The 115343-nt window shown below is 66.1% G+C and carries 89 protein-coding genes, 2 tRNA genes and 2 pseudogenes (1 of these 93 running past the window's edge); 34 read left to right on the forward strand and 59 right to left on the reverse strand.

Annotated features, from left to right (window positions below; all coding sequences use genetic code 11):
- Positions 1–2163 (reverse strand): TonB-dependent siderophore receptor (locus FBX97_RS25760; protein WP_255517641.1); only part of this gene is annotated, 2163 nt, incomplete at its 3' end.
- A 561-nt stretch (positions 2164–2724) separates the two neighbouring features.
- Between FBX97_RS25760 and FBX97_RS25765 the strand changes: the two genes are divergently transcribed.
- Together FBX97_RS25765 and FBX97_RS25770 are read left to right on the forward strand one after the other, a co-directional pair.
- Positions 2725–4362 carry an NAD(P)/FAD-dependent oxidoreductase gene (locus tag FBX97_RS25765; protein WP_141838176.1) on the forward strand — a complete coding sequence of 546 codons (1638 nt, stop codon included), beginning with the start codon at positions 2725–2727 and terminating at the stop codon, positions 4360–4362.
- Positions 4352–5230 carry a DMT family transporter gene (locus tag FBX97_RS25770; protein WP_141838177.1) on the forward strand — a complete coding sequence of 293 codons (879 nt, stop codon included), beginning with the start codon at positions 4352–4354 and terminating at the stop codon, positions 5228–5230. Before FBX97_RS25765 ends, FBX97_RS25770 begins: the two co-directional genes overlap by 11 nt.
- Before the next feature lie 87 nt (positions 5231–5317).
- On the opposite strand, the gene FBX97_RS25775 is transcribed toward FBX97_RS25770, so the two are convergent.
- From FBX97_RS25775 to glnA, 6 genes are all read right to left on the reverse strand, one after another.
- Positions 5318–8074, reverse strand: coding sequence for a TonB-dependent receptor (locus FBX97_RS25775; RefSeq protein ID WP_141838179.1), 2757 nt, complete (start codon positions 8072–8074; stop codon positions 5318–5320).
- Positions 8075–8348: 274 nt separating this feature from the next.
- Entirely contained in the window at positions 8349–9314 is a 966-nt protein-coding gene (corA, locus tag FBX97_RS25780; RefSeq protein WP_141838181.1) for a magnesium/cobalt transporter CorA, read from the reverse strand.
- Between the two features lie 105 nt (positions 9315–9419).
- Positions 9420–11012, reverse strand: a complete 1593-nt coding sequence (ntrC, locus tag FBX97_RS25785) for a nitrogen regulation protein NR(I) (RefSeq protein ID WP_141838183.1) — start codon at positions 11010–11012, stop codon at positions 9420–9422.
- 60 nt (positions 11013–11072) lie between these two features.
- Positions 11073–12158: a nitrogen regulation protein NR(II) gene (gene glnL / locus FBX97_RS25790; RefSeq protein ID WP_141838185.1), complete on the reverse strand. Its 1086-nt coding sequence runs from the start codon at positions 12156–12158 to the stop codon at positions 11073–11075.
- Positions 12159–12210: 52 nt separating this feature from the next.
- Entirely contained in the window at positions 12211–12759 is a 549-nt protein-coding gene (locus FBX97_RS25795) for a DUF4124 domain-containing protein (protein WP_255517642.1), read from the reverse strand.
- A gap of 184 nt (positions 12760–12943) precedes the next feature.
- Positions 12944–14359 (reverse strand): type I glutamate--ammonia ligase, encoded by a 1416-nt coding sequence (gene glnA / locus FBX97_RS25800; RefSeq protein ID WP_141838187.1) that lies wholly within the window; start codon positions 14357–14359, stop codon positions 12944–12946.
- Positions 14360–14679: 320 nt separating this feature from the next.
- On the opposite strand from glnA, the gene FBX97_RS25805 reads away from it, so the two are divergent.
- Together FBX97_RS25805 and FBX97_RS25810 are read left to right on the forward strand one after the other, a co-directional pair.
- The gene (locus FBX97_RS25805; protein WP_141838189.1) at positions 14680–15138 is read left to right on the forward strand and encodes a rhodanese-like domain-containing protein; all 459 of its coding nucleotides are present in this window, start codon (positions 14680–14682) and stop codon (positions 15136–15138) included.
- Between the two features lie 76 nt (positions 15139–15214).
- Complete coding sequence (locus FBX97_RS25810) at positions 15215–15688, forward strand: hypothetical protein (protein ID WP_141838191.1); 474 nt, start codon at positions 15215–15217, stop codon at positions 15686–15688.
- On the opposite strand, the gene FBX97_RS25815 is transcribed toward FBX97_RS25810, so the two are convergent.
- The 7 genes and pseudogenes from FBX97_RS25815 to FBX97_RS25850 form a co-directional block, all read right to left on the reverse strand.
- On the reverse strand, positions 15685–17016 hold the full coding sequence (locus FBX97_RS25815) for a TAXI family TRAP transporter solute-binding subunit (RefSeq protein WP_141838193.1): 1332 nt from the start codon (positions 17014–17016) through the stop codon (positions 15685–15687). The two genes, FBX97_RS25810 and FBX97_RS25815, sit on opposite strands and share 4 nt — an antisense overlap.
- Positions 17017–17562: 546 nt before the next feature.
- Positions 17563–20640 (reverse strand): annotated as a pseudogene (locus FBX97_RS25825) (transglycosylase domain-containing protein); the annotation flags it as partial.
- 564 nt (positions 20641–21204) lie between these two features.
- Positions 21205–21990 carry a molybdopterin-binding protein gene (locus FBX97_RS25830; RefSeq protein WP_141838195.1) on the reverse strand — a complete coding sequence of 262 codons (786 nt, stop codon included), beginning with the start codon at positions 21988–21990 and terminating at the stop codon, positions 21205–21207.
- An 84-nt stretch (positions 21991–22074) separates the two neighbouring features.
- Positions 22075–22893 (reverse strand): EI24 domain-containing protein, encoded by an 819-nt coding sequence (locus FBX97_RS25835; RefSeq protein ID WP_370457357.1) that lies wholly within the window; start codon positions 22891–22893, stop codon positions 22075–22077.
- Complete coding sequence (locus FBX97_RS25840; RefSeq protein WP_141838197.1) at positions 22890–23903, reverse strand: sterol desaturase family protein; 1014 nt, start codon at positions 23901–23903, stop codon at positions 22890–22892. Before FBX97_RS25840 ends, FBX97_RS25835 begins: the two co-directional genes overlap by 4 nt.
- A 20-nt stretch (positions 23904–23923) precedes the next feature.
- Complete coding sequence (locus FBX97_RS25845) at positions 23924–24703, reverse strand: polysaccharide deacetylase family protein (RefSeq protein WP_141838199.1); 780 nt, start codon at positions 24701–24703, stop codon at positions 23924–23926.
- Positions 24703–25674 (reverse strand): beta-propeller fold lactonase family protein, encoded by a 972-nt coding sequence (locus tag FBX97_RS25850; protein ID WP_141838200.1) that lies wholly within the window; start codon positions 25672–25674, stop codon positions 24703–24705. Before FBX97_RS25850 ends, FBX97_RS25845 begins: the two co-directional genes overlap by 1 nt.
- Positions 25675–25867: 193 nt before the next feature.
- Between FBX97_RS25850 and FBX97_RS25855 the strand changes: the two genes are divergently transcribed.
- Positions 25868–26224, forward strand: coding sequence for an FKBP-type peptidyl-prolyl cis-trans isomerase (locus FBX97_RS25855; protein ID WP_141838202.1), 357 nt, complete (start codon positions 25868–25870; stop codon positions 26222–26224).
- Positions 26225–26356: 132 nt separating this feature from the next.
- Complete coding sequence (locus tag FBX97_RS25860) at positions 26357–26614, forward strand: acyl-CoA-binding protein (protein WP_141838205.1); 258 nt, start codon at positions 26357–26359, stop codon at positions 26612–26614.
- Here the strand turns inward: FBX97_RS25860 and FBX97_RS25865 are convergent.
- The gene (locus tag FBX97_RS25865; RefSeq protein ID WP_370457358.1) at positions 26601–27023 is read right to left on the reverse strand and encodes a polyhydroxyalkanoic acid system family protein; all 423 of its coding nucleotides are present in this window, start codon (positions 27021–27023) and stop codon (positions 26601–26603) included. The genes FBX97_RS25860 and FBX97_RS25865 overlap by 14 nt on opposite strands.
- Between FBX97_RS25865 and FBX97_RS25870 the strand changes: the two genes are divergently transcribed.
- The 5 genes from FBX97_RS25870 (at position 27022) to FBX97_RS25890 (ending at position 32106) form a co-directional block, all read left to right on the forward strand.
- Positions 27022–28608, forward strand: coding sequence for a hypothetical protein (locus FBX97_RS25870; protein WP_255517643.1), 1587 nt, complete (start codon positions 27022–27024; stop codon positions 28606–28608). The two genes, FBX97_RS25865 and FBX97_RS25870, sit on opposite strands and share 2 nt — an antisense overlap.
- A gap of 16 nt (positions 28609–28624) precedes the next feature.
- Complete coding sequence (locus tag FBX97_RS25875) at positions 28625–28909, forward strand: protealysin inhibitor emfourin (protein ID WP_141838207.1); 285 nt, start codon at positions 28625–28627, stop codon at positions 28907–28909.
- Between the two features lie 159 nt (positions 28910–29068).
- Complete coding sequence (gene fdxA, locus FBX97_RS25880; RefSeq protein ID WP_141838209.1) at positions 29069–29392, forward strand: ferredoxin FdxA; 324 nt, start codon at positions 29069–29071, stop codon at positions 29390–29392.
- A gap of 111 nt (positions 29393–29503) precedes the next feature.
- Complete coding sequence (locus FBX97_RS25885) at positions 29504–30598, forward strand: NAD(P)/FAD-dependent oxidoreductase (RefSeq protein WP_141838211.1); 1095 nt, start codon at positions 29504–29506, stop codon at positions 30596–30598.
- Between the two features lie 272 nt (positions 30599–30870).
- Complete coding sequence (locus FBX97_RS25890) at positions 30871–32106, forward strand: polyhydroxyalkanoate depolymerase (RefSeq protein WP_141838213.1); 1236 nt, start codon at positions 30871–30873, stop codon at positions 32104–32106.
- Positions 32107–32224: 118 nt separating this feature from the next.
- Here FBX97_RS25890 and FBX97_RS25895 read toward each other — a convergent pair whose 3' ends face one another.
- On the reverse strand, positions 32225–32665 hold the full coding sequence (locus FBX97_RS25895) for an RcnB family protein (RefSeq protein WP_141838215.1): 441 nt from the start codon (positions 32663–32665) through the stop codon (positions 32225–32227).
- Positions 32666–32882: 217 nt separating this feature from the next.
- On the opposite strand from FBX97_RS25895, the gene rsxB reads away from it, so the two are divergent.
- Both rsxB and nth read left to right on the forward strand, forming a co-directional pair.
- Positions 32883–33578 (forward strand): electron transport complex subunit RsxB, encoded by a 696-nt coding sequence (gene rsxB / locus FBX97_RS25900; RefSeq protein ID WP_141838217.1) that lies wholly within the window; start codon positions 32883–32885, stop codon positions 33576–33578.
- A 6-nt stretch (positions 33579–33584) separates the two neighbouring features.
- Positions 33585–34256 (forward strand): endonuclease III, encoded by a 672-nt coding sequence (nth, locus tag FBX97_RS25905; protein WP_141838219.1) that lies wholly within the window; start codon positions 33585–33587, stop codon positions 34254–34256.
- 10 nt (positions 34257–34266) lie between these two features.
- Here nth and FBX97_RS25910 read toward each other — a convergent pair whose 3' ends face one another.
- Genes FBX97_RS25910 through FBX97_RS25925 form a run of 4 tightly spaced genes read right to left on the reverse strand, consistent with a single transcriptional unit; the run spans position 34267 to position 39801 of the window.
- The gene (locus FBX97_RS25910) at positions 34267–36318 is read right to left on the reverse strand and encodes a hypothetical protein (RefSeq protein ID WP_141838221.1); all 2052 of its coding nucleotides are present in this window, start codon (positions 36316–36318) and stop codon (positions 34267–34269) included.
- Positions 36319–37068, reverse strand: a complete 750-nt coding sequence (locus tag FBX97_RS25915) for an SDR family NAD(P)-dependent oxidoreductase (RefSeq protein ID WP_141838223.1) — start codon at positions 37066–37068, stop codon at positions 36319–36321.
- Between the two features lies 1 nt (position 37069).
- On the reverse strand, positions 37070–38374 hold the full coding sequence (locus FBX97_RS25920) for an FAD-binding oxidoreductase (RefSeq protein ID WP_255517644.1): 1305 nt from the start codon (positions 38372–38374) through the stop codon (positions 37070–37072).
- Positions 38362–39801: a UbiA family prenyltransferase gene (locus tag FBX97_RS25925; RefSeq protein ID WP_141838225.1), complete on the reverse strand. Its 1440-nt coding sequence runs from the start codon at positions 39799–39801 to the stop codon at positions 38362–38364. The genes FBX97_RS25920 and FBX97_RS25925 overlap by 13 nt, the downstream gene beginning before the upstream one ends.
- 221 nt (positions 39802–40022) lie before the next feature.
- On the opposite strand from FBX97_RS25925, the gene FBX97_RS25930 reads away from it, so the two are divergent.
- Together FBX97_RS25930 and FBX97_RS25935 are read left to right on the forward strand one after the other, a co-directional pair.
- On the forward strand, positions 40023–41555 hold the full coding sequence (locus tag FBX97_RS25930; RefSeq protein WP_141838227.1) for a hypothetical protein: 1533 nt from the start codon (positions 40023–40025) through the stop codon (positions 41553–41555).
- An 89-nt stretch (positions 41556–41644) separates the two neighbouring features.
- Entirely contained in the window at positions 41645–42217 is a 573-nt protein-coding gene (locus FBX97_RS25935) for a hypothetical protein (RefSeq protein ID WP_141838229.1), read from the forward strand.
- 6 nt (positions 42218–42223) lie between these two features.
- Here FBX97_RS25935 and proB read toward each other — a convergent pair whose 3' ends face one another.
- The 5 genes from proB to rplU form a co-directional block, all read right to left on the reverse strand.
- Entirely contained in the window at positions 42224–43351 is a 1128-nt protein-coding gene (gene proB / locus FBX97_RS25940; protein ID WP_141838231.1) for a glutamate 5-kinase, read from the reverse strand.
- A gap of 18 nt (positions 43352–43369) precedes the next feature.
- Positions 43370–43780 carry a DUF4345 family protein gene (locus tag FBX97_RS25945; protein ID WP_141838233.1) on the reverse strand — a complete coding sequence of 137 codons (411 nt, stop codon included), beginning with the start codon at positions 43778–43780 and terminating at the stop codon, positions 43370–43372.
- A gap of 1 nt (position 43781) precedes the next feature.
- Complete coding sequence (gene cgtA / locus FBX97_RS25950; RefSeq protein WP_141838235.1) at positions 43782–44894, reverse strand: Obg family GTPase CgtA; 1113 nt, start codon at positions 44892–44894, stop codon at positions 43782–43784.
- 120 nt (positions 44895–45014) lie between these two features.
- On the reverse strand, positions 45015–45296 hold the full coding sequence (rpmA, locus tag FBX97_RS25955; protein ID WP_141838237.1) for a 50S ribosomal protein L27: 282 nt from the start codon (positions 45294–45296) through the stop codon (positions 45015–45017).
- 40 nt (positions 45297–45336) lie between these two features.
- Positions 45337–45648, reverse strand: a complete 312-nt coding sequence (gene rplU / locus FBX97_RS25960) for a 50S ribosomal protein L21 (RefSeq protein ID WP_036230184.1) — start codon at positions 45646–45648, stop codon at positions 45337–45339.
- Positions 45649–45913: 265 nt separating this feature from the next.
- Here rplU and ispB point away from each other — a divergent pair, with 265 nt between their 5' ends.
- The 3 genes from ispB (at position 45914) to FBX97_RS25975 (ending at position 47142) form a co-directional block, all read left to right on the forward strand.
- Positions 45914–46903: an octaprenyl diphosphate synthase gene (gene ispB, locus FBX97_RS25965; RefSeq protein WP_141838239.1), complete on the forward strand. Its 990-nt coding sequence runs from the start codon at positions 45914–45916 to the stop codon at positions 46901–46903.
- Positions 46904–46955: 52 nt separating this feature from the next.
- A tRNA-Pro gene (locus tag FBX97_RS25970) sits at positions 46956–47032 on the forward strand.
- Between the two features lie 33 nt (positions 47033–47065).
- Positions 47066–47142 (forward strand) — tRNA-Pro (locus tag FBX97_RS25975).
- Positions 47143–47568: 426 nt separating this feature from the next.
- On the opposite strand, the gene FBX97_RS25980 is transcribed toward FBX97_RS25975, so the two are convergent.
- The 11 genes and pseudogenes from FBX97_RS25980 to FBX97_RS26025 form a co-directional block, all read right to left on the reverse strand.
- Positions 47569–47925 (reverse strand): NTF2 fold immunity protein, encoded by a 357-nt coding sequence (locus FBX97_RS25980; RefSeq protein WP_141838241.1) that lies wholly within the window; start codon positions 47923–47925, stop codon positions 47569–47571.
- A 56-nt stretch (positions 47926–47981) separates the two neighbouring features.
- Positions 47982–48182, reverse strand: coding sequence for a hypothetical protein (locus FBX97_RS25985; RefSeq protein ID WP_141838243.1), 201 nt, complete (start codon positions 48180–48182; stop codon positions 47982–47984).
- A gap of 297 nt (positions 48183–48479) precedes the next feature.
- On the reverse strand, positions 48480–49733 hold the full coding sequence (locus FBX97_RS25990) for a sugar MFS transporter (RefSeq protein WP_141838946.1): 1254 nt from the start codon (positions 49731–49733) through the stop codon (positions 48480–48482).
- A 37-nt stretch (positions 49734–49770) separates the two neighbouring features.
- Positions 49771–52215, reverse strand: a complete 2445-nt coding sequence (locus FBX97_RS25995; RefSeq protein WP_255517645.1) for a GH92 family glycosyl hydrolase — start codon at positions 52213–52215, stop codon at positions 49771–49773.
- On the reverse strand, positions 52212–53117 hold the full coding sequence (locus FBX97_RS29900) for a carbohydrate kinase (RefSeq protein WP_221631884.1): 906 nt from the start codon (positions 53115–53117) through the stop codon (positions 52212–52214). The genes FBX97_RS25995 and FBX97_RS29900 overlap by 4 nt, the downstream gene beginning before the upstream one ends.
- A gap of 15 nt (positions 53118–53132) precedes the next feature.
- Positions 53133–54329 (reverse strand): annotated as a pseudogene (locus FBX97_RS29905) (AGE family epimerase/isomerase); the annotation flags it as partial.
- Positions 54330–54356: 27 nt separating this feature from the next.
- Positions 54357–55343 carry a LacI family DNA-binding transcriptional regulator gene (locus FBX97_RS26005; protein ID WP_141838246.1) on the reverse strand — a complete coding sequence of 329 codons (987 nt, stop codon included), beginning with the start codon at positions 55341–55343 and terminating at the stop codon, positions 54357–54359.
- Between the two features lie 221 nt (positions 55344–55564).
- Entirely contained in the window at positions 55565–58942 is a 3378-nt protein-coding gene (locus tag FBX97_RS26010) for a GH92 family glycosyl hydrolase (protein ID WP_141838248.1), read from the reverse strand.
- A 27-nt stretch (positions 58943–58969) separates the two neighbouring features.
- Positions 58970–61615: a glycoside hydrolase family 2 protein gene (locus FBX97_RS26015; protein ID WP_255517646.1), complete on the reverse strand. Its 2646-nt coding sequence runs from the start codon at positions 61613–61615 to the stop codon at positions 58970–58972.
- On the reverse strand, positions 61612–63126 hold the full coding sequence (locus FBX97_RS26020) for a tryptophan halogenase family protein (RefSeq protein ID WP_141838250.1): 1515 nt from the start codon (positions 63124–63126) through the stop codon (positions 61612–61614). Before FBX97_RS26020 ends, FBX97_RS26015 begins: the two co-directional genes overlap by 4 nt.
- 94 nt (positions 63127–63220) lie before the next feature.
- Complete coding sequence (locus FBX97_RS26025) at positions 63221–66277, reverse strand: TonB-dependent receptor (protein ID WP_255517647.1); 3057 nt, start codon at positions 66275–66277, stop codon at positions 63221–63223.
- 403 nt (positions 66278–66680) lie between these two features.
- On the opposite strand from FBX97_RS26025, the gene FBX97_RS26030 reads away from it, so the two are divergent.
- Positions 66681–67637 carry a TerC family protein gene (locus FBX97_RS26030; protein WP_304599201.1) on the forward strand — a complete coding sequence of 319 codons (957 nt, stop codon included), beginning with the start codon at positions 66681–66683 and terminating at the stop codon, positions 67635–67637.
- A 770-nt stretch (positions 67638–68407) separates the two neighbouring features.
- Here FBX97_RS26030 and FBX97_RS26035 read toward each other — a convergent pair.
- Entirely contained in the window at positions 68408–69634 is a 1227-nt protein-coding gene (locus FBX97_RS26035) for an MFS transporter (RefSeq protein WP_141838254.1), read from the reverse strand.
- Between the two features lie 99 nt (positions 69635–69733).
- Here FBX97_RS26035 and FBX97_RS26040 point away from each other — a divergent pair, with 99 nt between their 5' ends.
- The gene (locus tag FBX97_RS26040; protein ID WP_141838257.1) at positions 69734–70696 is read left to right on the forward strand and encodes a LysR family transcriptional regulator; all 963 of its coding nucleotides are present in this window, start codon (positions 69734–69736) and stop codon (positions 70694–70696) included.
- On the opposite strand, the gene FBX97_RS26045 is transcribed toward FBX97_RS26040, so the two are convergent.
- Positions 70688–71431: an SDR family oxidoreductase gene (locus FBX97_RS26045; RefSeq protein ID WP_141838259.1), complete on the reverse strand. Its 744-nt coding sequence runs from the start codon at positions 71429–71431 to the stop codon at positions 70688–70690. The two genes, FBX97_RS26040 and FBX97_RS26045, sit on opposite strands and share 9 nt — an antisense overlap.
- 96 nt (positions 71432–71527) lie before the next feature.
- On the opposite strand from FBX97_RS26045, the gene FBX97_RS26050 reads away from it, so the two are divergent.
- Positions 71528–72457: an AraC family transcriptional regulator gene (locus FBX97_RS26050; protein ID WP_185748759.1), complete on the forward strand. Its 930-nt coding sequence runs from the start codon at positions 71528–71530 to the stop codon at positions 72455–72457.
- Between the two features lie 97 nt (positions 72458–72554).
- Positions 72555–72974, forward strand: a complete 420-nt coding sequence (locus tag FBX97_RS26055; protein WP_141838261.1) for a GFA family protein — start codon at positions 72555–72557, stop codon at positions 72972–72974.
- A gap of 50 nt (positions 72975–73024) precedes the next feature.
- Here the strand turns inward: FBX97_RS26055 and FBX97_RS26060 are convergent, their stop codons facing one another.
- From FBX97_RS26060 to FBX97_RS26090, 7 genes are all read right to left on the reverse strand, one after another.
- On the reverse strand, positions 73025–75730 hold the full coding sequence (locus FBX97_RS26060; protein ID WP_141838263.1) for a nitrate reductase: 2706 nt from the start codon (positions 75728–75730) through the stop codon (positions 73025–73027).
- Positions 75731–75744: 14 nt separating this feature from the next.
- Positions 75745–76956, reverse strand: a complete 1212-nt coding sequence (locus tag FBX97_RS26065; RefSeq protein WP_221631882.1) for an NAD(P)/FAD-dependent oxidoreductase — start codon at positions 76954–76956, stop codon at positions 75745–75747.
- On the reverse strand, positions 76953–77306 hold the full coding sequence (nirD, locus tag FBX97_RS26070; protein WP_141838267.1) for a nitrite reductase small subunit NirD: 354 nt from the start codon (positions 77304–77306) through the stop codon (positions 76953–76955). The genes FBX97_RS26065 and nirD overlap by 4 nt, the downstream gene beginning before the upstream one ends.
- A 21-nt stretch (positions 77307–77327) precedes the next feature.
- Entirely contained in the window at positions 77328–79865 is a 2538-nt protein-coding gene (nirB, locus tag FBX97_RS26075; RefSeq protein ID WP_141838269.1) for a nitrite reductase large subunit NirB, read from the reverse strand.
- 23 nt (positions 79866–79888) lie between these two features.
- A complete protein-coding gene (locus tag FBX97_RS26080; RefSeq protein ID WP_141838271.1) occupies positions 79889–81184 on the reverse strand; it encodes an MFS transporter in 1296 nt (431 codons plus the stop codon).
- 286 nt (positions 81185–81470) lie between these two features.
- The gene (locus FBX97_RS26085; protein ID WP_141838273.1) at positions 81471–82646 is read right to left on the reverse strand and encodes a CmpA/NrtA family ABC transporter substrate-binding protein; all 1176 of its coding nucleotides are present in this window, start codon (positions 82644–82646) and stop codon (positions 81471–81473) included.
- An 18-nt stretch (positions 82647–82664) separates the two neighbouring features.
- Positions 82665–83297 (reverse strand): ANTAR domain-containing response regulator, encoded by a 633-nt coding sequence (locus FBX97_RS26090; protein ID WP_141838275.1) that lies wholly within the window; start codon positions 83295–83297, stop codon positions 82665–82667.
- Between the two features lie 220 nt (positions 83298–83517).
- Here FBX97_RS26090 and FBX97_RS26095 point away from each other — a divergent pair, with 220 nt between their 5' ends.
- The 3 genes from FBX97_RS26095 to FBX97_RS26100 all read left to right on the forward strand — a co-directional run bounded on the left by FBX97_RS26095 (position 83518) and on the right by FBX97_RS26100 (position 86429).
- Complete coding sequence (locus tag FBX97_RS26095; RefSeq protein ID WP_141838277.1) at positions 83518–83712, forward strand: hypothetical protein; 195 nt, start codon at positions 83518–83520, stop codon at positions 83710–83712.
- Positions 83713–83746: 34 nt separating this feature from the next.
- Positions 83747–83887, forward strand: a complete 141-nt coding sequence (locus FBX97_RS29750) for a hypothetical protein (protein WP_185748760.1) — start codon at positions 83747–83749, stop codon at positions 83885–83887.
- 172 nt (positions 83888–84059) lie between these two features.
- The gene (locus tag FBX97_RS26100; RefSeq protein WP_185748761.1) at positions 84060–86429 is read left to right on the forward strand and encodes a prolyl oligopeptidase family serine peptidase; all 2370 of its coding nucleotides are present in this window, start codon (positions 84060–84062) and stop codon (positions 86427–86429) included.
- A gap of 22 nt (positions 86430–86451) precedes the next feature.
- On the opposite strand, the gene FBX97_RS26105 is transcribed toward FBX97_RS26100, so the two are convergent.
- The 3 genes from FBX97_RS26105 to FBX97_RS26115 all read right to left on the reverse strand — a co-directional run bounded on the left by FBX97_RS26105 (position 86452) and on the right by FBX97_RS26115 (position 88888).
- Entirely contained in the window at positions 86452–87273 is an 822-nt protein-coding gene (locus FBX97_RS26105; protein ID WP_141838279.1) for a sterol desaturase family protein, read from the reverse strand.
- 42 nt (positions 87274–87315) lie between these two features.
- A complete protein-coding gene (locus FBX97_RS26110; RefSeq protein ID WP_185748762.1) occupies positions 87316–88062 on the reverse strand; it encodes a PEP-CTERM sorting domain-containing protein in 747 nt (248 codons plus the stop codon).
- Positions 88063–88396: 334 nt separating this feature from the next.
- Positions 88397–88888, reverse strand: coding sequence for a DUF2726 domain-containing protein (locus tag FBX97_RS26115; protein WP_185748763.1), 492 nt, complete (start codon positions 88886–88888; stop codon positions 88397–88399).
- Positions 88889–89148: 260 nt separating this feature from the next.
- Between FBX97_RS26115 and FBX97_RS26120 the strand changes: the two genes are divergently transcribed.
- Positions 89149–89601, forward strand: coding sequence for a hypothetical protein (locus tag FBX97_RS26120; protein ID WP_141838286.1), 453 nt, complete (start codon positions 89149–89151; stop codon positions 89599–89601).
- Here the strand turns inward: FBX97_RS26120 and FBX97_RS26125 are convergent.
- The gene (locus FBX97_RS26125; protein WP_141838288.1) at positions 89586–90836 is read right to left on the reverse strand and encodes an ArgE/DapE family deacylase; all 1251 of its coding nucleotides are present in this window, start codon (positions 90834–90836) and stop codon (positions 89586–89588) included. The two genes, FBX97_RS26120 and FBX97_RS26125, sit on opposite strands and share 16 nt — an antisense overlap.
- A 6-nt stretch (positions 90837–90842) precedes the next feature.
- Positions 90843–92099 carry a urate hydroxylase PuuD gene (locus tag FBX97_RS26130; RefSeq protein WP_370457362.1) on the reverse strand — a complete coding sequence of 419 codons (1257 nt, stop codon included), beginning with the start codon at positions 92097–92099 and terminating at the stop codon, positions 90843–90845.
- 134 nt (positions 92100–92233) lie between these two features.
- Between FBX97_RS26130 and FBX97_RS26135 the strand changes: the two genes are divergently transcribed.
- From FBX97_RS26135 to FBX97_RS26150, 4 genes are all read left to right on the forward strand, one after another.
- Complete coding sequence (locus FBX97_RS26135) at positions 92234–93172, forward strand: LysR substrate-binding domain-containing protein (RefSeq protein WP_141838292.1); 939 nt, start codon at positions 92234–92236, stop codon at positions 93170–93172.
- A 91-nt stretch (positions 93173–93263) separates the two neighbouring features.
- On the forward strand, positions 93264–95024 hold the full coding sequence (locus FBX97_RS26140) for an allantoate amidohydrolase (RefSeq protein WP_141838294.1): 1761 nt from the start codon (positions 93264–93266) through the stop codon (positions 95022–95024).
- 46 nt (positions 95025–95070) lie between these two features.
- Positions 95071–96138, forward strand: a complete 1068-nt coding sequence (locus FBX97_RS26145) for an oxidoreductase (RefSeq protein WP_141838296.1) — start codon at positions 95071–95073, stop codon at positions 96136–96138.
- Positions 96139–96319: 181 nt separating this feature from the next.
- Positions 96320–97525, forward strand: coding sequence for an ammonium transporter (locus FBX97_RS26150; protein ID WP_141838298.1), 1206 nt, complete (start codon positions 96320–96322; stop codon positions 97523–97525).
- On the opposite strand, the gene FBX97_RS26155 is transcribed toward FBX97_RS26150, so the two are convergent.
- From FBX97_RS26155 to FBX97_RS26190, 8 genes are all read right to left on the reverse strand, one after another.
- Positions 97526–99529 carry an MHYT domain-containing protein gene (locus FBX97_RS26155; protein WP_141838300.1) on the reverse strand — a complete coding sequence of 668 codons (2004 nt, stop codon included), beginning with the start codon at positions 99527–99529 and terminating at the stop codon, positions 97526–97528.
- A gap of 39 nt (positions 99530–99568) precedes the next feature.
- Positions 99569–100864, reverse strand: coding sequence for a Zn-dependent hydrolase (locus FBX97_RS26160; protein WP_141838302.1), 1296 nt, complete (start codon positions 100862–100864; stop codon positions 99569–99571).
- A gap of 114 nt (positions 100865–100978) precedes the next feature.
- Positions 100979–102430: a dihydropyrimidinase gene (gene hydA / locus FBX97_RS26165; protein ID WP_141838304.1), complete on the reverse strand. Its 1452-nt coding sequence runs from the start codon at positions 102428–102430 to the stop codon at positions 100979–100981.
- A gap of 33 nt (positions 102431–102463) precedes the next feature.
- Positions 102464–103963, reverse strand: coding sequence for an NCS1 family nucleobase:cation symporter-1 (locus tag FBX97_RS26170; RefSeq protein ID WP_141838307.1), 1500 nt, complete (start codon positions 103961–103963; stop codon positions 102464–102466).
- Positions 103964–104084: 121 nt separating this feature from the next.
- Positions 104085–105368: an NAD-dependent dihydropyrimidine dehydrogenase subunit PreA gene (gene preA, locus FBX97_RS26175; RefSeq protein WP_221631885.1), complete on the reverse strand. Its 1284-nt coding sequence runs from the start codon at positions 105366–105368 to the stop codon at positions 104085–104087.
- The gene (locus FBX97_RS26180; protein ID WP_141838311.1) at positions 105368–106756 is read right to left on the reverse strand and encodes an NAD(P)-dependent oxidoreductase; all 1389 of its coding nucleotides are present in this window, start codon (positions 106754–106756) and stop codon (positions 105368–105370) included. The genes preA and FBX97_RS26180 overlap by 1 nt, the downstream gene beginning before the upstream one ends.
- A 17-nt stretch (positions 106757–106773) precedes the next feature.
- Complete coding sequence (locus FBX97_RS26185) at positions 106774–108267, reverse strand: CoA-acylating methylmalonate-semialdehyde dehydrogenase (RefSeq protein ID WP_141838959.1); 1494 nt, start codon at positions 108265–108267, stop codon at positions 106774–106776.
- An 8-nt stretch (positions 108268–108275) separates the two neighbouring features.
- The gene (locus FBX97_RS26190; protein ID WP_141838313.1) at positions 108276–109592 is read right to left on the reverse strand and encodes an aspartate aminotransferase family protein; all 1317 of its coding nucleotides are present in this window, start codon (positions 109590–109592) and stop codon (positions 108276–108278) included.
- Positions 109593–109773: 181 nt separating this feature from the next.
- On the opposite strand from FBX97_RS26190, the gene FBX97_RS26195 reads away from it, so the two are divergent.
- The 4 genes from FBX97_RS26195 (at position 109774) to FBX97_RS26210 (ending at position 113218) form a co-directional block, all read left to right on the forward strand.
- Positions 109774–111255: a PLP-dependent aminotransferase family protein gene (locus FBX97_RS26195; RefSeq protein ID WP_141838315.1), complete on the forward strand. Its 1482-nt coding sequence runs from the start codon at positions 109774–109776 to the stop codon at positions 111253–111255.
- Positions 111256–111269: 14 nt separating this feature from the next.
- Positions 111270–111926 carry a TetR/AcrR family transcriptional regulator gene (locus FBX97_RS26200; RefSeq protein ID WP_141838317.1) on the forward strand — a complete coding sequence of 219 codons (657 nt, stop codon included), beginning with the start codon at positions 111270–111272 and terminating at the stop codon, positions 111924–111926.
- Positions 111914–112480 carry a GNAT family N-acetyltransferase gene (locus FBX97_RS26205; RefSeq protein ID WP_141838319.1) on the forward strand — a complete coding sequence of 189 codons (567 nt, stop codon included), beginning with the start codon at positions 111914–111916 and terminating at the stop codon, positions 112478–112480. Before FBX97_RS26200 ends, FBX97_RS26205 begins: the two co-directional genes overlap by 13 nt.
- A 174-nt stretch (positions 112481–112654) precedes the next feature.
- Positions 112655–113218 (forward strand): hypothetical protein, encoded by a 564-nt coding sequence (locus FBX97_RS26210; protein WP_141838321.1) that lies wholly within the window; start codon positions 112655–112657, stop codon positions 113216–113218.
- Between the two features lie 100 nt (positions 113219–113318).
- Here the strand turns inward: FBX97_RS26210 and FBX97_RS26215 are convergent, their stop codons facing one another.
- Positions 113319–115343, reverse strand: the 3' portion of a protein-coding gene (locus FBX97_RS26215; RefSeq protein WP_141838323.1) for a S9 family peptidase. 15 nt of this gene lie beyond the right edge of the window; the window shows 2025 of its 2040 coding nt (coding positions 16–2040); the start codon falls outside the window, past its right edge — the gene reads right to left on this strand; it ends in the stop codon at positions 113319–113321.

The raw sequence follows: 115343 nt of genomic DNA on the forward strand, positions 1-115343 counted from the left end.
CGGGTCGGCACCGGCGGCACTCACGATCTGGTTGTTGACCTGGATCTTGTAGTAGTCGATGGTGGCGTTCAGGTCGCGGATCGGCTGCAGCACGACACCCAGGTCATACGACTTGGATTTTTCCGGCGACAGGTTCTGCGAAGTCACCTGGACGAAGGCCGGGGTGAAGCCGCAGTAGGCTGCGACGCTGCCGGCGGCAGTCGGGTTGCCGGTCGGGCACAGGACCGGGTCGTTGATCGCGTGGTACGAGAAGAACGAACCGGCATTGCCGGTTTCCGCCGGGTTCGGTGCGCGGAAACCGCGGGCGAAGGAACCACGGACAGCGAAGGTCTTGCTCGGGGTCCACTTGATGGTAGCCGCAGGCGTGAACGAATTGCCGTAGGTATCGAAGTGGTCGTAACGGCTCGACAGGTTGATCTCGGTATTGGCGATCGGGGTGACGCGCAGTTCGGCGAAGGCCGCGGTATTGGTTTCCGAGCCCAGCACGAAGGCCGAGGTATTGCCCACCTGGCCGTTGGCGGTCAGCGGCGATGCCGGAGCATCCCAGGTACGCTTGTGCCAGTGCACACCGGCTGCCAGAGCCAGCGGACCTGCGCCCAGCTGCATCAGTTCGCGCGAAGCGACGGCATCGAAGTAGTTCAGCCTCGAATCTGCGGTGCTCGAGAACTGCGGCGACACCTGGTTGATCAGGGCCGGCGAATTGCCGCCTACCACGTTCCACTGGCCATTACGGATCAGGCTGTACAGTGCGGCACGGTCGACGTAGCCGCTGTAGTCGATGTCGACCTTCGATTCGGTCAGGCCGCCGGCGACGCTGACATCCCAGCCGTAGGCGCTGCCGTGCAGGTCGAGCGCCAGGCGGTAGGTATTCGCGGTGTTGTCCTGGGTCTGGGTACCGGCCAGGCCCGGGATATAGCCGTACAGGCTGGTAGTGCCCTGCAGCGGGTTGATAAACGGGTTGTTGCCGGCGCCGGCACCGATGGTGGCGCCAGGTGCGAAGCGGGTGGTCGGAACGCGGCCGACACCGGTGGTCAGCACGCCGTTGTTGAACGAGGTGTTGCCGGCATAGCTGGCGCCGGTCGTGTAGGTCGGCGACATGCCGCGGTTGTTCAGGCTGTCACGACGGAATATCGAACCCTTGAAGGCCAGTTCCCATTCGTTGTTCAGCTTCTTGGTCATGCCGACCAGGACGTTCAGGTTCTCGGTTTCCGGCTGGATGAACGAGGTGGTGTCGCGCACTGCGCAACCGCCTGCCATGTACGAGGTGTAGTTGCAGTTCGGATCCAGGAACTGGAAGTTGGCCGCGTTGTTGACGCCGCCGGTGCCCGGGGTGTACAGGTAAGGCGAGCTGGCCGTGGTCAGGTAGTTGTTCAGCGAGGTCGGCACACCCAGGGTCAGGTTGTTGCCGCCGCGCGAACGCCAGTCACGGTTGTCCCACGCATTCTGGTCGCGCTGCGACACCATGATCGAACCCTGGTGGCGCCATTCGGCGGTGATGAAGGCGTTGTAGCCGTCGTTGTCCAGGTCACCGGTACCGGCACTGATCGACGCGCGGTTGGTCTTGCCGCCGCCATGCTGGGTGTCGCCGGTTTCCGCGGCGGCGCGGACGCCGGTGAAGTTCTTCTTCAGCTTGATGTTGACCACGCCTGCAACCGCGTCCGAACCGTACAGCGACGAAGCGCCGGCCTTCAGGACTTCGATCTGGTCGATGGCGTCGAACGGGATGTTGGAGACGTCGACGAAGGAGCGCTGCGAGTCGTCGCCGATCGCGTATGGCGACATGCGGTGGCCGTCGATCAGGACCAGGGTCGAGCCGACCGACAGGCCGCGCAGCGAGACGCCGGCGGCGCCGTTGGCGAATGCGCCGGAGAAGCCGGTACCCAGGGTGCCTGCACCGTTGGCGGCCAGGTCGTTCAGCAGTTCGGCAACGGAAGTTTTGCCGCTGCGCTGGATGTCTTGTGCGGTCAGCACTTGCACCGGGGTAGCGGTTTCAATGTCGGTACGGCTGATCAGCGAGCCGGTCACGACCACGCGTTGCGTGCCAGGGCTGGTGGCGCCGGCCGCTTCGGTGGTCTGTGCCATTGCGGGCAAGGCGACTGCCAGGGCTCCGCTCGCGATCAGGGTCGAGATCGCAAATGGCATCGACTTCAATTTAAACATCATGAAAACTTCTCCTTCGTGGATTTCTCTCAAAGTGGTTTGGCTACTGTTACTGCAGTTCACCCAGCGCGTCCCGGAAGACCGCTCTCAACTAACATCGGATACATATCAAACGTTACTGATGTATCGATAAAACCATGGCAAAAGGGAAAGTGTCAATGAAACATACTTGTATGAATGTGTAGAAACAACAGATTCCCTGCACCGAAATGGCTCATGTTCGTTATTGTGCAATGCAACAATATCTGTTCACGTATGCACCCTGTGGTCTGTAATTACAAGAAATTGCACGTACATACGTCGTATTTACTCATGCATATACATATGTACATGCGCGGCAGTGCAATATTCCTGCTGGCGTCCAAAATGGTGCAGCATGCACCGGCCAACATCCCGGTTTAACAATTACCCAGTTGCTTTTAGAAAACTTTGTTAAATCCTGTGGTTGGCATGCAGCCTTCCCTCCGCCAAGCCGCCCCGGCGCCGGTGGCGATGCCTTATACTTGACGTTTGCCCCATCTGCTGCCCCGGTAAGTGCGCGGGCGCGCCAGTCACGAATCCACCATGCTGCGAATTAACGAACTCAAACTCCCCCTGAATCACCCTGACCAGGCCCTGCGCGACGCCATCGTCGGCCGGCTCGGCATCGACGGCGACGACCTGGTCGACTACAAGATCTTCAAGCGCAGCTACGACGCCCGCAAACGCAGCGCAATCGTGCTGATCTATGCGCTCGAAGTCGAAGTCCGCGACGAGGCGCAGGTGCTGGCGCGCCTGAAGGGCGATCAGCATGTGATGCCGGCGCCCGACACCGGCTACAAGTTCGTCGAAGCCGGCAACCCGGCGCCGGGCATGCCGCGCCCGGTGGTGGTGGGCATGGGGCCGTGCGGCCTGTTCGTGGCGCTGATCCTGGCCCAGATGGGCCTGAAGCCGCTGATCCTCGAGCGCGGCAAGATCGTGCGCGAGCGCACCGTCGATACCTTCGGCTTCTGGCGCAAGCGCAAGCTGAACACCGAGTCCAACGTGCAGTTCGGCGAAGGCGGCGCCGGTACCTTCTCGGACGGCAAGCTGTACAGCCAGATCAAGGACCCGAAGCACTACGGCCGCAAGGTCCTCACGGAGTTCGTCAAGTCGGGCGCGCCGGAAGAGATCCTGTACGTCAGCAAGCCGCACATCGGCACCTTCAGGCTGGTGAAAATGGTCGAGCAGATGCGTGCCGAGATCCTGGCGCTGGGCGGCGAGATCCGTTTTGAAACGCGCGTGGAAGACGTGCTGATCGAAGGCGACGGCAACAACCGCCAGGTGGTCGGCGTCAAGCTGGCGTCCGGCGAAACGATTCCGACCCGCCACCTGACGATGGCGATCGGCCACAGCGCGCGCGATACCTTCCAGATGCTGTACGACCGCGGCGTCTATATCGAAGCCAAGCCGTTCTCGATCGGCTTCCGCGTCGAGCACCCGCAATCGCTGATCGACGCCTGCCGCTTCGGGCCGAACGCCGGCAACAAGATCCTGGGCGCGGCCGACTACAAGATCGTGCACCACGCCTCCAACGGCCGCAGCGTGTACAGCTTCTGCATGTGCCCGGGCGGCACCGTGGTGGCGGCATCCTCGGAAGAAGGCCGGGTGGTCACCAACGGCATGAGCCAGTACTCGCGCGCCGAGCGCAACGCCAACAGCGCGATCGTGGTCGGCATCACCCCGGCCGACTACCCGGGCCACCCGCTGGCCGGCATCGACTTCCAGCGCGAGCTGGAATCGCGTGCCTTCGTCCTCGGCGGCAGCAACTACGATGCGCCGGGCCAGCTGATGGGCGACTTCGTGCGCGGCGTGCCCTCGACGGCGTTCGGTTCGGTGACCCCGTCGTTCAAGCCGGCCGTGCACCTGACCGACCTCGGCCCCGCCCTGCCCGACTATGCCACCATCGCGCTGCGCGAAGCCTTCGTCGCCTTCGATAAACAAATCCGCGGCTACTACAAGGAAGACGCGGTGCTGACCGGCGTCGAGACCCGCACCTCGTCGCCGATCCGCATCAAGCGCCACGACGACAGCCTGCAAAGCCTGAACACGCGCGGCCTGTTCCCGGCCGGCGAAGGCGCGGGTTACGCGGGCGGCATCATGTCGGCGGCGGTGGACGGCATCCGCATCGCGGAAGCGGTGGCGCTGTCGATGGCGGGCGCGCCCGTGCCGCATGGCGGCTGAACCGGGCCGTATCACGCACACCCATGACAGCGCCGGCGGTGGCGCTGTTGCTGCACTACTGGGCGCCATGCTGTCGACCTACGTCGGCGCCGCCATCGCCAAGCACCTGTTCCCGGTCGTCGGCAGCCAGGGCGTGACCGCGCTGCGGGTCGGCCTGGCCGCCTGCCTGCTGCTGGGCTGGTTCCGGCCCTGGCGCACGCCGCTGCCGCGCAGCGCCCTTCCCAATCTGCTCATCTACGGCCTGATGCTGGGCTGCATGAACCTGCTGATCTACGGCGCCTTCGCGCGCATCCCGATCGGCATCGCCGTCGCCATCGAAGTCACCGGACCGCTGCTGGTGGTGCTGGCCGGCTCGCGCCGCGTCACCGATTTCGCCTGGCTGGGCTGCGCCGTGCTCGGATTGTGGCTGCTGCTGCCCGTCCATGCGCATGGTGGCGGCCTCGATCCGGTCGGCATCCTGCTGGCGGCCGGCGCGGCGCTGTGCTGGGCCATGTACATCGTGTTCGGCAAGCGCGTCTCGACCCTGCAGGGCGGCCAGGCGGTGGGCTGGGGCATGCTGGCGGCGGCGCTGTTCACGGTGCCTGTCGGCGCGCTGCACGCCGGCGCCGCCCTGCTCGCGCCGGGCGTGCTGGCGGCCGGCCTGGGCGTCGCCCTGCTGTCGAGCGCCCTGCCCTATTCTCTGGAAATGATCGCCCTGCGGCGCCTGCCGCGGCGCGTGTTCGGCATCCTGGTCAGCGCCTCGCCGGCGGTCAGCGCGCTGGCCGGCTGGCTGGTGCTGGGGGAACTTTTGAGCCCGGTGCAGTGGCTGGCGATCGGACTGGTGATGCTGGCGTCGGCCGGCGGCGCGTGGGGTGGCGGCAAACGATAAACGTTTTTCGCGAAGACGAAGGACATGAAAAAACCCGCCACTTCGCAGTGGCGGGTTTTCTTTTACCTGCTCGACGTTACGGGAACATCAGAACTGGTAGCTGGCGCTCACGTAGCCAGTCTGGCCATGCGGATCGTAGTAGGTCGGATCGTAGCCGGTCTGGAAGAACGAGCCGCCGGTGATGACTTCAGGCGGTTTGCGGTTGAACAGGTTCTTGACGCCTGCGGTCAGGGTCAGGTTCTTGATGCCGCCGTAGGTGCCCTGCAGGTCCCAAGTCGAGAACGCGCCGACGTGCTGTGCGATCGGTTCGTCCGCATCGGCACGGTAGCTGTCCCAGTAGCCCGACTGGAAGTTGTTGGTCAGCGACAGGCCGTACTGCTTGTACTTCCAGTCCAGCGTCAGCTGATCCTTCCAGCGGAAGATCACGCCGCCCTGGTTGACCGCGCTCAGGACGTTGCCTTCGTTGTCGATGGTGCGTGCCACGCTGCGCTGCACGGTGCCGTCGGCCAGGGTCAGGTCGTACTTCGAGGTGTAGGTACCGTTCAGGCGCAGGTTGAAGTTGCCGTAGGTCGGGCTCTTCAGGATGGCCCAGCGCAGGTCCAGGTCCACGCCTTCGGTCTTCACGCTGCCGGCGTTGATGTTGGTGCCGACGATGTTGGTGATGTTACCTGCCGGGTCGCGGGTCACCAGGCCGGTGTACAGCGGGTTGCCGGCGTAGGCCTGGGCCAGCGTGAACGACGGCGTCAGGGTGGTCACCAGGTTGTTGACGTTGATCTTCCACCAGTCGACGGCGACCGACAGGCCCTTGACCGGATCGACCACGATGCCCAGCGACGACTGTTCCGACTTCTCCGGCTGCAGGTTGCGGTTGCCGCCGTAGGTCTGGTTGAACTGGCCGAACTGGCCGGTTTGCGGGTCGGTCAGGTTCGGGCTGGTGCCGATGGTCTGCTGGTTGTACAGCTCGGGCAGCGACGGCTCGCGGAAGCCCTTGCCGTAGGAGCCGCGCAGCAGCACCTGCGAGATCGGCTGCCAGCGCAGGCTGACCTTCGGGTTGGTGGCGCTGGCGTTCGGGTAGCGGTCGTGGCGGACGGCGACGTCGGCTTCCAGATGCTTGACGATCGGGATGATCGTCTCGGCGAACACGGCCGACGAATTGCGCGAGGTCGACAGCGGCAGCTGGGCGCCGCCGTAGCCCGACACGTCGCCGCTCTGGTAGGCCTGGCTCGGGTTGATCGACAGGTTCTCGTCGGCCATCGAGGCGCCGACCGCGAACTTCATCATGCCGGCCGGCAGCTGGTACAGGTCGCCCGAGATGCGTGCGGCCAGCGAGTCGTTGCGCAGGGTCGCGTTCATCACCGCGCCGACGTAGTTGGTCGCGTAGATCTGCTGCGCCAGGTCGGCCGACTGGTACTGGGCCAGCGGGTTGAAGGCGTTGTTGTTGCTCAGCAGCTTGACCAGCGCGGTCTGGTTCTGGTAACCCTGGATCGCGCGCTCGGTGACGTCGCTCGAGTTGTGGGTGTAGGCGACGTCGTAGTCGAAGCCCTTGACGGTGCCGCGGAAGCCCATCGCCAGGTGCGAGGCGATCGCGGTGTCCTTGGCGACGCGGCCGCCGCCGTCGAAGGCGCGGTAGCTGACGGTCAGCGGCTGGCCGGCCACGCCGTTGGCGGCAGCCAGGTTCGCCGGGTAGTACGGGCTGCTCGGCGAGACGATGATGGCCGGGTACAGGTTCTGGGTCTGGAAGGCCGGGTCGGTCGACAGGAACGAGGCGCTGTACGGCGACGGCTGGGCCGACTGGGTGGTCTCGTTGCGCGACACGAAGCCTTCCATGAAGAACTCGGCCTTGTCGTTCAGCTTGAAGCGGAAGCTGCCGCCGACGTTGGCGCGCTTGGTGGCCGGCACCAGGTTCAGGACCGGCGAGCTGTCGTAGCGGCAGGTGCCCAGGTTGGCGTCGAAGGCGCTGCCGTTGGCGGCGCAGTTGTTCGGCGACAGCGGGTTGCCGATGCCGCGGCCGATGGTGTTCAGCGCGTTCGGGATCACGCCGTTGGCGTTACGGGTGGTGACCGGATCGAAGGTCGAGAAGTTGCCGCTCGGGGTGGCGCTGGCGTCGCGCAGGCCGTTGTTGTTCCAGGCGGTGTTTGCGTAGTCGCGCTGGTTGCCGAAGATGGCGTTGTCCTTGCTGAAGTCGGCCGACACGGTGATGTTGTAGCGGTCTTCGTCGAAGTCGCCCCAGCCGCCGATGATGCTGGCCTTGTGGGTCTGGCCGCCGCCGTAGCGGCTGACGCTGGTGTAGCCGTTGACTTCCACGCCCTGGTAGTTCTGGCGGGTGATGAAGTTGATGACGCCGCCGATCGCGTCGGAACCGTACACGCCGGATGCGCCGTCCTTCAGCACTTCCACGTGGTCGATCGAGGCCAGCGGGATCGAGTTGACGTCGACGGCGGTGCCGTCGGTAGCGTAGTTGCCGAGACGGCGGCCGTTGACCAGGATCAGGGTCTTGCTGGCGCCCAGGCCGCGCAGGCTGGCGCTCGACATGCCGTAGGTCGACAGACCGGCACCTTGTGCCTGGTTGGTCGCGCCGGCCATCGAGTTCGAGCTCAGGGTGGTCAGCAGTTCGGCGGTGTTGGTGGCGCCGGTACGCTTGATGTCGGCGGCGCTGACGACCTGCACCGGCAGCGAACCTTCGACGTCGGCGCGCTTGATCGACGAGCCGGTCACTTCGACGCGGGCGACCGGCGCAGCGGTTTCCTGTGCCATTGCAGGCAGGGCGGCCAGGCCGACGCCTGCTGCGACACCGCCCGCGAACATCACGCGCAGCGAGCGCGCGAGTACTGTTTGCTTAATCATTCAGGTCCAAACTAAATAAAGTTAATCAGTCTGGCTTGGGACGATTCGTGTTCTACCCAAGCCGGGGAACGAATAATGATCGCCCGCTTGAGTATCCGTCAATATTGACGCGCGCAAATTCTCACAAATTGCAACAGAACATTTTGAAACAAATCTCAGGTTGCTGAACAAAGTTCGGCGCGTTCTATTTTGGACACGACAACAAAATCCGGGGCGTGCCGATGCCTGCCAAATAAGGGTTCGGCATGCGGCCTGCCTTGTGTTGCAATGAGAGTCAGAGCCAGCCGGCCTTTTTGAACAGCCGGTACAGGTAGAGGCAGACGCCGACCATGACCGCGATTGCCATCGGATAGCCGTACTTCCACTCCAGCTCGGGCATGAATTTGAAATTCATGCCCCAGACGCCGGCAAAGGCGGTGAATACGGCAAAGATCGCGGCCCAGGCGGCCAGGCGCTTGTTGACCTCGCTTTCGTCGATCGAGACCATCGACAGGTTGACCTGGATCGCGGTGGCGATGGTGTCGCGGATGGTGTCGAGGCGCCCGGAGATGCGGATCAGGTGGTCGTGCACGTCGCGCATGTAATCCTGCACGCCGGCCGCCAGCGTCGGCGCGCGGCCGCCCAGCAGGCGTCCGACCGCATCCATCAGCGGCGTCACCGCATGGCGCAGCTCGAGGGCCTTGCGCTTGAGCTGGTACAGGCGCTCGACGTTGTTGCGCTGGGCACCGTGGGTGAAGATGCGGTCCTCGATGGTCTCGAGTTCCGATTCCAGCATGTCGACGATCGGGAAGTAGCGGTCGACCACCGCGTCCATCAGCGCATACATGACGAACGAGGAGCCCATCTTCAGCAGGTGCGGCTCGCGCTCGGCACGCGCACGCACGCCGAGGAAGTTCTTGGCGGCGTCGCGGCGCACCGACAGCACGTAGTTGGGACCGGCGAAGATCGCCAGCTCGCCGGTGGCCAGGCGGTCGCCTTCGAGGTCGACCGTGTGCACCACGGTGAACAGGCAGTCGCCGTATTCCTCCACCTTGGGGCGCTGGTGGCCGCGCGCCGCATCTTCCACCGCCAGTTCGTGCAGGTTGAACTCTTCCTGCATCTTGGCCATCTCGTCGGCGCTGGCGTCGCGCAGCGCGACCCAGACGAAGCAGCCGGGCTTGTCGAGATAGTCACTGATGTCCTCGACTGGAATGTCGGACAGCTTCTTGCCTTCCTGGTAGGCGACGCAGTTGATCAGCATGGAAATTCGTCAAAGCAGCGCTTGTTGCGCGGATGACAGAGTTTACATCATCGGATCAGAAAAGAGCATGCCGGGGCGGTCACGCCATGCCCGCCCCGGCGGCGATCATTCGTCTTTGGCCCCGTCGATGCCCAGCTCGGCGATCTTGCGCGTGATGGTATTGCGCCCGATCCCCAGCCGGATCGCCGCATCGTTCTTGCGCCCGTGGGTGTGCTTCAGCGCGGTGCGGATCAGCGCCGACTCGAACTGCCGCCCCAGCACATCCATCACCTCGACCTGGCCGTCCGACAGCATGCGCGCCGCCTGCAGCTCCAGCAGGCCGATCCAGCCGTCGGCGCCGTTCGCCAGCACCGACCCGAAGCCGGCGCCGGCGCCGGCGATGCCCAGCGCCGCACCGTCGGCGCCGTTGGCGCCCATGGCCCCGCTTATCGACCCATTCATCGAGCCATTGATGGCGCCGTTCAGGGCCGCGCTCAGGGGTCCGGCCGACGGTGCCGGCATCGCCACCGCCGCGCCCAGGCTGTTCAGGGCCGGCAGGCTTTGCTGGGCCTGGGTCAGGTCGCGTGGCAAGTCCTTGACCTCGACCGTCTGGCCAGGGGCCATCACGGTGATCCAGTTGCACAGGTTTTCCAGCTGGCGCACGTTGCCCGGCAACTCCAGGCCGGAGAGGAAACGCGTCGCCTCCTCGCTCAGGCGTTTCGGTTCGACGCCCAGCTGGTGTGCACTCTGCACCAGGAAGTGGCGCACCAGAATGGGGATATCCTCACGGCGCTCGCGCAGGCTCGGCAGGCGCAGGCGGATCACGTTGAGGCGGTGGTACAAGTCCTCACGGAACAAACCGTCGCGTACGCGCTGTTCCAGGTTCTGGTGGGTGGCCGCGATCACGCGCACGTTGGCCTTCACCGGCTGGTGCCCGCCGACGCGGTAGAAGTGGCCGTCGGACAGCACGCGCAGCAATCGCGTCTGCAGGTCGAACGGCATGTCGCCGATCTCGTCCAGGAACAGCGTGCCGTTCTCGGCCTGCTCGAAGCGGCCGCGCCGCATCGCCTGGGCGCCGGTGAAGGCGCCGCGCTCGTGGCCGAACAGTTCGGATTCCAGCAGGTCCTTCGGAATCGCCGCCGTGTTCAGCGCAATGAAGGGTTGCGCGGCACGCGGACTGTGCTTGTGCAGCGCGCGCGCCACCAGTTCCTTGCCGGTACCGCTCTCGCCGGTAATCAGTACCGTCACGTTCGATTGCGACAGGCGGCCGATGGCGCGGAACACTTCCTGCATCGCCGGTGCCTGGCCCAGGATTTCCGGGGTCTCGGTCGGCGCGATCTCGACGCTGGCTTCGCGCAGGCTTTCTTCCAGCGCGCGCCGGATCAGGGCGACGGCCTTGTCGATATCGAAGGGTTTGGCGAGGTATTCGAAGGCGCCGCCCTGGAACGAGGCGACCGCCGAATCGAGGTCGGAAAAGGCGGTGATCACGATCACCGGGAGACCGGGGTGGCTTTCCTTGACGGCCGCCAGCAGGTCGAGGCCGGATTCGCCCGGCATCCGGATATCCGACACCAGCACTTGCGGCGTGTCGGTTTCGAACGCGGCCAGGGCCTCGCGCCCGCTGGCAAAGCTCCGGGTTGCGAGGTTTTCACGCGCCAGGGCTTTTTCCAGCACCCAGCGGATCGATGCATCGTCGTCGACAATCCAGATTGGTTTCATTAGTTCTTGCTTCCCGCGCTAGTTCAAGGGGGACTTCCGTGTCGCCCTCTCCTCCCCCGCTTATGGCAGGGGAATCAGGATGCGGAAGTCCGTTAGTCCAGGCCGGCTTTCGCACTCGATCAGGCCCATGTGCTGCTGCACGAAGGTCTGCGCCAAGGTGAGCCCGAGTCCGCTGCCGCCTTCGCGCCCCGAGACCAGGGGGTAGAAGATACGGTCGCGGATCTCGGGCGCGATGCCCGGTCCGTTATCGATGATATGCAAGTCTAATGCCAGCCCGTAACGGACCTTCGCCAGGGTGACCTGGCGCGCCACGCGCGTGCACAATACGATCTCGGCGTTGCCCTCGGCGATGCGGCCGCGCAGCGCCTGGGCGGCGTTGTGGACGATGTTCAGCACGGCCTGGATCAGTTGTTCCTTGTCGCCGCGGAATTCGGGAATCGAGGCGTCGTAGTCGCGCCGGATCGCCAGGCCCGACGGGAACTCGGCCAGCACCAGGCTGCGCACCCGTTCGCACACTTCGTGGATATTGACGTCGCCGACGATGTGCGGACGGCGGTGCGGCGCCAGCAGGCGGTCGACCAGGGTCTGCAGGCGGTCGGCTTCCTTGATGATCACCTGGGTGTATTCGCGCAGGGCGTTCAGGTGGGCGTCCGGCAATTCCAGTTCCAGCAGCTGTGCCGCGCCGCGGATGCCGCCCAGCGGGTTCTTGATCTCGTGCGCGAGATTGCGGATCAGTTCCTTGTTGGCCTGGCTCTGGTCGAGCAGGCGTTCTTCGCGGTCGAGTTTCAGCTGCTGCACGTTTTCGCGCAGCTCGACCACCACTTCGGCTTCGCCGGCGGCGCTGACGATGATGTGCACGTGCAGCGGCTCGCGCGCCGGCCGGTGCAGGGTCAGGTCCTGGCGCAGGTCGGCATACTTGTGGGCGGCGGCCTGCTGGCACAGCGTGCCGAGTTCTTCGCCGTTGGTGAACAGGCTGGCCAGCTTCTGGCGCGACAGCGATTTGACCGAGATCTCGAGCAGGTGCTCGGCCGCCGGATTGGCGTGCCGCACCAGGCCGCAGGCATCCACCACCAGCACGGCGGACGCGAGCAGATCGAGGCCGGCAAAGCGGTCGTTGGCGGGAGGATGGGGCGGAATGGCGTTCATGCGGCCTTGGTATCTGCGTGCGTTGGTGTCAGCGTGTCAGCGTGCGTCTGCGTCAGCGAGTATTGGCGATCTCGCGCTTGATCGCCTCGACGTTCTTTTCGGCGCGGCCGATGTCGTCGCGCATGCCGGCCACGCGTTCCTGGTACTTCGCGTAATTCTTCTCGTTGCCCTGGCGCTCGGGCTCGCCGTTGTTGAAGTCGCGCTTCAGGTCGGCCAGCTTCTTTTCCTCGGCGCGCAGCTCTTCGTTGAGGATCTCGCGGCGGTCGTCGTCGCGCGCGCGCTGGGTGGACGTGTCCACGCGCGGGAAATTCGACGGGCTGGCGCCCGCCGGACGTGCCGCGCCCTGGCGCATGGTCACCGCCGGCGACGGTGCGGGGTTCGGACGTGCAGCCTGCGGCGGCGCAGGAATATAGCCGGGCAGGTCGAGCGCCTTGCAGCCGGATTTATTGATGTCGGTGAATTCGACCCGGCCGTTCTTGTCGACGCATTTATAGACAGTGGAATCGGCGTGGGCACTGGGATGCGCCATGGCCGCGATCAGCGTAAAGGCTGCCGCGATACCGGCCGGGCGCAAAATAAAGCTGTTGCTTGTCATCTGCATCAGGTCAGTCGACACGGAAAGTGTCTGGTTGGGAATCCACCGACTATACCCCATTCACTGGACATTCAACGAGAAACGCGGAGGAGCCTACCGGCTTTCTCCGCGTTTTTGTTACCGCAAGGATACACATTGCCGGGCTGGCATGCCAGGCCAGCAACGTACTTTCCCGCAGTGACCTGATCGATTACGACGAGTAGTACATGTCGAATTCGGCCGGGTGCGGGGTCATGCGCAGACGCTGGACTTCGCCCATCTTCAGGTCGATGTAGGCGTCGATCATGCTGTCGCTGAACACGCCGCCGCGGGTCAGGAACTCGCGGTCCTTGTTCAGGGCGTCCAGCGCTTCTTCCAGCGAGGCGCACACGGTCGGGATCAGCTTGTCTTCTTCCGGCGGCAGGTGGTACAGGTCCTTGGTCGCGGCTTCGCCCGGGTGGATCTTGTTCTGGATGCCGTCCAGGCCGGCCATCAGCAGGGCAGCGAAGCACAGGTAGACGTTGGCCAGCGGGTCCGGGAAGCGGGTCTCGATGCGGCGGCCTTTCGGGTTCGCCACGTGCGGGATACGGATCGAGGCCGAACGGTTCTTGGCCGAGTAAGCCAGCTTGACCGGGGCTTCGTAGCCCGGCACCAGGCGCTTGTACGAGTTGGTGCCCGGGTTGGTGATCGCGTTCAGGGCCTTGGCGTGCTTGATGATGCCGCCGATGTAGAACAGGGCGGTTTCCGACAGGCCGGCATAGCCGTCGCCGGCGAACAGGTTCTTGCCGTCTTTCCAGATCGACTGGTGTACGTGCATGCCCGAGCCGTTATCGCCGTTCATCGGCTTCGGCATGAAGGTCGCGGTCTTGCCGTAGCTGTGGGCCACGTTCCAGATCACATACTTCAGGTTCTGGGTCCAGTCGGCGCGCTCGACCAGGGTCGAGAACTTGGTGCCGAGTTCCATCTGGCCGGCGCCGGCCACTTCGTGGTGGTGCACTTCGACCGGGATGCCCAGCGATTCGAGGATCAGCGACATTTCCGAACGCATGTCCTGGAAGCTGTCGACCGGCGGGACCGGGAAGTAGCCGCCCTTGACGGTCGGACGGTGGCCGCTGTTGCCGCCTTCGAATTCCTTGTCGGTCGACCAGGACGCTTCTTCGGAGTCGATCTTGACGAACGAACCCGACATGTCGATCTTCCAGCGGACCGAGTCGAAGATGAAGAATTCCGGCTCCGGGCCGAAGAATGCGGTGTCGCCGATGCCCGACGACTTCAGGTAGGCTTCGGCGCGCTTGGCGATCGAGCGCGGATCGCGGTCATAGCCCTTGCCGTCCGCCGGTTCGATCACGTCGCACTGCATGAACACGGTGGTCTCTTCCATGAACGGGTCGAGGTTGGCGGTGTTCGGGTCCGGAATCAGCAGCATGTCCGATGCTTCGATGCCTTTCCAGCCGGCGATCGACGAACCGTCGAAAGCGTGGCCGGACTCGAATTTGTCTGCGTCGAAGTGCGAGATCGGCACGGTCACGTGCTGTTCCTTGCCGCGCGTATCGGCGAAGCGCAAATCAACGAACTTGACTTCGTTGTCCTTCAGCATCTGCATTACATCTGCGGCGGTCCTTGCCATTCGTGTATCTCCTAAGTGAAAAAGGGGTGCCGGTACGTTATTGAACGTGCGGCAGCGCACTCTGTATGTAGCACTAAGTGTGCCAGCATTTGATCATGAGCAAATAGATAATCCATTGTTGGAGTACGCAGGATTTGCCCATTAAAATCAACGATCCGCAGCGGATGCACAAGTTTGATGCACACTCATGCATACGCACCAATCGGGTGCAACTTTTTAAGTATGCACCAAGTTAAAGCGGCGTGCACCAAATGTGCGAGCCCATGCGAAGGGTGTTCCGCCGCGGTGCGCGCCCGCCATCATAGTCGACAGGAGAACGAATGAGCACCATAGACGATATTCTCGACACCGCGCGCAGCCGCGGCGAAGGCCAGCCCTACGCCGGCGCCGTCACCCCGCAGGAAGCCTTCGCGCTCGTGCAGGCCGATCCGCGTGTCAAGCTGGTCGACGTGCGCACGAATGCGGAGCGCGACTGGATCGGCCGCCCCGCCATCCCCGAGCAGCAGCACGGCGCGGTGCAGTGGACCCTGTACCCGGGCGGCGCGCCGAACCCGGATTTCGCGACCCAGCTGCAGCAGGTGGCGGACAAGGAAGACGTGGTGCTGTTCCTGTGCCGCTCGGGTGTGCGCTCGCGCCATGCGGCGCGCGTGGCCACCGAACTCGGCTTCCAGGACGCCTATGACATCCTGGAAGGTTTCGAGGGCGACCGCGATGCCGAGGGCCACCGCAAGACCGTGGGTGGCTGGTGCAAGGCCGGGCTGCCCTGGGTCGGCGCCTGAGCGCCTGGCGGGCGCCACCTGTGGAACGCATGGGTTAGCTTAGGAAAACGTCACCTTTTTTCCGAAAGCTAACAAAATGACAATCCGTAAGCTCCTGCCTTCCGCCCTGATCGGCGCCGTCGCCAGTGCCCGCTCGATGACGCCGATGGCCACCCTCTCGACCGCACGCCTAGCCGGGCGCGACACGCCGGGCCGCCTCGCCCTGCTCGACCGTCCGCTGTTCAAATACGGCGCGCTGGCGATGGGCGTGGGCGAACTGTTCGGCGACAAGATGAAATCCGCGCCCGACCGCACCGTGTTTCTCGGCCTGCTGTCGCGCGTGATGAGCGCCGGGATCGCCGGTGCGGCCCTGGCGCCGAAGGGTGAGGAGAAAGCCGGCGCCGCCATTGCGGTGGCGACGGCAGTGCCCCTTGCCTACCTGACGCTGGCCGGGCGCAAGCAGGCGATGGCGCGCATCGGCCAGACACGCAGCGGCTTGATCGAGGATGCGCTGGTCGTGGCGGCAGGTGCGGCGATCGTGGCGCTGTCGACGCGGTCGCCGCAGGATTAACCGGCGGCCTTGCCCTGCACCCGCTGGCGTACGAAATTGATATGGCTGCGCAGCCCGTACAGGGCATCCGCATACGACAGCGGAATCGAAATGTGATTCACGCGCTGCTCGATCTCGTCGAGCCGGCGCAGCAGGTCGGCGCGCACTTCGTCGCGGTGCGCCGGATCGGCACCCTCCAATGCCTGCTCCACCGCGCGCAGCTGGCCGTACCAGCGGTACACGCGCGAGCGGATGCGCCACACGTATAAAGGCGGCACCACCTTCGACAGCGGAATGATCAGCGCCGCCAGCGCCACCGCCACCACCCACAGGCGGTCGAACAGGTTCGCCAGCCAGAACGACATGTAGCGCTGCAGGAAGGGCGGACCGTCGCGGTAGTACTTGGCGGCTTCCTTCGACACCGGGATCTCGGTATAGCGCGGCGACGGGAACTGGCCCTGCTGCTGGAACCAGCCGGTGCCGCCGTGGATCGTGGTGGCGGCATTCACGAACAGGTCGACCAGCGCCGGATGCAGCTGTTCGCGCGCGACCAGGGTCGCGGTCGGGGCGATCAGGTCGAAGTCCTGCGACGGGATGTCGCGCCCGAGGTCGACGATCCCGCGCGGCAGCACCACGTGGGTCAGGAAGGGCAGGCGCCGCGTGTAGGCTTCGGCCTGGCGGAAGTCGAACAGGCGGATGCCCGGGGTCTGCAGCAGCATCTGCACCAGCGGCGCTTCCGGCGCCGAGCTGAATACCAGGCCGTCGATGCGGCCGTCCAGCAGCGCCATCGTGGCCGGCGTGTTCTCGAGCGCGGAAATGGTCAGCTGTTTCGGTTCGACGCCATTGGCGTCCAGCACCTGGCGGAACAGCTTAGGCACGCCGGTGCCTTCCGGGCCCAAGTTGATGCGCAGGCCTTTCAATTGCGTGAGGTTGCGGATCTCGGGCTGACGGCCTTTCTGAGCACGGAGAAACAGCCACACCGGCTCGGTGAACAGGCTGCCGAGCGATACCAGGCCATGCTGCCCTGCCCCCGCCGTGCCGCTCTGCACGAAAGCGATGTCGGCCTTGCCGTCGATCAGGCGCTGCAGGTTGTCCTGGGAACCGAGCGAGGGTTGCAGGTCGACCTTGATGCCGTCGCGCGCCAGGCTGGCCGCGTACTTGCGGCCGAATTCCTCGTAGGCGCTGTTGTCCTGGCCGGTGGCCAGCACCACGCGCCGCGGCGGCGCCGGGTCGACCACGACGTAGGCGACCGCGCAGGCGATCGCCACCAGCACGATCGTCGGTGCCGACGCGGCCAGCAGGTCGCGCAGCGACACCAGGCTGAATTTGCGCAGGGCCGGCCGTTTCATCGTTGCACCGGCTCAGGCAGGCAAGCCCTCAATGCCGCCTCAATGCAGGACTTCGTCCACCACGTCGGACCTGGCACGCGGCGCGCGTTTCGGCTTGTCCGCGGCCGGGTCGTCGCCGGCCGGCTTGCGTGGCGCCGCCGGTTTGGCGTGCGCGCCTTCGGCGCCGGCAGCCTTCGGATGAACGGCAACGGCTTTCGGGTGCGTGCCCTCGGCTGCCGGCTTGGCCGCAGGCTTGGCTTCGGATGCCGGCTTGGCCGGCTTGGCGTGCGCCGGCGTTTCATGCGCCGGCTTGGCCGCTGCCGGCTTCGCATGCGGCGCCTCGGCGTCGGCGGCCTTGGCTGCCGGCTTGGCTGCCGGCTTGGCGGCCGGCTTGGCGGCCGGTTTTGGCGCCACCGGCACCTCCACCGCCTTGGCTGCCGGCTTGGCGGTATCGCCGGCAGGCGCCGCCGCATCCTCCTCCACCGGCACCGCATCGCCTGCAGCCGCCGCGGCATCGTCACCGGTGGCTGCCTGCTCCTTGTCGGTCGCCACCGCATCCGTCGGCCCGGCCGGCGCAGCCACGCCAGCTCGCTCCACGTGCAGGCCCGGAATGGTGACGGTGTCCTGCTTCTCGACCATCGGCATCAGGCTCGGCGCCAGCGTCACCAGCAGCTGCACCGGCAGCGCGCTGGTGAAGTCGTAGTTGGCCGACTGCGGGCCGTGCACATAGGCGGTCATGCTGCCGAAGAAGCGCTCGCCGATGTTGAACACGAAGGTCGCCGAACGGTTCACGTAGCGCGATTCGATCAGGCGGTGGCCGGCGCCGTAGACGTCGAAGCGCTGGTCGCCGGTACCGGTCTTGCCGCCCATCGAGATCACGCTGCCATCCTGCTTGACGAAGGCCTGCTTGACGCGCTTGGCGGTACCTTCCTGGGCCACGCCCTTGATGGCGTCGGCCACGGCACGCGCCACGTCCGGATTCAGCACCTGCTCGCCCTTCTCGGCGTCGCCGCGTTTCACCAGGGTTTCGTAGGGCGTGTCCTTGGCGAAGTGCAGCGAGTCGATGCGCTGGGTCGGCTTGCGCACGCCGCCGTTGACGATGATGCCCATCAGCTCGGCGAGCGCGATCGGACGGTCGGCCGAGGCCCCCAGCGTGGTCGCGTACGACGGCACCAGCGAATCGAACGGATAGCCCATCTTCTTCCACTGGGCGTGGATCTTGAGGAAGGCTTCGACCTCGATCAGGCCGGCGATGCGCTTGTCCTGGGCGTGCTTGCGGTGGGTCTTGAACAGCCACGAATACACTTCCTGGCGCTCTTTCACCGAAGCCTTGGTGACTTCGTCCCAGCCGGCTTTCGGATGGGTGCGCAGGTAGCCGACCAGCCACAGTTCGAGCGGGTGTACCGAAGCCACGTAGCCGCGGTCGGCCAGCGACATGTTGGCCGGGGCGTACTGGTCGTACATCTTGGCGATGCGTTCTTCGTCGACTTCGCTGTCGGCCGGCAGGTAGCTGTGCAGGAACTTGCTGAACTCGGCCAGCGAAGCTTCCGGATGGATCGTGCGGTGGACCGCCGCCAGCTTGGACGCGCGGATGCGCACGCCCTGCATCAGCGCCGGTTCGACTTCCGCCGGCGCCATCACGCGGTACTTGTTCCAGAAGCGCGCCAGGAAGTCCTTGCCTTCGCGGTCGGCGAAGCGCGACAGGTATTCGGCGCGGCGCGGGTCGTCGGCGTCGGCCAGCAGCTGGGCCGAGGAGCCCGGCAGCTGGAACATGTAGTAGCGCACCACGTCGCGCATCAGGCGCACGAACAGCAGGTTGGTCGAGTTCTGCAGGCCCTGCTGCACGGTCAGGATGCGCGAATCATCCAGCTTGCTGAAGTTGCCGAAGGTGTGGACGCCGCCGCCGGTGAAGAAGGCTTCGCCCGGGTTGCCGGAATAGGTGCGCTCCATGGCCGCGTGCAGCATCGGCGGCAGGCCGCGGTCGGCGCCTGCCGGCAGCGTCGAGAAGTACTCGACCGCCCATTGCGACAGCCGGTCCTTCGGATCGACGCTCACCTTCGCCAGTTCCGATTTCGACATCGGCTCGTAGCGCTTGTGCAGCTGGTCGACGATGTCGAGGTAGGTCGTCAGCGTGCGCAGCTTGGCGGTCGAGCCCAGGTCCAGCTTGGCGCCTTCGTTGATGTCGAGCGGCTGGTCGTAGTTGTCGGTCTGGACGCGCAGGTAGTTCACCTTGTCGCCGCGTTCCATCAGCGTGAAGCTGTACACGACCTTGGACGGGTCGCCGTTGCCGAGCATGCCCTTGCCGGTCAGGCCGGCGGCGGCGGCCGCTTCGTTGTCGGTCAGGCGGCGCAGCGCGGCGGTGACGGCCTTCTGGGCGTCCGCGTCGAGCGTGGTCTTGACCGTCAGGTCGAGGCGGTCGAGGTTGTACAGGCGCGAGTCGCCCAGCAGGTTGGCCAGGTGGTTGCGCACCGCATTGGCGGCCTTGCGGGTAACAAAAGTGTTGGCCGGCGGCGGCGCCACGCCCGAGCCCAGCGCCGGGTGCAGCACCACGGCGGTGGCGGCGTCGCGCAGCGCCGGCGAAATGACGCCGGCCTGGGCCAGCACGCGCAGGTGGCTGTTGGTGAGCGTTTCGAGGTCCTTCTCGCCGGCGCCCAGGTAGTAGGCCGGGCGGCGCTGCGCGATCATCAGGGACAATGCTTCCTTGTACACCAGCGCGTATTCCGGGGTGACGGCGTTGGTGGCGAGGATCTTGTTCATGGACGCGAAATCGCGGCCGTACCAGACCCACATGCCGTCGCCGATGCCGTTCACTTCGCCGTAGCCCAGCTTAGCCGACAGCGGCACCGTGTTCAGGTACTCGAGCACGATGCGGCGGCGCGCCTTGCTGGTGTCTTCGCCGTCTTCATAGGCGCGCAGCGTGGCCGAGGCCATCTGGCGCAGCTTGTCGGTGGTCGACGCGGTGCGGCCTTCCGGCGAGTGGCGGTATTTTTCGATCTGGGTCGCCAGCGTGCTGCCGCCGGCCACGCGCGAACCGCTGCCCAGGCCGACCGAGTGCAGGGTCTTGTCGAACACCGCCTTCGAGAAGCGGTCCCACTCCACCGCCGGGTTGCGCTTCGGGTAGGTGGTGTCGAGCAGCTCGCGGTTCTCGATGAACAGCAGGCTTTGCACCAGCAGCGAAGGCGCCGCTTCGAAATTGTCGTACAGGCGTTCCGGGAAGCGCGCCGAGAACAGCGGCTCGCCGCCGTTGTCGAGGATATCGAGGCCGGCGCGGGTTTTTTCGCGGTAGGTGGCGAACACGCCGTGGCCGGCCAGTTCCAGCATCTTGGGCGACATGCGCGCCTGCGACGCGACCACGTAGTCGCGCGTCTTCAGCTTGGCCAGGTAGTTGGGCAGGTTCGAGTAGCCGAGCCGCTCGTCGTAGGGGCTGGCGGTCGGGAAGCGGATCGCATCGCTCGGTCCCGGCTGCACGCGGTAGCTGATCTTCTTGGCCAGGTTGGCGAAGAACCTGGCCTGCAGCGTCGAGGTGCGGCTTTCGTAGACGGCCAGGCCGGAGGCGGCGGCGACCGCGATCAGCAGCAGTACCAGCAGCGCGCGCCGGGCACGGCGCCAGCGCGGCCGGGTCGGCGGCGCCGGCGGCGGCTCCATGCCGGACGACCCGGTATCGCCGGGGATCGGATCGTCGAGCCGCGGCTCGCGTACGGGGTCGAAGACGGGTTCGAGGCGCTGCGGCGCTTCGCGCAGCGGCACATCCTGCTCGGCGGCCATGGCGGGGACGCCGGCCAGGATGGGTTGACCCGGCTGGGCCGCACCGAGGATGCGGCGCAGGGCGCGGGCGATGCTACGAGGCCGTCGGAGACGGCGGATACTTTCCATGATGGCTCAACCGGTTAATTCATTCGGGATCGTAAAACCTGCGGTATTTCGGGGTCCCTTGCCTGCAATTCCCGCCAACCGGCGCGCCCACGCTTGCTGGTCGTTTCGAGTGTTCGAGGTCGTCAAAAAGTTCACAATGTCGGGCGTAACGGAGGCCAGAACATGGGCCAAAGCACGCTGCTTACAGACATCATTCCACCACATCAATGTGACGGACAGGAACCACTCACGCAGTTTTTTGACGCCGCCCGTGTATTTTCGCAAAAAAACAACGGCTCAGTTTGCAACAGCGTACCTGCTCCGCAACGCGCAGTTCGCTGATCATTCAGCCGAGTCCTACACCAGTGTGTATTCCGCTGCAATACGATCGAGTTCGGCCTGCATCTCATCGAAGGCGGCCGCCACTTGTTCCGGTTCTCCCTTCACGCCCAGCTCGATGTGGCGGCGTGTCTGGGCATCGCCGACGCTCGGCAGGCTGAACACGCGGATGCCCGGATAACGCGTTTCCAGCATTTCCATCAGCGGGGTCAGCAGCGACTCGGGTTGCTCATAAACCAGCAGCGCGCGCTCGGCGCGGGCTTCGCGGTGGAACTGGTCGGCGTACAAGTTATCCAGCACCCAGGCGATCATCGGCCAGGCCATCACCGGGAAGCCGGGCACGAAGTGATGGTGGGCAATTGTAAAACCGGGGATGCGATTGTACGGGTTCGGGATCAGGCGGCTGCCCGCCGGGAACTCGGCCATTTTCAGGCGCTGCAGGTTGTCCGGCGATTCCAGGTCGGCTTCGCGCCCGGCCTCGCGCGCGGTCTCGCGGATGCGCTCCTGCACCAGCAGCTTCCCTTCCTGATGCAGTTCGAGCGGCACGCCAAGTGCCGCCGCCGCGCACTGGCGCGTGTGGTCGTCCGGCGTGGCGCCGATGCCGCCGCAGGAAAACACGACGTCCGGCCCGGCCAGCGTGCGCCGCAGGGTTGCCGTGATGCGCGCCGGATCGTCGCCGACGATTTCGGCCCAGGCCAGTTGCAGGCCGCGTTCGCCCAGCAGTTCGATCACCTTGGGCAGGTGCTTGTCGCTGCGTTTGCCGGACAGGATCTCGTCGCCGATGATAATGAGGCCGAATGCCATTGCCGTTCCTTCCTTCTTGCGGTTGATGGAATTGGAAATGGCTTCAGTGTGCCACGAAGCCTTTGCAGGCCGCGCGGCGTTCGTTCAGGCTTTGGGGGCCACAGCACCGGCACGCAGGTCGGCCAGCGCCTGCAGGCAGTAATACTGGAACCACAGGCCGGTAAAGATGAAGATCACCAGGTACAGCCAGATCGACAGCACGGCAAGCACCGGGAACAGCACCACCGAGATCAGCGCGCCGCCGATCCATACCACGCCCGGCAACGCGCCGAGCAGGCCGGAGATGGTGCCGATCAGGAGCAGCTGGCGGCGGCGCGCCGCCACGATCGCCAGACGCTCCTCGCGGCTGGCGTGGATCGAGAGCGCGTCGTAGCTCATCACGCGCGCAGTCAGCCAGCCCCACAGCACGGCCTGCACCAGCAGCGCCAGCGGCGCCAGCGCGTACAGCGGCAGCGTCACGAGCCACAGCAGGGCAAACACGACGATGCCGGACAGGTTGACGCCCAGGCTGCCGAGGAAGCTGCCGCCCTCGCGCCGCTCCAGGTCCGGAAACTGGACCCGGCTGACGTGGCGCGCGATGGCCGGCATGGCGCCGACGCCGATGAACAGCAGCGAGGTGACGATCATCAGCGGCAGCAGCACCAGCATCGCCACCAGCGGCACCACCAGCGTCTTCAGGAAGCCGAGGCCAAGGGTGGCCAGCACGCTGCCGCTGGTCTTGAACAGATCGTATTCGTGGAACAGGCCGGTCAGGCTGTCGAGCAGCGGCTGCATGCCGGCGTACAGCAGGCCACCCCACAGCGCCAGCGACAGCAGCAGCGGCACCACCGACAGCAGCAGCATGCGGCGCGAGAACTGCGAGCGCAGCGCGCGCCCGTAGGCGATCGCGATCGGGCGCATCATGAGGCTTTACGGCGGTCGTGGCGGAACAGTCGGAATGCATCCGCCATCCGCACCAGGCCGAGCCACTGCTGGCGCCAGAAGCCGCGGCCGTAGTCGCGTCCCGCGCGTACCGTGCCGTCCGGGAGGGTGCGCTCGAACTGGTCGCGCACGCCGGTGCCGTGCCAGCCCTTGTCGAAATTGGCGGTGCCGAACAGGATGTCCCACACCGGCAGCAGCACGCCGAAATTGCAGCCGCCCAGCGATCCCTGGCCGCGCGACTCGTGTCCCAGCCCGACCGCGTGGTGGGTGCGGTGGAAGCGCGGCGAAATCAGGAGACGCTCGCCGATGGCGCCGAAGTGAAGCCGCACGTTCGCGTGCTGCAGCGATTGCAGCGAGCGCGACACCGCCACCAGCAGCACGTACTGTCCCGGTGCGACGCCGATCGCCAGCGCCAGCACCGCCATGTAGACGTCGCGCAGCAGATCATCCAATAAATGGTTCCGGTTGTCGCTCCACAGGTTCATGTTGCGCTGGCTGTGGTGCAGGCTGTGCAGCGCCCACCACCAGCGGAACTTGTGCTGGCCGCGGTGGAACCAGTAGTCGAAGAAATCGAGCACCACCAGATAGAGCAAAAAGCTCGCGAGCGGCGGCATCCCGGCCACCAGCGATTCCAGGTTGAACGGGTGCACGCCCTCCATGCGCAGCAGGCCGGCCACGTGGTCCATGAGAGGATCGAGCGTAAAGAACACCGCCATCGTGAACAGGCCGAGGCGGTGGATCAGGGTGTAGATGAAATCGTTCAGGCGCGCGTGGCGGTCGGTCATCCGCTGCGCCGGGAACAGGGCTTCGAGCGGACGCAGGACCAGGTACAGGGCCGCGACTTCGCAGGCGCCGGTGAGGAACCACTCGACGCCTTCGAAGGCGTCCTCGGTGTACTCACCGAGGCCGGTATGAAACAGGATGGGTTCGACCACGCTCTCGAACAGCCAGCCCTGGAGGAATGCGAACCAATCGAGGAAATGCTGGATCATGATGATGTATTACGAAATTTCTAAGGCCGGACATCCGGATGCTCGCGCAGTGTAGCGAAACAGAAGCCTTTCTGCTGCAGACCTGAAATCAGGGGTTCGAGGTTGGCCGGCATCCACGGGTCCTTGCGCGACCAGATGCCCATGTGGGCCATGAAGATGTCGCCATCCTTGAGGTTGTCGAGGGCGCGCTTGAGCAGCAGCGCATTCGGGTAGACGTCGCTATTGGTCTCGTCGCCCGAGAAGCCGACCTTGGCCCAGCCCACGTGTTTGTAGCCGCAGCTTTTGGCGGCGGCCAGGATGTTGGGCGACGAGTGGCCGCCCGGCGTGCGGAAGATCGGGTCGATGTGGTGCCCGGTCAGCTCCACGAAACGGGTGTCGACGCGGCGCAATTCGTCGCAGTACTGCTGCGCGCTCCAGGTCTGCGTCTTGCCGGCGTGCTGGCCGAACTGCGGCCGCACCTTGATCCTGCCGCCGGCGGCGTCGGCACGGAAGTAGACGTGGTCGAAGGTGTGGCTGCCGAAGGCATGGCCCTCGGCCACCCGCGCCTTCCAGTAGCCCGACCAGGCGGGATCGAGCGACCAGTCGCCGCGCACCGTCTTTTCGTTGGCCAGGAAGAAGGTGGCCTTGACGTGGTGCCTGCGCAGCGTGTCGGCGATCAGCTCGGCCTGCGACTGGCTGCCGGTGTCGAAGGTCAGGTAGATCGTGCCCCTGCAGGAGTGCACGCCGGCGTCCGCCGCGAACGCCGGCGTCGAGAGCACGGCGGCCAGCAGCAGCGCCGCCTTGTGCCGGCGCCCCGCCATCACATCCTCGGCGCCGAGTTGGCGAAGAACACGCCGTGCGGCGAGCGTCCCACCGGGATCATCTTGATCACCTTGCGGCTGGCGACGTCGATCACGGCCACCTTCTTGATCCAGCGCTGGGTCACCCACAGGGTCTTGCCGTCGCTTGAGAGCTCCATGCAGTCCGGACCGCCCGGCACCGGGATCATGCCGATGTTCTCCAGCGTGACCTGGTCGATGATGTTGATCGAGTTCTGCACCCGGTTCGACACGAAGATGTGGCGCTTGTTGCCGAGCGCGCGGAAGTTGTGGGCGCCGTTGCCGGTCTTGATGCGCTTGACGGTCTTGGCGGCGCGCCAGTCGATCACCTCCACGTAGTCGCTGCCCATGATCCCGACCAGCAGGTGCTTGTCGTCCGGGGTCATGGTGATGCCGGCCGGGAGCTTGCCAACCGGGAGCGTCCACTTGATGGCGCCGGTCTTGAGGTCGACCGCGCTGACCTGGTCGCTGCCCTGGCGCGTGATGAAGGCGGTGGTGCTGGCGGCGTCGAAGGCGATGTGGCTCGGCATGCGCGGCATCGGCACGCGGCGGCTCAATACGAAATTGCCGTTCACGTACTGGTAGATGTCGATGCGGTCGAGGCGCAGCGCGGTCGAGACGAACCACTTCTGGTCCGGCGAAAAGCCGATCTGGTACGGGTCGAGCACGTCCGACACCTTGCGCTGGATCTTGCCGGTGACCGGGTCCAGGAAAATCAGTTCATTGCCCACCGAGCTGGCCACGATCAGCGACTTGTTGTCCGGCGTCGCCATCAAGTGGTGCGGCTCCTTGCCGACCGCAAAGGTGCCTTGATCGGCGCCGCTGGCCTGATCCAGCAGCTGGACGGTGGCATCGCGCGAATTCAGCACGACGACGACGTTGGCCTGTGCGGATTGCACGGCGGTCAACAGGCAGGCGGCGGAGAGGAAGAGCGTACGGAAACGGCGCAGCATGACGGTGAAAGCCCGGAGGTGGAAAACTATTATTCTACGGGGAAACGTTACGGCGACATGACCGGTTCGCCTGAATTCACGAGTTTATGTACATATTCGGCGCGCCGCCGCAACACAGTGGAAAACCCGTTAATAGCGCTTTGACAGGCCATGGACTACAATCGGCCTTTTCCCTGAACAAGAAGGAAACATTATGGCAATTAACACCACGAACTCCGGCCTGCAGTACGAAGACACCGTCGAAGGCAGCGGTCCGGAAGCGACTGCCGGCAAGTACGTGACCGTGCACTACACCGGCTGGCTGCGCAACGACGACGGCAGCGCCGGCGCCAAGTTCGATTCCAGCAAAGACCGCAACGACCCGTTCCAGTTCCCGCTGGGCGCCGGCCACGTGATCAAGGGCTGGGACGAAGGCGTGCAAGGCATGAAAGTCGGTGGCGCGCGCCGCCTGATCATCCCGGCAAGCCTGGGCTATGGCGCCCGCGGCGCCGGCGGCGTGATCCCGCCGAATGCGACGCTGATCTTCGACGTCGAGCTGCTGGACGTATAAGCCCTTTCACCCGGTCGGGTGAATGGCCACGTCCGCCACCCGACCGAGCATTTCCTCTAATCTCCCCATCACTCAGGCATACATTCCTTATCGATGCGCTAAGATGGCCGCACCGTTATCCAAGGAGTCACCATGAGTTTGCAAGACCAGTTCGCCCAGGCCCAGATCGATTCGAAGAATCTGCCGGAACGCCCGGACAACATGACCCTGCTGAAGATCTATTCCCTGTACAAGCAGGGAACGAGCGGCGACGCCACCGGCGAACGCCCCGGCTTCACCGACATGATCGGCCGCGCCAAGTACGATGCCTGGGCTGCCCTCAAGGGCACCTCGCAGGAAGACGCGATGCAGCAGTACGTCGACCTGATCGAAGAACTCAAGGACCAGTAAACACTTTACGCATGCTTTCCGCCACCTTCTGCTCGATGGTGGACGCGAAAGCGCTCATCAGGAAGCCCAGCTTGATGCGCAATGCAGCCTGGCGCTCGTGCAGCGCCAGCGATCCTTCGACGCCGCTGCGGTCGAAACGCAATACGTTGCCTTCCCACTTGCAATGCAAGCCATATTCGCCAGCCAGCTTGTCGGCCACCTTCTGCGCCGCGCTGCGCGCCGCGTCCGGACTCAAACTGTGCTGCTGGGTGATGCTGATATCTGCCATGCCGGCTGTCCTTCCGATAAAACCGAATAACCCGGCATGATGCCAGTTGAGTGGCATAAAGGCTAGCAATTGACTAGCGTCAACATCCGTCGCGCACAAGGGACGACCATCCTGATAGACATTGCCCAGGAGGAAGTCCATGGATTCCAGCGCCACCCCGCCCCTCGGTTTCATCCCGATGCCCAGCGCCCGCTACCGCCAGCACCGCAAGGCGGCGCAACTGCTCGACCAGCCGGGACGGCCGCGCCCGAGCGGCGCCGCACTGGCCAGCCCGGGCTCGCCCGGCGCCTTCGATGCGGGCACGCCGGCAGGCGGCGCCGGCGACGTGCCCCTGCCCTTCGCCTTCGGATCGCGCGTCCTGATGTGGAAGCAGGACCCGTCGGTCGGCGAGATCGGCACCCGCAAGGCCTTCCTGCCCGGCGTGGTGCTGGCCGGGCCGCGCGACGCCCGCATCGAGATCAAGGATCCGGCCATCTCCGCGGTCGAGCCGAACGCCTTCGGCGACTTCGTGACCATGCCCGACACCCCGCAGTTCGACGCCGTCCACACTTTCGCCGTGGTGCGCCAGACGCTCACCATGTACCAGCGCGCGCTGTCGAACGCGGGTAGCCTGATGCCGCTGCCCTGGCAATGGAACAGCAGCGTCGACACCGCGCCGCTGCAGGTCTTTCCGTACGGCCTGCCGAACGTGATGAATGCTTTCTACAGCCGCAGCCAGTCGAGCCTGAAATTCGGCGACTTCATCCCGCCCGGCGAGACCGCCCGCGTGTACACCTGCCGCTCGTTCGACATCGTCTCGCACGAGACCGGCCATGCGGTGCTGGACGGCCTCAAGCCGCACTGGCTGGAAGCCAACAACCCGCCCCAGACCGGCGGCCTGCACGAATCCTTCGGCGACCTGACCGCGATCTTCCTGGCGCTGTCCCAGCTCGACCAGTGCGAGGCGGTGGTGGCCCAGACCAAGGCGCACCTGCACGATAAGACCTTCCTGGCCGACATCGCCGAGCAGTTCGGCCTGGCGCTGGGCAGCACCACCGGGCTGCGCAACGCCGACAACGACCTGACGCTGTCCCAGGCCGGCACCGAGGTGCACGCGATTTCCCAGGTCTTCACCGGCGCCATCTACGACATCCTGGCCGACATCTTCGCCTTCGAGCGCAAGCCCGAGCTGGAAGACTGTGCCGGCGTGCTGCACCGGGTGGCAGCCTGGCTGCGCGGACTGGTGCTGCGCGCCCTGATCGCCGCGCCCGACGTCGCCGCCACCTATGCGGACGTGGCCAACGAGATGCTGCGCATCTGCCAGGAAGACGGCCGCCCGCCCGAGTACGCCGCCTTCATCCGCGACGGCTTCGCGCGGCGCGAAGTGCTCGACGTGCCCCTCGACGCCGGCCCCCTGCACCAGCCCGGCCTGCGCCTGGCCGCACTGGTCAGCGACGCCCCCGGCGCGCGCCAGGACCGGCGCGCCTGCTGCGGCACGATGAACCTGGCCGAGTACTACGATGTCGAACGGCTGCTGGATGCGGAAGCGCAGGCGCTGGCGCGCTGGTGCGCGGCGCACGGGCGCTTCGGTCCGGCCGGCGCCGAACCGGCGCAGACCGGCGCCGCCGTGGTGGCCGCCGTCAGCGTCGGCGACGGCACCGCCGTGGTCGCGGCCGCAGTGACCGGCATGGCAGCGGCGCCGGCACCCGCCCCGCATGAACCGGTGGTGACGATCCCGATTACCTGATCCGACGGGAGGCACGATGAAGATCACGGCCAGGGCCAGCGGCGGTTTCAGCGGCCGCACCGAACAGGTCGAGCTGGACACCGGCGATCACGCCGACGGCCAGGCCATCGAGGCGCTGCTGGCGCGTCTCGATTTCTTCGGGGCACCGGCAGCAGCCTGCCCTGTCGGCGCCGACATCCGGCGCTGGGAAATCACCGCCGATGACGGCCGGCGCTGCCGCACGCTGGTGTTGGCCGAGGATGGCGCCCCTTCTTTTGCCCACTGGCAAGCCCTGCTCGAGCACCTGCGCGGCCAGTCCTGATCGCGCTCCTCCTGCGGCGACGACATTAATTTGCTTATGTGTATTGTGTATAAGCGTGATTTGTCGTAAAAGCCGAATTGCCCTAAAATACAGTGCTTTGCCGCGTCCGGCGAGTCTTACCACGCCCAGCGCCGCCTTCATTATTCAAATAGGACTGTTATGACCCACGTTGTCACCGAATCGTGCATCCAATGTCGCTACACCGATTGCGTGGATGTATGCCCGGTAGATTGTTTCCGGGAAGGCCCGAACTTCCTCGTCATCGACCCGGACGAGTGCATCGACTGCGCCGTGTGCGTAGCTGAATGCCCGGTCAACGCAATCTATGCGGAAGAGGACGTGCCGTCGGACCAGCAACAATTCATCAAGATCAACGTTGATCTGGCACGCAACTGGCCGTCGATCACCAAGACCAAGCCGGCCCTGCCCGACGCGGACGAGTGGAAGGACGTCAAGGACAAGCTGGACAAGCTGGCCCGCTGAGCCCGCGGCCGGTATCCATCCCCGGGTGCCGGTCCCAGCAAACGTGCCACAGTCGTGGCACACTAGCCGCCTTCGCCCCTACCCCCTACACATTCACAGGATTTAGCTAGCATGACTATCGCGACCCCCGAAGCGGGCACCATCGCTCCCAACAGCTCCTTTGCCGGCGCCATCGAAGCCGATGCCGTGATCATCGGCGCGGGCCCGGTCGGCCTGTTCCAGGTGTTCGAACTTGGCCTGCTCGAGATCAAGGCCCACGTGATCGATTCGCTGCCGGCCGTCGGCGGTCAGTGCGTGGAACTGTACCCGGACAAGCCGATCTACGACATCCCTGCCGTGCCCGTCTGCACCGGCCAGGAACTGACCGACAACCTGCTCAAGCAGATCGAGCCGTTCGAGCCGACCTTCCACCTGGGCCAGGAAGTGACCACCGTGCAGCGCCGTGAAGACCACCGCTTCAACGTCGAAACCTCGACCGGTACCCAGTTCATCACCAAGACCATCTTCATCGCTGCCGGCGTCGGTTCGTTCCAGGCGCGCACGATCAAGGTCGACGGCATCGACAAGTTCGAAGGCAGCCAGCTGCACTACCGTGTCAAGGACCCGAGCATTTTCGACGGCAAGAACCTGGTCATCTGCGGCGGCGGCGACTCCGCCCTGGACTGGGCCCTGAACTTCGTCGGCAAGGCCGAATCGGTCGTGCTGGTGCACCGCCGCGACGACTTCCGCGCCGCGCCGGCGTCGGTGGCCAAGATGAAGCAGCTGTGCGACGAATACGAAATGCAGCTGATCACCGGCCAGGTCACCGGCTTCGACGAAAAGGACGGCAAGCTGTCCGAAGTGAAAGTCACCGGTGCCGACGGCGTCACCCGCCGCGTGCCGCTGGACATGCTGATGGTGTTCTTCGGCCTGTCGCCGAAGCTGGGCCCGATCGCCGAATGGGGCCTGGACATCGAGCGCAAGCAGCTCAAGGTCATGGACACCGAGAAGTTCGAGACCAACGTGCCGGGCATCTTTGCCGTGGGTGACATCAACACCTACCCGGGCAAGAAGAAGCTGATCCTGTCGGGCTTCCACGAAGCCGCGCTGGCCGCCTTCGGCGCCGCACCGTACATCTTCCCGGACAAGAAGATCCACATGCAGTACACGACGACCTCGCCGAAGCTGCACAAGATCCTCGGCGTCGAGACCCCGGTCTTCGACTAAAACGTTCCGTAACAGTATGACCACGAAAATGCCCCGCCAGTGCGGGGCATTTTTCTTATGTAGGTCACTTAACCGAAGCCTTATCACGAATGTGATACAAGCTTGCATAAGGATATTAGAAGAAAAGTACAAATCTTGATGTTGCCTCGTGCCAACCTGATTACCCTATAATTGACGAAACTGATGCGCAACCCTTGATCTGACGCACAGTATGGGCCTTGAAAATGGAGTAGCAGTAGGTTCACAAGGCCCACTCTCACGAAGGAAACCATATGCTCTACCAACTGCATGAAATGCAACGCTCCTTCCTGAACCCGCTGATGCAGTGGGCCGATGCCTCCGCCAAGCTGTTCTCGAACCCGGTTTCGCCCTTCGCCCATACCCCGTTCGCACAACGTATCGCCGCCGGCTACGAGCTGATGTATCGCCTGGGAAAGGACTACGAAAAGCCAGCCTTTGAACTGAATTCGACCCTGATCGACGGCCAGACCGTCGGCATCATGGAACACACGGTCGTCAGCAAGCCCTTCTGCAAGCTGCTGCATTTCAAGAAAGACATGTCGGACGTGGATTTTGCCGCGCTTAAACAGCCGACCGTACTGGTGGTCGCCCCACTGTCGGGGCACCATTCGACGCTGCTGCGCGACACCGTGCGCGCCCTGCTGCCGGAACAGGACGTGTACATCACCGACTGGGTCGACGCCCGTATGGTGCCGCTGTCCGATGGCGCCTTCCACCTCGACGACTATATTTATTACGTCCAGGATTTCATCCGCCACCTGGGCCCGGACGTGCACGTGATTTCGGTCTGCCAGCCGACCGTGCCGGTGCTGGCCGCCATTTCCCTGATGGCCACCGCCAAGGATCCGAAACTGCCGAAGACGATGATCATGATGGGCGGCCCGATCGATCCGCGCAAATCGCCGACCGCCGTCAACGACCTGGCCATCGAAAAACCGTTCTCGTGGTTCGAGAACACCGTGATCTATGCGGTGCCGGGCAATTACCCGGGCTTCGGCCGGAAGGTCTACCCGGGCTTCCTGCAGCACGCCGGCTTCATCGCCATGAACCCGGGCCGCCACGCCCAGAGCCACCGCGAGTTCTACCAGCACCTGGTGCGCGGCGACGACGATTCGGCCGAAGCGCACCGCAAGTTCTATGACGAATACAACGCCGTGCTCGACATGCCGGCCGAGTATTATCTGGAAACCATCAAGACCGTGTTCCAGGACTTCAGCCTGCCGAAAGGCACCTGGACCGTCGGCGGCCAACTGGTGCGCCCGCAAGATATCGAGAACGTGGCCCTGTTCACCATCGAAGGCGAACTCGACGACATTTCCGGCGCCGGCCAGACCCAGGCTGCGCACGACCTGTGCACCGGCATCCCGGCCGACAAGCAGCAGCACTTCACGGCACCGAAATGCGGTCACTACGGCATTTTCTCGGGTCGCCGCTGGCGCGAGATCATTTGTCCGATGATCGGGGAGTTCGTCAGGAAGCATGCCTGACCGGTCGTTGGCGCAATAAAAAATGCCGCGGATTCCGCGGCATTTTCTTTGGCCTGAGTGTGAAACCGTCGTAATCAGGTTCACCTTGCCGGGGCCGTCCAGCGGACGGCCCTCGGACTCAACGGCTGTTGATGATCAGGTCCGCAATCACGCCGGTGGCAATCGCCGCCAGCACGTAGTCGCCGCCGGTCTGGACCCAGTGGTAGCCGCGCGGCGGCTGGCGCAGGCGGTGGCCGCGCCAGTCGTCGACCACGTACTGGCGGTTGCGGTACTCGTTCGGCAGGCGGCCGCCGCGGCGCAGGTCGTGGCGCGGGCCGGCGCCGTCCCAGCGGCGATTGTCGCGGCCGTCCCAGCGGCCGTCACCGCCGCGGTGGTCGTCGCGGCGGTCGTTGCGGTAATCGCCGCGGTCGTTACGGGAATCGCCGCGGCGGTCGTTGTCGCGCTGGCTGTAGCGGTCATGGTCGCGGTCGCCGTAGCCGCGGTCCTGGGCGAAACCGCTGGCGGTGACGCTCAGCAGCGCAGCGGCCAGGGTCGAGACGATCAAGTTCTTTTTGCTCATAAGATCCTCCTTGAGGTTCATTTCTTGCATCTCAGTAGACCACCATGCATGCGATGCACTCCGTTAGTTGCATCACTTTTGGCGCCAATCCCCGCATGACTTTGATGGAAACGTTAGTTGGCTCACGTAAAAACCGGTCGGGCGGCGCTTCGACGCCATCCGGCTTTTCGCGGATAATGGCGGTTTAGCAAACGCCAGACTTTGTAACAGGCACATCGTGACAAAAACGCTCGCCGACCAGATCGAAGACCTGCTGCCGCAGACCCAGTGCACCAAATGCGGCTATCCCGCCTGCCGCCCATATGCGGAGGCGATCGCGCGCGGCGAAGCCGAGATCAACCAGTGCCCGCCGGGCGGCATGGAAGGCGTGGCGCGCCTGTCCGCGCTGACCGGCCGTCCCATCATTCCTATCAATCCGGCCAACGGCGTGGAGCGTCCGCGTCCGGTCGCCTTCATCGACGAAGCCCTGTGCATCGGCTGCACGCTGTGCATCCAGGCCTGCCCGGTGGATGCCATCATGGGCGCGGCCAAGCAGATGCACACCATCCTGCCGAGCCTGTGCACCGGCTGCGACCTGTGCGTGGCGCCCTGCCCGGTCGACTGCATCAGCATGCTGCCCGTCACCGAACGCACCGGCTGGGATGCCTGGTCGCAGGAACAGGCCGACGCCGCCCGCGCACGCCACGACTTCCGCAGCGAGCGCCTGCAGCGCGAAAAGGAAGAAAACGATGCACGGCTGGCGGCCAAGGCGCTGGAAAAGCTGCGTGCCGTCACGGCCGAGCAGACCAATACTGACGAGGAACTGGCCGAAAAGGAACGCAAGCGCGCGATCATCGCCGCCGCCATCGAACGCGCGCGCCAGAAGGCGGCCACGCCGCCTGCGCCGCCGTCCCTGGACAACAAAGACCAATAAGACCCGATGAATCCCGCCAAACGCCAAGAAATTTTTACGCGCCTGCGCCACGCCAATCCGAATCCGACCACCGAACTCGAATACACGACACCGTTCGAACTGCTGATCGCGGTGCTGCTCTCGGCGCAGGCCACCGACGTCGGCGTCAACAAGGCGACACGCAAGCTGTACCCGGTGGCAAACACGCCGCAAGCGATCCTCGACCTCGGTGAGGATGAACTGAAGACCTATATCTCGACCATCGGCCTGTACAACACCAAGGCAAAGAACGTGATCGCCACCTGCGAGATCCTGGTGAACCAGTACGGCGGCGAGGTCCCGCGCTCGCGCGAAGCGCTCGAGTCCCTGCCGGGCGTGGGCCGCAAGACCGCCAACGTGGTGCTGAACACCGCCTTCGGCGAGCTGGCGATGGCGGTCGACACCCACATCTTCCGCGTGTCCAACCGCACCAAAATCGCACCCGGCAAGAACGTCGACGAGGTCGAGCGCAAGCTGATGAAGTTCGTGCCCAGGGAATTCCTGCAGGATGCCCACCACTGGCTGATCCTGCACGGGCGCTACACCTGCGTGGCGCGCAAACCCAAGTGCTGGAACTGCATCATCGCCGACCTGTGCGAATACAAGGACAAGACGCCGGCGCCGGCCGGCCTGGTCCCGGCCGCGGCCGGCGGCGTCTGAGCACCCCTTCTCACTTTCGGATCCCGTACAGGGAAATGCCGAGCCGGCGCGTATCCTGGCCGATGCCGTAGTCGACCGGCCGCAAGGGCTGGTCGATCGTCAGCACGATGTGCTGTGCGGCGCCCGGTGCCGGGCCGAGGTCGAGCGTCACGCGGCGGCGCCGTTCGGTCGGATAGAAGGTCCAGCTGCCGGCCGCCCTGCCGTTGACGACCGCCTGCAGCCGGATCCGCGCGCCGTAGCCGGGCACGAAGCTGCCCAGGTCCAGCGTCAGCATCCGGCCGCGCTGCGGATCGGCTGGCAGGCGCAGCACGGCCAGCGGCCCGTCCGACCAGACGGAATCCCCCTCGATCGCCGACCAGCCCTCCCCCAGTATCTGCCTGAACCAGGCCGGCTGCGCCCCGACCGTGTTCCAGGCGACCGGACGCGGCGGCGCGCCGGCGCGGAACAGCGACAGGCCCTGCGCTTCGGCATCTGGCTCGCCGCGCACCGGGTTGGGCGCATCGGTATGGCGCACCTGGTAGCGGCGTCCGGCGGCCACTTCCTCGGGACGGCAGCGCCTGGGCCGGGTGAAGGAGATGTGCCAGTTTTCGTTCACGCAGGCCAGGTCGACGCCCTGGCGTGCGGCATAGGCCAGCAGTCCCATCGTATTGCCCCACACCTCGCCCTGGGTGGTCGGATTTGGACCCAGGTCCAGGTCGAGCACCACGCGCCCGTGGCCAGGCAGCCGGCGCACCTGTTCGTACAGCGCGGCGACGTTGGCGTGGTTGTAGAAATACGCGTAGTCCGGCGGCACCCGCAGCCAGTGCCAGGCGCCGGCCACGGCCAGCAGCGCCAGCATGGCTGCCATCGCCTCCCTGGCCCGGATGCGGATCGATGCGTAGCCGATCAGGGCCAGCAGCCCGGCCGCCAGCGCCGGTACCGCAAAGTAGAAGGCCGCAATATAGACCTGGCCGAGCATGTCGACGCCGGCCCAGGCGTAATACAGCACCGACAGCGTCGCCACGAGGAAGACGATGCCGAGCGCCCGCGCGTCGCGCGCAAATGCGGGCGGCACGCGGCCCAGGCCGGCCAGCAGCAGCGCGGCCAGGGCCAGGCCCCAGGCCAGCGCGCCGCGCGCGGGTGCGCCATCGCCGAGTCCCCAGTAGACGCCGACGAAGCGTGCCGCCTCGACCAGCGTATTGGCCTTGTTGGCGCGGCCGAACTTCAGGTAATCGTAGAGCGGCCCGGGGAACTCCCTGACGGTGGCGATGATGAGCGGGACGAAGAACAGGAACAGGATGCCGGCAGGGAGCAGCAGCGCGCGCCGGTGCGTCGCCAGCCACAGGCGGCCCACGATACGCAGCTCTGGCTCGCGGCGTGCCAGCACCCGGTTGGCGGCCAGCGTCATGAGCAGGGTCAAGCCCAGTATCGGCATGAAGGCGGCATGGCCGTTGAACAGGAAACCGGCGGCGACGGCGAGCGTGCCGAGCGTATCAATGCGGCCCTGCACCAGGCGCGCGCCCGCCACCAGCAGCGCCGCGTACGGCAGCACGAACAGGTGCGGGAACCAGATGCCGCCGACGATCGCGCGGTCGCTCCAGGCAAGCACCAGCAACATGACCGCGGTGAACAGCAGCGCCGGCACCATGCGCCCGCTTAGGTGCCCACTCATGCGCCGCACCATCGCCACGATCGCGGCCAGCCAGGCGGCATCATATACATCCACCGCCAGCAGCTGGCCGGAAAACGGCGACGGCACCAGGTGCAGCCAGTCGTGGAACAGCAGCTCGCCGAAGGCCAGCACGTACAGCAGCGCTGGACCGGGATGATTGAAACCGACACGCGAATAATGGCCTTGGATCAGCTGGAAACGCTTGGCATCCAGCACCAGCAGCGTGTTCGCCGCAAAGTCGCTCGATTCGTGGTTGACGGTGCGGATCGCATCCCAGTTGACGCAGGCCAGGCCGGCCGTGAACAGCACCAGCAGCAGGAAAAACCGCAGCGCGCGCCGCGACCGGGCGGCGTGACGCTGCGGCGTTCGTGCCTGCGCAGGTTCGGCATCGAGGGTGGCGTCGGTCGTCATTCAGATGCTCATCCGGTTGAACACGAAGGCCGGCAGGTGGCGGATCACCAGCATCACCGCGGCCCACTTGCCCGGGGCGTAGACGACCGCGCTGCCGGCGGCCGCGCCGTCGACGATGCGGCGCGCCACCGCCTCCACCGGCGCCAGGCCGCGCTGCGGCAGGTGGGCCGTCATCGGGGTCGCGGTCGGCCCCGGCTTGACCAGCACCACGCGCAGCTGGCTGCCGCTGCCGGCCAGCCGGTGCTGCAAGCCCTGCGCGTAGCGCGTGACCAGGCCCTTGGCGGCGCCGTAGACGTAGTTGGAGCGGCGCCCGCGGTCGCCCGCCACCGAGCCGATCAGGGTAATGACGCCGCCACTGTGTTCCATGTGGCCGGCAAAGGCTTCGGCGAACAGCACCGGCGACAGCGCATTCACCTGCAGGGCATCGGAGACGGCGCCGAGGTCGCGCTGGCAGGCCTGCTGGTCGGGCAACATGCCGTGCGCGATCAGGACCCGGTCCGGCATCCCTTGCGCCACGATGGCGTCGACCAGGGTGCGGATGGCGCGCGCATCGAGCAGGTCGCCGCTTGCGGTGCGCACCTCGGTGCCGGGGCTGCGCACGCGCAGGTCGGCGGCGACGCGCTCGAGGCGGCCGGCATCTCGCCCGACCAGCGTCAGGGTCACGCCGGGCGCCGCCCACAGCCGGGCGCAATGTTCGGCGATCGATGAGGTGGCACCGATGATCACGATGCGGCGTGGCGAATCAGGCATGTCAGCTCCCCAGCAGGCGGCGCGACATCGACGAGCTGATGCCGCGGTCGCGGTAAGGCAGGAATTCGGCGAGGCGCGGGTAGCCTGCCTCGAACAGGGCGCGCGGCATGCGCGCATCCTTGGCGGCGTACAGGCGGCCACCGGCCTCGCGCACGATGGCGTCGAGCCGTTCGAACAGGCGCAGCGTCGACGCGCCGCGGTTGGGAAAATCCAGCGCCAGGGTGACGCCGGGACGCGGAAAACTCATCATGCCGATGCTGTCGCGCTCGCCGAAGGTCTTCAGCACCGCCAGGAAAGAACCCTGGCCGGACGCCTTGATCGCCGCCAGCATCGCGCGGGTGGCGTCCTGGCCGCCGGCGCGCGGCACCACGCTCTGGTACTGGTAGAAGCCGCGCGGGCCGTACATGCGGTTCCAGTCGTGCAGCCCGTCGAGCGGGTAGCCGTAGGCTTCGAAGTGGGCGATCGTACGGCGCTGCTTGAGGCGCCCGAGGTGGAAATAGGCGGCGTTGAAGGGCCGCAGCGACAGGCCGTTCACCAGCGACACCGGCGGCGTGACCGGCATGCGCCGCGGCTGTCGCTCTACGCGGGCACCGGATTCAGGAATCGGCGCCGGGTTGGCGCGCAGGAACAGGCCGCGCCCGCTGCCCGACAGGCAATCGATCCAGGACACGGTATGTTCCCAGCCGGCTTCGGAAGCGTCGGCCAGCGGGAAAAAATCGTCGAGCCTGCCGTAGGGGATGGTGTCGGTGACCAGCCAGGGACCGCTCACGCGGCGCAACTGCAACTCGGCCTCGACGATCACCCCGGTCAGGCCCATGCCGCCGACGGTGGCGGCAAACCAGCCGGCGCGGTGCGCCGGACCGCAATGGATGACGCTGCCGTCGGTACGCGCCAGGCGCAGGGACAGGACATGGTTGCCGAAGGAACCCAGCCGGTGGTGGTTCTTGCCATGGACGTCGTTGGCGATGGCGCCGCCGACCGTGACGAGTTGGGTGCCGGGCGTGACCGGCAGCAGCCAGCCATGGGCCAGGCTCATGCGCTGGATGTCGCGCAGCAGCACGCCGGCCTCGCAGCGCAGGCGTCCGCCGGCCGCATCGAAATCGATGAAGCGGTCCAGCCCCGTGGTGCGCCACAGGCGGCCGCCCGGGTTCAGGCAGACGTCGCCGTAGCTGCACGCATTGCCCTGGGCCAGGCCGGCCCCGTCGGCTTCGATTCGGTGCGCGGCCCGCTCGCGGTCGTGCAGCGCCACCAGCTCGTGCGCGTGGCTGCCGAGGCGTCCCCACGACGCGACTTTTACCATGGCCATCCGAGCGCACCGATCACCAGCACGGCACCGAAGACCAGTCCGGCCAGGCGGCTGGCGCGGTCCTTCATGGCGAACACCACCGGGTCGTCGTGCATGTGGCCGCGGTGCGCCTGCATCCAGATCCAGCTGATCCAGAACAGCAGCACCGGCACCGTGCCCCACACGGCTTCCGGCTGGCGGTACAGCACAGCGACCTTGTCGCTGTTCAGGTACAGCGCCAGCACCACGGCCGACGCATAGCCGGCGGCGACGCCCAGGTTCAGCACCAGCGGCTCGTCGCTGGTGTAGTAGCCGCGCCCCTGCACCTTGTGGCGGCCGGACAGCGCCTGCACCTGCAGTTCCGCGTGGCGCTTGACGAAGGCCAGCGACAGGAACAGGAACACCGAAAACGCCAGCAGCCAGAACGACAGCGGCAGCGACAGCGCGGCGGCGCCGGCCGTGATGCGCAGCGTGTACAGCATCGCCAGCGCGATGCAGTCGAGCAGGATCATTTTTTTCACGCCGAGCGAGTACACGCAGGTCAGCAGGAAGTAACACAGCAGCCACGGCAGGAAGCTGCCGCCCACGTGCACACCCAGCGCCAGGCTGGCCCCCAGCAGCAGCGGCGCCGCCAGCACCCCGTGCCGGACCGGCAGCGCGCCCGAAGCGAACGGACGCAGGCGCTTGCGCGGATGGGCGCGGTCGCTGTCGAGGTCGAGCAGGTCGTTGGTGATGTAGACGGTCGAGGCGCACAGGCTGAACGACAGAAAGGCCAGCGCCAGCGTCAGCCAGTGGCCCAGGTCGAACACCTGGTGCGCGGCTACCAGCGGCACGAACAGCAGCACGTTCTTGAGCCACTGGTGCAGGCGCAGCGCCTGGCGCCAGGCCGGGACGGCGGCCCTGACGCCCCGCGCCGGCGCCGGGAACTCGCGCTCGACGCCGCACAGCGCCGCCGCCTTGCCGGCCAGCCCGCGGGCGCCGTTGACCACGATCGCCTTGCGCGCGCGGCGCCAGACCTTGAGATCGGCCGCGGAATTGCCGGCGTAGTCGAAGCCGCCGTGGCCGTACTGGCGCGCCAGCGCCTCGGCCTTGTCGTGGCCCACCAGGTGGATGGTGGCGTCGCCGGCCAGCACCTCGTCGAATACGCCCAGGTGCGCCGCCACTGCATCCGCGAACACGCGGTCTGCACCGGTGCACAGCACCAGGCGGCGGCCGGCGGCGCGCTGCTCCTTCAGCCAGGCCAGCAACGATTCGTTGTAGGGCAGGAGTGCGGCATCGACGGCGCCGCGGCTGGCCAGCTTGCGCTTGAGCACCGCCTTGCCCTGCAGCAGCCACAGCGGGATGCGCAAGACGTCGAACGGCCGGTCGCGCGACACCCGCAGCGCCGATTCGTGCAGCAGGTCGGTGTGCACCAGCGTCCCGTCCAGGTCAACGATCAATGGAGCCATTGTCACGATGAAATCCTGCAGAAGAAGCGTACTCGGCTATTCGAGGCGCTTAAAATAATGCAAAAGTATTAACAAAGCTTAAGCATTATAGGTAAGCATCCAGGGTCATCTTTTGATCTGCCGCGCGATCGCTGCCGTTTCAGGACATTCCCACTGCCGGCCCGGTACGCGTCTCTTGTACACTCCCGGCACCGCACGATGACCATCCGCCGAGGCCAGCCATGCCGATCCGCACCGCCGCTTCGCTGACGCTGTTACTCCCGCTATTGCTTCCGGCTTTTGCCGTCGCTTGCCTGGCCGTGTGCTACCTGAGCGGCCATCCCTTGCGCGCCGGGCTGCTTAACGCGGATGCCCTGTATCTGCCGACGCTGTTCGACGACCTGCTGACCCGCGGCGGCCGGCTGTCGGACTGGTACCTGACACCGGCGCCCTACTTCTTTCCCGATTACCCGCTCTACCTGGCAGCGTGGTGGATGGCGCCGACCTCCTATTACCAGATCATCGTGTTCGGCGTCCTCCAGTGCGCGCTGCTGTCCGGCGCGGTGGCGCTGCTGGCGCGGGCGCTCGGTGCCAGGGCGGTGCTGCCGGCGGCCGCGTGCAGCCTGACGCTGTTCGCCTGGCTGGCCGCATCGGGCCGGGAACCCTTCGTGCTGCTGCTGTCGAATGCCTACCACTTCGGCGGCTTCCTCGCTGCGGTGCTGCTGGCGGCGGCCTTGCTGCGCTTCGAGGCGAGCGCCTCGCGCGCGGCGCTGGGGGCGGCGTGCCTGCTGGCGTTTGTCGGCACGCTGTCGGACAGCCTGTTCCTGCTGCAGGCAGCGCTGCCGCTGGCCGGCGCCGCGAGCGCCCGTATCCTGCTCGAGCGCGGCAAGCCAGGCCGGCGCCAGCGCCTGCTGGTGGCGTGGACGCCAGTGATGTCCGCCCTGCTCGGCCACGTCGGCTACCGGCTGCTGGTCGCGCATCCGACCCGCTACGACGTGCATCTCGACCCAGGCCGCCTTGCCGCCAACCTGCACGACCTGGCGGGCATCGGGCTGGACCTGTGGCAAGCGCTGCCGCTGGCGGTGCTGGGCTGGCTGGCCTGCGCCGCCTTCGCCTTGGCCTGCGCCGTGAGGCTGGCGCGGCGGCGCGATCCCTTCGGTTTGCCGCCGGCGCTGGCCTGGCTGCTGGTGTTCTGGCTGGTCTCGGCGACGGCTACGCTGGCGGTGTCGCTGCCGCTGGCTCCGCTGCCGGTCGCGGCGCGCTACTTCATCCCGGCAGCGTGCTGGCCGATCCTGCTGGCGCCGATGGTGGCGGCGCACCTGCTGCCCGCGCGCCGCGCGCCGGCCCTGTTGCTTGCGGGCGCATGCGCGTTCACACTGGGCATCGGCATGGCGACCGCGCGCCAATGGCAGGCGCACCCGATCGAGACCGCCTACTACCCCGCCGACAACGCCTGCCTCGACCGCGCGCTGGCGCGCATGGACCTGCATCATGGCGTCGCCCAGTACTGGGACGCCAAGCCGTTCCAGCGCTTCAGCCGCAGCGGCATCGTGCTGGCCCAGCACATCGCGTCGCTGGAGGAACTGCCCTGGATTACCAGCGAACGCTACTTCCGCCCGGCCTACGATTTCGCCCTGGTCGGCCCGGATGCGCCACCGCCGCACCACATCCCGGCGGCGCGTCTGGAAGCGATCAACGGCCCGCCGCTGGCACGGGTACGCTGCGGCGCCTACACGATTCTGCTGTACGGACGCGGTGGAATGCGGGTGTACTGACGTCGTTCCGTATGAAACTTGTACATGTTGAACTGCGCCGGACATGCTAGGCTTGCAGCTTGCAATCCAGCACGACACCCTCGATCACCATGCCCCTGAATAAGTTCCGCCCCCACGTTTCCCTGCTCGCCCTCGCTTCCCTGCTCTGTGCCTGTTCGGGCAAATCCCAGCCCGCTCCCGATCCGGCCGAGGCCAGCCGCAAGGCGGCCGAGGCCGCGCGCCTGGAAGTCGCGACGGTGGCGCGCAAGCTGGCCACGGTGCCGGTGAAGTGCACGCTGGGCAGCGCCAAGGATGCGGAAGGCAGCTGGACAGACGCGCCGCACGCCGCGCCGCAGCCGGGGAACAAGGATGGAATGGAATTCACGCTCGATGCGCCGGTGGAGGCACGCGCCTTCCAGCTGGCGCTGAGCGCAAAGGCGTTCCACGACCTCGACAAGGTCGAAGTGCGCGACGCGAAGGGGGACTGGCACCTGGCCTGGCTCGGCATCCAGCTGTCGGCGCCGGGCGGCTGCGACTACGTCCGGCTGGAGCAGACGATGCAGAACGTGCGCGAGGTCGGCGCGCTGCGCGTGTCCTTCCACCCCGGCATGGGCACCGTCTCGGCCGGGCAAGTGCGCCTGCTGCGCGACGCGCCCGCGCCGGCTGCGGCCCCGGCCGGCTGAGCGGGCTTAGAGCAGGACCAGGTTGTCGCGGTGCACCAGCTCGGGCGCCTCGACGTAGCCGAGGATCTGTTCGATCTCGCTGGACGCATGGCGCATGATGCGCTTGACTTCGCTGGCGGTGTAGTTGGTGAGGCCGCGCGCGATTTCGCGGCCATCCTCGCCCTTGCAGGTAACCAGTGCGCCGCGCCCGAATTCGCCGCGCACCGCGACCACGCCGATCGGTAATAACGATTTACCTTCTTTTGCCAGCTTCTGCACGGCGCCCGCATCCAGCACCAGCTCGCCGGCCGTGTGCAGGTGGTCGACCATCCACTGGCGGCGCGCGGTCAGGCGCGCGGTCGGCGCGGTCAGCTGGGTGCCGATCGCCTCGCCCTGCGCCAGGCGCACCAGCACGTTGTCTTCGCGACCCCAGGCGATCACGGTGTGGGCGCCCGAACGGGCGGCGCGGCGCGCGGCCAGCACCTTGGTCAGCATGCCGCCGCTGCCGATGCTGGAGCCGGCACCGCCGGCCATCGCTTCCAGCGATGCATCGCCGGCCTGCGCTTGCTCGATCAGGCGCGCCTGCGGGTCCTTGCGCGGATCGGCGGAATACAGGCCTTTCTGGTCGGTGAGGATGACCAGGGCATCGGCCTCGATCAGGTTGGCGACCAGCGCGCCGAGGGTGTCGTTGTCGCCGAACTTGATTTCGTCGGTGACCACGGTGTCGTTCTCGTTGATGATCGGGACCACGCCCAGGCGCAGCAGCGTCGTCAGCGTCGAGCGCGCGTTCAGGTAGCGTTCGCGGTCGGCCAGGTCGGCGTGGGTCAGCAGCACCTGCGCGGTTTTCACGCCGTGGGTGCGGAAGCTGGTTTCGTAGATCTGGGCCAGGCCCATCTGGCCGCAGGCGGCGCAGGCCTGCAGTTCGTGGATGTCGGTCGGGCGGCTGGTGAAGCCGAGGCGCAGCATGCCTTCGGCGATGGCGCCGCTCGACACCAGCACGACTTCCTTGCCGAGCGAACGCAGCGAGGAAATCTGCGCGGCCCAGCGCGCGATCGCGGCATTGTCGAGGCCGCGGCCTTCATTGGTGACGAGCGAGGAACCGACCTTGACGATGATGCGGCCGGAAGCTTGGATAACGGATTGGAGGGTGGTCATGTCGAAGTGGATGCGAACTCAGGACAGGAGCGGGCGTCCCCACGGACGCAATGCCAGCAGCACGAGGCCGGCCAGCAATTCGATCCCGCAAATGGCCAACAATACACCCTGAGGCAGGCCGATCGCAAACGCCGCGACCAGGCGGCCGACCGGCTGCGCCAGGATGAACAGTGCGGTGAGGTCGCCGAGGATGGGCTGGTCGCCCCGCCTCGCCGCCAGCAGAGCCAGCAACGCGGTAGCGAAGCGCACTCCGACATAGATGGCGTAGAACTGGCTGTAGCCGTTCACGCCGACGAGAAACAGTCCGAGCCGCGTCGCGACGACGTCCGGGTTCAGCATGGCCGAGAACGCGGCCAGCGAGCAGACGGTGGCCGTGGCCTGCAGCACTTGCGTGCGCAGGCGTGCGCGGGTGGCTTCGGAGAAGACCAAATCAGTCTTCGAGGATCTTGAAGCGGGGGTCGTCCGGATCGATCGACGAAATGCCGCGCGCTTCCGCGGTCATCTGCACTTCTTCCGAACGCTGCTCCACGTGGCGCATCTCTTCCAGGTGACGGTAGATGGCGTGCACCAGGTCTTCGCAACCTTCGCGGTTCAGGGCCGAGATCTCGAACACCGGGCCCTTCCAGGCCATCTTCTTGACGAAGTCCTTGACGACCTTCTTGCGCTCGTCTTCCGGCACCACGTCGAGCTTGTTCAGCACCAGCCAGCGCGGCTTGTTGAGCAGCTCTTCGTCGTACTTTTCGAGTTCCTTGACCAGCGCCTTGGTTTCCTTGACCGGATCGGTCTTGCCGTCCATCGGGGCCAGGTCGACGATGTGCAGCAGCAGGCCGGTACGGCTCAGGTGGCGCAGGAACTGGTGACCCAGGCCGGCGCCTTCGGCGGCACCTTCGATCAGGCCGGGAATGTCGGCGATGACGAAGCTCTTTTCGTGCGAGACGCGGACCACGCCCAGGTTCGGGTGCAGGGTCGTGAACGGGTAGTCGGCCACCTTCGGACGCGCGTTCGAGACGGCGGTGACGAAGGTCGACTTGCCGGCGTTCGGCATGCCCAGCAGGCCGACGTCGGCCAGCACTTTCAGCTCGAGGCGCAGCGAGCGGCGCTCACCGTCCTTGCCTTCGGTCTTCTGGCGCGGCGCGCGGTTGGTCGAGGTCTTGAAGTGGATGTTGCCCCACCCGCCCTCGCCGCCCTTGGCCAGCAGTTCGACCTGGCCGTGCTCGGTCAGGTCGGCGATGATCTCGCCATTGTTATCGTCGATGATCAGGGTGCCGACCGGCATGCGCAGGGTGACGTCCTCGGCGCCCTTGCCGTAGCAGTCGGAGCCGCGGCCCGGTTCGCCGTTGCGCGCCGTGTGCACCTTGGAGAAACGGAAGTCGACCAGCGTGTTGATGTTGCGGTCGGCGATCGCCCAGATCGAGCCACCCTTGCCGCCGTCGCCGCCGTCAGGGCCGCCGAACGGACGGAACTTTTCGCGGCGGAACGAGGCGCAGCCGTTGCCGCCGTCGCCGGCGATGACTTCGATTCTTGCTTCGTCGATAAACTTCATGATGAGACCACCAAAAATAAAAGGCTCTACCGATGGCAGAGCCTTAATTCTAAGGCTTTCGCCTTAAGGGGACCGCGCGCACCCGCCGTGCATTGCACGACAGCTTGCGCGGTCCTTTAATTACGCTGCGACTGCTTCGGCTGCCGGAGCAGCAACGACGGTCACGAACTGCTTCGAGCCGACGCCTTGCTTGACGAACTTGACAGTGCCGTTGACCAGTGCGAACAGGGTGTGATCCTTGCCCAGGCCGACGTTGGTGCCCGGACGAACCGTGGTACCGCGCTGACGCATGATGATGCCGCCGGCATTGATTGCCTGGCCGCCGTAGACTTTCACGCCAAGGCGTTTGCTTTCTGAGTCACGGCCGTTGCGGGTAGTACCGCCACCTTTTTTGTGTGCCATTTAGATGCTCCTTGCTGACTAAAGAATGGGCGCGCGGCAATTAGCCGTTGATCGCAACCACTTGGATTTCGGTGTAGTTCTGGCGATGGCCCTGACGCTTCTGGTAGTGCTTACGACGACGCATCTTGAAGATACGCACTTTGTCGTGACGACCGTGCGACACAACAGTCACGCGAACCGAAGCACCTTCCACCAGCGGAGCACCAAACTTGATGCTCTCGCCCTCGCCAACGGCGAGAACCTGATCGATAGTGAGTTCGGAACCAATGTCTGCCGGTATCTGTTCTACTTTGAGTTTTTCGCCAGCGACAACTTTGTATTGCTTGCCACCGGTTTTTATGACCGCGTACATGATTGAAACCTCATTAATTGTTAAAAAATTTTCCAGCTGAACCGAGTCAGACAGCCCTCAAGGCTCAGGGAACAGAGGATTATATCCGCATTGCTGCGCCGTGTCAAAACGGCTGTGGTGGCTGCACACACCGCTGTCGCAGCTGCTCATCAGGCTGCTCCCTTGCCCTTCCCATCCATGCGGAAAACCGCTGAATTGCCTTGCTTGTCGTATAATCACGGCACTTAACAAATCCAAACCGCATTCTTCCTCACGCAGGTCTGCCTTGTCCGCCGCCATTCAAACCGCCCAACAGAATCCCATCACCCGCACGATCGCCACCGACATGGGGGCCGTCAACACGGTGATCCGACAGCGGCTGCATTCCGACGTCGCCCTGGTGAACCAGATTGCCGAGTACATCATCAGTGCCGGCGGCAAGCGGATCCGTCCGGTGCTGGTGCTGCTGCTGGCGAATGCCTACGGCTACCGCGGCACAGGCCACCACGAACTGGCGGCGGTGGTCGAATTCATCCACACCGCGACCCTGCTGCACGACGACGTGGTCGACGAGTCCTCGATGCGGCGCGGCCGCCAGACCGCCAACGCGCTGTTCGGCAACGCGGCCTCGGTGCTGGTCGGCGACTTCCTGTACTCGCGCGCCTTCGAGATGATGACCAGCCTGGACGACATGCGCATCATGGAGATCCTGTCGCGCGCCACCACCGTGATCGCGGAAGGCGAAGTGCTGCAGCTGCTGAACATGCACGACCCGGACGTCACGCGCGAAAGCTACCTGACCGTGATCCGCTCCAAGACCGCCAAGCTGTTCGAAGCTGCGGCCCAGCTGGGTGCGCTGATCGCGGGCGCGAACGACAGCCAGATCGAAGCCGCCGGCGAATTCGGCCGCTCGCTGGGCACCGCGTTCCAGCTGATCGACGACGTACTCGACTACGCCGGCGACGCCACCGAAATCGGCAAGAACGTCGGCGACGATCTGCGCGAAGGCAAGCCCACCCTGCCCCTGATCTACGTGATGGAGAACGGCAGCGCGGAACAGCGCGAACTGATCCGCAGCTGCATCGAAAACGGCGACGAGACCCATTTCGACGCCGTCCTCGCCGCGGTCAGCAGCACCGGCGCCCTCGATTACACCCGCCGCGAGGCGGAAGTCGCGGCCGACCGCGCCAAGGCCGCCATCGCCGATTTGCCGGACAGCGAGTACAAGGACAGCCTCCTCCAGCTCTGCAGCTTCGCTGTTGACAGGAACCATTAAGACAACTAAAATCATGCCTTCCCGAGATTTCGGCAACGAATCTCAAACCAGTCGGGGTGTAGCTTAGCCCGGTAGAGCGCTACGTTCGGGACGTAGAGGCCGGAGGTTCGAATCCTCTCACCCCGACCATCCGTTTTCCCCTCAGCAGTACTCAAGACCAGTCGGGGTGTAGCTTAGCCCGGTAGAGCGCTACGTTCGGGACGTAGAGGCCGGAGGTTCGAATCCTCTCACCCCGACCACAGAATTCCAGAAGCCAGATCGACCTTTCGGTGATCTGGCTTTTTTGTTTTCTGCGCCGGCATCGGTACCGCGGTTGTGATTCGCTTCATCGAAAAGTTCGCATCAGTTTCGAGCCCAAGTACGAATTGCTCGAAGGTCTCCGCCAATACCGTTACCTGGTAGTCGAGTTTCGATGAGTAATCAGGAACAATATAGACCGCCTCCCGTCAAGCTGCAGACCTTTGGCTGCGTCCGCTATCGACCCAAAGCAATCATTGACCGCAGATCGGGCTCAAGTGTCCATACCTCTCGCAGCAGTTCGAGTACCTCGTCAATTCTAGCCGGATCGCGCATTGTAGGCATTCCCTAAAGCGTAAGGATCCAATGACTGCTCCTGGCCGGCTGCAGACCAATTCTAACGTCCGCCAGCCCCATTGCAGACTTGCTTACTTAGTATGATACAGCGTGATGATTCGCCCATTCATCTTGTCTATCACTACAGTCGCTGTTCCGCCAACTCTTCCTTTCGGAAGTGTCCCAGTAACTATCCAGTGGCCTTTTTCTAATCTCGCTTGATAAGGGGCTTCTTCAGCGATGTTTTTCTTGCCGTACACTGGTTCCCACACAGCCACGGCTATGGCGATAGCTGTTGCGGGATCAGGCACGAAGCCATTTGCTGGCTGATATCCAGACCTGGATTCAGTCTCTTTTAGCGCCTGTTTGCTGACCAGTTCAGCTGCATGAGACAGGGTAAGCTCGGTTGTTACGAGGACTAGCAACAGCAATATTGAAGTAGCTCGCATGAATTGCGTCCCATATCGTTATGCCCGATTCGGGCGGACATAAAATCTTTCATTACTCAATACTCAAGTCGCTTGGCTCTCAAGGCCGAGATCAGGCTGCCAAAAGCCATTCCCACTGCTGCTCCTGGACCAATTCCCCAAATCGTATTGCCAAACATAGTGCCAACGATAACCCCAAATACTATGCCCCACAACATGCCGAGGCTCGCGCCAAAAGCTATATAGTTTCTCTTCGTTCGATCCTTGGCAGCCGACATTGCGTTTCTCCTATCGTCATTTGATCACTAATTTACATAGCTATACCAGAGTACCTGCCTCTGGCCGAACTCGGCCTTTCGGCTCAGGATAAGATGTTGCCGAACCGCAAATACCACGGGGTGGCACAATAGGGGCACTTGGCCGAAACAGAGCCCGTCACCTTGAGCCAAGCTGCCGACGGCACAAGTCTGCATCTTTAAGCAGATCATCGCGTCAGATCGCTTCCCTGCCCAACGGCGGCCCATAAAAAAACAGCGGGCAATCGCCCGCTGTTTTCCATTCAAACCACGCCCCGCTTACTTCGCCTTGTACAGCGAAGCATACTTCATCCCGAAATACAGAATGAACGCATAGCAAGCCGCCGGCAGCAGGAAGGACATCTGCACGCCCATCGAGTCCGCCAGCGCACCCTGCGCGAACGGCACGATGGCGCCGCCGACGATGGCCATGCACAGGATGCCCGAGCCCTGGCCGGTGAACTTGCCGAGGCCGTGCAGCGCCATGGTGAAGATGGTCGGGAACATGATCGAGTTGCACAGGCCGACTGCCAGGATTGCCCACATCGCGGTGGTGCCCGAGCCGAAGGTGGCGGTCAGGATCAGGGCGATCGCCAGCAGTGCGTTGAAGGCCAGCGCCTTGCCCGGGCTGACCACGCGCATCACGGCGAAGCCGATGAAGCGGCCGATCATGGCGCCGCCCCAGTAGATGCTGACGTAGTCCGCTGCGGCGGCGTGCGACAGGCCGGCGATGTGCGATTCACCCAGGAAGTTAATCAGGAAGCTGCCGATGCTGACTTCGGCACCCACGTACAGGAAGATGCCGAGCGCGCCCAGCACCAGGTGGCGGTGCGCCAGCGCCGAGCCGTGGCCCTCGCCTTCCAGCGCCACGTCTTCGGTCTCGGCGATTTTCGGCAGCTTGGCCGCCATGAACAGCACCGCCAGCACGGCCAGCACCGCGGCCAGGGCCAGGTAGGGGCCGCGCACGGTCGCTGCGTCGGAGGCGGTACCGGCTGCCGCGCCGGCGGCCGACAGGATCAGCAGGCCGCCGACCTTCGGACCGATGGTGGTGCCCAGCGAGTTGAAGGCCTGGGTCAGCGTCAGGCGGCTGGATGCCGTGCGTGCCGGGCCGAGCACGGCCACGTACGGGTTGGCCGCCACCTGCAGCACCGTGATGCCCGATGCCAGCACGAAGAAGGCGAACAGGAACATGCTGTAGCTGCTGTACGACGCCGGGTAGAACAGCGCGCAGCCGATGGCGGCGATCAGCAGGCCCGTCACGGCGCCCTTCTGGTAGCCGATGCGGCGGATCAGGGCGCCGGCCGGCAGCGAGATGATGGCATAGGCGCCGAAGAAGCACATCTGCACCAGCATCGCCTGGACGTAGGTCAGCGTGTAGATCGATTTCAGGTGCGGGATCAGGATGTCGTTGAGCGACGTGATCAGGCCCCACATGAAGAACAGCATGGTGACGATGACGAGCGCGCTCGTGTTGCCACTCTGCTGCACCCCTGCGGGATCCTGCGGCGCGACCCGCGCTGTGTTGTGTGTCATGTTTGCCATGCTGTCTCCTGGTGTCGATTCCCGCTACTTAGTGAGTGCTCCCTGCCGGCGGATTCGGCAGGTCGCGGTCATGCGTGCCCCAGCCCTTGGTATCCGGCTGCGGCGCGAGCTTGTACGTCAGAGTCCCGGCAGCCTGCAATTGCTCCCAGTTGAGCCACACCTGGTTCTGCGCGCGGCCGTTCCAGCTGGCCGACTGCACAAAGCGGCGCTCGCCCGGCTTGGCACCCGGCGCGTCGATACGGAGGGTGCGGCCCGGTGCCAGGTCGATCTCGGCACGTGCGAAGCGCGGTGCATGCAGCAGGAAGCGGCCGCTGCCCGGCGCATCCGGGTAAATACCCAGGGCGCTGAACAGGTACCAGGCCGACATCGTGCCGAGGTCGTCGTTGCCGGTGACGCCCGCCGGGCCGTTGCCGAACAGCGTTTCCGCTGCGCGCAGCACCGTCGTGGTTTTCCATGGCTGACCCATCAGGGTGTACATCCATGGCGCGTGCAGATCGGGCTCATTGTTGGGATTGTAACGGAATTGGCTGTAATAGCTATAGGGACCGACGACCCACGACTTGCGCACCGCGGCCGGATCGGCCACCAAGGCGTCGTAATCGAAGAATTGGTCGAGGCGGTGCAGTGCCTGCTTCTGGCCGCCCATTGCCGCGGCCAGGCCCGGCACATCCTGCTGGACCAGCCACTGGTATTGCCAGCCTGTGCCTTCGTGGAAGCCCTGGTCGCCGCGCGGATCGTATTTGCCGTCGATGTCGCTGACCCACTTGCCGTCTTCCGAACGCGGACGCGGGAAGCCGCGCTGGCCGGTCTCGGCGTCGGTCACGCTCGGGTCCCACACCTTCTTCCAGTTGAGGGCGCGCTGCGCCAGCACCTGGGCGTCGTCAGTCTTGCCGAGCGCCTTGGCCATCTGCGCCAGCGCGCCGTCGGCCAGCGCGTATTCCATGGTCGCCGAGGCGCCGTGGTGCGGATCGGTGTCCATGCCCTTCGACATGAAAGTGCGGTCGTGCTGCACGAAGCCCTGGCGCAGGTAGCTCGGGTTGCCCGCGCGGCCCTGCGGACGGATGCCGAAGGCCGGCACGCCGAAGGCGTTTTCGCGCAGCGCGGCGTAGGCCTGCTCTTCGCGGCCCTTCAGCGCGCCGAAGCGCCACAGGTCGACCAGGAACGGGGTCACCGGGTCGCCGGTCATCACGTTGGTCTCGAAGTTGGCGTAGCCCCAGCGCGGCAGCCAGCCGCCTTCTTCGCGGATCTTCAGCACCGAGTTGGCGATGTCGCGCGCGCGCTGCGGGCGGATCAGCGCCAGCAGCTGGTTCTGGGCGCGGTAGGTGTCCCACAGCGAGAAGTATTCGTAATAGGTCCAGTCCCTGGCGGTGTGGATCTGGTTGTCATAGCCGCGGTAGCGGCCGTCGCTGTCGCTGCCGGTCATCGGCTGCAGCAGCGCGTGGTACAACGCGGTGTAGAACACGGTGCGGTCGTCGCTGCTGCCGCCTTCGATGCGCACGCTGGACAGCTCGCGCTGCCACTCGGCCTGCGACTTGGCCTTCATCGCATCGAAGCTCATCGGCTTGCCGGCAGACATACCTTCGGCCTGCAGGTTGGCGCGTGCGCCGTCGATGTCGACGTGGGAGATCGCGCTGACGGCGGTGACCGCCTTGTTGTTCTTCAGGTCGAAGGTCAGCCAGACGCCGTGCGGCTTGCCTTCGCCCTGCTGGCTGGGACCCTTCGCATTCGGGAAGCCGCCGCGCTCGTTCCAGATGCCGTAGGCAGTGACCGGCTGGTCGAAGGTGATGCGGAAATAAGTCGCGTACTTGGTGCCGCCGCAGAAGCTGTTGGTGACGATCTTGCCTTCGACGCTGTTGCCGTCCACGACCTTCACTTCGCTGCCGATCACCGAATGGCGCTCGTTGGCGGTGCCCAGGTTGAGCAGCACGTGGCCGCTGGCGGCGCCGGGGGCGAAGGTGTAGCGCTCGGCGGCGGCGCGGGTCAGTGCGGTGGCCTCGGCGGTGATGCCGCCGTAGCTGGTCAGCTTGACCTTGTAATAGCCGGCCTGGCCGACTTCGCCGTCATGGGTGTATTCGGCGCCGTACTTTTTATAGCTGAAGCTGTCCGCCTTTTTGGTGTCGAAGTCGCCGCCCGGGCCGATGCTGCCGGTGACCGGCAGCACCTGCAGCTGGCCGCCCTGCTCCCAGCAGCCGGCGCCGGACACGAAGGAGTGGCCGAAGCCGCGGATGCGCTTGTCGCTGTAGCGGTAGCCGGCGTAGAAGTCGGTGCTCGGGCTGACCTGGATCAGGCCGAACGGGGCCGAGGCGCCCGGATAAGTGTTGCCTTCGTCCTGGGTGCCGATCAGGGTATTCACCGGCATGCTGCCCGCAGGGAGCGAAGCGGCGCCGTTGGCGGCCATCGGCAGCGCAAAGGCGGCCATCAGTGCCGCGCACAGGGCCGGCTGGTACAGCGCGAATCGGGTACGGCTCGTCACGTGAGGTCTCCTTGGAGTTGATCGAACAGGCGTTGCATGGCCGCCAGCGGCGGCGGGGTGGCGCCCGATTGCAGGCAGGCGGCGGAACCGGCCGCCAGCGCCGCGTGCAGGTGCGACTGCAGCGGACGGTCGGGATGATTCGACAGGCTGTGCAGCAGGCCGGCGGCGCTGGCGTCGCCGGCACCGACCGTGTCCACCACCTCGACCTTGGGCGCGCCGGCATCGCTGCGGGCGTCGCCGAGCAGCAGGCTGGCGCCGTCGCCGCCGCGGGTCAGCAGGTAGTAGGCGGACGGGTTCATGGCGCGCAGCCGTGTCAAAGCCTGCTCCGGCTCGGTGCCGGGGAACAGGCCGCGCAGGTCGTCGTCGGACACCTTGATGACGTCGGCCAGTGCCGCCATCGCCTGCAGTGTCGGCGTGTAGCGCTCGTCCATCAGGTTGCGGTAGTTCGGGTCGTAGCTGATCCTGACGCCGCGCGCCTTCAGCTGGCGCGCCAGCGCGACCAGGTTCGAGGCCAGCGGTTCGCGCGCCAGGCTGATGCCGCCGAAGTGCGCCCAGCGCAGCGCGTCGTCCCAGCCGGCCGGCAGCGCCGCCGGATCGAAATGCAGGTCGGCGCTGTCGTCGCCGATGAAGAAGTAGCGCGGCGGTTCGGTCTTCTCGACGATCGCCAGCAGCGGCGAACGCTCGACGCGCTGCAGCGTGCGCAGGTCCAGGCCGACGGCTTCGCTGGCGGCCCAGATGGCGTCGCCGAAGCGGTCCTGGCTGATGGCGCCGGCAAACGCGGTGCGTTCGCCCAGTGCGGCCAGGGCGCGCGCCACGTTCCAGGTCGAGCCGCCAACGCGGCTGACCCAGCGCTCGTCGCCCTGGTCGAGCATGTCGGTCAGCGCTTCGCCGGCGCACAGCATCAGCGGCGCTTCGTTCAGCACCGCCACGATGTCGTAGCAGGCGCCCATGGTGTGATAATCGACCTTGCCGGCCGGGCTCTTTTCGTCGCTCAGCTTGCGGTTCTCGCGGTCGAGGATGCGGAACCAGGCGCCGTGTTCGTGGTCGACGAAGTGGGTCCAGCTATAGGCCCACAGGCGGTCGTACCACGCCCAGTATTTTTCGTTGCCGGTGCGTTTCGCCAGCATGGCGGCGGCGGCGGCGCTTTCGGCCTGCACCCAGAAATACTTGTGGAAGTCGCAGATCTCCAGGCTGGGGGCCAGCGAGTAGCACAGGCCGCCGTACTGCGGGTCCCAGCCCTTTTCCACCGCCACGGTGAACAGGCGCTCGGCGGTCGGCAGCAGCCAGCCGAGGTCGTGTTCGAGCACGCCCTGGGCGCGTTCTTCCAGCTGCACCAGCAGCTTGGCCCATTCCGTGAAATGGCCCGGCTGGTAGCCCCACGGGCGGAACAGGTTTTCCGGATCGTCGATGTTGAACTTCCAGTCCGGCTGCCAATCCGGATCGTAGTGTTCCCAGATCAGGCCACCGCAGCGCCCGGCCTGGCGCTGGGTGATGTTGTAGGCCACCAGGTAGGCGCGTTCCAGGTAGCGGCGCTCGCCGGTGGCCTGGTACGCCGCCTGCAGCGCTTCGCAGGCGTGCATGTTGGCGTTCTGGCCGCGGTAGGTCGACAGCACGCTCCAGTCCTGGCTGGCCTCGTCGGCGTACAGGCCCGCTTCCGCATCCCAGAAGCGTTTTTCCATCAGTTCGAAAGCTTCGCCGACCCACGCACGCGCCTCTTCCATGCCTGCCATGAGCGCATGCGCATAGGCCAGCAGCACGAAGGCTTCGCCGTAGCAGTGCTGGGTACCGTCTTCGATCTTGCCGTCGTCCAGCATCCAGGCGTAGCCGTCGCCATCCGCGGCGCGGTGCGCCTCGCGCACGAAGCGCACCGCATGGCGCAGGCCTTCCAGATAGGCCGGGTCCTGGAAATGACGGTACGCCATCGCATAGGTGAACACGAAGCGGGTACTGCTCACCAGGTGGCGGTGGTGCGCGTCGTAGACCGTGCCGTCATCCTTGAAGAAGTGATACATGCCGCCGGCGGGGTCGATCGCGCGCGGGTGGTAGAAGCGCATGGTGTGCCGTGCGTGGTCGAGCAGCACGGCCGGGCTGCGGAAGTTCGGGAGAGTGGTCATAGTGGGTGGCGGGGGTGGGTCGGTGTGCTAGTCGTCGTAGCTGCTTTCGCGCACGATCAGTTCGACCGGCACGGTGATCTGGGAAGGCTCGTCGTCCTGCTTGTTCAGCAGCGCGTCGATGCCGGCGCGTCCCAGCGCTTCCTTGTCGACGCGGATCGTGCTGAGCGGAGGAATGGCGGCGCTGGCGGCGGCGATGTCGTCGAAGCCGACGATGGCGAGGTCGGACGGAACGCGCAGGCCTTCGCCCAGGGCATACTTCATGGCAGCCAGCGCGGTGCTGTCGTTGTAGCAGAACAGCCCATCGGGCCGCTTGGGCAAGGCCAGCAGGCTGCGCATCGCTTCGGCCACGCCCTCGTCGCCTTCGCCCAGGTTGGGTACGATGATTTCGAGGTCGGGGTCGGCATGCATGCGGGCGTCGAACAGGGCCTGGCGAAAGCCGCGGTTGCGCTGCTGGATACTGTAGTGGGCCAGGGAGCCGGACAGCATGGCGATGCGCTTGCGGCCGCAGCGCAGCAGGTGCTGGGTGGCCAGGTAGCCGCCGCGCATGTTGTCGGCATTGATCGAGCCGAAACTGCGCCGGTGCATGTCGACCAGCACCAGCGGCTTGCCGACCTGCTGCAGCGCGCCCAGTACTTCCGGCTCGAAGAAGCCGGCGCACAGGATCGCATCCGGCTGGTGCAGGCGGATCTGTTCCAGCACCGGTTCGGCCGGACCGACCGCGATGAACGACAGGGCAATGCCTTCGCGCCGGCAAGCCTCTTCGGCGCCGTGCAGCACGGGCGAGAAGAACGGACTGGACGCCAGCGTGTTGTGCTGGCTGTGCAGCAGGAAGGCAATGCGGCGGATGCGGCCCTTCTTGAGCTGCGAGAAGTCGTAGCCGAGGCGGATCGCCGTTTCGCGCACGATGTTGCGCGTGACCTCGGTCATGCCGGCCTGGTTCTTCAATGCGCGCGATACCGTGCCGATCGACAATCCGGTCGCCCCCGCGATGTGGCGGAGCGTGACATGGCTCATGGCTGCGTAGGGTCTCCGATTATCGGTTTAATAAACGCTTATGGCTGCGTTTTCAGGTGTCGGGCCGGAGGCCGGCGCCGCACCTGTTCATAGTCAGATTTATAGCAGCCGCCGTTTAACAGCGTCAACAACGGCGGCCGATTTCGGGGGCGTTTTAGCGCCGTTTTACTAAACGCGGGCGTGGCAGGCGCCACGCCCGCACGGCGTGCAGCTTCGCGTGTTTACTGCACCTGCGCCGTCGACACGGCGGTGCGCACGTCCGGCTCCAGCAGCTCGAGCTCGGCCACCTCGACCGCGGCCCCATTGTCGAAGCGCAGGCGGTATTCGCGATAGGCGCCCGGCTTGGCGATGCGGAACGGACGCAGCTGCTGGGCCCAGGCGAAGGCTTCGCCGTGGCGCTGGTCGAGCACGGTCCAGGCGCCCTTGCCTGCACGCGTACGGCCTTCCAGCGTCCAGCCCAGGCCCTGCAGCGGGGCCTTGCCGCCGGTGATCGTGTAGTAGCTGGCCTTGGCCGCTTCGGCGAACGCGAAGCCGACGGCGGCGCGCGCCGGCAGCGGCATCGCGGTCGCGGCATCGTCGTCGACCAGCGCGGCAGCGGCGCCGGCGCCTTCCAGCGTGACGGCAGTCGCGCGGCCGGTCAGGTCGTGCATGCCCAGCGGCTGCTTGCCCGGCGCGGTCAGCGACGCCGGCAGCGCATTCGGCGCACTGCCCCACGCCGACGGCTTGCTGCCCATCTCGAATTCGAGCGTGGCGCCGGCCGCGATGTCGGCGTGGCGGATCCAGGCCTGGTTCCACGGCTTGCCGTTGACCTTCAGCGACTGCACATAGACATTCTCCGGGCCGTTGTTGTGCGCGATGACGCTCAGGGTGCGGCCGTTCTCCAGCTTGACGTCGGTGCGCTCGAAGGCCGGCGAGCCGATGATGTATTCCGGAGAACCCATCCGCAGCGGATACAGGCCGAGTGCCGCGAAGGTGTACCAGGCCGACATCTCGCCGTTGTCCTCGTCGCCCGCATAACCCTGGCCGATCTCGCTGCCGAGATACAGGCGGCGCACCACCTCGCGCGAGATCTGCTGGGTCTTCCACGGCTGGCCGGCCGGCGTGTACATCCAGGGGATGTGGTGCGAGATCTGGTTGCTGTGCGCGTACATCCCCAGGCGCACGTCGCGCGCCTCGGTCATCTCGTGGATCACGCCGCCGTAGCCGCCGGCCACCTGGGCACTGCCGGTTTCCGGGGTAGAGAAGAACTGGTCGAGGCGGGCCGCCAGCTTGTCGCGGCCGCCCATCAGCGAGGCCAGGCCGTTGGCGTCGTGCGAGGCGGTGAAGGCGAAGTTCCAGGCGTTCGATTCGGTATAGTCCCTGCCCCAGCGCTCCGGGTCGAAGCTGGCGGCCGGCTCGCGCCACTCGCCCTTGGCGTCGCGGCCGCGGAAGAAGCCGGTACCGGTGTCGTACAGGTGCACGTAATCGACCGCGCGGGCGCGGAAGTAGTCGGCTTCCTCGCGGTAGCGGCGCGCACGCGCCGGGTCCTTTTCGTCGCGCGCCAGCGCGCTGCCCAGCTGCGCCAGGCTGAAGTCGTTGAGCGCACCCTCGAGCGTCCACGACATGCCCTCGTGGACCGAGGTGTCGGCGTAGCCGCGGTACATCGACTGCGCCAGGCCCTTGCGGCCGACGTTCGAGACCGGCGGCACCGCGGTGGCGTTCTTCAGCGCCGCCTCGTAGGCCTGGTGCGCATCGAAGCCGCGCACGCCCTTCAGCCAGGCATCGGTAAAGGCGACGTCGGAACTGGTGCCCACCATCAGGTCGGCATAGCCCGGCGACGACCAGCGCGCCACCCAGCCGCCGTCGCGGTACTGCTGCAGGAAGCCGTCGATCATCTCGCCGGCCTGCTTCGGCGTGAACAGCGCGTACGCCGGCCAGCTGGTACGGAAGGTGTCCCAGAAGCCGTTGTTGACGTAGGTCTTGCCGGGACGGACCGGGGTCGAGGTCTTGAGCGCGTCGCCGCCGGCGTTGTCCTTCGACCAGCCGCTCTGGTCGGCGTGGCGCCAGTCCGGCTTGTCGACGGTGCCGACGTTTTCGTGGCCGATGTTCGGGTACATGAACAGGCGGTACAGGTTCGAGTACACGGTGGTCAGCTGGTCGTCGCTGGCGCCCTGCACTTTCACGCGGCCGAGCTGTTCGTCCCAGGCCGCCTGGGCGCGCTCGCGCACGGTGTCGAAGCCGGCGTCGCCGACTTCCATGTCGAGGTTGCGCTTGGCCTGCTCGACCGAGATCAGCGAGGTGGCGATGCGCATGCGCACTTCGCCCTCCGGCGCGGCGAACTTCACGAAGCCGGTCGGACGGCCGGTGTCCAGCAGGCCGCTGTCGCTCCACTTCTGGTCGAAGCGCGCGAACACGAACATGCGCGAGGCGCCGTTCGACAGGCCGCTGCGGGTGTCGGTGTAGCCGCTCAGGGTCTGGCTGGCCGCGTCCAGCGCCAAGCCGCCGCGCTTGTCGACGTTATCGAACAGCAGGTTGGCGTCGCCGCCGCGCGGGAAGCGGAAGCGGAATACCGCGGCGTGGTCGGTCGGCGCGATCTCGGCACGCATGCCGTTGTCGAAGTCGACGCGGTAGGTGTAGGGGCGGGCGAGCTCGTTCTCGTGCGAGAACGCCAGCGCGCGCTTCTGGCGGTCCGGGTCCGGACGGCCGCTGGCGGCGGACGGCATCACCTGGAAGGTCTGGCGGTCGCCCATCCACGGGCTCGGCTCGTGGCTGAGGTTCAGGGCCTGCATGCGCGGGCGGTTGTCCGGGCCGTTCTTTTCGTTCCAGCTGTACACCCAGCTCAGGCTGCCGGCATCGGTGGCCGGGGTCCAGAAGTTGAAACCGTGCGGCATGGTCACCGCCGGGATGTTGTTACCGCGCGAGAAATTGCCGTTGGCCTGGGTGCCGCGCGTGGTCAGTACGTAGTCCGACGGACGGTTCACGGCCAGGCGCGCCTGGTCGCCGATCGCGATGTCGTCCAGCCAGCCGCTGGCCTTGACGCCGGCCTCGCCGCGCACGTCCAGCTCGATCGCCTTGATGCGGCGGCCCTTCAGCGCACCGAGGCGCACCGCCTTGCGGGCCCACTGCTGCGGATACAGGGTCTTCGATTGCGCCTGCGCGGCCGCGCCCAGGCGCACGCCGTGGTTGTCGACCAGCGCCGTGCCCGACACGCGCTTGCCGTCGTCCAGCACCAGGTCGAGCGAGACGCCGGTGGACGCGGCGGTATTCCCGTCGACGATCTCCGGCAGGACCATCCACGACAGCGTGGTGTCGTCCTTGATCTCGATATCGACCGCGAACAGCTGCAGGCGCCCGCCGCTGCCCTCGCTGCTGTAGTGCAGCGCGCGCAGGCCGCTGTAGCCGGCCTTCGGCTTGGCGGTGTACGGCCGCTCCGGACCGGCGCCGGCGTCGACGCGCACGCCGTTGGCGGCCATGGCGGCCGGCATCGGATCGGCGGCTTCGAACGAGGTCGAGAAGCGTGCGTCGGCGGCGTGGGCGCCAGCCGCGGCCAGCAGCAGCATGGCGGTGGACACATGCACGCTGATGGTGCGCAGGCGGTATTTGCGTGAATCGTATTTCATGGTGCGGATCGTCTCCTTGAAAAATTCTTATTGCATGCGCACGGCGTCGGCCAGCGAGCGGATGTGCAGGGCGGCGCGCAGGGCGCCTTCGCCGGCGGCGGACGTCACGCGCAGTTGCACGCGCTCGCCCGGCAGCAGCGTCAGCGCGTTATCGGACAGCTCGGCATCGAGATCGACGAAATCGATCCAGACCGCGCGCGCCAGGCGCGCTGCCGTGACCTCGAGCACGAGGCCGGCGCCGTCGCGGCGCAGTTCGGCGCGCAGGCCGGCATCGCCCCATTTCACCTGTCTGGCCGGCGCAAAATAGACGGCGCCACGCGACGCCGGCTCGCCTTCCACCTGCAGGTCGAACACGGCGACGGTGGCTGCCGGGTCGGCCTTGCCGAGCAGGCCGGCATCGGCGTAGTCGCGGAACCTGGTGGCCGACAGCGGCGCCAGCTCGACCTGTTTGCGCTCGTCGCGCAGCGTTTTGCCGTCCAGGCCCAGCACGCGCAGGCGCAGTTCGCCGTGCACGGCGTAGGTGCGGTCGTTGAGCAGGCTGACCGTGGTTGTACCCTTGGCGTCGCGCAGTGCGGCCACGGCCACCGGCGCATAGAAGCGGCGCGCATGGAATTGCAGCGCCTTCCAGCGGCCGAACCAGTCGACGCTCGACCAGGACGCGCCCGGCCACACGTCGTTCAGCTGCCAGTACAGCGAACCCATCGTGTACGGCCGGCTGGCGCGGTGGTGCAGCGCCGCCAGTTCGATGCCTTCGGCCTGCATCGCCTGGCTCAGGTAGACGAAGCCGGCAAAGTCGGCCGGCTCGCCGAATTCCTCGCGCACGTATTTCAGCAGGCGTTCGTTGCCCTTCCCGGCCATGAACTTCTGGTGCGCCTCGATGACCGGCGTGGCCAGGCCCTGCTCGGCGCGGGTGGCGAACGCGTCCACCGTGCGCTGCACCGGCCAGGCCTGCAAGCCGTACTCGGACATGAAGCGCGGCGTGATCTCCAGGTACTTGGTTACCGGGTGCGCCGGGTTGCCCCACACTTCCCAGTAATGCATGTCGCCGCTGGCCGGGGTGTTGGCGACCTCGGCCAGGTCGTCGCCGGGCGAGCTGGCCCAGTACTTGACGCCGCCGCCCTCCTCCGCCACCACCTGGCGCAGGTCGCTGCCGAACAGCTGCACGTAACCCTTCCACACGCGCTCGGCCAAGGCCGGATCGGCTTCCTTCATCGTCTTGCCGTGGCCCCAGTACTTCCACGCGATCTCTTCTTCGTTGTTGCCGCACCAGAGCACCAGGCTCGGATGGTTGCGCAGGCGCCGCACCTGGTCGCGCGCTTCCTGCACGACGTTGGCGCGGAAGGCGTCGTCATAGGCCGGCTGCATGCCGCCGCCGAACATGAAGTCCTGCCACACCATCAGGCCGAGTTCGTCGGCCAGGTCGAAGAAGTCGTCGCTCTCGTAATAGCCGCCGCCCCAGCTGCGCACCATGTTCATGTTGGCGTCGACCGCCGACTGCAGCACGCGGCGCAGCTGCGCCTTGCCGACGCGCGGCTGGAACATATCGAAGGGGATGGTGTTGGCGCCCTTGGCGAACACCGGGATGCCGTTGACGGCGAAATAGAAGCTCTTGCCCTTCGCGTCCACCTCGCGCCGCAGTTCGACGCTGCGCAGGCCGGTGCGGGCAGTGGCGCCGGCGATCGCGGACTGGCCGTCGCCAAGCTGCACTTCGTAGCGGTACAGCGGCTGGGCGCCGTAGCCGTGCGGGTACCAGCGCTGCGGCTGGTCGATGTGGAGCGGCAGTTCGATGCGGTTGATGCCGGCCTTCAGCTCGACGCGGTGCTCGGCCGCCAGCGTGCGCTTGCCGTCGGGCGCGGTCTGCCACAGGCGCAGCGCCAGGCCGCCGGCGCGCACGGCGTCGATCGAGACGATGGCAGCAACGTCGGCGCGCTCGCTACTCACGCGGTCCTGGCGCAGTTGCAGGTTGTCGATGCGGGCCGTGTCCCAGCTCTGCAGCACGACGGGCTTGGCGATGCCGGCGGTGACGTAGCGCGGGCCCCAGTCCCAGCCGAAGTGGTAACCCGGCTTGCGCACGAAATTGCCGGTCATCGCATCGACCGGTTCGTCGCCGTAGGGCGAGGGGTAGTTACCGGCCAGCTTGACCGGCATCCCCCGGACCTGCGGCAGCAGCTTCGCGATCGGCGAACGGAACACGATGCGCAGCTCGTTGCCCTTGGCGCGCAGCTTGCCCTGCACCGGCACGCGCCAGGTGCGGAAGGCGTTATTGGCGTCGAGCACGCGGGCGCCGTTGAGCCAGACTTCGGCAAAGGTGTCGAGGCCTTCGAACACCAGGTCGCTGCGCGCGCTGCCGATGGCGGCCTGCGGCGCATCGAAGACGGTGCGGTATTCCCAGTCGGCCAGGCCGATCCACTGCAGGCCGGCTTCGGGCGCGCCGGCGTAGGGATCCGGGATCAGTTTATGTGCCAGCAGGTCGGTATGCACGGTGCCGGGTACCGTGGCGGTGTGCCAGGGCGCGGCTTCGGCGTGCTTGCCGAGTTGCGCATTGCCGGGCGCGAGGCGGAAGGTCCAGCCCTGGTCGATGACGATCTGGGACGGCGCAGCCGCCATGGCCAGGCCGGCCAGCAGGGACAGGGCCAGTGCGATCATCAGCTTGGGAAGCGATAAGAATTTCACGGTGCGGGCGCCTTCCAGTAACGGTCGATCCATTCCTCGTGGGTGGGCATGGTGGCCGCGGCATGCGCCAGCATCCTGCGTACGCCCTCGACGTGCTCGACCAGCTTATCCTCCGGCATCTCGTCGACGATCGGGTGATAGCCTTGCGGGACGATGCCCTGCCCCAGCATCACCTGCACCCAGCTCGGCAGCGCAAAGAAATCCTCGCCGTTGCGGAAGTAGCGGCCGTCGGCGCGGAACAGGTCGATGGTTTCGCGCAGCGTGTCCGGGATCGCCATCGTGCGGCAGTGGTCCCAGAACGGGGTGTCGCCGCGTTCGGTCGCATGGTAGTGCAGGACCAGGAAATCGCGGATGCGCTCGTATTCGAATACCGATTCGCGGTTGTAGCGCTCGATCAGCAGCGGGTTGAAGTCGCGCGTCGGGAATAGGCTCAGCAGGCGCGTGATGCCCGACTGGGCCAGGTAGATGCTGGTCGATTCGAGCGGCTCCAGGAAACCGCTGGCCAGGCCCAGCGCCACCACGTTCTTGTTCCAGAATTTGCGGCGCATGCCGGTGGTAAAAGCCAGCTTGCGCGGCTCTGCCAGCGCCTTGCCGTCCAGGTTGGCCAGCAGCGTGGCCGCCGCTTCGTCGTCGCTGGTATGGCGGCTCGAATAGACGTAGCCGTTGCCGGTACGGTGCTGCAGCGGGATGCGCCACTGCCAGCCGGCTGCGCGCGCGGTCGAGCGCGTGTACGGCGTGATGGTCTGCAGGCGTTCGCTCGGCACGGCCATGGCGCGGTCGCACGGCAGCCACTCGGTCCAGTCGATGTAGCCGGTTTTCAGGGTGTCTTCGATCAAGAGGCCGCGGAAGCCCGAGCAGTCGATGAAAAGTTCGCCGTCGACCGTCTGGCCGTTTTCCAGCGTCACCGATTCGATGAAGCCATCGCTTGCGCGCTGGCTCACCTTGACGATCTTGCCTTCGATGCGCTTAACGCCGCGCCCTTCCGCCAGTTCGCGCAGGAAGCGCGCATACAGGGTGGCGTCGAAGTGGTAGGCATAGGCGATGTCGGCCAGCGGCGAATTCGGCGCCGCGTTCCTGTCGGCTGGCGCGAATTTGCCCAGCGGCGCCATCACCGTCTGCGCCGAGTACGCGCCGATCGGGGCCGCGCGGCCTTGGCCGTGCAGCTTGAGCCAGAACTGGTGGAAAGGCAGCGGCCCGAGCGAACGCCCGATGGCGCCGAAGCCATGGATGTAACTGTCGCCGATGCGGCTCCAGTCCTTGAATTCGATGCCGAGCTTGATGGTGCCCTGGGTGCGCCTGACGAAGTCCGCTTCGTCGATGCCCAGCCATTGGCCGTTGAAGAGTTTGATGTGGGGCACGCTGGCCTCGCCCACGCCGACGATGCCGATTTCCTCGGATTCGACCAGGCGGATCGATGCGTTCTTGCCCAGGTAGGTGGCGAGGGCGGCGGCGGCCATCCAGCCCGCACTGCCCCCGCCGACGATGGTGATGTTCTTGACGCGGTCCTGCATCCAGCCTCCCACTGCGCTCCAGTTGCGCCGTCCAAATAAAGACGGCAGTTGCCCGCGCTGCTGGCAACTGCCGTCGATGACACTGTCCGCGGGCTTAGAACTTGTAGTTCAGGCCCACGTACGCCACGCGGCCGGCGTAGCCGCCGGAGTAGAAGCGGTCCTTGGTGTCGTTACCCAGGTGCGAACGGGTTTCCTGCTTGGTCAGGTTCAGCACCGAAGCAGTCAGGCTCAGCTCTTTGGTGAAGTTGTAGGCCGCGTTCAGGTCGATCTGGGTGTACGGCTCCTGGTACACGTTCAAGCCGTTGACCAGGCCGTTCACGATTTCGCCGCGGCGGTTGTACGAAGCGCGCGCCAGGAACTTGTCGGTTTCGTAGAACACCGTCAGGTTGGCCTGGTTGCGGGCGCTGCCGATCAGCGGCGACTTGCCGATCTCGGTACCGTCTTCCAGCGTGATCGCTGCCTGGTTGGTCTTGTTGTACGTGTAGTTGAACTGGAAGCCGAGGCCGTTCTTCAGCGAGTGCTGCACGTAGAACTCGGCGCCCTGCGACACCGCATCGCGGCCGCCGGCGCTGGTCGAGTAGTTCTGCACGGTGACGGTCTCGCCGCCGACGTTCAGGTTGAGGTCACGCACCACCGGCACCGAGAAGTTCTCGACGTTCTTGCGGAACAGGCCCAGGCCGACCACCGAGCCGCGCTGGAAGTACCACTCCAGGCCCAGGTCGAACATGGTCGCCTTGTACGGCTCCAGGCTCTTGTTGCTGCCCGAGCCGTACCAGCCCTGCTGGTCGCCGCCACCGATCAGGCGGCGGTCAGCCACGTATTCCGGGCTGAAGTAGCGCAGGCTGCCCGGCGATGCGATGTCGCCGTAGCTCGGACGCGAAATCGCTTTCGACGCGGCGGCACGGAACAGCACGGTGTCGGTGACGTCGAAGGCCAGGTTAAAGCTCGGCAGCACGTCGGTGTAGCTGCGGTCCAGCTGGCTGACCACGAAGGTCGAGATGTGACCGCTGGCCGGGTTGGTCTGGCTGTCCGGCAGCACGGTGAAGCCGCTGATGCAACCCGAACCGGCCGGTGCGCCCACTGCGGCGACGCCACCTGCCTGGCACGGTGCCGGGGCGCCGTTGACGTTGTAGAAGTAGTCGTTGTAGTAATCGACCTGGTCCGTCGAGTCGGCGTGCTGCTTGGTCTTCACCACGCGCAGGCCCAGGTTGCCGCGCATGCGCTCGGTCTTGTAGTTGGCCTGCAGGTAGAACGACGAGATCTTTTCCTTGACGTTGTAGACGAAGTTGTCTTCGTCACGGGTCTTCATGGCCCCGTACTTGTTGGTCAGGTAATTGATGTACGCCGGATAGTTAATCGCCGGGAAAGCAGTGGTAGTGAACGCGCCGCCCAGGTTACCCAGCGAGCCCGAATACAGGTACGACGGATCCATCTTGTTGGCGGACGGATCGCAGCCGTTCTGGAAGCGGTTGTCGTAGCTGCCGTCGGTGCCCGGGCAGGTCCAGTAGTTGTTGCCGGTGCTGCGGCTGATGCCGCCGTCGCGGTACTTGGCGCCGAACTGCAGCGAGTCGATGAACTTGTAGTCAGTGTGCCAGGTAAAGTCGGCCTGGCCGTAGTTCTGCTTGTTGCTGTTCTTGGTCCACGACGAACCGGTCGAGCCGAGGTCGATCTCGCCGATGCCCTTTTGCAGGTTGGCCAGCACGTCCGGCGAGAAGGTGATCGACGGCGTGCCGGTCAGGTTCCACGAGGACATGTTGTTGCCGTTGGTCCAGCTGCCGTCCGCATTCTGGACGCGCGGCTTGATCGGCATGGAGAATTGCAGCGACGGACCGCCACTGGCCCAGGTACGGCCGGCCTGGAAGCTGGCGTCGACCGACTTGCCTTTCCACTCGACCGCGAAGTCGAAGGTCTGCGACAAGGATTTTTGCTTGGTGTAGTTGCCGTTCAGCCATGGGGTCGGCATGGTGCAGTCATCCGGACCCCAGCCGCCCGGCTTCTGGCCACCAGCCGCGGCCGCCGCTTCGCTGCAATAATAAGTCTTGCCCGGATGCAGGCTGTAGTCGGCGCCGGTGACGATGGTGCCGCTCTTGTCGAAGGTCAGACCGTCGAGCGCACGGCCGCCCGGCCAGTTGCCGTCGCCGTTGTAGCGCGCCAGGCTCCATTCCGGCACCACCAGCGAGTTGGTCTGGGAATTCTGCGACAGGTCGAAGCGGAAGTAGTTGGCCACCAGGTTCAGGTTGCGCACCGGCTTGAATTGCAGGGTCAGCTGGCCGCCCTTGCGCTTGCGCTCTTCTTCTTCGACAGCGGCGCTGACCGTGGTCGGCATCATGAAGTTGGTGTAGTGCCCGCCGTTCTGGTCGTTGAAGCCCGACTGGCCCCACCAGTACGAGTTCATGCCCGAAGGCTTGCCGTTGACGTCGGTTGCCGGATGGGCGTCGTAGTCGTCGCCATACCACTGCCAGCCACCGGCATTGCTGCTCATGGTGCGCGTGGTGCGGTTCTGCTGGGTCAGGCCGACCAGCACGCCGAAGCGGTTGCTCTTGTCATGCCAGGCGTACTGGCCGGAGAACTGGCCGTCGCCCTTCTTGGTCGTATCGGCCCAGGTGCCTTCGGCGTTGACGAAACCGCTGCCCGATGGCATGTCCAGCGGACGGCGGGTATGCAGGATCACGGTGCCGCCGATGCCGCCTTCGTCGATGCGCGCTTCCGCTGTCTTGAACAGCTCGGCGCTGCCCAGCATGTTCGACGGCATCAAAGCGTAGTTGAAGGAACGGGTCGGATCGCCGTTCGATTCGGCGGTGGCGATGTAGTTGCCGTTCAGCTGAGTCAGGGTCAGTTCCGACGACAGGCCGCGCACGCTGACGTTCCTGCCTTCGCCGCCGTCGCGGGTAATGATCACGCCCGGCACGCGCTGCAGCGCGTCGGCGACGTTTTTATCAGGGAATTTACCGATGTCTTCGGCGGTGATCACCTCGACGATCGAGTTGGCATCGCGCTTCTGGTCGAGGCTCTTTTCGATCGAGTAGCGGTAGCCGGTCACGACCACCTTCTGGCCAGCGACGGCAGGCTGGCCGGCGGCCGGCGTTGCAACGACCGGCGCGTCGGCTGCCTGCGCATCGGCGGTCTGCGCCTGTGCGCTCGAAATGGACATCAGTGCGACACCCACGGCGATGGCAATGGGTTTTACAGGGCAGCGCAGCTGCCGCGAAGCGAGATGGGCTCTCAACGTCATGTAAGTCTCCGGGTCGTACCCAAGATGGGATAGTTTTTATAGCGGGAGTTTTTGGAGGATTTACTAAACGATCAAGTCCCTGACCGATCCGTATAACCTCGCTTTCCAACAAGGAGAAGTTATACAAAGGAAATTACAAGCATTCAATAAACTTTCAAATGCGCGATGCAGTTTAGCTAAGTTTAGTAAACGAAAATGATGCAAAACCGCCACATCAATTAGGTGAGCGGTAACATGCTTGACATTTCCTGCAGGATCGCGCGCGCCGCCCTTTTGCCGGCCTGTTCTACACTGCGGCAGCCACCTCTACCCGGAGTGAATGATGATCGACTCGATTGGCACGCCAACCCTGTACATCGCCTTTTCCGTGTTGGTTGCCATTTTGCTGGCAGTCGATTTCTTCATTCTCAAGCAGGAAGGCGAACACCGCGTCAGCACACGCGAGGCGGCTGTCTGGTCGCTGATCTGGGTGTCGATCGCGCTGGCCTTCGGCGCCTGGTTCTGGTGGTACCTGCGGGGTATCGTCGGCGAAGAGGTGGCGCGCACGCGGGCGCTGGAATACCTGACGGGCTACCTGATCGAGAAATCGCTGGCGGTCGACAACGTGTTCGTCTGGATCACGCTCTTCAACTTCTTCGCCGTGCCCGCCGCCTACCAGAAGCGCGTGCTGCTGTACGGCGTGCTGGGCGCGATCGTGCTGCGCGCGCTCCTGATCTACGTCGGCGCCCTGCTGCTGGCCCAGTTCCACTGGATCTTGTACGTGTTCGGCGCCTTTTTGCTGTACACCGGCGTGCACATGGTGCGTGCGGCCGACGACGAACCGAACCTTGCCGACAACAAGATACTGCGCTGGATGCGCAAGCACATCCGTATCACCGACGAGTATCACCAGGACCGGTTTTTCGTGGTGCGGCAGGGCCTGCGCTACGCCACGCCGATGTTCGTGGTGCTGGTGCTGGTGGAGATCACCGACGTCATCTTCGCGGTCGATTCGATTCCGGCGATCTTTGCGGTGACCGGTGATCCGTTCATCGTGTTCACCTCGAACATCTTTGCCATTCTTGGGCTGCGGGCGATGTACTTCCTGCTGGCTGATATGGCGCAGCGCTTCCATTTGCTGAAGTATGGATTGGCCGGGATCCTGGTGTTTATCGGTATCAAGATGCTGCTGCTCGATATCTACAAGATTCCGACCGGGATTGCGCTGGGGGTGGTGGGCTTGATTCTGTCGGTGTCGGTGGTGGCTAGCCTCATGACGTCGAAGCCGACCCGCCCCTGAATTACACCTGGAAGCTTTGTATTGACGCCTTGATGTTCCTGACAAACCCGTTACTTCCTGGGAGAGCAACAATCCCGTACACTGCCCCATTCTGAGAGTCCGCTATCGTCCGGCCAAGAGCAGTCATTAATTTGCATCGTTATATGAAGACCAGGTATCTCGCTTTGGCCGCACTTACTGCTATCTCATTACAGCCCCTGGTTGGACTGGCCACTTTTTTTCCATTTTGGCGCGGGGCATTCCCTTCGCCTGATGTTTTCATTTTTTACCTGCTAGCCGTACTGATCATGTCGAGTTTGATCGTGGTACTGCTCGGACTACCATGTTTTAATGCACTTAACGCAGCAGGTAAGTTAACTTTGCCAAGTTTGAGTTGCTGCGGCATCTTCATCGGGATGTTGCCTTATCTTTTGATAGCCTACCCCCAGCATATAGCTGGTTACACAGGGACTGCGCTATGGCACGGACACATGCTCAGGCATTATGAAAATGGAAGTCCAGCGGCGGGAGCATGGCTCGCTTACGTCGAAACTGCCGTTGGACTTGGCTTTCACGGATTTGTTGGAAGTCTGGTTTTCTACTTTTTCTGGTATCGGCACAGAACGGTACTACGGTAGAAAAAGTGCCCACTTGATGGCGAAAGCGGACGCTGCAATAAGTCTGCAATCCGCTGCGCTTGGTCTAGTTTCGTACAGTAGCCGTGATTCGTACGTTACTTTCGTACATGCTTGCGTCATATGCGGGGATGCCAGCTGCAGGCACCCGCGCAATCAATCCCTGGCCGCAGCAGCCCGGATCCGCACCAGCAGCGCCCCACCGCTCGCCACCATCGCCACGCCCACCACACCCATCCAGCCCCACCCGGCCAGCGCCTGCGCCCCGAGGAAACCACCGGCTGCCATGCCGACGAACACGCTGGTCATCAACAGCGCATTCAAACGGCTGCGCGCTTCCGGCGCGATCCCGTAGATGATGCTCTGGTGCGAAATCAGGCTGGCCTGCACGCCCAGGTCGAAGCCGACCGTGGCCAGCGCCAGCAGCGCCAGCTGCGCCCCGGTCGACAGCAGCGGCATGAAAAGCATCGCGCCGAACGAGACCACCGTGATGGTGGCGGCGATGCGTGTCACCCACTCGGCGCCGCGGCGGTCGGCCAGGCGGCCGGCGAACGGTGCCGCCAGCGCGCCGACGGCGCCGGCCAGGCCAAAGGAGCCGGCGACGGCCGAACCCAGGTGGAACGGGGCGTCGTGCAGCATCACGGCCAGCGTCGACCAGAACGCCGAGAAGCCGAGCGCCAGCAGTCCCTGGGCCAGTGCGGCCAGGCGCAGCTTGCGGTGCGCGCGCCACAGGGTGGCCAGCGATTGCAGCAGCGCCGGGTAGGATTGCGTGGTGGTCGGCGCGAAGTGCGGCAAGCCCTTGGCCATCACGCCCGCCAGCAGCAGCACGCTCACCGCCGCCGCCATGAACACCGTGCGCCAGCCGAAGTGCTCGGCAACGAAGCCGCTCACCACGCGCGACAGCAGGATACCCATCAACAGGCCGGTCATCACGGTGCCGACCGCCTTGCCGCGGTGCGCGGCCGGCGCCAGCGTCGCGGCGGCCGGCACGATGTCCTGGGCCACGGTGGCGAACAGGCCGACCGCCAGGCTGGCCGCCAGCAGCACGCCCAGCGTCGGCGCGAAGCCGGTCAGCAGCAGCGCCGCGCTCAGGATCAGCGCCTTGATGACGATGATGTTGCGGCGGTCGTAGCGGTCGCCCAGCGGTGCCAGCACCAGCAGGCCGATGGCGTACCCGAGCTGGGTCAGGGTCGGAATCCAGCCGACGTTGCGCGCCGTCGCATGCAGGTCGCCGGCCAGCACGCCCAGCGTCGGCTGGCTGTAATAAAGTGCGGCGACGGTGAGGCCGGTGCCGGCGGCCAGCAGGAAAGTCAGCGAAGTCGACAGCGTTGCCTGCTCGGGCGCGGCCTGGGTAATGTTCTTGGTCATGGATGTCGTGCTCATGGTGCGCTCCGGAAGTGGAACTGCGATGGAGTGCATTATGCAAAGATGGCAAGTATGACGGTAGCAGCCGCACGCGTCGAACTGTTATACGATGCACGTATGAATATCGAACAAACACCCGGCATTTCCACTGCCGACCGTATGATGCTCGTGGAAACCTTTGTCCGCATCGTCGATGCCGGCAGCCTCTCTGCCGCCGCGCGCCTGCTGGAGACCACGCAACCCACCATCAGCCGGCGCCTGAAGACGCTGGAAAAATCGCTCGGGGTGCGCCTGCTGCAGCGTTCCACGCATGCAATGACGCTGACCGACGACGGCATCCGCTGCTACGAACGCGCCAAGGCCCTGATCCTCGGCTGGCAGGAGTTCGAAAGCGAGATCCGCGGCGCCGGCGACGAACCGGTGGGCACCCTGCGCGTGATCGCGCCGCACGCCTTCGGCCAGCAGCAGCTGGTGGCGCCGCTGGCAGAGTATTTGGCGCGCTATCCGAAGATGACGGTCGACTGGACCCTGCACGACCGCACGCCCGACTTCATCGCCGAAGGCATCGACTGCGCGATCCAGGTCGGCGCCCTGACCGACACCTCGGTGGTGGCGATCCCGCTGGGCGCGGTGCCGCGCATCGTGGTCGGCGCCCCTGCCCTGCTCCACGGCGCAGGCGGGCCTGCCACGATGCCCACGCACCCGGACGACCTGGCGCGCCTGCCCTGGATTGCGGCCAGCAATTTTTACCGCGACGAGGTCGAACTGGCCCACGCCGGCAGTGGCGAGACCGTACGCATGCGCATCCAGCCGCGCCTCTACACCGACAACCTGTATGCGCTGCGCAATGCGGCGCTGCTGGGCGTCGGCGCGGCGGTCGCCTCGACCTGGGCGCTGCGCGAGGAACTGGAGAGCGGCCACCTGGTGCAGCTGGCGCCCGAGTGGCAGGCCGCGCCGCTGCCGATCCACCTGATCTATCCGCCGGCGCGCTTCTATCCGGCGCGCCTGCGCCGCTTCATCGACATCATGCGGGTGGCGGTGCCGCAGGCGTTCGGGATCACGCCGCCCGCCTCAAGCTGAACCGGCCAGCGCCACCGCGTCGGCCCCCGCAGGAAGCCGCAGCGGGCACGATGGATCGGTGGCCGCGCGCCATACCGCTGCCGCCACGTCCGGCGCATGGGTCACCGGCGCATCGGCGCCCATGCCGGCGAACACCTGCCGGGCGAAGCCCGCATAGGCGTCCGGGATGCCGCCCAGCGTGCGCGCCTTCGCATTCGCGCCGAAGCTTGTCGTCGGCGAGCGCCCCGGCTGCACCAGTTTTACGCGCACGCCGAACGGTTCGAGTTCCAGCGCCAGCGAGGCGCTGAACATGTCGACCGCCGCCTTGCTGGCGGCGTACGCGGAAATCAGCGGGAACGGGCGCGCCGTGACGATCGAGGTCACGTTCACGATCACGCCCTGCCCGCGCTCGCGGAACTGCGGCAGCACGGCCTGGGTCACGGCCATCGTGCCGAGGGTGTTGGTTTCGAACAGATCGCGCGCGCTGTCCATCGACAGCGCTTCGAACACGCTCATGGCGCCGAAGCCGGCGTTATTCACCAGCACGTCGATCGGCCCCGCGGCCTGCACGGCATTGCGGATGCTGGCGGCATCGGTCACGTCGAGCGGCAGGATGCGCAGCTGCTCGGACGGCGCCAGGATGCCGTCGCGCGGCGTGCGCATGGTGGCGACGACCTTCCAGCCGCGTTCGAGGAACAGGCGGGCGGTCTCGAGGCCGAAGCCGGACGAGCAGCCGGTGATCAGGACGGTTTGCATAGGAACTCCTTGTCATCAGTGGAAACAGGAAGATACCGCCGCCTGGCCGGACTTGCTACAATCGATAGTCCGATATTCTTTTTCAGGAGTCCGAACATGATCGATCCGCTTGCCGAGATGGTGACCCTGCTCCAGCCCAGCACGCCGCACTCGAAGATCGTCGAAGGTGCCGGCCAGTGGCGCGTGCGCCGTTCGGACCTCGGCCAGCCCTTCTACTGCGCCATGCTGGACGGCGCCTGCCGCCTGCTGGTCGATGGCCAGGCACCGGTCACGCTGGCCGCGGGCGACTTCGTGCTGGTGCCGGCAGCCCGGGATTTCGCCACCACCAGCCTGGAACCGCCGGCGCCGGACGACAGCGACGTACCACCGTTCGCGACGGCGCCGGGCGCATTCCGGCTCGGCGACCGCGAGGCCGCGCCGGATGTGCGCTTCGTCGTCGGCCATTGCGAATTCGGTTCGCCCGATGCCGCGCTGCTGGTGTCGCTGCTGCCGCAACTGCTGCACGTGCGCGGCGAACCGCGGCTGGCGACGCTGGTTCAGCTGGTGCGCGACGAGTCGCGTGCGCAGCGGCCGGCGCGCGACGTCGTCCTAGCGCGCCTGCTGGAAGTGCTGTTCATCGAAGCCTTGCGCGCCGGCGCCGCCACCGGGGCCGGCAAGGATGCCGAGGATGCGCCGGGACTGCTGCGCGGCCTGGCCGACGCCCGCCTGGCGGCCGCATTGCGGCGCATGCACGAAGCACCAGCGCGCAACTGGACGGTGGCCGACCTGGCCAGGGAAGCGGCGCTGTCGCGCTCGAGCTTCTTCGAGCGCTTCAGCCGCGCCATGGGTACGGCGCCGATGGAATACCTGCTGGCCTGGCGCATGGCACTGGCCAAGGACCTGCTGCGGCGCGGCGCCGGCGGCATCGCCGAGGTGGCGGCGCGCGTCGGCTACAGTTCGGCCAGCACCTTCAGCGTGGCCTTTGCGCGCCATGTCGGGGTGCCGCCGGCGCGCTATGCGCGTGCAGGGGATGCGGTGGCGGCTTGATTTCCGTTCGAGACCCGGGCGGTGGCGCGCCGCACCCGCTCGATCGTCGCTACTATTCCGCTCATCTCAGCCGATCACCCAATCCGAGGAGACGACCATGGAAAAATCTAGCCAGCAAGTGCGCGGCGGCTGCCTGTGCGGCGACGTCCGCATCACGGCCACGGGACGCCCCAACCGCGTCGGCCTGTGTCACTGCCTGGATTGCCGCAAGCATCACGGCGCGCTGTTCTATGCAGCGGCGATCTTCCCCGAGGAGGCGGTGACGGTCAGCGGCGCTACCCGCGCCTATGCCAACCGCTTTTTCTGCCCGCGCTGCGGCTCCCCCGTCTTCGGCCGCAGCGAAGGTGAAATCGAAGTCCACCTGGGTTCCCTCGATGCGCCCGACCAGTTCATGCCGACCTATGAAAACTGGACCGTCCGCCGCGAAGCCTGGCTGCCGCCGTTTCCGTTGGCGCATCACTATCCGCATGACCGCGAAGATCCCGGCCCTGCCGCCGCCGGGGTGGCCGTCCCGTAACGTCGTCCTCGCGAAGGCGGGGACGACGGATTGATAAAGCGGGACGACGATTATGCAGGCACCCTGGCTTCGGCCAGCAGCGCCCGGATCTCCGGCACGCACGAGCCGCAATTGCCGCCCGCCTTGACGCAGGCCGTCACCTGCGACGCCTCCGTCAGGCCGTCCTTGCGGATCGCGATCTCGATGGTCTTGCGTCCCACGCCGAAGCACGAGCACACGATCGGCCCCGGGTCCGCGCCCTGCTCTTTCGCGCGGCCGGACAGCAAATTGAGGCGCTCCAGCGGCGCCAGCTTCGGCTTGCCAAACATCTCGGCCAGCCAGGCGCGTGCCGGCAGGTCCTGGCGCGTCGAGACGAACAGGCAGGACTGGATGCGCTCGTCGACCAGGTGCACGGCGCGGTACATGCCGCCGCTGCGGTCTTCGACCTCGATCCAGTCGGCATCCTCGTCCTGCGCATCGACGCCGAGCAGCGCGCGGCCCCAGGCCGTGGCATCGCGCACCGGCGTGCGTCCGGCCAGTTCGTAGCGGATGAAGTCCGCGCCCTGGATGCGGGTCCAGTGCGCCGTCTCCAGCAGCGGCAGTTCCACGCGGCTGAGGATGAAGCCGTACCAGTTCACGCCGAACGGTTCGATGCGCACCGGCGTGTGCTTGAATTCGGGCTCCCCCGAGACCGGATCGACCGCCGGATTGACCACCGTGCCGACGCGCGCGTCGGACGCGGTCTGGCCGCTCCAGTGGATCGGCATGAACACGCTGCCGCGCGCGATGCCGCCGCCGTGCTGCACGCGCGCCACCACCGCACCCCAGTTGCTGGTGACGCGCGCCAGTTCGCCCGCCTTGACGCCCCACAGCAACGCATCCTGCGGGTGCATGTCGATGAAGGGTTCCGGGATGTGGCCGGCCAGCCTGGGCGAGCGGCCGGTGCGCGTCATGGTGTGCCATTGGTCGCGCACGCGGCCGGTGTTCAGCACCATCGGGTACTCGGCGTCGGGCGCATGCGCCGGTGCGCGCGGGACGGTGGCCACGAAGCGCGCGCGCCCATCCGCATGGGCGAAGCGCTTGTCGCCGAACAGGCGCGTGGTGGATGCGCCGGCGGCCGGCACCGGCCACTGCACCGGCGCCAGGGCATCGTAGGCTGCGCGGCTCATGCCGGCCAGGCCCCCGATGTCGAAGGCGCGGCGGCGCTGGCCGCCGACGTCGTTCTGATGAGCGCTCAGGCGCGCATGTTCGTCGAAGATCGCGTGCGGTCCGTCGTAGTCGAAGCCCGAAAAACCCATGCGCTGCGCCACCGCGGAAATGATCTGCCAGTCGGGCCGGGCCGCGCCTGGCACCGTCAGGAAGCTGCGCTGGCGCGAGATGCAGCGCTCGGAATTGGTGACCGTGCCGTCCTTCTCGCCCCAGCCCAGCGCCGGCAGCAGCACGTGGGCCGCGCCGTTGGTATCGGTGCCGCCCACGATATCGGATGCCACCACCAGCTCGCACTTGGCCAGCGCGCGGCGCGCCTGGTCGGCATCGGGCAGGCTCACCAGCGGATTGGTCGCCATGATCCACACCGCCTTGATCTTGCCATCCTCGATCGCGCGGAACAGGTCGACCGCCTTCAGGCCCGGCTTGTCGGCCATGCGCGGCGACTGCCAGAAATCCTGCAGCAGCGCGCGCTGGCCGGGGTCGTCCAGTTCCATGTGCGCGGCCAGCATGTTGGCCAGGCCGCCCACTTCGCGTCCGCCCATCGCGTTCGGCTGGCCGGTCAGCGAGAACGGTCCCATGCCGGGCCGGCCGATGCGGCCCGTGGCCAGATGGCAGTTGATGATGCTGTTGACCTTGTCGGCGCCGCTGGTCGACTGGTTGACGCCCATGGTGAACGCGGTGACGGTTTTCTCGGTGCGGCCGAACAGTTCGTAAAAGGCGAGCAGCTGCTGCGGATCGATGCGGCAGGTCTTGGCCACTTCCAGCAGGTTGCCGCCCTGCCCGGCCGCGTCCAGCGCGTCGGCCAGGCCGGCGGTGTGCGCGTTCACGAAGGCGGTATCGATCAGCTTTTGCTGCGCCAGGTAAGCCAGCAGGCCGTTGAACAGCCAGACGTCGGTGCCCGGCTTGACCGGCAGGTGCAGGTCGGCGATGTCGCAGGTAGCGGTGCGGCGCGGGTCGATCACGACGATCTTCATGCCGGGCCGCGCTTCCTTGGCGCGCACGATGCGCTGGTACAGGGTCGGGTGGCACCAGGCCGCGTTGGAGCCGACCAGCACGACCAGGTCGGCCAGCTCGAAGTCTTCGTAGCAGCCCGGCACCAGGTCTTCGCCGAAGGCGCGCTTGTGGCCGGCCACCGCGGCCGACATGCACAGGCGCGAATTGGTGTCGATGTTGGCGCTGCCGATGAAGCCCTTCATGAACTTGTTGGCGACGTAGTAATCCTCGGTCAGCAACTGGCCCGAGACGTACAGCGCCACGGCGTCCGGCCCGTGCTCGGCGACGATGCGGGCGAAGCCGTCGGCGACGCGGCCGAGCGCTTCGTCCCAGGATGCTTCGCGCAGCGCGCCGTCCTGTTCACGCAGCATCGGCGCCAGCAGGCGGCCCTGCAGGCTGACGGTCTCGCCCAGCGCCGCGCCTTTCACGCACAGGCGCCCCTGGCTGGCCGGATGCGCCTCGTCGCCGGCGATGGCGAGGGTGCCGTCCTGGCCGACCTGCGCCTTGACGCCGCAGCCTACGCCGCAATACGGACAGGTGGTGTTGACGGTGGTCGGAATGGCGGACAGCTTCATGGACAACTCCTTCGTCAGGCAGCGTGCGCCTGCCCAAACAACAACTGGTCGCGGAACGATGCAATGTTCGTCCGCTTCTGGATCAGATCGAAATACCAGGGACCGTCGGCGACGTCCCCGTAGAGCACCACGCCGGTGAGCCGGTTGCCGGTCACCACGAGGCGCTTGTAGACGCCGCCGCGGCGGTCGCGCAGCACCAGGTCTTCGCTGCCTTCCAGCCCGACGATGTCGCCGGCCGAATACAGGTCGACCCCGGTCACCTTCAGCTTGGTGGCGGTGGCCTGCTGCACGTAGCGGCGGTGGCCGCTGCCTGCCAGGTGGGCCGCACAGACGCGCGCCTGGTCCCAGATCGGCGCCACCAGGCCGAAGGTGGCGCGGCGGTGCTGCACGCATTCGCCCACCGCGTACACGCGCGGATCGTAGGTCTGCAGGGTATCGTCGACCACGATGGCGCGTTCGACGTGCAGGCCGGCGCTCTTCGCCAGCTCGACGTTCGGGCGCACGCCGGCGGCCATCACCACCAGGTCGGCAGCGATGTCCTCGCCGTCGGCGAAACGTACGCCCTGGACCCGGCCGTCGCCAAAGATCTCGGCGGTCTGGCGATTCAGCAGGATGCGCAGCCCTTTGCGTTCGAGCGCCGCGCGCAGCAGGTCGGCCGCGGGCGGATCGAGCTGCTGGTTCATCAGGCTGCCGGTCACGTGGACCACGCTGACCTCCATGCCCTGGCGCAGCAGGCCGTTGGCCGCTTCCAGCCCGAGCAGGCCGCCGCCGATCACGACGGCCTTGCCGCCGCGCTGCGCCGCCGCCAGCATCGTATCGACGTCCTGGATGTCGCGGAAGCCGATCACGCCCGGCAGCGCATGGCCCGGCACCGGCACGATGAAAGGCTTCGAGCCGGTCGCGATCAGCAGGCGGTCGTACGGCACGGCCAGGCCCGACTGCGCATGCACGACGCGCCGCTTGCGGTCGATGCGCACCACCGGGTCGCCCGCGTGCAGCGTGACGTCGTTGGCCGCGTACCAGTCGCGCGTATGCAGCATGATGTCGTCGACGGTCTTGTCGCCGGCCAGCACCGGCGACAGCAGTATCCGGTTGTAGTTACCGTGCGGCTCGGCGCCGAACACGGTGATGCGGTACATGGCCGGGTCGAGCTTCAGCAATTCCTCGACCGTGCGCATGCCGGCCATGCCGTTGCCGATCACGACCAGGCCGGGGCGCGCGTTCATAGCCCGACCCACACCTTGCCGTCTTCGACCCGCACCGGGTAGCTGGCCACCGAGTTGTGCGGCGCTTCCAGGCATTCGCCGGTGCGCAGGTCGAAGTGCTGTTTATAGATGGGCGAAGCGACCACGATGCGCTCGCCGATGCTGCCGACCAGGCCGCGCGACAGCACCGCGGCTTGCGAATTCGGGTCGTAGTTGTCGATCGCGAACAGGCTCGGCGCCTCGTTCCCGACGCGGAACACGGCCACCTGGCGCCCGTTCAGCAGCGCGCACACGCCGGTGTCGGGCACGATGCGGTCGAGGGGGCAGATGGCGTTCCACTGCTGTTGATGTGCTTGCAGATCATGGTGCATGATGGGGGCTCCTTAATATGGTCAGGCGCTGCGGACGGCAATCGGGATGACGCGCTGCTTGCGTTCTTCGGGAGTGGCCGGACGGATCTGGCCGCGCTCGGGCATGAAGACCACGTTGTCGTCGACGGCGTCGCTGTTCACGAAGGTGCGGAAGCGCTCGCGCACCGCCGGGTCCTCGATCGCGTTCTTCCACTCGTCGCGGTAGGTGTCGACGACGTTCTGCATCTCGGCTTCCAGCTCGGCCGCGATGCCCAGCTTGTCGTCCAGCACCACGCTCTTCAGGTAATCCAGGCCGCCTTCCAGGTTCATGCGCCAGGTGCTGGTGCGCTGCAGGCGGTCGGCGGTACGCACGTAGAACATCAGGAAGCGGTCGACCAGCTTGACCACGGTCTCCTGGTCGAGGTCGGACGCCAGCAGCTCGGCGTGGCGCGGCTTCATGCCGCTGTTGCCGCACACGTACAGGTTCCAGCCTTTGTCCGTGGCGATCAGGCCGACGTCCTTGCCCTGCGCTTCGGCGCATTCGCGGGTGCAGCCCGAGACGCCGAACTTGATCTTGTGCGGCGCGCGCAAGCCTTTGTAGCGGTTTTCCAGCGCGATCGCGAAGGCGACGCTGTCGCCCACGCCGTAGCGGCACCAGGTCGAACCGACGCAGGACTTCACCGTGCGCAGCGACTTGCCGTAGGCGTGGCCGGACTCGAAGCCGGCCGCGATCAGCTCTTCCCAGATCGCCGGCAGCTGGTCGACGCGGGCGCCGAACAGGTCGACCCGCTGGCCGCCGGTGATCTTGGTGTACAGGCCGTATTTTTTCGCGACCTGGCCCACCGCGATCAGGCCGTCGGGGGTCACTTCGCCGCCCGTCATGCGCGGCACCACCGAGTAGGTGCCGTCCTTCTGGATGTTGCCGAGGAAGTAGTCGTTCGAATCCTGCAGGCTGGCGTGCTCGGGCTTCAGCACGAAGTCGTTCCAGGTCGAGGCCAGGATGCTGGCGGCGACCGGCTTGCAGATGTCGCAGCCCAGGCCCTTGCCGTGCTTGTGCAGCAGCTCGCCGAAGGTCTTGATGCCGCCGACGCGGATCAGGTGGAGCAGTTCCTGGCGCGAGTAGGCGAAGTGTTCGCACACGTGGTTGTTGACGGCCATGCCCTGCTTTTGCATCTCGGCCTTCATGATCTGCGTGACCAGCGGCACGCAGCCGCCGCACGAGGTGCCGGCGCTGGTGCAGGCCTTGATGGCGCCGATGTCGCAGGCGCCCGCCTTGACCGCGTCGCAGACCGCGCCCTTGCTGACGTCGTTGCACGAGCACACCTGCGCGCTGGCCGGCAGCGCGTCGACGCCGATCGCCGGGCGCGCGCCGCCTTGCGCCTGCGGCAGGATCAGGAATTCCGGCGCTTCCGGCAGGGCGATGCTGTTCAGGACCGTCTGCAGCAGGCTGCCGTATTCGCTGGCGTCGCCGATCAGCACCGCGCCCAGCAGGCGCTTGCCGCAATCCGACACCACGATCTTCTTGTAGACCTGGCGGCGCTCGTCGGTGTACTGGAAGCTGCGGCTGCCCGGCGTGGTGCCGTGGGCGTCGCCGATCGAGGCCACGTCCACGCCCATCAGTTTCAGCTTGGTGCTCATGTCGGCGCCGCCGAAGGTACCCGCCTGGCCCAGCAGCGCCTTGGCCACCGTGCGCGCCATGTCGTAGCCCGGGGCGACCAGGCCGAAGGTCTGGCCGTTCCAGGCCGCGCACTCGCCGATCGCGTAGATGTCGGCATCCGACGTGACGCAGGCGTCGTCGATGGCGATGCCGCCGCGCGGGCCGAGTTCCAGGCCGCAGGCGCGCGCCAGTTCGTCGCGCGGGCGGATGCCGGCCGAGAACACGATCATGTCGGTTTCCAGGAAGCTGCCGTCGGCAAACTCCATGCGGTGGGTGGCGCTTTCGCCGTCGACGATACGCAGGGTGCTCTTGTGCGTATGCACGGTCACGCCCAGTTCTTCGATCTTGTTACGCAGCATGCGCCCGCCCAGGTCGTCGACCTGCACCGCCATCAGGCGCGGCGCGAATTCGACCACGTTGGTGGCCAGGTTCATGTCGCGCAGGGCCTTGGCGCATTCCAGGCCGAGCAGGCCGCCGCCGATCACCACGCCGGACTTGGCGCGCGATCCGCATTCGAGCATCGCTTCCAGGTCTTCGATGGTGCGGTAGACGAAGCAGTCCTTCCTCTCCTTGCCCGGGACCGGCGGCACGAAGGGATAGGAACCGGTGGCGAACACCAGCTTGTCGTAGGCGAGGACTTCGCCGTCGGCCAGGGTGACGGTACGCGCGGCGCGGTCCACCGCCGCCGCCTTGGCGTTCAGCTTCAGGGTGACGTTGGCGCGGTTCTCGAAGAAGCCCGGCGCCACCAGCGACAGGTCGTCGGCCGATTTACCGGCAAAGAATTCGGACAGGTGCACGCGGTCGTAGGCCGGGCGCGGTTCTTCGCACAGGACGGTGACGTCGAACTGGGACGCCTCGCCTCCCAGCAGGGTTTCCAGGAACTTGTGGCCGACCATGCCGTGGCCGATGACGATGAGTTTCATGATGCGATTCCTTACCAAAGAGTTCAGGCTGCAGCCGCTGCTGCGTTGTCCAGCGCGGCGGACTTGAAGCGCACGCCGATTGCGCACACGGCCGACACCAGCACCGCGCCGCCCAGGATGAACAGGGTCTGGCGCACGTCGCCGGTGCCTTTCATCAGGAAGCCGGCCAGCACCGCACCGACGTTGCCGCCGGCGCCGACGATGCCGGCCACGCCGCCCAGCGCCTTGCGGCTCACGAAGGGCACCAGCGCATAGGTGGCGCCGCAAGCCATGTGGGTGCACAGGCCGAAGGCGAGCATGGCGGTGATCGCCAGCGCGACGCTGGTGGTGTGCGAGAACCACAGCAGGCCCAGGCCCTCGCCGATCATCAGGATGAACAGCAGGTTGACGCGGCTGTTCAGGTCGCCGCGGGCGGCGGCCTTGTCCGACAGCCAGCCGCCGAGGGCACGGGCGAACAGCGCCAGCAGGCCGAAGCTGCCGGCTGCCATGCCGGCCGCCTTCAGGGACAGGCCGAAGTGGTCGACGTAATAGACGGCGGCGGTGTTGTGGATGAACAGTTCGATGCCGAAGCAGGCGCCGTAGGTCACGAACAGCAGCCAGGCCCGGTAGTTGCCGCAGGCTTGCACGAAGCTGCTCCAGCCGCCCTTGTTGTTCGATTCGAACGGCACGCCGGCGGCGCGCAGTTCCTTGAAGTTACCTTCCGGGCAATCCTGGGTCAGCTTCCAGTAGGCGACGGCGGTCACCAGCATCGCGATGCCGGGCACCACCAGTGCCACGCGCCAGCCCATGGTTTCGCTGACGCCGGCCATGATCACGGCGCCCATCAGCAGCGGCATCAGGGCTTGCGCCACGCCGCCGCCGCTGTTGCCCCAGCCGGCCGACGCCGCGTTGGCGGTACCGACCACCCGCGGGCTGAACATCACCGAGGTGTGGTACTGGGTGATCACGAAGCTGGCGCCGACCGCGCCGATCCCGAGGCGGAACAGCAGGAAGCTTTCGTAGCTCTGCGCCGCCGCCACGCCCAGCACCGGAATCGCACCCAGCGCCAGCAGGCCGGTGTAGGTCTTGCGCGGACCGAAGCGGTCGCACAGCGGGCCGACCAGCAGGCGCACCAGGATCGTGATGGCGACGGCGGCGATGTTGATGTCGGCAATCTGGCCGACCGACAAGTGGAACTCGCCCTTGATGACGGGCATGAGCGGCGCGCAGGCGAACCAGGCGAAGAAGCAGATGAAGAACGCGACCCAGCTCATGTGGAATGCGCGCATCTGTGGTGTGTTGAAGGAAAAAAGCTTGATGCTGTTTGCTTTGCCGGCCATGTCAGGTTCCTCGCTTGGGTTCCGTTCAAAAACAAAAAGGCGCCCGCTGCGTAGCCGACGAACATGAGTCATGTTTTTCGGGTGCAGCGGACGCCGTTGTCCTGTGTGCCGGTCCTTCGTTGGACCGGCTTGTATGGGATCGCCGTTGATCCTTTACCGGAATGTTTGCAAGAGGCGTGCCAGATGGTCCTTCACTCTGGCGCCCGGGATGGTGCACCCCGGATGCGCTTCGCTGCGGTGCACAATGCCCCAACATGGGGCGCTTGCGTCAGCTCAAAGCGCACCATCAAGTATTGACAGTTGTTCGTTTGTGAATGGCGAAGGAGGCAGCGTAGTTACGCGGATCGCGGCCGTTCCAGACCTTGCCGTCCATCAGCACCGCGCTGCGCAGCAAGTTGGAGGATGCCGGCACGCCGGCCAGCAGCGCGGCTTCGCGGTACAGGCCGACCCGGTTGACGCGGCCGGCGACGGCCTGGTAATCCGGGTCCTCGCGCAGCAGGCCCCAGCGCCGGTGCTGGGTCAGGAACCACATGCCGTCCGACAGGTAGGGGAAATTGGCTTCGCCGCCGGCGTGGAATTGCAGCGGATCGGGGTCGCTCCAGTGGCGCCCCAGGCCATTGTCGTACTCGCCCTGCAGGCGTGCGGCGATGTCGCGCAGGCTGGCGCCGACGTAGGCAGGGCTGGACAGGACTTCGGCCGCGGCGAAGCGGTGCTCGTCGGATTCGTCGATCCAGCGCCCCGCTTCCAGCACCGCCGCGATCAGCGAGCGGCAGGCGTGCGGATTGGCGTCGGCAAAGGCGGCGCTGGTACCGAGCGCCTTGCCCGGATGATCGGGCCAGACGTCCTGGCTGGTGCAGACCGTGAAGCCGCTGCCGTCGCGCACGGCGGCGCCGCTCCATGGCTCGCCGGCACAGAAGCCGTCCATGTGCCCGGCCGCCAGGTTGGATGCCATCTGCGCCGGCGGCACCGTTACCAGCTGGACATCGCGCAGCGGGTCGATGCCGCCGGCAGCCAGCCAGTAGGACAGGAACATCGCGTGGTTCCCGGTCGGGAAGGTATGGGCGAAGGTGAAGCGCCGGTTGCCCTTGCGCACCAGGGTGGCCAGCGCTTCCAGGCTCGTCACGCCCTGCTGTGCCAGTGCCTTGGACAGCGTGATCGCCTGGCCGTTGCGCGACAAATTCATCAGCACCGCCATCGGCGTGGCGGCGCAGCCGATACCCATCTCGACGCCGTACACCAGGCCATACAGCACGTGGGCGGCGTCCAGTTCGCCCTTGACGAGGCGGTCGCGCATGCCGGACCAGGAGTGCTCGCGGCTCAGCACCAGCCGGATGCCGTATTTCTCGTCGAGCCCGAGCACCGATGCCATCACCAGCGACGCGCAATCGGTCAGTGGCATGAAGCCGACCTTGATGACGGTCTTTTCCGGTCGGTCGGATCCGGCTACGAATGCGGCTGTCATGAAACGTCCTTATATATATTAGAGAAGATCTTCGACATCCAGCACCCGCTGCGCGATCTCGGCCAGCTTCAGCTTCTTGTTCATCGCCATGGTGCGCAGCCGCTGGTAGGCCTGCTCCTCGGTCAGCCGGTTCTTTGCCATCAGCACGCCCTTGGCGCGCTCGATCAGCTTGCGCTCGGCCAGCTGGCGGCGGGTGTCGGAGAGTTCGTCGAGCAGCTTCTGCTCGCGCCTGAAACGCGCCAGCGCCACGTCCAGCACCGGCTTCACCCGCTCGGCATGCAGGCCGTCGACGATATACGCGGACACGCCCGCGGCCAGCGCCGCATCGACGCTGGTCGGCGTCTGGTCGTCGGTGAACAGGACGATCGGGCGCGGCTCGTCGCGGGTGGCGATCACGATGTGCTCGAGCACGTCGCGGGCGTCGGATTCGCTGTCGATGATGATCATGTCCGGCTGGATCTGGGCGATCCGCTCGGGCAGGAAGATATCGGCCGGCAGCGAGGCGACGATGTCGTAGCCGGACTCGAGCAGGCCGATGCGCAGCGCGGTGTTGCGATGCGCCTGGGCGTCGGCTGCCTGGCTGACCGCGCCGCGGTCCGGCATGGTATTGACGACGACGATACGCAGGGTGCGCTGGGATGGCGGTTTCATGCCATTGAGATATGCAAGTTCCGGGCCAGATGGATGGCGCAGGTTGAGGCGAACTCAGCAGATATTCACTGCCAGCATGTCTCAGCTAAGAACAAGCAATAATTGCATTCAAGAAAATATTCACGGAATGTATGGGGAACATCACAAACTAAAAGTTCATTTATAACGAGATCTTCCCTATACTGCACCGCAACAACACAGGAAATCCACGGAGAATGCAATGAACACCGCAACCATCACCCAGGCGCAGAGCAAAGGTCTGCGCCACCAATTCGCCGATATCCTCGGCACCATCCGCGGCTTCGCGATCGAACTGTACACCGCCCACGGCGGCTGGTTCGCCCACGATGTCGCTCACCCGGCCAGCGGCGCCTTTGCCCGCAAAGCCGTAAAGCGCAACATCGTTTCGAAATAAGACCGCCCTACCCTATACACCGAGGATATATACCATGACCATCATCGAAATCGTCACCGTTTCCATCTCCGCCCTGGCCATCGCCACCCGCATCGCCATGTTCATCCGCAACCCGTCGCCGACCACCCCGTCGGAACTGTGGACCGCCGAGTACCCGCACCTGCACAACTCGTAAGTCCCGCGGCTGCCTGCGCAGCCATGCATTGAATTCTCCCCCGCCCGGAATTGTCCGGGCGTCGTCGTTTCTGGGACTTGAATTTGCCCAGTATCCGAATCGGCTAGGCTAGAATGCATTTTTGCAATTTCTGCCCAAGAAAGCATTCTTGTTCTTTCTTCACTGCCGACTCATGAAGCAACTCCCTGCTGTCACTGTACTTGCTGCCTTGCTGGCCCTGCCGGCCGCAGCCTCCACGCCCATCACCCTCGACCAGGCCATGGCCAACCCGGACTGGATCGGCCCCGCCGTCGAAACCGCCTGGTGGCGCTGGGACGGCAAACAGGTCTTCTATAAACAGAAGCGCGATGGCGCCCAGCTGCGCGACACCTGGACCGCCGACGCCGGCAAGGCCGGCCGCAACCGCAAGGTGGACGACGCCGAGCTGGGCAAGCTGGACAGCGCAACCGTCATCTACGACCAGAAGCGCACGCACGCGATCATGCTGCGCAACGGCGATCTGTTCGAGCGCGACCTGAAGAGCGGCGCACTGGTCCAGATCCGGCGCGCCAACGGCACCCAGATCGACGCCGTGCAGTACGCCAAGGACGAGCGCAGCATCCAGTTCCGCATCGGCGACGACTGGTTCGGCTGGGACCGCGCCGAACGCCTGCAGGTGCCGCTGGCCTCGGTGCGCGCGGCCAAGGATCCGCACGTACAGGACCCTGACGCGCTGCGCGACATGCAGCTGCGCCTGATCGCCACCCTGAAACGCCAGAAGGACGAGCGCGACGCCGCCCGCGCCCGCGCCGAGGAAGAGCGCCGCGCCGATCCGACCCGCGCCCCGGCCCCGATCTACCTGGGCGACAAGCTGTCGATCCTGAACAGCCACCTGTCGCCGGATGGGCGCTGGCTGCTGGTGGTAACCGGGCCGAAAGACGCGGATAAAGGCCGGGTCGGCAAGATGCCGAAGTACGTGACCGAAAGCGGCTACGAGGAATTCGCGGACGAGCGCACCCGCGTCGGCCGCAACAGCCCGCGCGGCCAGGGCCTGAAACTGGTCGACCTGGCCACGCGCGAGGTCAAGGACCTGTCGCTGGACGTCCTGCCCGGCATCGCGACCGACCCGCTGGCCGCGCTGCGCGCCGCCCAGAAGCTCGATCCTTTGAAAGGCAAGCGCCCGGTGACGATCGGCTTCAGCGGCGACGCCGTGGTGTGGAGCCCGAACGGCGCCAAGCTCGCCGTGATGCTGCGCGCGGTCGACAACAAGGACCGCTGGATCGCCACCGTCGACCTGCCGCGCGCCGTCCTGCAGCCGGTGCATCGCCTGACCGACGACGCCTGGGTCAACTACGACAACAACGAATTCGGCTGGCTGCCGGACAGCAGCACGCTGTGGTACCTGTCCGAAGAAAGCGGCTATTCCCACCTGTACACGCGCGACGCCGGCGGCCGCGTGCGCGCGCTCACGCAGGGCAAATGGGAAGCGTCGGACGTGGCCTGGTCGGCCGATGGCCAGACCGCCTGGATGATGTGCAACCGCGCGACGCCGGTCGCGTATGAAGTGTGCGCGGTCACGGCGCGCGACGGCAGCACGCGCGAAGTCAGCCACCTGGACGGCGGCGTCGAAGACTTCCGCCTCTCGCCCGACCAGCGCCAGCTGCTGGTGCACTACTCCGCACCCTACCTGCCGCCGCAGATCGCCACCCTGCCGGCCGGCGGCGGCACGGCCGTCAAGCTGACCGACACCCGCAGCACCGGCTTCAAGGCGCGCGAATGGATCCAGCCGCAATTCGTGGCGGTGCCGTCGACCCACGGCGCCGACCCGGTCTGGGCCAAGCTGTACCGCCCGGCCCGGCTCGAGCCGGGCAAGACCTACCCGGTCGTGATGTTCGTGCACGGCGCCGGCTACCTGCAGAACGTGTCGCACCGCTATTCGGTCTACTTCCGCGAGCAGATGTTCAACAACCTGCTGGTGCAGAAGGGTTACGTGGTGCTCGACATGGACTACCGCGCCTCGAAAGGCTACGGCGCCAAGTGGCGCAACGCGATCTACCGCCAGATGGGCCACCCGGAACTCGACGACTACCTGGACGGCGTCAACTGGATGGTCGCCAACCAGCAGGGCGACCCGAACAACGTCGGCATCTACGGCGGCAGCTATGGCGGCTTCATGACCTTCATGGCCATGCTGCGCGCCCCGGACGTCTTCAAATCCGGCGCCGCCCTGCGTCCGGTGTCCGACTGGACCAGCTACAACCACGACTACACCGCCAACATCCTGAACACGCCGGACCTCGATCCGGAAGCCTATAAAGTGTCGTCGCCGATCGAGTATGCGCAGAACCTGAAGGGCAACCTTTTGATCGCGCACGGCATGGTCGACGACAACGTGCTGTTCCAGGATTCGGTGCGGATGGCGCAGCGCCTGATCGAACTGAAAAAGGATCACTGGGAGCTGGCGCCGTATCCGCTGGAGCGGCATTCGTTCGTGCAGCCGGAAAGCTGGTACGACGAATACCGCAGGATCTACCAGCTGTTCGAGCGGACGCTGAAGCCGTAAGCCGCGGCCCCGCCGGCGGCGCTCAGGATTTCCTGGGCGGCGCCAGCGGGTCGAGCAGCTGGCCCAGGACCGTGTCGGCCAGCGGCGTATCCGTGCCGTACGCGTCCGGCCAATGACGCGGCAGGTAGTGGCTGCCGAACAGGCGGTCCAGGACCGGCAGCGTGGATGCATAGTTGCGGTTGATATGCCCTTGGCGGGTATGGTGCCAGTGGTGGAATGCCGGCGTCGTGACGATCCATTCCAGCGGTCCCAGGCGCCAGCGCACGTTGGCATGAATGAAGAAGCCCCACAGCTGGCCGACGATCAGCAGCAGCGCCGGGGCGGCGCTGCCGGCAACACTGGGCCCGGCCAATCCCAGCAGGTACAGCGGTACCAGGCCGAACAGCCGGGTGATGACCATGTCCACCGGATGCGTGCGCGTATTGGCGAGGAAATGCATATGCGCCGTACCGTGATGCAGCGCATGAAAACGCCATAGCCAGGGAATTTCGTGGCTCAGGCGATGCCCCCAGTAAAACCCGATTTCCCCAACTAGGAATGCCAGCGCAATCCGCGCGGCGACCGGCAAACCGGCCACCGCCGTATGCAGCGCGGCCGGCACCACGTGGGCGGCGGCCACGGCCAGCAGGGCCGTCGGCACGCTCAGCACCACGACCGGCACCAGGCTGCTGATCACGTAGTAGACCAGGTCGTGGCGCAGCTCGCGTCGACGTTCGGGGCGCGGCCGCGGTGCGTGCCGGGCACCGAACCAGCGTTCGAGCGGAACGAACAGCAGGGTCAGCAGCACAAGCCAGACAGCAAGGCGCAGGACGGCCCCCGCAAATTCATTCAAGGTCAGGTTCATGAATCAATGCCGGCCGCCAGGACGGCCGGACTCCACGCAGGTTCAGGACTTGTTGTTGCGGCGGCGGCGTGCCAGGAAGCCGGCCAGGCCGATACCGCCCAACAGCAGGCTGATGGTCGATGGCTCGGGCACGGCACTGGTATTGGCATTGGCATTCATCGACACGCCATCCAGCAGCAGGAAGGGTGGCGCGCCGGCGCTGCCGCCCTTCGCCAGGAAGCTCAGCATCTGGCTGGCGCTGGTGGCGGTGAAGGCCATGCTCGCGGTTTTCCAGCCGCTGAACTCGCTATCCGCGATCGTCAGGGACGCGGTATTCAGCGTGGTATTGCCGAAGCTCACCTGCCAGTAGTTGTTCAGGTTGGCGCCGCCGAAACCGGCCTGCTGGCCCACCGCATAGTCGAAGGTCAGCAGGTAGGACGTACCCACCGACAAATCGCTGATGGTCTGCGACAGCAGGCCAGGACCGTATTGGGCATCGGAAGCGAACACGTTGCCGCCATTGGCCGAGGCGGTGTAGTTCTTCAACTGCTTGACCGAAGTGGCTGTGCCTGCGGTAGCGTTGTTCAGGACAAAGTTATAACCGCCATCGCCGGTGTTGCTCGGCGCGCTATTCCAGCCCGTCAACGTGGTGCGATAAGTCAGCGTGGTGCTGGTGCCTGCTGTCAGCTGCTTGTTAGTACCATTGGTCACGGCTTCAAAGCCGCCATTGGTAATCAGGTTCGCATTTGCAACGTTCGCACTGAGCGCGGCGAGGGTGAGCAGGGACAGCAGGACAGGTTTGACGGACATTGAACAGGCTCTTTCAAGGACATACAGCGGAATGAGTATCGGTCCGGTCCGGACCGCCGGAAGCTCGACGGTATGCATCATCAAGCTTGAAATTGCGTTGATACATTGCACTAATTATTGCAATAAATCTATTGTACCAGCACAAATAAATTACTCAAATAAATTGTAGTTAATTTGCGACTACTAATATTACCGTATGGAAATCTATTCAATCTGTAGGTGATTGGGTACTCCAGGCTCTGCCGAACAGGGCGTCATACAGTCGGGGGATCCCGGTGATCGGCCGGAATTTCGAGAGCGGTAGGATACGAAGATTCGGCCTCTCTTTCTTGATTCAAACCACCGGCATTGCCGGCGCCGCGGCTGGGGCCGGTGCCGGCAAAACGGCGGCCCGGATGGCATCGGCCGCCGGCTTTTGCCGCGCCTGAAAACGTACCGTCCTGATGCCTGCCGCTGCGAGCCGCCCGTCGCGTACCTTGTCCTTCGCCCGGGAATGGGTCCGGTCATCCAGTTCGACGACGGCGACCACCTCGCAGCGCTTGTTACACACGACGTAGTCGATACGCTGCTGCGCAATGCGCAGGCGGTCGCTGTGCGCCACTTTCTTGTCGCTGCTCGACGGTTCCAGCAGTGCCGACATGGCTACTTGCGGGAAGATGTAATGCTCCGGCAGCGCCGCAACCAGCCTGCCGAAGAATTCGAGCTCGTTGTCGGTCATGAGTGCGTGTTGTCGGTAGGTTCCGGCTCGGTCGCTTGTCTTGGCGCGGGCAAGCGTCAGTACGATCAGGACCAGGGCGACAAATATGGCGGCAAGGAGGAGCGTCATGCTGATGTCTTTTCTCATCTGTTTTATGGAGGCAGGAGAATAGCAATCAGTCAGGGGGGCAAAATCCTCGCTTTGTCACAGGTTTTCCAGCCCAGCGAAACAATGGCGCTTTTGTCGACACCGGCCGGCTCGTTCGTGGTAACGCATAGCCGCAACCCTTAGGCCTCGTCAACGCTCTCTGCTGTAACCGGCGTTATCGTCAGGCTGCCCGCTCTCCATCTGCGGCGCCCTCCCCCTTTACGACGCGAACGAGGTTCACCATGGCGATGCCCGCGCTGTTTTCAAAACTGGCGAACGGCGCCCGGCTGGTACGGGAACTCGCGCGCCTGCCGGTTGCTCCGCTGCGCTTCGAACTGCAGCGCAATCCCGACGGCATCCGCCGCGCGCATGCGCTGTTCACGCAGCGCCACGCGCGCTACAAGATCATCGGCAACAAGACCATGGGCATCGCCCTGATCGACCTGAGGGCCTTCAAGGGGCAGCCATCCGCCTACCTGGCGACGGTCCAGCGCAGCGGCCACGCCGGACCGCAAAGCAAGAAGGCGACCGCGCGCGGCTACACGCTGCGGCGCATCGACCGCAACGAACATATCGAGGAAGGCGAAGCCGATTACTTCATGTACGACACCTACCTCGGGGCGAAACCGGGCCTGCGCGACTTCAAGCGCCGCGTCGGTTTCCAGCCCTACCGCGCGCGTTATGCGCTGGTCTGAGGCGCGCCGCCCAGGAAATCCAGCAGCGTCAAGGCCACCACCTTGGTCGCCTTGCGCAAATCTTCCAGCACCAGCTTTTCGTCCGCCTTTTTCGCGTTCGATTCCGGCACCGTGCGTGGCCCGGCGCCGTACAGCACCGCCGGGATGCCGCGCTCGCCGTACAGGCGCGCATCGGCATACAGCGGCGTGCCCTTGGCCTGCGGCGCCTCGCCCATCACGTCCATGCCGTTGCGCTGCAGGCTTTCCACCAGCCGGCCGGACCCGGGCAAGGGCCGCAGCGCGTGCGACAGCAGCAGGCGCTTGATTTCCAGGCGGATGCCGGGCAGGTCGCGCACCGCGTCTTCGATCAGCGCGCGCACGCCGGCTTCCACCGCCACCGGATCCTCTTCCGGGATCATGCGCCGGTCCATTTTCATCACCACCTTGCCGGGGACGACGTTGGTGTTGGTGCCGCCGTCGATGCGGCCCACCAGCATGGTCGGCGAATCGATGCCGGGCACGGTCGACTTGATCTTCCTGAGTTCGGGCAGCTGGCCGTAGATGGCGTTGAGGATGCGGGTGGCGGCCTGCAGCGCGTCGACCGCGGTCTCGGGCATCGCGCCGTGGCCGGCCTTGCCGTGCACCGTGATTTCCAGCTGCAGGCAGGCGTTGTGGGCGGTGACGATGTCGTAGGCGAAGCCGGCGGCGATCACGAAGTCGGGCTTCGTCAGGTCCTGCTCCAGCAGGTAGCCCGGCCCGAGCAGGCCGCCGAATTCCTCGTCGTAGGTGAAGTGCAGTTCGAGCGCGCCCTTCAGGGGCAGGTTCAAGGCTTCCAGCGCCCGTACGGCAAAGATGTAGGTGGCGAAGTCGCTCTTCGACACTGCCGCTGCGCGCCCGTAGATGGTGCCATCCTCGACCACGCCGCCGTACGGCGGCTTGCTCCAGCCCTCGCCCGGCGGCACCACGTCGCCGTGGGCGTTCAGGGCCAGCGTCGGTCCGCCTGCGGCGTAGGGCCGGCGCACGATCAGGTTGGTGATGCTTTCCATGCCGTAGTCGCGTACGCGATCAAGCGGCACCGCGTGCTTCTCCGCCTGCCAGCCGTAGGCCGCGACCTTGTCCGCCACCATGTCCGCATGCGGCGCGTTGTTGCCGGGCGGGGTGTCGGTCGGGATGCGGATCATGTCCTGCAAGAAGGCGACCTGTTCGTCGAAATGGGCGTCGATCCACGCCAGCAGCTGTTCCCGTGTCTGTTCCATGTTGTCTTAATTCGTCTTGGCGCCGCCCTCGAACCAGGCTGCGACCTGGGCCCGCTCGGCGTCCGTCATGTTGGTCATGTTCGCCAGCGGCATCGCCTTCAGCTGCACCGCCTGCTGGTAGATGCGCGCCGCGTTCTGGCTGATGCCCTGCGCGTTGTCGAGCGCGACGCCGGCCGGCGCGGCCGCGAAGCCGGGCTGGGTCGGATGCGCCGCATGGCAGGATACGCAGCGCTGGGCGATGATGCCCTGCACCTGCGCAAACTGGGCGCCGGCGCCGGCGCCGGTGCCAGCACTTAATGCACCCGGCTGGGCCGATGCCGGTGCCGATACGGCCGCCGGCCGCGGCGCAATCGCGATCGCCACCGCGGCCAGCAGCAGCACGCCGATGGCAGGATACTTCCACTCGATGCGGCCCTTGTGGCGCAGGTTGAAGAAGTGGCGGATGAAGACGCCGGCCAGCATGATCATGCCCAGCACGGCCCATGCGTGCGCATGGTGGTAGGTCATCGCGAAGTGATTGCTGATCATGATGAACAGCACCGGCAGCGTGAAGTAATTGTTGTGGACGCTGCGCTGCTTGCCGCGGATGCCGTAGACCGGATCCGGCTTCTGGCCGGCGCGCATCGCGTTTACCATCTTGCGCTGGCCGGGAATGATCACCATCGCCACGTTGGCCACCATGATGGTGCCGATCATGGCACCCACGTGGATGTAGGCCGCACGGCCGCTGAGGAATTGGGTCAGCACCCAGGTGGCGCCGACCAGGAAGGCGAAGATCACGGCGCCGAAGGCCAGGTCGTGCTTGCCCAGCCTGGAGCGGCACAGCAGGTCATAGAACACCCAGGCCACCACCAGGCTGCCCAGCCCGATGCCGATCGCCTGCCAGCTCGAGAGGTCGGCCACGCTGCGGTCGACCATCATCGCCTGCGCGTTGAAGTAATACACGATGGTCAGCAGCGCGAAGCCGGACAGCCAGGTCGAATACGCTTCCCACTTGAACCAGTGCAGCTCGGCCGGCAGTTCGGCGGGCGCCACCATGTACTTTTGCGGGTTGTAGAAGCCGCCGCCGTGCACCGCCCACAGCTCGCCGGCCACGCCTTTGCGGGCCAGCTCGCCGCCGGGCGCCGGCGGCCGCAAGGAGTTGTCGAGCCAGACGAAGTAGAAGGAAGCGCCGATCCAGGCGATGCCGGTGATGATGTGCAGCCATCGCACCAGCAGGTTCATCCATTCGAGGCCATACGGCAGCAGGTAATCCATGAGCATCCCTAAACGAGTCACAACAGGCAAGTTACAACAAGATAATCCGCTTTCCATTTATTCAACATGAAAAATACCGTATATTCAACATACGCACACGCATATACCTGCCGCATAGTCCCGCTTACTCCACTGAACCGATGTCCAGCCTGCCCCAGCATCTCGACCTGCACCTGATCCGCATCCTCTACCTGCTGCTGGTCGAAAAAAACGTCTCGCGCGTGGCGCTCAAGCTGAACCAGCCGCAGCCATCGATCTCGGCGTCGCTGCGCAAGCTGCGCGAACTGACGGGCGATCCGCTGCTGGTGCGCGGCGCGCGCGGCATGGTGCCGACCCAGCACGGCGAAAGCCTGCTCAAGCCGGCCAAGCGCATCCTCGACGAGACCGAGAGCCTGTTCATCAAGAAGTCGCCCTTCATGCCCGAGGAAGCGGCGCGCACCTTCCGCATTGCGGCGCCGGATTACCTCGACACCCAGTTCCTGCCGGGCGTGGTGGCGGCGCTGCGGCGCGGCTCGCCCAACAGCCGCGTGACGCTGCATCACCTGGGACCGGGCACCGACTACCTGCGCATGCTGTCCGACGGCGAGATCGACCTCGTCATCGCCAACTGGGAAGAACCGCCGGCGCACCTGCACATCTCCAAGCTGTTCGAAGACCCGATCATCTGCACCATGCGTGCCGACAGCGCCTACGCGCGCCGCACCGCGAGCGATGCAATGACGCTCGAGGATTACCTCAGCCTGCCGCATGTGGCGCCGTCCGCCATGCTGCCCGGCTACTACGGCGTGATCGACGCCTTTCTCGAACGCGAGGGCCTGCAGCGCAAGGTGGCGGTGGAGTCGCCCTACTTCGGGCTGATTCCCTACATGCTGACCCAGACCGACCTGGTGCTGACCACCGGGCGCCAGTTCATCCGCTTCTATGAAAAGACGCTGCCGCTGAAGAATTTCACGGTGCCGATCAAATTCCCGCCGATGCGCTTCTACCAGCTGTGGCACCAGCGGATGCACCAGTCGCCCGAGCACAAGTGGCTGCGCGACCAGGTAACCGCCGCCGCCCGGGCGCTGGTCAAGGCATGATGCGGCGCGCGATATGGCCGGCATCATCCTGCACATATAAATAGAGGCCGTTGCGCGATTATCATCGGATGCTGCCATCGGAAACCACGCCATGACCACTCTTTCGGATCTGAACCGCCTCGACACCGCCGCTTTTGTCGATCGCCTGCACGGCATCTACGAACACTCGCCCTGGATTCCGGAACGCGCCGCCGCCGGGCGTCCGTTCGCCAGCCTGGCCGCGCTCAAGCTGGCGCTGCAGGATGCGGTGGCGCTGGCCAGCGAAGACGAGCAGCTGTCGCTGCTGCGCGCCCACCCCGAACTGGCCGGCAAGGCCGCGATCGCGGGCGAACTCACCGCGGAATCGACCGGCGAGCAGGCCGCCTCGGGCCTGGACCGCTGCAGCCCGGACGAGTACGCGGCGCTGCACCAGCTGAACGCCGCCTACAACGCCCGCTTCGGCTTCCCCTTCATCCTGGCGGTCAAGGGCCCGACCGGCCAGGGCCTGACGCGCCAGGCCATCATCGCCACCTTCCGCCGCCGGCTGGGCAACGGGCTGCCGGACGAGATGGCGGAAGCGCTGCGCCAGGTGCACCGCATCGCCGAGATCCGCCTGAACGGCCTGCTCGGCATCGAACTCGCATTCGGTCCCGCGATCATGGACTGGGCCGAGGAACTGGGCACGATAAGTGACGATGAAAGCGGTGACGACGAAGGCATTCTTACTTGCGCCTACATGACGCCGGCCCACCAGCGCAGCGCCGCGCGGCTGGCCGACTGGATGCGCGACGCCGGCATGGAGGTCGGCATCGACGCGGTCGGCAACGTGGTCGGGCGTTACACGGCGGACGATCCCGATGCCAAGACGCTGATCACCGGCTCCCACTACGACACCGTGCGCAACGGCGGCAAGTACGACGGCCGCCTCGGCATCCTGCTGCCGCTGGCCATCGTCAAACACCTGCACGCGCGCGCCGAGCGCCTGCCCTACCACCTCGAACTGATCGCCTTTGCCGAGGAAGAAGGCGTGCGCTTCCGCTCCACTTTCCTGGGCAGTAACGCGGTGGCCGGCCGCTTCGACCTGGCGCTGCTCGACACGCTCGATGCCGGCGGCACCAGCATGCGCGCGGCATTGCAGCAGGCCGGGCACGACCCCTCAACCATCCCCGCCATCGCGCGCGATCCGTCCACCCTGCTCGGCTACGTCGAAGTCCACATCGAACAGGGTCCGGTGCTGCTCGAAAAAGGCTTGCCGCTGGGCGTGGTGACCGCGATCGCCGGCAGTTCGCGCTACCTGCTCGAGCTGGAAGGCCTGGCCAGCCACGCCGGCACCACGCCGATGTCGATGCGGCGCGATGCCGCCGCCGCCGCCGCCGAGGTCGTGCTGCTGGTGGAACGACGCTGCAGCGGCGCCGGCTCGCTGGTCGGCACGGTCGGCCAGCTGGCGGTGCCGGACGGTTCCGTCAACGTGATCCCGGGCCGCTGCCGCCTGTCGCTCGACATCCGCGCCGCCAGCGACGAGGAACGCCTGGCCGCAGTGCGCGACGTCTTCGACGGCATCGAAGCGGTGTGCGCGCGCCGCCGCATCGGCCTCAAAGTGGAAAAGCTGCTGGAAGCGCCGGCCGCGCCGTGCGCCCCGCGCCTGATGGACCAGCTGGGCGAGGCCGTGCAACGCGCCGGCCTGCCGCGCTTCGACCTGCTGTCCGGCGCCGGCCACGATGCGATGGCGATGGCCGCCGTGACCGAGATCGCGATGCTGTTCACGCGCTGCGGCAATGGCGGCATCAGCCACAATCCGCTCGAGACCATGACCGCGGACGACGCCGATATCGCGGCGCGCGTGCTGCTCGACTTCCTGCACAACTACCGCTGACGCCGCCGTGCGCTACACTCTCCCGATCGTCAGACACGGAGAGAACATGCAAGACAAGACGCTACGGGTAGGCCTCATCGGTTTCGGCATGGCGGGCCAGACTTTTCATGCGCCGCTGGTGCGCGCCACGCCCGGCCTGCAGATCACGGCAGTGGCCAGCAGCGGGCCGGACAAAGTGCACGCCGCACTGGGCGACGCGGTCACGGTACTGGCCGACCCGCGTGCGCTGGCTACCAGCGACCTGGTCGACCTGGTGGTCGTCGCCAGCCCCAACGGGACCCACTTCGAACTGGCGGCGCTGGCCCTGGAGGCGGGCAAGCACGTGGTGGTCGACAAGCCGTTCACGGCGACGGTCGACGAGGCCCTGCGCCTGGCCGCGATGGCCGAGGAACGTGGCCTGGTCCTGAGCGTGTTCCACAACCGCCGCTGGGACAGCAGCACGCGCACCGCGGCCAGGGTGCTGGCCGCCGGCACGCTCGGCACCATCCGCCACGCCGCCATCCACTTCGACCGCTTCCGTCCGCAGCCGCTGGCGCGCTGGAAGGAAGCCGCCGTCGAGGGCGGCGGCACCTGGATGGACCTCGGGCCGCACATGCTGCACGAAGCGCTGCACTATTTCGGCTGGCCGCTGGCGATCCAGGCCGACCTGGCGGCGCTGCGGCCGGGCACCCAGGCCGACGACTGCATCCAGGCGCGCCTGCGCTATGCCGACGGCCTGCGCGTGGACGTCGCTGCCAGCATGCTGACGGCCGCACCGCGTCCGCGCGTGGCGCTGTACGGCACGCGCGGCAGCTACGTCAAGCAGCACCTGGATCCGCAGGAAGCCACGCTGAAGACCGGCCGGCTGCCGGACGGCGACGACGATGCCTGGGGCATCGATCCCGATGCGGGCATGCTGTCGCTGGAAGATAACGGCACGGTGACGGCGAACCCGATCGCCACCGATAACGGCGCCTACCAGGCATACTACCGCGGGGTGCGCGACGCCATCCTGAACGGCGCGCCGAACCCGATCCCGCTGGCGGACGCAGTCGCGGTCATGCAGTTGCTGGAAGCCGGCCGGCGCAGCCATGAGGAACGGCGCGAGATCGCGCTGGGCGAACGCCCGGTATAAGAAGGACAAGCCGGCTCATCCAATCTGGCGCACCGGCGCACCACGACGGTGCTCATGCACGAAAATCGGGCGCATCTTTGGACGCGCCCGTACGAGGTGCATCGCTCACCAAAATGGAACGGTTATTGCTACTAAAAAGTGCTTACGCATTTTGCCTGCACTTTTTTAGGAACAGTATTGCATGGAAGCTTATAAAAGCGGCGCCGACGCGCTGTTCATCCTGCTCGGCGGGATCATGATCCTGGCGATGCACGCCGGCTTTGCCTTTCTGGAATTGGGAACGGTACGCCGCAAGAACCAGGTGAATGCCCTGGTCAAGATCCTGATCGACTTCGCGGTGTCGACGGTCGCCTACTTCTTCGTCGGCTACGGCATCGCCTACGGCGTGCACTTCTTCGGCGCCACCGACACGCTGGTCGCCAACAATGGCTATTCGCTAGTGAAGTTCTTCTTCCTGCTGACCTTCGCCGCCGCGATCCCGGCCATCATCTCGGGCGGCATCGCCGAACGCGCCAAGTTCCACCCGCAAATGGCGGCCACCGCGCTGCTGGTCGGCCTGGTCTATCCCTTCTTCGAGGGCATCGCCTGGAACAACCGCTTCGGCATCCAGGACTGGCTGGCATCGGCTTTCGGCGCGCCCTTCCACGATTTCGCCGGCTCGGTGGTGGTGCATGCGGTCGGCGGCTGGGCCGCCTTGCCCGCGGTGCTGCTGCTGGGCGCCCGGCGCGGCCGCTATGCCAAGGACGGCCGCATCGCCGCCCACCCGCCTTCGAACATCCCTTTCCTGGCGCTGGGCGCCTGGATCCTGATGGTCGGCTGGTTCGGCTTCAATGTGATGAGCGCGCAAACGCTGGATAAGATGAACGGCCTGGTCGCCGTGAATTCGCTGATGGCACTGGTGGGCGGCACCCTGAGCGCCTTCCTGCTGGGCCGCAACGACCCCGGCTTCACCCACAACGGCCCCCTGGCCGGCCTGGTGGCGGTGTGCGCCGGCTCCGATCTGATGCACCCGCTGGGCGCGCTGGTCACCGGTGCGGTGGCGGGCGCCCTGTTCGTCACCACCTTCACGCTGGCGCAGAACCGCTGGAAGATCGACGACGTGCTCGGCGTGTGGCCGCTGCATGGCCTGTGCGGTGCCTGGGGCGGCATCGCCGCCGGCATCTTCGGCAGCCATGCGCTGGGCGGCCTGGGCGGCGTGTCGCTGCTGTCGCAGCTGGCCGGCACCGTGCTCGGCGTCACCATCGCGGGCCTGGGCAGCTGGGTGGTGTACGGCGCCCTGAAGGCCACGATCGGCCTGCGCCTGGACCCCGAGCAGGAATTCGACGGCGCCGACCTGGCGATCCACCGGATCAGCGCCACGCCGGAACGCGAAACAACGTTCCAGTAATCAGGTAGCGCGCGTGGCCGCCCCGGTACGCCGGCGGGCAGCCATGTCGGCGATGCGCGCCACCAGCGCGCCCGCATCGACCGGCTTGGCCAGGTAATCGTCGAAGCCGGCCTGCAGCGCCTTGTCGCGGTCGTCCTGGCGCGTCAGCGCGGTCAGCGCGATCGCCGGGATGGCGCCGCCGGTATCCTGCGGACGGCGCCGGATGCGCCGCATCAGCTCGAAGCCGTCGACGTCCGGCATGCCGATGTCGCTGACGATCACGTCCGGATACGTTTGCCCGCCCTGGCGGTCCAGCAAGGCCAGCGCCATGGCGGCATTCGAGGCCGCCAGCGTCGCGGCGCCGCACTGCTGCAGGATCTGTTCGATCACGTCGAGCGTGTCCGGCGCATCGTCGACCAGCAGCACGCTTAGTCCGGACAGGTCGGCCAGCGCCACCACTTCGGAAGTGGCCGCGGCACCCTCCCCCGCATCCGGGTGCGTGCCGGACGCCGGCGCCGCCAGCGGCAGGCGCAGCGTGAAGGTGGTACCGGCGTTTTCGCCGGCACTGTCGGCCTCGATGGTGCCGCCGTGCAGCTCGACCAGCTGCCTGACGATCGCCAGGCCGAGGCCGAGGCCGCCATGGCGGCGCGTGATCGAAGCATCCTGCTGGCGGAAGCGGTCGAACACGTGCGGCAGGAATTCCGGCGCGATGCCGATGCCGGAATCGCTCACGCGGACCAGGACATCGCCGCCGTCGCGCGCCAGCACCACCCGCACCGTGCCGCCGCCGGGCGTGAACTTGACGGCGTTCGACAGAAGGTTCCACAGCACCTGCTGCAGGCGGCCGGGGTCGCCGAGCACTTCGCCAAAGCCGGCGGCAAATTCGGTGTGCAGCACGATGTGCTTGGCCGCTACGGCCGGCTGCACGGTGCCGAGCGCAGCCTCGATCACCTTGGCCAGGTCGATTCGCTGCACGTCCAGGCGCAGGGTGCCGGCGACGATGCGGCTCATGTCGAGCAGGTCGTCGATCAGCTGGCCCTGGGCGCGCGCGTTGCGCTCGATCGTGTCCAGGCCGCGCCGCAGCGTGGCCTCGTCCCTCACCCCGCGCTGGAGCATCCCGGCCCAGCCGAGGATGGCGTTCAGCGGCGTGCGCAGCTCGTGCGACAGCGTGGCCAGGAATTCGTCCTTCATTGCGCTCAGGTGCTCGGCCTGGTCGCGCGCGGCGCGCTCGCGCACCAGCAGCTGCTCGCGCTCGGCGGCGGTCTCCTCCGACATCGCCATGATGCGCGCGTTGGCTTCCAGGCGCGCGTCGAACACGGACGCCATCAGGGCCAGGCTCAGTACGCCGAAAGTGGTGATCACGACCAGCAAGGCCAGTCCGCCGCTGTGCGCACCGTCGCGCGCGGCCATGCACACGGCATCTGCGGGGAAGCTGGCCGCGGCCATGCCGGTATAGTGCATGCCGACGATGGCGACGCCCATCACGATGGCGGCGCCGATGCGCGGCAGCCACACCCAGGGCGTATTGCGGCGCAGGCGGAACGCGATCCACAACGCCAGCGCCGAGGCGCCGATGGCGATCAGCACCGACAGCGCGAACAGCCAGGGGTCGTAGACGATGCCGGGCGCCATGCGCATCGCCGCCATGCCCGTATAGTGCATCGCATTGATGCCGGCCCCCATCAGCAGCGCGCTGAGCGCGAGCCGGATCGGGCCGAGGCGGGCGCGGCCGACCTGCCATAGCGCCAGGCCCGAGGCGGCGATCGGCAGCAGCAGCGACACCACAGTGATCGGGATGTCGAAGGCAATCGGGATCGGCAGGCTGAAAGCCAGCATCCCGACGAAGTGCATGGCCCAGATCCCGGACCCCATCGCAATCGCCCCGCCCGCGGTCCAGGCATACCTGGCGCGGCCTTTGGATTCCGCGACGCGGCCGGCCAGGCTGAGTGCGGAATACGAGGCGACGATCGCGACGAAGATCGAGACCAGAACCAGGGAAATATCATAGTGCCCGGTCAGCATCATCCACGCGCGAAGTCACAGACCGAAACTGGTCTCTTACTATTATGCAACAACCTCGGGCTGCGTGGGTTGTCTAATCGTGCGCGCGGCGTCTTCCGGGCCAGCCGGAGCGCCCGCCCGCGCCAGCATCGCATGCAGCAGCACGTTGCAGCCCGCTTCCAGGTGGCCGGGCTGGGCGTCCTCGATCTCGTTGTGGCTGATGCCGTCCTTGCAGGGCACAAAGATCATCCCGGCCGGGGCCAGCCGCGCGACGTAGATGGCGTCGTGCCCGGCGCCCGAGACCACGTCCATGCTGGAATAGCCGAGCGTGGCGGTGGCGGCGCGCACCGCGTCCACGCAATCCGGGTGGAACGGACAGGGCGGATAGTAGGACACGCGCTCGAGGTCGATCGACAGGCCGCTGTCCTGGCGGGTCTTGTCGATAAAGGCGGTGATTTCCTCGTGCATGGTGTTCAGCAGCGCGTCATTCACGTTGCGCAGGTCGATGCTGAACTTGACCTGGCCCGGGATCACGTTGCGGCTGTTGGGGAAGACCTGCACCATGCCGACCGTGCCGCGGCCGTAGGGCGGGTAGCGGTTGGCGATGGCCACCACTTCCTGCATGATGGTGGTGGCCACCTGCAGCGCGTCGCGGCGCAGCCCCATCGGGGTCGGGCCGGCGTGCGCTTCCATGCCGCTCACCGTGCAGTCGTACCACGACAGGCCCATCACCGCCGGCACCACGCCGATCACCTTGTCCGCATCTTCCAGCACCGGGCCCTGCTCGATGTGGGCTTCGAAATAGGCGCCGATCGGATGGTCGCCCGGGGTCTGCTCGCCGGCATAGCCGATGCGCGCGAGTTCCTCGCCGACCGACTTTCCTTCGGTATCGCGCGCCGCGCAGGCGGTCTCCAGGCTGAAGGCGCCGCAGAACACGCCGGAACCCATCATCACCGGCACGAAGCGCGAGCCTTCCTCGTTGGTCCAGAAGGCGACTTCGATCGGGGCTTCGGTCTGGATACCATGATCGTTCAGCGTGCGGATCACTTCCAGCCCGGCCAGCACGCCGTAGTTGCCGTCGAACTTGCCGCCGGTCGGCTGGGTGTCGATGTGGCTGCCGGTGACGACCGGGGCCAGCGCCGGGTTGCTGCCTTCGCGGCGCATGAAGACGTTGCCGATCCTGTCGACGGTGATGGCGAGGCCGGCGTCGCGCCCCCACTGGACCACCAGGTCGCGGCCCTGGCGGTCGAGGTCGGTGAGGGCGAGGCGCTTGACGCCGCCCTTGTCGGTGGCGCCGATTCGGGCGAGGTCCATCAGGGAGGTCCACAGGCGCGGGCCGTTGATGCGGAGTTCGTTCATGGTCAGGTCCTTGAGTTATCGTTCGCATCGTCGCCCCTGCGAAGGCAGGGGCCCAAGTTATCAGCGTTGCGGCAGCTCGTGAAAATTGGCCCCCTGCCTTCGCAGGGGCGACGTTCAGAGGGTGGCGGCGCTATTCGCGGTTGCGGCTGTTGGGGAGCTTGCGGTGGCGCTTGCAGTCGCACCAGCCGCCCCGAACGCCGGCCGCATCACATACCGCCCGGCACCCTGCTCCGCCCGCAGATCTCCATCCGCGTACACGACCTTCCCCGCCGCCAGCGTATGCGTCGGCACCCCGCGCACGGTGCGGCCCTCGAACACGTTGAACCCGCCCTTCGAATGCTGGGTCGCGGCGGACAAGGTGCGCATCGCCAGCGGATCCCACACCACGAGGTCGGCATCCGCCCCGACGGCCACGGTGCCCTTGCGCGGATACATGTTGAAGATCTGCGCCGCATTGGTCGAGGTCACACGCACGAATTCGGAAGGGGTCAGGCGGCCGCTGTTGACGCCGGCGTCCCAGACCACCGCCATACGCTCCTCGACCCCGCCGCAGCCGTTCGGGATACGGGTGAAGTCGTCGGCGCCCATCGCCTTCTGCTCCGCGCAGAAGGTGCAGTGGTCGGTGGCCGTGGTGTGCAGGTTGCCGCCCTGCAGGCCCTGCCACAGCGCGGCCTGGTGGTGGCTGGAGCGGAACGGCGGACTCATCACGAAGGCGCGCGCATAGGCCTTGTCCTCGCTACGGTAGACGCTGTCGTCGATCACCAGGTGGCCGGCCAGCGCTTCGCCGTACACGCGCTGGCCGCGGGCACGGGCGCGCGCGATGGCGTCCAGCGATTCGGCGCAGGACACGTGCACGATGTAGACCGGCGTCCCGAGCACATTGGCGATGGCGATCGCGCGGTTGGCCGCCTCGGCCTCGACTTCCGGCGGACGCGACAGCGGATGCGCTTCCGGTCCGGTGATGCCCTTGGCCAGCAACTCCTTCTGCAACTGGTACACCAGCTCGCCGTTCTCGGCATGCACGGTCGGGATCGCGCCCAGCTCGAGCGCGCGGCGGAAGCTGTTCACCAGCGTCTCGTCGTCGGCCATGATCGCGTTTTTATAGGCCATGAAGTGCTTGAAGCTGTTGACGCCGTGCTCGCGCACCAGCGTGCCCATGTCGGCATGCACCGATTCGTCCCACCAGGTCACGGCCACGTGGAAGGTGTAGTCGGCGGCCGACTTCTGCGCCCAGCCGCGCCAGGTGTGAAACGCCTCCATCAGCGGCTGTTTCGGACTCGGGATGACGAAGTCCATGATCGTCGTGGTGCCGCCGGCCAGCGCCGCCGCGGTGCCGGTGTAGAAATCGTCGCTGGTGACGGTGCCCATGAAGGGCAGCTGCATGTGGGTGTGGGTATCGATCCCGCCCGGCATCACGTACTGGCCGCCGGCGTCGATGACGGTGGCATGCGGCGGCGCTTCGAGGTTGTCGCCGACGGCGACGATCTTGTCGCCCTCGCACAGGACGTCGGCGCGGAAGGCGCGGTCGGCATTGACGACGGTACCGCCACGGAGTAACACGGACATGGACTTCTCCTTCACAAGGTTTGGAGCGTGCTCCTAGTCGAGCGAGCGGGCCGGCTGCATGGCCGGTACCGCCCTGCCCTTCATCATCAGGCCGTACACCACCGCGGCAATCGCGATGCCGACGAACCAGGCATAGGTATACATCGTCTTGAAACCGGCGCCGACGTTCGGGAAGGCCTCCGGGAAGGCTGCGTTCAGGAAGCCGGGGATGTTCGGCAGCACGCCGGCGATGAAGGCGGCCAGGGCAGCCATGTTCCAGCCATTGCGGTAAGCGTAGATGCCGTCGTCGCGGTACAGGTGCTCGACCGCGATATCGGTCTTGCGGATGAAGTAGTAATCGACGATCAGGATGCCGGCGATCGGCCCCAGCAGCGCCGAATAACCGGTCAGCCAGATGAAGATGTAGTTCTCGCTCTTCTCGAGGATCTTCCACGGCATCATGACCAGCGCGATGCCGGCGGTGAGGTAGCCGCCCGCGCGGTAGGAAATGCGCTCCGGCGACAGCGCCGAGAAGTCGTAGGCGGGGCCGACCATGTTGGCGGCCAGGTTGACGCTGGCGGTGTCGATCAGCAGGACCAGCAGCGCCACCAGCACGGCGATGCCCGTCATGCGGCTGGACAGGTCGACCGGGTCCCACAGCGCCTTGCCGTACAGGACGATCGTGGCCGAGGTCACGGTGACGGCCAGCGCGGCCAGCAACGCCATCGGCAGCGGCAGGCCGAGCGACTGGCCGATCACCTGGTCGCGCTGGCTCTTGGCGAAGCGGGTGAAGTCGGGAATGTTCAGCGCCAGCGTGGCCCAGTAGCCGATCATCGCGGTCAGCGAGGGCCAGAACACGCTCCAGAACAGGCCGGCCTTGAGGCCGCCTTCGACGAATTGCGAGGGCTGGGCCAGCAGCGGGCCGAAGCCGCCGACCTTGTCGTAGACCCACCACAGCAGCAGGAAGCAGATCGCGATCTTCAGCGGCGCGGTATAGGTCTCGAGCTTGCGGATCGATTCCATGCCGTGCACGATGAAATAGAACTGGATGGCCCAGAACGCCAGGAAGCAGCCCAGCTGGCCGGGATTGATGCCGAGTCCCGGCAGGTTGGCGCCGCCGACCGGGCTGCCCGCTGTACTACCGACAAGGACGCCAATCAGCGTGTAGATCATGCTGCCGCCGAACCAGGTCTGGATGCCGTACCAGCCGCAGGCGACGATGGCGCGCATCAGCGCCGGCAGCCGCGCGCCGCGCGTGCCGAACGAGGTGCGCGCCAGCACCGCATACGGGATGCCGTACTTGGTGCCGGCATGACCGATCAGCAGCATCGGCAGCAACACGATCACGTTGGCGAAGAACACCGTGAACACCGCCTGCCAGGCCGACATGCCGCCTTCGATCAGGCTGGCTGCCAGCATGTAAGCGGGAATGCTGATCACCATGCCGACCCACAGGGCGGCAAAGTGATACCAGCGCCAGGTGCGTTGGGCGACGCTGGTGGGGGCCAGGTCTTCGTTCCAGAGGTCTTTGTTGACGAGTGGGTCGGTGTTCATCGGGTTGGTTCCTCGGTTGCAGTGTTCGATAGGCGTATTATCGTTGCTCAACGTTGTTCATCGTTGCTCAAGCAGCAAAACTGATGCCAGCTACGCTGAACGGCACCACCCATCCAACGATTCACGCCTCGCCCAATGCTACCTCCGCCCGCGGATTGCGTGCATCCTGCGTCCAGTTCATGTAAGGCTTGCCGGTCTGCTGCGGCACCATGGTGATGCAGCCCTCGACCGGACAGGTGATTTCGCACAGGTTGCAACCCACGCATTCGGCGTCGATGATCTCGTAACGCCGCGCATTTCCCTCCACCAGCCGCGCCACCGCCTGGTGCGAGGTGTCTTCGCAGGCCACGTGGCAGCGCCCGCACCCGATGCACTTGTCCTGGTCGATGTGGGCGATCACCTGGTAATTCATGTCCAGGTATTTCCAGTCGGTCGTGTTCGGCACCGCCTTGCGCGAGAAGGCGGCGATGTTTTCATAGCCCTTGGAATCCATCCAGCGCGACAGGCCATCCTTCATCTCCTCGACGATACGGAAGCCGTGCAGCATCGCCGCGGTGCAGACCTGCACCGATCCGGCGCCCAGCGCGATGAATTCGGCGGCGTCGCGCCAGTTGCCGATGCCGCCGATGCCCGAGATCGGCAAGCCGCGCGTGACCGGGTCGCGCGCGATCTCGGCCACCATGTTGAGGGCGATCGGCTTGACCGCCGTGCCGCAGTAGCCGCCGTGGGTACTGGCGCCGCCGACGACCGGATAGGCGACCATGCGGTCGAGGTCCAGGTGGGTGATCGAGTTGATGGTGTTGATCAGCGAGACCGCGTCCGCACCGCCGGCCAGCGCCGCCCGCGCCGGGGCGCGCACGTCGGTGATGTTGGGCGTGAGCTTCACGATCACCGGCAGCTTCGTGTACATCTTGCACCAGCGCGTGACGAGTTCGATCAGGTCCGGCTGCTGGCCCACGGCCGCGCCCATGCCGCGTTCGGGCATGCCGTGCGGGCAGCCGAAGTTCAGTTCGATGCCGTCGGCGCCGGTGGCTTCCACCAGCGGCAGGATGTCGCGCCACGGCGCTTCCTCGCACGGCAGCATCATCGACACCACCATCGCACGGTCCGGCCATGCCTTTTTCACCGCCGTGATCTCGCGCAGGTTGATCTCCAGGCTGCGGTCGGTGATCAGCTCGATGTTGTTGAAGCCGATGACTTCGCGGTTCTTGCCGTGCAGGGCGGAATAGCGCGACGAGACGTTGACCGCCGGCGGGTCTTCGCCCAGCGTCTTCCACACCACGCCGCCCCAGCCGGCCTCGAAGGCGCGCACCACGTTGTAGGCCTTGTCGGTCGGCGGCGCCGAGGCCAGCCAGAACGGATTCGGCGATTTGATGCCGCAAAAATCGATGCTCAGGTCGGCCATCATGCCCCCGCTGCGAATGAAGTGGATGAAATCGACTGGATGTCGCCATGGATGGCCAGCGCCGCCATCTTGCCGTGCTGGACCGCCTGCACCGTCAGGTCCTGTCCCGGCGCGATGCAGTCGCCGCCGGCATACACGCCCGGCAGCGCAGTGCGGAAAAAGGAATCGACGTGGATCTTGTCGCTGCCCGCGTCCCGTTCCAGTTCGCGTGCGAGCGGATCGTCCAGGCTGTCGCCGTCCATGCCCTGGCCGATGGCCTTGAACACGGCATCGGCCGCGATCTCGACGATGGCGCCGGTTCCGACCAGGCGCCCGGCCTCCATGCGCGTTTCCTCGAAGCGCATGCCGCGCACCTTGCCGGCCGCGTCCAGCAGCACCTCGAGCGGCGCCGCCCAGGTGCGCATGTGGACGAAATTCTGCTTGGCGATCTCGATCTCGTGGCCGGTCGCGCTCATCGCCTCGACGCCGCGCCGGTACACCAGCGTGACCTCTTCCGCGCCGAGGCGCTTGATCTGCACCGCCATGTCGATCGCGGTATTGCCGGCACCGATGACGATGGCGCGGCGTGGCACCGGCAGCGCGGCCAGGTCCTGCGCCTGGCGCAGGGTGGATATATAGTCGACCGCGGCGCTCAGGCCGGGCGCATCCTCGCCGGTGAGCCCGAGCCGGCGGCTGGCGCCCAGGCCGATGCCGAGGAAGACCGCGTCGTAGCGGGTATGCAGGTCCTGCAGGTGCAGGTTGACGCCCAGGATGTGCCCGTGGCGCACCTCGATGCCGCCGATCGACAGCAGGAAGTCGACCTCGCGCTGGGCGAAGTCGCCGGGCAGCTTGTACTTGGCGATGCCGTATTCGTTCAGGCCGCCGGATTTCTCGCGCGCCTCGAACACGACCACGTCGTGGCCCAGCATCGCCAGCCGGTGCGCACAGGCCAGCCCGGCCGGACCGGCGCCGACCACGGCCACCGTCTTGCCGGTGCCCGGCGCGCGCTGGAACGGATGGCTGTCGAAGTGGGCGTTGTCGATGGCGTGGCGCTGCAGCAGGCCGATTTTCACCGGCTGCCCTTCGGCATCGTTGTTGCGCACGCAGGCGTCCTCGCACAGGATCTCGGTCGGACAGACGCGCGAACAGGCACCACCGAAGATGTTCTGCTTCAGGATGCCGATGGCGGCGCCGGTCACGTTCTGGTCGTGGATGTTGCGGATGAAGCTGGCGACGTCGATGCCGGTCGGGCAGGCGCGCGTGCAGGGTGCGTCATAGCAGTACAGGCAGCGCGCGCTTTCGATGGCGGCCTGGCGCGCGGTGAGCGGCGGGGCGAGGTCGGTGAAGCGGTCGGCCAGGGTGGCGTGGGTGGCCGTGGCTGGGGGGAGGTGCTGGAGTGACTCGATCATGGGCATCCCTTTTCTATTTATTTCATCTGCGGAAACGCAAACTCCGCCCCACTGCTGGCAGTATTCGGCCACCGCTGCATCACCGCCTTGTGCCGCGTATAGAACCGCACGCCTTCCGGTCCGTACGCGTGGTGGTCGCCGAACAGGCTGCGCTTCCAGCCGCCGAAGCTGTTGAAGGCCATCGGCACCGGCAGCGGCACGTTCACCCCCACCATCCCGACCTGGACCTGGCGCACGAATTCGCGTGCCACGCCGCCGTCGCGGGTGAAGACGGCGACGCCGTTGCCGTATTCGTTGGCGTTGATCAGTTCCAGGGCGCTGCCCACGTCGGGCAGGCGCACCACGCACAGCACCGGCCCGAAAATCTCTTCCTTGTAGATGCTCATCGACGGCTGCACGTGGTCGAACAGCGTGCCGCCGACAAAGAAGCCGTTCTCGCAGCCGGCCACCCGGTGGCCGCGGCCGTCGACGACGAGCCGGGCGCCCTGCTCCACGCCTTCGCCGATCAGCTTTTCTATGCGGCTCTTGGCGGCCGCGGTGACCACCGGCCCCATCTCGGCCCCCGGCGTCATGCCGTCGCCGATCTTGAGCGCGGCGGTGCGCTCGGCCAGGCTTGCCACCAGCCGGTCGCCGGCATCGCCGACCGCCACCGCGACCGAGATCGCCATGCAGCGCTCGCCGGCCGAGCCGTAGGCGGCGCCCATCAGCGCATCAACCGCCATCTCCATGTCGGCGTCCGGCATGACGACCATGTGGTTCTTGGCGCCGCCCAGGGCCTGCACGCGCTTGCCGGATGCGGTGCCACGCGCATAGATGTACTCGGCGATCGGCGTCGAGCCGACGAAGCTGAGCGCCTGCACGTCCGGGTGGTCCAGCAGCGCGTCGACCGCCGTTTTATCGCCCTGCACCACGTTGAACACGCCGTCCGGCAGCCCGGCTTCCTTCAGCAGGCGCGCATGCAGCAGCGACGGCGACGGATCGCGCTCGGACGGTTTCAGGACGAAGGTGTTGCCGCAGGCGATGGCCACCGGGAACATCCACATCGGCACCATCACCGGGAAGTTGAACGGCGTAATGCCGGCCACCACGCCGAGCGGCTGGCGCATCGACCAGGCGTCGATGCCGCGCGCGATCTGGTCGGTGAATTCGCCCTTGAGCATCTGCGGGATGCCGACCGCGAATTCGACCACCTCGATGCCGCGCGCCACCTCGCCCTGGGCGTCGGGGAAGGTCTTGCCGTGTTCGCGCACCACCATCGCCGCGAAGTCGTCGGTGTGCTGCTGGCACAGCTGCAGGTACTTGAAGAGCACGCGGGCGCGTGCCAGCGGCGGGGTCGCGGCCCAGGCCGGGAATGCCGCATTGGCTGCAGCCACGGCGGCATTGACGTCCTGACTATCGGCCAGCGCCACCCGCGCGCAGGGTTCGCCCCGCGCCGGGTTGTAGACGTCGGCAAAGCGCGCACTGCCGCCTTCCACGCCGCGTCCGTCGATGAAATGCCCGATCGTTTCCATGTTCATCCTCAGTCCAGGTTCTTGAGCACGTCGCGCAGCTTGCCGAACAGCTCGTCGATATGCGATTTTTCGAGTACCAGCGGCGGCGACAGCGCGATGATGTCGCCCGTCGTGCGGATCAGCACGCCGTCGGCGAAGGCCTTCTTGAACGCGGCATAGGCGCGCGCGCCGACCTTGCCGGGAATCGATTCCAGCTCGATGCCGGCCACCAGCCCGACCGTGCGGATGTCGATCACGTGCGGCAGGCCACGCAGGCTGTGCACCGCGTCTTCCCAGTACGGCTGCATCGATGCCGCGTGCTCCAGGATCTTCTCCTCCTTGAACACCTCGAGCGTGGCCAAACCGGCGGCGCAGGCCAGCGGATGGCCGGAATAGGTATAGCCGTGGAACAGCTCGATGCCGGCCGGCGCGTCCATGAAGGCGTCGTGGATGAACTGTTTCGAGAACACCGCGCCCATCGGCACGGTGCCGTTGGTGATGCCCTTCGCCGTGGTCATCATGTCCGGCTCGACATCGAAATAGTCGGCCGCGAACGGCGTGGTCAGGCGCCCGAAGCCGGTGATGACCTCGTCGAAAATCAGCAGGATGCCGTACTTGTCGCAGAGTTCGCGCAGGCGCTTCAGGTAGCCCTTGGGCGGCACCAGCACGCCGGTGGAGCCCGACACCGGCTCGATGATCACGGCGGCGATGGTCGACGGGTCGTGCAGCGCGACGATGCGTTCCAGCTCGTCCGCCAGTTCGACCCCGAAATCCGGCTCGCCGCGCGAGAATGCGTTCTTGAGCAGGTTGTGCGTGTGCGGCAGGTGGTCGACCCCGGGCAGCAGCGGGCCGAAGCTCTTGCGGTTGGGGCCGATGCCGCCCACCGACAATCCGCCGAAGCCGACGCCGTGGTAGCCGCGCTCGCGGCCGATCAGGCGGGTGCGTCCACCCTCGCCGCGCGCCTTGTGATAAGCCAGCGCAATCTTGAGCGCGGTATCGACCGCTTCCGAGCCGGAGTTGGTGTAGAACACATGGCCGAACTTGTGGTTGGTGTACTCCATCAGCCGTTCGGCCAGGTCGAAGGCGGCCGGGTGGCCCATCTGGAAGGTCGGCGCGAAGTCGAGCTGGCCGACCATTTCGCTGACCGCGGCGACGATCTTCGGCTGCCGGTGGCCCAGCGGCACGCACCACAGGCCGGCGGTGCCGTCCAGGATGATGTTGCCGTCGACGTCCTTGTAATACATCCCCTCGGCCGAGACCAGCAGGCGCGGGCTGGCCTTGAAGTCGCGGTTGTTGGTGAATGGCATCCAGAAAGCCCCCATGGACTCTGGTCTGGTCTCGTTCATTACGACTCCCCTCTCCGTTATCGCCAAAAAGATTTACCAGTTGGCAAAATCATGATGCAATAATAGTCAGCAGTACCACGGCGGCACATATACACAACCGGCGAAAAGTGGCCAACCGTACAGGCAGCATAACCAGTACAGTTGCCGGGGGGCGCACCCCGTTCGCACCGATGGAGTGGCGATGGACAGTACGACGGCAGGCGCAGCAAAAACAGGCGACGCAGCAGCAGGCGGTGCAGCGGCGGGCGACAGCGGCAAGGCCGACTGGCCGATCCTCGCCATCGACCGCCAGCGGCGCGGCAGCCTGGTCGACCAGATCGTGGCCGCCATCGCCGACATGGTCAACCGGCGCGAGCTGCGCGCCGGCACCAAGATGCCCTCGGTTCGACAATTCGCAAAGTCGAACGGCGTCAGCACCTTCACGGTCGTCGAATCCTACGACCGCCTGCTGCATCTGGGACTCCTGTCCTCGCGCCGCGGTTCCGGCTTTTTCGTGGCGCGCGGCGGTCCGGATGCGCCGCAGCAACCGGTGCTGGTGCCGGCCGGTGCGGCGGCCGTGGATGCCCTCACCTCCGACCTGTATTCCGGGCAGTCGGATGCGCTGCCGGTCGGCGCCGGCTGGCTGCCGCCCGAGTGGTACGGCGAATCGACGCTGCTCGATGCCGTACGCCACGCGATGAAGATCCCGGCCGGGCGCCTGCGCGGCTACGGCCACCCGCTCGGCTTTCCGGCGCTGCGCCAGCACATGGCCGGTACCCTGTCCGACGAGCTGTTCGCGCTCGAGCCCGAGCAGGTCCTGCTGACCCACGGCGCCACCCACGCCTTCGACCTGATATTACGCACCCTCACCCGCCCCGGCGACGTCGTGTTCGTCGAGGATCCCGGCTACAGCAACCTGCTGGCGCTGGTGCGCCACCACGGCTGCGTCGCGGTCGGCATCCCGCGTGGGCCGAACGGCCTCGACATGGAAGCGCTGGCCAGGCAGGCGGCGGCAACGCAACCGAAGCTTATGTTCGTCAACACCGTGCTGCAGAATCCGCTCGGCACCTCGCTGTCGCAGGCGCAGGCGCACCGCCTGCTGGGCCTGGCCGAGCAATTCGATTTCTGGCTGGTCGAGGACGACATCTACCGCGAACTGGCGGCGCGCGGCGACGCTTCTCTGGCGGCGATGGACGGGTTGCGGCGCGTGATCCGCATCGGCAGTTTTTCGAAAACCCTGTCGCCGGTGCTGCGGGTGGGCTCGATCTGCGCGTCCGGCTCCCTCATCCCGGAGCTGGTGCGCGTAAAAATGCTGGCCGGGCTGACCACGTCCGAGATCAACGAGCGCGCCGTGCTCGACGCCATCAGCAGCCGCGCCTACCGCAAGCTGGTCGAGCGCCTGGTGCTGCAGCTGGACGGTGCGCGCGAACGGGCGCTGGAGCGGCTGCAGGAGGCCGGCCTGGTGCCGCTGGCGCGTCCGCGTGGCGGGCTGTTCGTCAGCGCCGGGCTGCCGGGCGCACGGTGCAGCGGGCGTGCCATCGCCGAGAAAGCGCTGCGCGCCGGCATCCTGCTGGCCCCGGGCGAGTTCTTCAGCCTGACTCAGCCCGGCCAGGCCTGGTTCCGCTTCAACGTCGCCTACGCCGCCGAACCACTGCTGCTCGATTTCCTGCGGTCGCAGTCTTGAAGGAGAAAAGCCCCATGCACACCAGCGCCAGCCCGCGCCTGCTCAACCGCGACAAGGTGGAAAGAACGATCCTGCTCGAAGCCGTGCGCCTGTTCGCCGAATGCGGTTTCGAGGGCACCTCGATCGCCACCGTGGCCGAGCGCGCCGGCCTGTCCAAGCAGAACCTGATGTACTACTTCCCGACCAAGCAGGCGCTCTACCAGCGCGTGCTCGACAACGTGCTGGACGACTGGCTGGCGCGCATGGCCAGCCTGGCCGACGGCGACAAGGACCCGGGCGGCGTCCTGCGCGCCTATGTGGCGGCCAAGCTGCGCTTCTCGCGCGAGCAGCCGCTGGCCTCGCGCGTGTATGCGCTGGAAGTGATCGGCGGCGCCAAGCTGTACGGCGAGCAGATCCGGCGCCGCGTGGTGCCGCTGCTGCGCGCCGACATCGCCGTGTTCGAGCGCTGGATCGGCGAAGGGAAAATCGCGCCGGTGAACGCGACACACCTACTGTTCGCGGTCTGGGCCATGACGCAATCGTATGCCGACTTCTCGGCCCAGATGGCGCTGGTGCTCGACCGCGACGCCCTGAAGCAGCAGGATTTCGACGATGGCGCCGAGCTCATCACCACCATGGTGCTGGCGGCCGTCGGCCTCAACCAACCTCAGGAGCAACCGTGCCCCAGCTGACCCCGACCGTCCTGAAGACCGAACGCCTGCTGCTGCGCTGGCTGGACGAAGGCGATACCGACGCCCATTTCGCCGTGTTCTCCGATCCGGAAGTGACGCGCTACTGGAGCGGTTCCCCATGGACCGAGCGCGAACAGGCCGTCAAGGGCATCGCCGACACCCTGGCCAACTATGCCGACGGCAGCGGGCTGCGCTTCGGCATCGTGCTGGCCGCCAGCGGCGAATTGATCGGCAACGCCACGCTGCACCACTTCTTCGAGCAGAACCGCCGCTGCGAGATGGGCTACGCCCTGGGCAGCCTCCACTGGGGACAAGGCTATGCCTCCGAAGCCCTGCGCGCGCTGATCGGCTACGGCTTCCGCGAGCTCGACCTGAACCGGATCGAAGCCGACGTCGATCCGCAGAACGCCGGGTCGATGCGGGTGCTGGAAAAGCTCGGCTTCAGGAAGGAAGGCTATATGCCGGAGCGCTGGATCGTGCATGGCGAAATGGCCGATACCGTGAATTACGGGCTGTTGCGGCGCTACTGGGATGCGCAATCCCTTGAAAGCTGAGTGTATCTTTTGTAACCAGGTATTGCTGGCGTAGGATGACTCTCACTGGCACACGTCCGGCGGTCCGATGACTTCGACACGTGAGGCCGCTATTCTGAATCAACACGACGCCCATTGCCGCCGCGTTGGCGGCGATGTGGCCCATTTCAGAATAGCAAGACCAAGGAGAATATCATGCGTAAACAAATCATTACCGCCGCCATGCTTGCCGCCGTGTCCACTCTCGCTTTCGCCCAGACCACCTCGGCCGGCCAGAGCGGCGCCGCAACCGGTTCGGCCGCCGGCAACGCGTCCCTGGGTTCTTCGTCGATGGGCAGCACCTCGATGGGCACCGGCGTGGGCGGCGCGCAGACCGGCACGATCGGCCTGACGCCATCCGCCGGCGGCATGGCCGGCCAGGCGACCGGCAGCAGCGCCACTACCCCGGTACCGGGCACCACGAGCACGCCGTCGGCGCTGCCGAACACCGGCTCGGCCCAGCAATCGGGCAGCCTGGGTTCGAGCGCCACGGGTTCGATGTCCTCGGGCAGCTCGCTGAACAACGGCACCGGCTCGATGTCGTCCGGTTCGACCCTGCATAAGGGCAGCAGTGCCACCGGCACCAGCCGCAGCAGCTCGCAGCGCACCACGCTGCCGAACGGCACCGGCGTCGGCACCAACGGCGGCGTGGTCGGCGGTTCGGCGACCGGCACCGGTACCGCTACCGGCGGCATGAGCAGCAGCGGCGTGCAGCGCTAATCGTCAGCACGAAAGCGTAAGACACGTCGTCCCCGCGAAAGCGGGGACGACCTGGTGTTTGCCCGTTCTGCTTTTTGATAGTGCTCCTCGTGAGCGCTGATTACTTCAGCCCCGCCTGCTGCAACCCCGGCACAAACTCCGCCCCCTGCTTGACCTGGGCGGTCGACGCCTGCAAGGCCGTGCCGATCGCTTCCGCACGCCCGCCCAGGCAAGGCGCCAGGAAGTTCTCGGCGACCGCATTGAAGGCGATGCTGTTGACCGGCCGTGCAAAGCCATGTCCCTCGTCCGGGAACACGACATAGGTCACCGGAATCTTCTTCGCATTCATCGCCGCCACGATCTGGTCGGACTCGCGCACGTTCACGCGCGGGTCGTTGGCGCCCTGGCCGATCAGCAGCGGCCGCGCGATCCTGTCGGCGAAGTTCAGCGGCGAGCGCGCCTTCAGCATCGCGCGGCCGGCCTCGGTGGTCGGGTCGCCCATGCGCTTGTAGAACTGCTGCTTGAAGGATTCCCAGTACGGCGGGATGGTTTCCAGCAGCGTGAACAGGTTGGACGGGCCGACGATGTCGACGCCGCAGGCGAAGGTGGTCGGGGTGAAGGTCATGCCGGCCAGCGTCGCATAGCCGCCGTAGGAACCGCCCATGATCGCGACCTTGTCGCGCGTGGTGATGCCGTTTTTCACCGCCCAGTCGACCGCATCGAGCAGGTCGTCGTGCATCTTGCGGCCCCATTCCAGGTCGCCCTTCGAAATGAAACCCTTGCCGAAGCCGGTCGAGCCGCGGAAGTTCACCGACAGCACCGCATAGCCGCGGTTGGCCAGCCACTGGTGGTAGCTGTTGTAGCCGTAGCCGTCACGGCCCCACGGTCCGCCGTGCACCAGCAGCACCATCGGCACGGGACGCGCTGCCCTGGCGCTGCCGCCGCCATCGGCGCTGGCATCGACACCCTTCGGCAGCGACAGGTAGGACACCAGCGTCAGGCCGTCGCGCGACTTGATTTCCTGCGGATGCATCGCCACCAGCGGCGCGCCTTCGAGTTCCGGACGCATGGTGAACAGCTTGGTCAGGCGCTTGCCCTTGCGCTCGTACAGCCAGGTCGAGGCCGGCGCCGTGACCGGGTCAGCCGCCACGATCCACTTGTCGTCGGCATCGCTGCGCGCCATCACCGAAAACTCGGCTTTCAGCTTGTCCTTCAGCGTCTTCAGGTCGCCTGCCAGCGCATCGCCGACCGGGATGTATTCGCTCTTGAGGTAGTCGAGTTCATAGGCCTGCAGGCGCCCGGTGCGCACGTCGAACAGGGCCGAGCCGATGTCGGCACGCGCATCCTGGGCCACCACCTTGGCAACGCCTTCGGCGACGTCCTGCGCCATCAGCGCCGCGGTGTCGCGCCCGCGCGCGTCGGCCCAGTACAGGGTCTTGCCGTCGACCGTAAAACCGAGCGGCATGGTGGTCAGTGCATCGTCGAGGCCGACCTGCACGAAAGGCGTGGCCTCGGCCTTGCCCTTGGCCACCCGGAAGTAATCGGTGCCGCCGTCGCTGCGCGACTTGGCCAGCAGGCGCAGGTTCAGCTGCTCGTCGGCGACGAAGCTGGCGTAGCCGTCGTTCTTGTAGACCAGGGTCAGCTCGCCGCTTCGCACGTTCAGGCTGTACAGGTCATGCCAGCGCGCGTCGCGGTTGTTGATGCCGATGAGGATGCGGTCCTTCACCTGGCGGCTGACGTTGACCAGTTCCACGCGCGTCTTTTCGAACGGCGTGTACAGCGTCTGTTTGCCACTTGCGACGTCGACGCCATACAGCAGGAAGTTCTCGTCGCCGCCCTTGTCGTTGATGAACAGCAGCGACTTCGAATCCGGCGACCAGAACGCGGTGCGGATCGGCCGCGTCTTTTCGGCCGTCAGCGGGCGCGCCTCATCGGGCTTGTCGAAGGGCGCGACCCAGACGTTCAGCACGCCGTCGCGCGGCGCGATCCAGGACAGCCACTTGCCGTCGGGGCTGATGCGGCCGGCGGTGCGGGTCGGGTTGCCGAACAGCTTGGCGCGCTCAATCAGCGGGGTCTCGGCTGCAGGTTTGGCGGGCGCCTGGGCGAAGGCGGCTGGGAGGAAACTGACTGCGAACGATGCGACCAG

Source organism: Herbaspirillum sp. SJZ107 (assembly GCF_006715485.1).
Taxonomy (GTDB): Bacteria; Pseudomonadota; Gammaproteobacteria; order Burkholderiales; family Burkholderiaceae_D; genus Telluria.

What these genes read in the sequence shown, in the direction of transcription:
- FBX97_RS26155 (WP_141838300.1), bottom strand. Translation starts at nt 99,529, where the DNA reads ATGATGCTGACCGGGCACTATGATATTTCCCTGGTTCTGGTCTCGATC.
- glnL (WP_141838185.1), bottom strand. Translation starts at nt 12,158, where the DNA reads ATGAACGCCATTCCGCCCCATCCTCCCGCCAACGACCGCTTTGCCGGC.
- FBX97_RS26130 (WP_370457362.1), bottom strand. Translation starts at nt 92,099, where the DNA reads ATGCTCATGGATTACCTGCTGCCGTATGGCCTCGAATGGATGAACCTG.
- FBX97_RS25870 (WP_255517643.1), top strand. Translation starts at nt 27,022, where the DNA reads ATGGATTCCAGCGCCACCCCGCCCCTCGGTTTCATCCCGATGCCCAGC.
- FBX97_RS25895 (WP_141838215.1), bottom strand. Translation starts at nt 32,665, where the DNA reads ATGAGCAAAAAGAACTTGATCGTCTCGACCCTGGCCGCTGCGCTGCTG.
- FBX97_RS26110 (WP_185748762.1), bottom strand. Translation starts at nt 88,062, where the DNA reads ATGTCCGTCAAACCTGTCCTGCTGTCCCTGCTCACCCTCGCCGCGCTC.
- FBX97_RS26080 (WP_141838271.1), bottom strand. Translation starts at nt 81,184, where the DNA reads ATGGCCGGCAAAGCAAACAGCATCAAGCTTTTTTCCTTCAACACACCA.
- FBX97_RS26030 (WP_304599201.1), top strand. Translation starts at nt 66,681, where the DNA reads ATGATCGACTCGATTGGCACGCCAACCCTGTACATCGCCTTTTCCGTG.
- fdxA (WP_141838209.1), top strand. Translation starts at nt 29,069, where the DNA reads ATGACCCACGTTGTCACCGAATCGTGCATCCAATGTCGCTACACCGAT.
- FBX97_RS26085 (WP_141838273.1), bottom strand. Translation starts at nt 82,646, where the DNA reads ATGACAGCCGCATTCGTAGCCGGATCCGACCGACCGGAAAAGACCGTC.
- FBX97_RS29750 (WP_185748760.1), top strand. Translation starts at nt 83,747, where the DNA reads ATGACCATCATCGAAATCGTCACCGTTTCCATCTCCGCCCTGGCCATC.
- cgtA (WP_141838235.1), bottom strand. Translation starts at nt 44,894, where the DNA reads ATGAAGTTTATCGACGAAGCAAGAATCGAAGTCATCGCCGGCGACGGC.
- preA (WP_221631885.1), bottom strand. Translation starts at nt 105,368, where the DNA reads ATGGCCGACCTGAGCATCGATTTTTGCGGCATCAAATCGCCGAATCCG.
- FBX97_RS25935 (WP_141838229.1), top strand. Translation starts at nt 41,645, where the DNA reads ATGCCCCTGAATAAGTTCCGCCCCCACGTTTCCCTGCTCGCCCTCGCT.
- FBX97_RS26105 (WP_141838279.1), bottom strand. Translation starts at nt 87,273, where the DNA reads ATGAACCTGACCTTGAATGAATTTGCGGGGGCCGTCCTGCGCCTTGCT.
- FBX97_RS25805 (WP_141838189.1), top strand. Translation starts at nt 14,680, where the DNA reads ATGAGCACCATAGACGATATTCTCGACACCGCGCGCAGCCGCGGCGAA.
- FBX97_RS25770 (WP_141838177.1), top strand. Translation starts at nt 4,352, where the DNA reads ATGGCGGCTGAACCGGGCCGTATCACGCACACCCATGACAGCGCCGGC.
- corA (WP_141838181.1), bottom strand. Translation starts at nt 9,314, where the DNA reads ATGCTGATCAACTGCGTCGCCTACCAGGAAGGCAAGAAGCTGTCCGAC.
- nirB (WP_141838269.1), bottom strand. Translation starts at nt 79,865, where the DNA reads ATGAAACTCATCGTCATCGGCCACGGCATGGTCGGCCACAAGTTCCTG.
- FBX97_RS26010 (WP_141838248.1), bottom strand. Translation starts at nt 58,942, where the DNA reads ATGAAATACGATTCACGCAAATACCGCCTGCGCACCATCAGCGTGCAT.
- FBX97_RS29900 (WP_221631884.1), bottom strand. Translation starts at nt 53,117, where the DNA reads ATGCTGTGCGCCGGCGAAGCGCTGACCGACATGCTCGACCAGGGCGAC.
- FBX97_RS25990 (WP_141838946.1), bottom strand. Translation starts at nt 49,733, where the DNA reads ATGACACACAACACAGCGCGGGTCGCGCCGCAGGATCCCGCAGGGGTG.
- FBX97_RS25845 (WP_141838199.1), bottom strand. Translation starts at nt 24,703, where the DNA reads ATGGCGGGGCGCCGGCACAAGGCGGCGCTGCTGCTGGCCGCCGTGCTC.
- FBX97_RS26180 (WP_141838311.1), bottom strand. Translation starts at nt 106,756, where the DNA reads ATGATCGAGTCACTCCAGCACCTCCCCCCAGCCACGGCCACCCACGCC.
- FBX97_RS26050 (WP_185748759.1), top strand. Translation starts at nt 71,528, where the DNA reads ATGATCGATCCGCTTGCCGAGATGGTGACCCTGCTCCAGCCCAGCACG.
- FBX97_RS26065 (WP_221631882.1), bottom strand. Translation starts at nt 76,956, where the DNA reads ATGAACGCGCGCCCCGGCCTGGTCGTGATCGGCAACGGCATGGCCGGC.
- nirD (WP_141838267.1), bottom strand. Translation starts at nt 77,306, where the DNA reads ATGCACCATGATCTGCAAGCACATCAACAGCAGTGGAACGCCATCTGC.
- FBX97_RS25925 (WP_141838225.1), bottom strand. Translation starts at nt 39,801, where the DNA reads ATGGCTCCATTGATCGTTGACCTGGACGGGACGCTGGTGCACACCGAC.
- FBX97_RS25815 (WP_141838193.1), bottom strand. Translation starts at nt 17,016, where the DNA reads ATGAAACGGCCGGCCCTGCGCAAATTCAGCCTGGTGTCGCTGCGCGAC.
- FBX97_RS26135 (WP_141838292.1), top strand. Translation starts at nt 92,234, where the DNA reads ATGTCCAGCCTGCCCCAGCATCTCGACCTGCACCTGATCCGCATCCTC.
- FBX97_RS25985 (WP_141838243.1), bottom strand. Translation starts at nt 48,182, where the DNA reads ATGTCGGCTGCCAAGGATCGAACGAAGAGAAACTATATAGCTTTTGGC.
- FBX97_RS26145 (WP_141838296.1), top strand. Translation starts at nt 95,071, where the DNA reads ATGCAAGACAAGACGCTACGGGTAGGCCTCATCGGTTTCGGCATGGCG.
- FBX97_RS26090 (WP_141838275.1), bottom strand. Translation starts at nt 83,297, where the DNA reads ATGAAACCGCCATCCCAGCGCACCCTGCGTATCGTCGTCGTCAATACC.
- FBX97_RS25980 (WP_141838241.1), bottom strand. Translation starts at nt 47,925, where the DNA reads ATGCGAGCTACTTCAATATTGCTGTTGCTAGTCCTCGTAACAACCGAG.
- FBX97_RS26060 (WP_141838263.1), bottom strand. Translation starts at nt 75,730, where the DNA reads ATGAAGCTGTCCGCCATTCCGACCACCGTCAACACCACCTGTCCGTAT.
- FBX97_RS26140 (WP_141838294.1), top strand. Translation starts at nt 93,264, where the DNA reads ATGACCACTCTTTCGGATCTGAACCGCCTCGACACCGCCGCTTTTGTC.
- FBX97_RS25915 (WP_141838223.1), bottom strand. Translation starts at nt 37,068, where the DNA reads ATGCCTGATTCGCCACGCCGCATCGTGATCATCGGTGCCACCTCATCG.
- FBX97_RS25865 (WP_370457358.1), bottom strand. Translation starts at nt 27,023, where the DNA reads ATGGACTTCCTCCTGGGCAATGTCTATCAGGATGGTCGTCCCTTGTGC.
- FBX97_RS25930 (WP_141838227.1), top strand. Translation starts at nt 40,023, where the DNA reads ATGCCGATCCGCACCGCCGCTTCGCTGACGCTGTTACTCCCGCTATTG.
- FBX97_RS25875 (WP_141838207.1), top strand. Translation starts at nt 28,625, where the DNA reads ATGAAGATCACGGCCAGGGCCAGCGGCGGTTTCAGCGGCCGCACCGAA.
- FBX97_RS25810 (WP_141838191.1), top strand. Translation starts at nt 15,215, where the DNA reads ATGACAATCCGTAAGCTCCTGCCTTCCGCCCTGATCGGCGCCGTCGCC.
- FBX97_RS26020 (WP_141838250.1), bottom strand. Translation starts at nt 63,126, where the DNA reads ATGCAGGACCGCGTCAAGAACATCACCATCGTCGGCGGGGGCAGTGCG.
- FBX97_RS26150 (WP_141838298.1), top strand. Translation starts at nt 96,320, where the DNA reads ATGGAAGCTTATAAAAGCGGCGCCGACGCGCTGTTCATCCTGCTCGGC.
- FBX97_RS25860 (WP_141838205.1), top strand. Translation starts at nt 26,357, where the DNA reads ATGAGTTTGCAAGACCAGTTCGCCCAGGCCCAGATCGATTCGAAGAAT.
- FBX97_RS25850 (WP_141838200.1), bottom strand. Translation starts at nt 25,674, where the DNA reads ATGCTGCGCCGTTTCCGTACGCTCTTCCTCTCCGCCGCCTGCCTGTTG.
- FBX97_RS26095 (WP_141838277.1), top strand. Translation starts at nt 83,518, where the DNA reads ATGAACACCGCAACCATCACCCAGGCGCAGAGCAAAGGTCTGCGCCAC.
- glnA (WP_141838187.1), bottom strand. Translation starts at nt 14,359, where the DNA reads ATGGCAAGGACCGCCGCAGATGTAATGCAGATGCTGAAGGACAACGAA.
- FBX97_RS26125 (WP_141838288.1), bottom strand. Translation starts at nt 90,836, where the DNA reads ATGGAACAGACACGGGAACAGCTGCTGGCGTGGATCGACGCCCATTTC.
- FBX97_RS26115 (WP_185748763.1), bottom strand. Translation starts at nt 88,888, where the DNA reads ATGACGCTCCTCCTTGCCGCCATATTTGTCGCCCTGGTCCTGATCGTA.
- FBX97_RS25795 (WP_255517642.1), bottom strand. Translation starts at nt 12,759, where the DNA reads ATGCAGATGACAAGCAACAGCTTTATTTTGCGCCCGGCCGGTATCGCG.
- FBX97_RS26170 (WP_141838307.1), bottom strand. Translation starts at nt 103,963, where the DNA reads ATGAACACCGACCCACTCGTCAACAAAGACCTCTGGAACGAAGACCTG.
- FBX97_RS26035 (WP_141838254.1), bottom strand. Translation starts at nt 69,634, where the DNA reads ATGAGCACGACATCCATGACCAAGAACATTACCCAGGCCGCGCCCGAG.
- FBX97_RS25885 (WP_141838211.1), top strand. Translation starts at nt 29,504, where the DNA reads ATGACTATCGCGACCCCCGAAGCGGGCACCATCGCTCCCAACAGCTCC.
- FBX97_RS25910 (WP_141838221.1), bottom strand. Translation starts at nt 36,318, where the DNA reads ATGACGACCGACGCCACCCTCGATGCCGAACCTGCGCAGGCACGAACG.
- FBX97_RS25890 (WP_141838213.1), top strand. Translation starts at nt 30,871, where the DNA reads ATGCTCTACCAACTGCATGAAATGCAACGCTCCTTCCTGAACCCGCTG.
- FBX97_RS26120 (WP_141838286.1), top strand. Translation starts at nt 89,149, where the DNA reads ATGGCGATGCCCGCGCTGTTTTCAAAACTGGCGAACGGCGCCCGGCTG.
- ntrC (WP_141838183.1), bottom strand. Translation starts at nt 11,012, where the DNA reads ATGAAACCAATCTGGATTGTCGACGACGATGCATCGATCCGCTGGGTG.
- FBX97_RS26210 (WP_141838321.1), top strand. Translation starts at nt 112,655, where the DNA reads ATGCGTAAACAAATCATTACCGCCGCCATGCTTGCCGCCGTGTCCACT.
- FBX97_RS26055 (WP_141838261.1), top strand. Translation starts at nt 72,555, where the DNA reads ATGGAAAAATCTAGCCAGCAAGTGCGCGGCGGCTGCCTGTGCGGCGAC.
- FBX97_RS25840 (WP_141838197.1), bottom strand. Translation starts at nt 23,903, where the DNA reads ATGATCCAGCATTTCCTCGATTGGTTCGCATTCCTCCAGGGCTGGCTG.
- FBX97_RS26025 (WP_255517647.1), bottom strand. Translation starts at nt 66,277, where the DNA reads ATGTCCATTTCGAGCGCACAGGCGCAGACCGCCGATGCGCAGGCAGCC.
- FBX97_RS25855 (WP_141838202.1), top strand. Translation starts at nt 25,868, where the DNA reads ATGGCAATTAACACCACGAACTCCGGCCTGCAGTACGAAGACACCGTC.
- FBX97_RS26045 (WP_141838259.1), bottom strand. Translation starts at nt 71,431, where the DNA reads ATGCAAACCGTCCTGATCACCGGCTGCTCGTCCGGCTTCGGCCTCGAG.
- FBX97_RS25835 (WP_370457357.1), bottom strand. Translation starts at nt 22,893, where the DNA reads ATGATGCGCCCGATCGCGATCGCCTACGGGCGCGCGCTGCGCTCGCAG.
- nth (WP_141838219.1), top strand. Translation starts at nt 33,585, where the DNA reads ATGAATCCCGCCAAACGCCAAGAAATTTTTACGCGCCTGCGCCACGCC.
- FBX97_RS26040 (WP_141838257.1), top strand. Translation starts at nt 69,734, where the DNA reads ATGAATATCGAACAAACACCCGGCATTTCCACTGCCGACCGTATGATG.
- FBX97_RS26200 (WP_141838317.1), top strand. Translation starts at nt 111,270, where the DNA reads ATGCACACCAGCGCCAGCCCGCGCCTGCTCAACCGCGACAAGGTGGAA.
- FBX97_RS25775 (WP_141838179.1), bottom strand. Translation starts at nt 8,074, where the DNA reads ATGATTAAGCAAACAGTACTCGCGCGCTCGCTGCGCGTGATGTTCGCG.
- proB (WP_141838231.1), bottom strand. Translation starts at nt 43,351, where the DNA reads ATGACCACCCTCCAATCCGTTATCCAAGCTTCCGGCCGCATCATCGTC.
- FBX97_RS26195 (WP_141838315.1), top strand. Translation starts at nt 109,774, where the DNA reads ATGGACAGTACGACGGCAGGCGCAGCAAAAACAGGCGACGCAGCAGCA.
- FBX97_RS26160 (WP_141838302.1), bottom strand. Translation starts at nt 100,864, where the DNA reads ATGAACGAACTCCGCATCAACGGCCCGCGCCTGTGGACCTCCCTGATG.
- FBX97_RS25920 (WP_255517644.1), bottom strand. Translation starts at nt 38,374, where the DNA reads ATGGCCATGGTAAAAGTCGCGTCGTGGGGACGCCTCGGCAGCCACGCG.
- rpmA (WP_141838237.1), bottom strand. Translation starts at nt 45,296, where the DNA reads ATGGCACACAAAAAAGGTGGCGGTACTACCCGCAACGGCCGTGACTCA.
- FBX97_RS25830 (WP_141838195.1), bottom strand. Translation starts at nt 21,990, where the DNA reads ATGGCATTCGGCCTCATTATCATCGGCGACGAGATCCTGTCCGGCAAA.
- hydA (WP_141838304.1), bottom strand. Translation starts at nt 102,430, where the DNA reads ATGTCCGTGTTACTCCGTGGCGGTACCGTCGTCAATGCCGACCGCGCC.
- FBX97_RS26190 (WP_141838313.1), bottom strand. Translation starts at nt 109,592, where the DNA reads ATGAACGAGACCAGACCAGAGTCCATGGGGGCTTTCTGGATGCCATTC.
- FBX97_RS26100 (WP_185748761.1), top strand. Translation starts at nt 84,060, where the DNA reads ATGAAGCAACTCCCTGCTGTCACTGTACTTGCTGCCTTGCTGGCCCTG.
- FBX97_RS25765 (WP_141838176.1), top strand. Translation starts at nt 2,725, where the DNA reads ATGCTGCGAATTAACGAACTCAAACTCCCCCTGAATCACCCTGACCAG.
- rplU (WP_036230184.1), bottom strand. Translation starts at nt 45,648, where the DNA reads ATGTACGCGGTCATAAAAACCGGTGGCAAGCAATACAAAGTTGTCGCT.
- FBX97_RS26185 (WP_141838959.1), bottom strand. Translation starts at nt 108,267, where the DNA reads ATGGAAACGATCGGGCATTTCATCGACGGACGCGGCGTGGAAGGCGGC.
- FBX97_RS26005 (WP_141838246.1), bottom strand. Translation starts at nt 55,343, where the DNA reads ATGAGCCATGTCACGCTCCGCCACATCGCGGGGGCGACCGGATTGTCG.